109 protein-coding genes (2 of these 109 cut by a window edge) are annotated in these 115,343 nt (G+C 41.4%); 54 read left to right on the top strand and 55 right to left on the bottom strand.

The window, feature by feature from the left end; translation table 11 throughout:
* The 3 genes in view from R2Q66_RS15090 to R2Q66_RS15080 are tightly spaced (at most 49 nt apart) and all read left to right on the top strand, a layout consistent with a single transcriptional unit that may run on beyond the window.
* Window positions 1–1,050 carry the 3' portion of a biosynthetic peptidoglycan transglycosylase gene (locus tag R2Q66_RS15090; protein ID WP_316750393.1) on the top strand. The gene continues 1,122 nt to the left of window position 1, outside the view, so 1,050 of the gene's 2,172 nt are visible here — the last part of the coding sequence; its start codon lies off the left edge, out of view; it ends in the stop codon at window positions 1,048–1,050.
* Window positions 1,051–1,068: 18 nt separating this feature from the next.
* Window positions 1,069–1,626, top strand: coding sequence for a hypoxanthine phosphoribosyltransferase (hpt, locus tag R2Q66_RS15085; RefSeq protein WP_316750391.1), 558 nt, complete (start codon window positions 1,069–1,071; stop codon window positions 1,624–1,626).
* A gap of 49 nt (window positions 1,627–1,675) precedes the next feature.
* Complete coding sequence (locus R2Q66_RS15080) at window positions 1,676–2,335, top strand: phosphatidylserine decarboxylase family protein (RefSeq protein WP_316750389.1); 660 nt, start codon at window positions 1,676–1,678, stop codon at window positions 2,333–2,335.
* 1,350 nt (window positions 2,336–3,685) lie between these two features.
* On the opposite strand, the gene rplS is transcribed toward R2Q66_RS15080, so the two are convergent.
* The 3 genes from rplS to R2Q66_RS15065 all read right to left on the bottom strand — a co-directional run bounded on the left by rplS (window position 3,686) and on the right by R2Q66_RS15065 (window position 5,040).
* Window positions 3,686–4,033, bottom strand: a complete 348-nt coding sequence (gene rplS, locus R2Q66_RS15075) for a 50S ribosomal protein L19 (protein WP_062546321.1) — start codon at window positions 4,031–4,033, stop codon at window positions 3,686–3,688.
* Between the two features lie 215 nt (window positions 4,034–4,248).
* Complete coding sequence (locus R2Q66_RS15070) at window positions 4,249–4,545, bottom strand: hypothetical protein (RefSeq protein ID WP_316750385.1); 297 nt, start codon at window positions 4,543–4,545, stop codon at window positions 4,249–4,251.
* 186 nt (window positions 4,546–4,731) lie between these two features.
* A complete protein-coding gene (locus R2Q66_RS15065; RefSeq protein WP_316750383.1) occupies window positions 4,732–5,040 on the bottom strand; it encodes a hypothetical protein in 309 nt (102 codons plus the stop codon).
* 124 nt (window positions 5,041–5,164) lie between these two features.
* Between R2Q66_RS15065 and R2Q66_RS15060 the strand changes: the two genes are divergently transcribed.
* The gene (locus R2Q66_RS15060; protein ID WP_316750381.1) at window positions 5,165–5,521 is read left to right on the top strand and encodes a hypothetical protein; all 357 of its coding nucleotides are present in this window, start codon (window positions 5,165–5,167) and stop codon (window positions 5,519–5,521) included.
* 21 nt (window positions 5,522–5,542) lie between these two features.
* Here R2Q66_RS15060 and trmD read toward each other — a convergent pair whose 3' ends face one another.
* From trmD to R2Q66_RS15025, 7 genes are all read right to left on the bottom strand, one after another.
* Window positions 5,543–6,220 (bottom strand): tRNA (guanosine(37)-N1)-methyltransferase TrmD, encoded by a 678-nt coding sequence (gene trmD / locus R2Q66_RS15055; RefSeq protein WP_316750379.1) that lies wholly within the window; start codon window positions 6,218–6,220, stop codon window positions 5,543–5,545.
* 14 nt (window positions 6,221–6,234) lie between these two features.
* Window positions 6,235–6,762: a ribosome maturation factor RimM gene (rimM, locus tag R2Q66_RS15050; protein WP_316750376.1), complete on the bottom strand. Its 528-nt coding sequence runs from the start codon at window positions 6,760–6,762 to the stop codon at window positions 6,235–6,237.
* Window positions 6,763–6,900: 138 nt separating this feature from the next.
* Complete coding sequence (locus R2Q66_RS15045) at window positions 6,901–7,470, bottom strand: 30S ribosomal protein S16 (RefSeq protein WP_316750374.1); 570 nt, start codon at window positions 7,468–7,470, stop codon at window positions 6,901–6,903.
* Between the two features lie 482 nt (window positions 7,471–7,952).
* The gene (pfkA, locus tag R2Q66_RS15040; RefSeq protein ID WP_316750372.1) at window positions 7,953–8,936 is read right to left on the bottom strand and encodes a 6-phosphofructokinase; all 984 of its coding nucleotides are present in this window, start codon (window positions 8,934–8,936) and stop codon (window positions 7,953–7,955) included.
* Window positions 8,929–10,647 (bottom strand): protein-disulfide reductase DsbD family protein, encoded by a 1,719-nt coding sequence (locus R2Q66_RS15035; protein WP_316750369.1) that lies wholly within the window; start codon window positions 10,645–10,647, stop codon window positions 8,929–8,931. Before R2Q66_RS15035 ends, pfkA begins: the two co-directional genes overlap by 8 nt.
* Window positions 10,648–10,878: 231 nt before the next feature.
* Window positions 10,879–11,328, bottom strand: a complete 450-nt coding sequence (locus tag R2Q66_RS15030) for a protein-disulfide reductase DsbD N-terminal domain-containing protein (RefSeq protein WP_316750367.1) — start codon at window positions 11,326–11,328, stop codon at window positions 10,879–10,881.
* On the bottom strand, window positions 11,325–12,104 hold the full coding sequence (locus R2Q66_RS15025) for a biotin--[acetyl-CoA-carboxylase] ligase (protein ID WP_316750365.1): 780 nt from the start codon (window positions 12,102–12,104) through the stop codon (window positions 11,325–11,327). The genes R2Q66_RS15030 and R2Q66_RS15025 overlap by 4 nt, the downstream gene beginning before the upstream one ends.
* A 41-nt stretch (window positions 12,105–12,145) precedes the next feature.
* Here R2Q66_RS15025 and rsfS point away from each other — a divergent pair, with 41 nt between their 5' ends.
* From rsfS to R2Q66_RS15005, 4 genes are all read left to right on the top strand, one after another.
* Window positions 12,146–12,520: a ribosome silencing factor gene (gene rsfS / locus R2Q66_RS15020; RefSeq protein WP_316750363.1), complete on the top strand. Its 375-nt coding sequence runs from the start codon at window positions 12,146–12,148 to the stop codon at window positions 12,518–12,520.
* Window positions 12,521–12,549: 29 nt separating this feature from the next.
* Entirely contained in the window at window positions 12,550–14,640 is a 2,091-nt protein-coding gene (ftsH, locus tag R2Q66_RS15015) for an ATP-dependent zinc metalloprotease FtsH (RefSeq protein ID WP_316750361.1), read from the top strand.
* Between the two features lie 57 nt (window positions 14,641–14,697).
* Entirely contained in the window at window positions 14,698–15,342 is a 645-nt protein-coding gene (locus R2Q66_RS15010) for a lactate utilization protein C (protein WP_187667092.1), read from the top strand.
* 66 nt (window positions 15,343–15,408) lie between these two features.
* Window positions 15,409–16,491 (top strand): ketoacyl-ACP synthase III, encoded by a 1,083-nt coding sequence (locus R2Q66_RS15005; RefSeq protein WP_316750356.1) that lies wholly within the window; start codon window positions 15,409–15,411, stop codon window positions 16,489–16,491.
* 18 nt (window positions 16,492–16,509) lie between these two features.
* Here R2Q66_RS15005 and R2Q66_RS15000 read toward each other — a convergent pair whose 3' ends face one another.
* The 5 genes from R2Q66_RS15000 to R2Q66_RS14980 all read right to left on the bottom strand — a co-directional run bounded on the left by R2Q66_RS15000 (window position 16,510) and on the right by R2Q66_RS14980 (window position 20,786).
* Window positions 16,510–18,018, bottom strand: coding sequence for a tetratricopeptide repeat protein (locus R2Q66_RS15000; RefSeq protein ID WP_316750354.1), 1,509 nt, complete (start codon window positions 18,016–18,018; stop codon window positions 16,510–16,512).
* A 126-nt stretch (window positions 18,019–18,144) separates the two neighbouring features.
* Complete coding sequence (locus R2Q66_RS14995; protein WP_316750352.1) at window positions 18,145–18,888, bottom strand: zinc ribbon domain-containing protein; 744 nt, start codon at window positions 18,886–18,888, stop codon at window positions 18,145–18,147.
* Window positions 18,888–19,985 carry a Nif3-like dinuclear metal center hexameric protein gene (locus R2Q66_RS14990; protein ID WP_316750349.1) on the bottom strand — a complete coding sequence of 366 codons (1,098 nt, stop codon included), beginning with the start codon at window positions 19,983–19,985 and terminating at the stop codon, window positions 18,888–18,890. The genes R2Q66_RS14995 and R2Q66_RS14990 overlap by 1 nt, the downstream gene beginning before the upstream one ends.
* Before the next feature lie 122 nt (window positions 19,986–20,107).
* A complete protein-coding gene (locus R2Q66_RS14985; RefSeq protein ID WP_316750346.1) occupies window positions 20,108–20,467 on the bottom strand; it encodes a TM2 domain-containing protein in 360 nt (119 codons plus the stop codon).
* On the bottom strand, window positions 20,460–20,786 hold the full coding sequence (locus R2Q66_RS14980; protein ID WP_316750344.1) for a DUF2752 domain-containing protein: 327 nt from the start codon (window positions 20,784–20,786) through the stop codon (window positions 20,460–20,462). Before R2Q66_RS14980 ends, R2Q66_RS14985 begins: the two co-directional genes overlap by 8 nt.
* A gap of 113 nt (window positions 20,787–20,899) precedes the next feature.
* On the opposite strand from R2Q66_RS14980, the gene mfd reads away from it, so the two are divergent.
* Both mfd and R2Q66_RS14970 read left to right on the top strand, forming a co-directional pair.
* Window positions 20,900–24,241: a transcription-repair coupling factor gene (gene mfd, locus R2Q66_RS14975; RefSeq protein WP_316750341.1), complete on the top strand. Its 3,342-nt coding sequence runs from the start codon at window positions 20,900–20,902 to the stop codon at window positions 24,239–24,241.
* Window positions 24,242–24,252: 11 nt separating this feature from the next.
* A complete protein-coding gene (locus R2Q66_RS14970; RefSeq protein ID WP_265842966.1) occupies window positions 24,253–24,465 on the top strand; it encodes a DUF3820 family protein in 213 nt (70 codons plus the stop codon).
* 164 nt (window positions 24,466–24,629) lie between these two features.
* Here the strand turns inward: R2Q66_RS14970 and R2Q66_RS14965 are convergent, their stop codons facing one another.
* The 4 genes from R2Q66_RS14965 to R2Q66_RS14950 form a co-directional block, all read right to left on the bottom strand.
* The gene (locus tag R2Q66_RS14965; protein ID WP_316750338.1) at window positions 24,630–24,902 is read right to left on the bottom strand and encodes a hypothetical protein; all 273 of its coding nucleotides are present in this window, start codon (window positions 24,900–24,902) and stop codon (window positions 24,630–24,632) included.
* A gap of 122 nt (window positions 24,903–25,024) precedes the next feature.
* Entirely contained in the window at window positions 25,025–25,834 is an 810-nt protein-coding gene (locus R2Q66_RS14960; RefSeq protein ID WP_316750337.1) for a phosphatidate cytidylyltransferase, read from the bottom strand.
* 24 nt (window positions 25,835–25,858) lie between these two features.
* On the bottom strand, window positions 25,859–26,068 hold the full coding sequence (locus R2Q66_RS14955; RefSeq protein ID WP_316750336.1) for a DUF2007 domain-containing protein: 210 nt from the start codon (window positions 26,066–26,068) through the stop codon (window positions 25,859–25,861).
* Window positions 26,040–26,972 (bottom strand): CPBP family intramembrane glutamic endopeptidase, encoded by a 933-nt coding sequence (locus tag R2Q66_RS14950; RefSeq protein ID WP_316750334.1) that lies wholly within the window; start codon window positions 26,970–26,972, stop codon window positions 26,040–26,042. Before R2Q66_RS14950 ends, R2Q66_RS14955 begins: the two co-directional genes overlap by 29 nt.
* A 53-nt stretch (window positions 26,973–27,025) precedes the next feature.
* Between R2Q66_RS14950 and dusB the strand changes: the two genes are divergently transcribed.
* Complete coding sequence (dusB, locus tag R2Q66_RS14945) at window positions 27,026–28,033, top strand: tRNA dihydrouridine synthase DusB (protein ID WP_316750331.1); 1,008 nt, start codon at window positions 27,026–27,028, stop codon at window positions 28,031–28,033.
* A gap of 34 nt (window positions 28,034–28,067) precedes the next feature.
* Complete coding sequence (gene apaG / locus R2Q66_RS14940; protein WP_316750329.1) at window positions 28,068–28,454, top strand: Co2+/Mg2+ efflux protein ApaG; 387 nt, start codon at window positions 28,068–28,070, stop codon at window positions 28,452–28,454.
* Here the strand turns inward: apaG and R2Q66_RS14935 are convergent.
* Window positions 28,451–29,146 (bottom strand): zinc metallopeptidase, encoded by a 696-nt coding sequence (locus R2Q66_RS14935; RefSeq protein WP_316750327.1) that lies wholly within the window; start codon window positions 29,144–29,146, stop codon window positions 28,451–28,453. The two genes, apaG and R2Q66_RS14935, sit on opposite strands and share 4 nt — an antisense overlap.
* Window positions 29,147–29,298: 152 nt before the next feature.
* On the opposite strand from R2Q66_RS14935, the gene R2Q66_RS14930 reads away from it, so the two are divergent.
* Window positions 29,299–30,621, top strand: a complete 1,323-nt coding sequence (locus R2Q66_RS14930) for a DNA recombination protein RmuC (protein WP_316750324.1) — start codon at window positions 29,299–29,301, stop codon at window positions 30,619–30,621.
* Here the strand turns inward: R2Q66_RS14930 and thiL are convergent.
* Window positions 30,616–31,656: a thiamine-phosphate kinase gene (gene thiL, locus R2Q66_RS14925; RefSeq protein WP_265842957.1), complete on the bottom strand. Its 1,041-nt coding sequence runs from the start codon at window positions 31,654–31,656 to the stop codon at window positions 30,616–30,618. The two genes, R2Q66_RS14930 and thiL, sit on opposite strands and share 6 nt — an antisense overlap.
* A 91-nt stretch (window positions 31,657–31,747) precedes the next feature.
* Window positions 31,748–32,740 carry a quinolinate synthase NadA gene (gene nadA / locus R2Q66_RS14920; RefSeq protein WP_316750320.1) on the bottom strand — a complete coding sequence of 331 codons (993 nt, stop codon included), beginning with the start codon at window positions 32,738–32,740 and terminating at the stop codon, window positions 31,748–31,750.
* A gap of 400 nt (window positions 32,741–33,140) precedes the next feature.
* On the opposite strand from nadA, the gene nadB reads away from it, so the two are divergent.
* Both nadB and R2Q66_RS14910 read left to right on the top strand, forming a co-directional pair.
* Window positions 33,141–34,727 carry an L-aspartate oxidase gene (nadB, locus tag R2Q66_RS14915; RefSeq protein WP_316750318.1) on the top strand — a complete coding sequence of 529 codons (1,587 nt, stop codon included), beginning with the start codon at window positions 33,141–33,143 and terminating at the stop codon, window positions 34,725–34,727.
* Between the two features lie 2 nt (window positions 34,728–34,729).
* Window positions 34,730–35,239: a gamma carbonic anhydrase family protein gene (locus R2Q66_RS14910; RefSeq protein WP_316750315.1), complete on the top strand. Its 510-nt coding sequence runs from the start codon at window positions 34,730–34,732 to the stop codon at window positions 35,237–35,239.
* Window positions 35,240–35,256: 17 nt separating this feature from the next.
* Here R2Q66_RS14910 and R2Q66_RS14905 read toward each other — a convergent pair whose 3' ends face one another.
* The 5 genes from R2Q66_RS14905 to R2Q66_RS14885 form a co-directional block, all read right to left on the bottom strand.
* On the bottom strand, window positions 35,257–36,834 hold the full coding sequence (locus R2Q66_RS14905) for an Ig-like domain-containing protein (protein WP_316750313.1): 1,578 nt from the start codon (window positions 36,832–36,834) through the stop codon (window positions 35,257–35,259).
* Window positions 36,835–37,028: 194 nt separating this feature from the next.
* Window positions 37,029–38,891 carry a tRNA uridine-5-carboxymethylaminomethyl(34) synthesis enzyme MnmG gene (mnmG, locus tag R2Q66_RS14900; protein WP_316750310.1) on the bottom strand — a complete coding sequence of 621 codons (1,863 nt, stop codon included), beginning with the start codon at window positions 38,889–38,891 and terminating at the stop codon, window positions 37,029–37,031.
* 1,610 nt (window positions 38,892–40,501) lie between these two features.
* Complete coding sequence (locus tag R2Q66_RS14895; RefSeq protein ID WP_316750308.1) at window positions 40,502–42,364, bottom strand: ABC-F family ATP-binding cassette domain-containing protein; 1,863 nt, start codon at window positions 42,362–42,364, stop codon at window positions 40,502–40,504.
* A gap of 585 nt (window positions 42,365–42,949) precedes the next feature.
* On the bottom strand, window positions 42,950–43,396 hold the full coding sequence (ybeY, locus tag R2Q66_RS14890) for an rRNA maturation RNase YbeY (protein ID WP_316750305.1): 447 nt from the start codon (window positions 43,394–43,396) through the stop codon (window positions 42,950–42,952).
* A gap of 12 nt (window positions 43,397–43,408) precedes the next feature.
* Window positions 43,409–46,723, bottom strand: a complete 3,315-nt coding sequence (locus R2Q66_RS14885) for a DUF4175 family protein (RefSeq protein ID WP_316750303.1) — start codon at window positions 46,721–46,723, stop codon at window positions 43,409–43,411.
* 228 nt (window positions 46,724–46,951) lie between these two features.
* Between R2Q66_RS14885 and R2Q66_RS14880 the strand changes: the two genes are divergently transcribed.
* Window positions 46,952–47,797: a glycerophosphodiester phosphodiesterase gene (locus R2Q66_RS14880; RefSeq protein WP_316750301.1), complete on the top strand. Its 846-nt coding sequence runs from the start codon at window positions 46,952–46,954 to the stop codon at window positions 47,795–47,797.
* A gap of 98 nt (window positions 47,798–47,895) precedes the next feature.
* Here the strand turns inward: R2Q66_RS14880 and R2Q66_RS14875 are convergent, their stop codons facing one another.
* The 7 genes from R2Q66_RS14875 to R2Q66_RS14845 form a co-directional block, all read right to left on the bottom strand.
* Window positions 47,896–48,087, bottom strand: a complete 192-nt coding sequence (locus R2Q66_RS14875) for a cold-shock protein (RefSeq protein WP_008241764.1) — start codon at window positions 48,085–48,087, stop codon at window positions 47,896–47,898.
* Between the two features lie 105 nt (window positions 48,088–48,192).
* Window positions 48,193–49,122, bottom strand: coding sequence for a hypothetical protein (locus R2Q66_RS14870; RefSeq protein ID WP_316750291.1), 930 nt, complete (start codon window positions 49,120–49,122; stop codon window positions 48,193–48,195).
* Window positions 49,123–49,182: 60 nt separating this feature from the next.
* The gene (locus tag R2Q66_RS14865; RefSeq protein WP_316750289.1) at window positions 49,183–50,433 is read right to left on the bottom strand and encodes an aspartyl protease family protein; all 1,251 of its coding nucleotides are present in this window, start codon (window positions 50,431–50,433) and stop codon (window positions 49,183–49,185) included.
* Between the two features lie 50 nt (window positions 50,434–50,483).
* Window positions 50,484–51,332 carry a M15 family metallopeptidase gene (locus tag R2Q66_RS14860; protein WP_316750288.1) on the bottom strand — a complete coding sequence of 283 codons (849 nt, stop codon included), beginning with the start codon at window positions 51,330–51,332 and terminating at the stop codon, window positions 50,484–50,486.
* 3 nt (window positions 51,333–51,335) lie between these two features.
* Window positions 51,336–52,562, bottom strand: a complete 1,227-nt coding sequence (locus tag R2Q66_RS14855; RefSeq protein WP_316750286.1) for an alanine dehydrogenase — start codon at window positions 52,560–52,562, stop codon at window positions 51,336–51,338.
* A 62-nt stretch (window positions 52,563–52,624) separates the two neighbouring features.
* Complete coding sequence (gene tsaE / locus R2Q66_RS14850; RefSeq protein WP_316750284.1) at window positions 52,625–53,041, bottom strand: tRNA (adenosine(37)-N6)-threonylcarbamoyltransferase complex ATPase subunit type 1 TsaE; 417 nt, start codon at window positions 53,039–53,041, stop codon at window positions 52,625–52,627.
* Window positions 53,042–53,413: 372 nt separating this feature from the next.
* A complete protein-coding gene (locus R2Q66_RS14845; RefSeq protein ID WP_316750282.1) occupies window positions 53,414–54,970 on the bottom strand; it encodes a bifunctional response regulator/alkaline phosphatase family protein in 1,557 nt (518 codons plus the stop codon).
* A 106-nt stretch (window positions 54,971–55,076) separates the two neighbouring features.
* Between R2Q66_RS14845 and R2Q66_RS14840 the strand changes: the two genes are divergently transcribed.
* The 6 genes from R2Q66_RS14840 (at window position 55,077) to R2Q66_RS14815 (ending at window position 61,222) form a co-directional block, all read left to right on the top strand.
* On the top strand, window positions 55,077–56,300 hold the full coding sequence (locus R2Q66_RS14840) for an HD domain-containing protein (RefSeq protein WP_316750280.1): 1,224 nt from the start codon (window positions 55,077–55,079) through the stop codon (window positions 56,298–56,300).
* Between the two features lie 107 nt (window positions 56,301–56,407).
* Complete coding sequence (gene lpxD, locus R2Q66_RS14835) at window positions 56,408–57,481, top strand: UDP-3-O-(3-hydroxymyristoyl)glucosamine N-acyltransferase (RefSeq protein WP_316750278.1); 1,074 nt, start codon at window positions 56,408–56,410, stop codon at window positions 57,479–57,481.
* Window positions 57,481–58,893, top strand: coding sequence for a bifunctional UDP-3-O-[3-hydroxymyristoyl] N-acetylglucosamine deacetylase/3-hydroxyacyl-ACP dehydratase (locus tag R2Q66_RS14830; protein ID WP_316750276.1), 1,413 nt, complete (start codon window positions 57,481–57,483; stop codon window positions 58,891–58,893). Before lpxD ends, R2Q66_RS14830 begins: the two co-directional genes overlap by 1 nt.
* Window positions 58,890–59,675 (top strand): acyl-ACP--UDP-N-acetylglucosamine O-acyltransferase, encoded by a 786-nt coding sequence (gene lpxA, locus R2Q66_RS14825; protein ID WP_062546374.1) that lies wholly within the window; start codon window positions 58,890–58,892, stop codon window positions 59,673–59,675. The genes R2Q66_RS14830 and lpxA overlap by 4 nt, the downstream gene beginning before the upstream one ends.
* Before the next feature lie 9 nt (window positions 59,676–59,684).
* Window positions 59,685–60,299 (top strand): ABC transporter ATP-binding protein, encoded by a 615-nt coding sequence (locus R2Q66_RS14820; RefSeq protein ID WP_316750274.1) that lies wholly within the window; start codon window positions 59,685–59,687, stop codon window positions 60,297–60,299.
* Between the two features lie 353 nt (window positions 60,300–60,652).
* On the top strand, window positions 60,653–61,222 hold the full coding sequence (locus tag R2Q66_RS14815) for a 5-formyltetrahydrofolate cyclo-ligase (protein ID WP_316750272.1): 570 nt from the start codon (window positions 60,653–60,655) through the stop codon (window positions 61,220–61,222).
* A 15-nt stretch (window positions 61,223–61,237) separates the two neighbouring features.
* On the opposite strand, the gene R2Q66_RS14810 is transcribed toward R2Q66_RS14815, so the two are convergent.
* From R2Q66_RS14810 to R2Q66_RS14795, 4 genes are read right to left on the bottom strand one after another with little or no spacing between them, the layout of a single operon-like run.
* Window positions 61,238–62,218, bottom strand: a complete 981-nt coding sequence (locus R2Q66_RS14810) for a formimidoylglutamase (RefSeq protein WP_316750269.1) — start codon at window positions 62,216–62,218, stop codon at window positions 61,238–61,240.
* On the bottom strand, window positions 62,218–63,462 hold the full coding sequence (gene hutI, locus R2Q66_RS14805) for an imidazolonepropionase (RefSeq protein WP_316750267.1): 1,245 nt from the start codon (window positions 63,460–63,462) through the stop codon (window positions 62,218–62,220). The genes R2Q66_RS14810 and hutI overlap by 1 nt, the downstream gene beginning before the upstream one ends.
* A gap of 12 nt (window positions 63,463–63,474) precedes the next feature.
* On the bottom strand, window positions 63,475–64,245 hold the full coding sequence (locus tag R2Q66_RS14800; RefSeq protein WP_316750264.1) for an exodeoxyribonuclease III: 771 nt from the start codon (window positions 64,243–64,245) through the stop codon (window positions 63,475–63,477).
* A 14-nt stretch (window positions 64,246–64,259) separates the two neighbouring features.
* The gene (locus R2Q66_RS14795) at window positions 64,260–64,982 is read right to left on the bottom strand and encodes a peptidylprolyl isomerase (protein ID WP_316750262.1); all 723 of its coding nucleotides are present in this window, start codon (window positions 64,980–64,982) and stop codon (window positions 64,260–64,262) included.
* Window positions 64,983–65,076: 94 nt separating this feature from the next.
* Here R2Q66_RS14795 and R2Q66_RS14790 point away from each other — a divergent pair, with 94 nt between their 5' ends.
* The 5 genes from R2Q66_RS14790 to ygiD all read left to right on the top strand — a co-directional run bounded on the left by R2Q66_RS14790 (window position 65,077) and on the right by ygiD (window position 68,520).
* A complete protein-coding gene (locus tag R2Q66_RS14790) occupies window positions 65,077–65,475 on the top strand; it encodes an HYC_CC_PP family protein (protein ID WP_316750260.1) in 399 nt (132 codons plus the stop codon).
* Between the two features lie 109 nt (window positions 65,476–65,584).
* Window positions 65,585–66,121, top strand: a complete 537-nt coding sequence (locus tag R2Q66_RS14785) for a heavy-metal-associated domain-containing protein (protein WP_316750259.1) — start codon at window positions 65,585–65,587, stop codon at window positions 66,119–66,121.
* Window positions 66,122–66,130: 9 nt separating this feature from the next.
* Window positions 66,131–66,943 carry a hypothetical protein gene (locus R2Q66_RS14780; RefSeq protein WP_316750257.1) on the top strand — a complete coding sequence of 271 codons (813 nt, stop codon included), beginning with the start codon at window positions 66,131–66,133 and terminating at the stop codon, window positions 66,941–66,943.
* An 83-nt stretch (window positions 66,944–67,026) separates the two neighbouring features.
* Window positions 67,027–67,599: a YceI family protein gene (locus tag R2Q66_RS14775; protein WP_316750255.1), complete on the top strand. Its 573-nt coding sequence runs from the start codon at window positions 67,027–67,029 to the stop codon at window positions 67,597–67,599.
* Between the two features lie 93 nt (window positions 67,600–67,692).
* Window positions 67,693–68,520 (top strand): 4,5-DOPA dioxygenase extradiol, encoded by an 828-nt coding sequence (ygiD, locus tag R2Q66_RS14770; RefSeq protein WP_316750253.1) that lies wholly within the window; start codon window positions 67,693–67,695, stop codon window positions 68,518–68,520.
* A 1-nt stretch (window position 68,521) separates the two neighbouring features.
* On the opposite strand, the gene R2Q66_RS14765 is transcribed toward ygiD, so the two are convergent.
* Window positions 68,522–69,922, bottom strand: a complete 1,401-nt coding sequence (locus tag R2Q66_RS14765) for an aldehyde dehydrogenase family protein (protein ID WP_316750251.1) — start codon at window positions 69,920–69,922, stop codon at window positions 68,522–68,524.
* 397 nt (window positions 69,923–70,319) lie between these two features.
* Between R2Q66_RS14765 and R2Q66_RS14760 the strand changes: the two genes are divergently transcribed.
* The 3 genes from R2Q66_RS14760 to R2Q66_RS14750 all read left to right on the top strand — a co-directional run bounded on the left by R2Q66_RS14760 (window position 70,320) and on the right by R2Q66_RS14750 (window position 74,080).
* Window positions 70,320–72,728 (top strand): S9 family peptidase, encoded by a 2,409-nt coding sequence (locus tag R2Q66_RS14760; protein WP_316750248.1) that lies wholly within the window; start codon window positions 70,320–70,322, stop codon window positions 72,726–72,728.
* Window positions 72,729–72,873: 145 nt separating this feature from the next.
* Window positions 72,874–73,419, top strand: a complete 546-nt coding sequence (locus R2Q66_RS14755) for a peroxiredoxin (RefSeq protein ID WP_316750246.1) — start codon at window positions 72,874–72,876, stop codon at window positions 73,417–73,419.
* A 76-nt stretch (window positions 73,420–73,495) separates the two neighbouring features.
* On the top strand, window positions 73,496–74,080 hold the full coding sequence (locus tag R2Q66_RS14750; protein WP_316750244.1) for a carboxymuconolactone decarboxylase family protein: 585 nt from the start codon (window positions 73,496–73,498) through the stop codon (window positions 74,078–74,080).
* Window positions 74,081–74,409: 329 nt separating this feature from the next.
* Here R2Q66_RS14750 and R2Q66_RS14745 read toward each other — a convergent pair whose 3' ends face one another.
* The 5 genes from R2Q66_RS14745 to R2Q66_RS14725 form a co-directional block, all read right to left on the bottom strand.
* Window positions 74,410–77,001 (bottom strand): phosphoenolpyruvate carboxylase, encoded by a 2,592-nt coding sequence (locus tag R2Q66_RS14745; RefSeq protein ID WP_316750242.1) that lies wholly within the window; start codon window positions 76,999–77,001, stop codon window positions 74,410–74,412.
* A 238-nt stretch (window positions 77,002–77,239) separates the two neighbouring features.
* Window positions 77,240–78,787, bottom strand: coding sequence for a DHA2 family efflux MFS transporter permease subunit (locus tag R2Q66_RS14740; protein WP_316750240.1), 1,548 nt, complete (start codon window positions 78,785–78,787; stop codon window positions 77,240–77,242).
* A 4-nt stretch (window positions 78,788–78,791) separates the two neighbouring features.
* Window positions 78,792–79,835 carry an HlyD family secretion protein gene (locus tag R2Q66_RS14735; RefSeq protein ID WP_316750238.1) on the bottom strand — a complete coding sequence of 348 codons (1,044 nt, stop codon included), beginning with the start codon at window positions 79,833–79,835 and terminating at the stop codon, window positions 78,792–78,794.
* Between the two features lie 22 nt (window positions 79,836–79,857).
* Window positions 79,858–81,171: a TolC family protein gene (locus R2Q66_RS14730; RefSeq protein ID WP_316750236.1), complete on the bottom strand. Its 1,314-nt coding sequence runs from the start codon at window positions 81,169–81,171 to the stop codon at window positions 79,858–79,860.
* On the bottom strand, window positions 81,161–81,787 hold the full coding sequence (locus R2Q66_RS14725) for a TetR/AcrR family transcriptional regulator (RefSeq protein WP_316750234.1): 627 nt from the start codon (window positions 81,785–81,787) through the stop codon (window positions 81,161–81,163). Before R2Q66_RS14725 ends, R2Q66_RS14730 begins: the two co-directional genes overlap by 11 nt.
* Window positions 81,788–81,968: 181 nt before the next feature.
* On the opposite strand from R2Q66_RS14725, the gene R2Q66_RS14720 reads away from it, so the two are divergent.
* Together R2Q66_RS14720 and R2Q66_RS14715 are read left to right on the top strand one after the other, a co-directional pair.
* The gene (locus tag R2Q66_RS14720) at window positions 81,969–82,151 is read left to right on the top strand and encodes a hypothetical protein (protein ID WP_316750231.1); all 183 of its coding nucleotides are present in this window, start codon (window positions 81,969–81,971) and stop codon (window positions 82,149–82,151) included.
* 23 nt (window positions 82,152–82,174) lie between these two features.
* Window positions 82,175–82,729, top strand: coding sequence for a DUF2911 domain-containing protein (locus R2Q66_RS14715; protein WP_316750229.1), 555 nt, complete (start codon window positions 82,175–82,177; stop codon window positions 82,727–82,729).
* Between the two features lie 114 nt (window positions 82,730–82,843).
* Here the strand turns inward: R2Q66_RS14715 and R2Q66_RS14710 are convergent, their stop codons facing one another.
* The 6 genes from R2Q66_RS14710 to R2Q66_RS14685 all read right to left on the bottom strand — a co-directional run bounded on the left by R2Q66_RS14710 (window position 82,844) and on the right by R2Q66_RS14685 (window position 86,672).
* Window positions 82,844–83,341 carry a hypothetical protein gene (locus R2Q66_RS14710; protein WP_316750227.1) on the bottom strand — a complete coding sequence of 166 codons (498 nt, stop codon included), beginning with the start codon at window positions 83,339–83,341 and terminating at the stop codon, window positions 82,844–82,846.
* Window positions 83,338–83,919, bottom strand: coding sequence for a sigma-70 family RNA polymerase sigma factor (locus tag R2Q66_RS14705; protein ID WP_316750225.1), 582 nt, complete (start codon window positions 83,917–83,919; stop codon window positions 83,338–83,340). Before R2Q66_RS14705 ends, R2Q66_RS14710 begins: the two co-directional genes overlap by 4 nt.
* Window positions 83,920–83,982: 63 nt before the next feature.
* Window positions 83,983–84,339 carry a DUF6249 domain-containing protein gene (locus R2Q66_RS14700; RefSeq protein WP_316750223.1) on the bottom strand — a complete coding sequence of 119 codons (357 nt, stop codon included), beginning with the start codon at window positions 84,337–84,339 and terminating at the stop codon, window positions 83,983–83,985.
* Between the two features lie 206 nt (window positions 84,340–84,545).
* Window positions 84,546–84,971 carry a hotdog fold thioesterase gene (locus R2Q66_RS14695; protein ID WP_316750221.1) on the bottom strand — a complete coding sequence of 142 codons (426 nt, stop codon included), beginning with the start codon at window positions 84,969–84,971 and terminating at the stop codon, window positions 84,546–84,548.
* The gene (locus tag R2Q66_RS14690) at window positions 84,971–85,477 is read right to left on the bottom strand and encodes a DinB family protein (protein ID WP_316750219.1); all 507 of its coding nucleotides are present in this window, start codon (window positions 85,475–85,477) and stop codon (window positions 84,971–84,973) included. The genes R2Q66_RS14695 and R2Q66_RS14690 overlap by 1 nt, the downstream gene beginning before the upstream one ends.
* Window positions 85,455–86,672 carry a HAMP domain-containing sensor histidine kinase gene (locus tag R2Q66_RS14685; protein WP_316750218.1) on the bottom strand — a complete coding sequence of 406 codons (1,218 nt, stop codon included), beginning with the start codon at window positions 86,670–86,672 and terminating at the stop codon, window positions 85,455–85,457. The genes R2Q66_RS14690 and R2Q66_RS14685 overlap by 23 nt, the downstream gene beginning before the upstream one ends.
* Before the next feature lie 90 nt (window positions 86,673–86,762).
* Here R2Q66_RS14685 and gltX point away from each other — a divergent pair, with 90 nt between their 5' ends.
* The 8 genes from gltX to R2Q66_RS14645 all read left to right on the top strand — a co-directional run bounded on the left by gltX (window position 86,763) and on the right by R2Q66_RS14645 (window position 96,252).
* A complete protein-coding gene (gene gltX / locus R2Q66_RS14680; protein WP_316750582.1) occupies window positions 86,763–88,271 on the top strand; it encodes a glutamate--tRNA ligase in 1,509 nt (502 codons plus the stop codon).
* Window positions 88,272–88,343: 72 nt separating this feature from the next.
* Entirely contained in the window at window positions 88,344–89,180 is an 837-nt protein-coding gene (locus R2Q66_RS14675; protein WP_316750216.1) for a neutral zinc metallopeptidase, read from the top strand.
* Window positions 89,181–89,316: 136 nt separating this feature from the next.
* Complete coding sequence (locus tag R2Q66_RS14670) at window positions 89,317–90,441, top strand: hybrid sensor histidine kinase/response regulator (RefSeq protein WP_316750214.1); 1,125 nt, start codon at window positions 89,317–89,319, stop codon at window positions 90,439–90,441.
* Between the two features lie 14 nt (window positions 90,442–90,455).
* The gene (locus R2Q66_RS14665; RefSeq protein ID WP_316750211.1) at window positions 90,456–94,061 is read left to right on the top strand and encodes a response regulator; all 3,606 of its coding nucleotides are present in this window, start codon (window positions 90,456–90,458) and stop codon (window positions 94,059–94,061) included.
* A gap of 43 nt (window positions 94,062–94,104) precedes the next feature.
* Window positions 94,105–94,473 (top strand): two-component system response regulator, encoded by a 369-nt coding sequence (locus R2Q66_RS14660; RefSeq protein ID WP_316750208.1) that lies wholly within the window; start codon window positions 94,105–94,107, stop codon window positions 94,471–94,473.
* Window positions 94,474–94,480: 7 nt separating this feature from the next.
* Window positions 94,481–95,302: a CheR family methyltransferase gene (locus R2Q66_RS14655; RefSeq protein WP_410479433.1), complete on the top strand. Its 822-nt coding sequence runs from the start codon at window positions 94,481–94,483 to the stop codon at window positions 95,300–95,302.
* On the top strand, window positions 95,302–95,877 hold the full coding sequence (locus R2Q66_RS14650) for a chemotaxis protein CheB (protein WP_316750207.1): 576 nt from the start codon (window positions 95,302–95,304) through the stop codon (window positions 95,875–95,877). The genes R2Q66_RS14655 and R2Q66_RS14650 overlap by 1 nt, the downstream gene beginning before the upstream one ends.
* Window positions 95,878–95,883: 6 nt before the next feature.
* Window positions 95,884–96,252 (top strand): response regulator, encoded by a 369-nt coding sequence (locus R2Q66_RS14645; RefSeq protein ID WP_316750205.1) that lies wholly within the window; start codon window positions 95,884–95,886, stop codon window positions 96,250–96,252.
* An 87-nt stretch (window positions 96,253–96,339) separates the two neighbouring features.
* Here R2Q66_RS14645 and R2Q66_RS14640 read toward each other — a convergent pair whose 3' ends face one another.
* The gene (locus R2Q66_RS14640; protein ID WP_316750203.1) at window positions 96,340–98,022 is read right to left on the bottom strand and encodes a dipeptidyl-peptidase 3 family protein; all 1,683 of its coding nucleotides are present in this window, start codon (window positions 98,020–98,022) and stop codon (window positions 96,340–96,342) included.
* Between the two features lie 138 nt (window positions 98,023–98,160).
* On the opposite strand from R2Q66_RS14640, the gene R2Q66_RS14635 reads away from it, so the two are divergent.
* Window positions 98,161–98,994: an N-acetylmuramoyl-L-alanine amidase gene (locus tag R2Q66_RS14635; protein ID WP_316750201.1), complete on the top strand. Its 834-nt coding sequence runs from the start codon at window positions 98,161–98,163 to the stop codon at window positions 98,992–98,994.
* Window positions 98,995–99,123: 129 nt separating this feature from the next.
* Here R2Q66_RS14635 and R2Q66_RS14630 read toward each other — a convergent pair whose 3' ends face one another.
* Window positions 99,124–100,785 carry a glutamine--tRNA ligase/YqeY domain fusion protein gene (locus tag R2Q66_RS14630; RefSeq protein WP_316750199.1) on the bottom strand — a complete coding sequence of 554 codons (1,662 nt, stop codon included), beginning with the start codon at window positions 100,783–100,785 and terminating at the stop codon, window positions 99,124–99,126.
* 80 nt (window positions 100,786–100,865) lie between these two features.
* Here R2Q66_RS14630 and R2Q66_RS14625 point away from each other — a divergent pair, with 80 nt between their 5' ends.
* The 6 genes from R2Q66_RS14625 (at window position 100,866) to R2Q66_RS14600 (ending at window position 105,036) form a co-directional block, all read left to right on the top strand.
* The gene (locus R2Q66_RS14625) at window positions 100,866–101,285 is read left to right on the top strand and encodes a cobalamin B12-binding domain-containing protein (protein ID WP_062546412.1); all 420 of its coding nucleotides are present in this window, start codon (window positions 100,866–100,868) and stop codon (window positions 101,283–101,285) included.
* Between the two features lie 25 nt (window positions 101,286–101,310).
* On the top strand, window positions 101,311–102,093 hold the full coding sequence (locus R2Q66_RS14620; RefSeq protein WP_316750196.1) for an enoyl-CoA hydratase/isomerase family protein: 783 nt from the start codon (window positions 101,311–101,313) through the stop codon (window positions 102,091–102,093).
* A gap of 173 nt (window positions 102,094–102,266) precedes the next feature.
* Window positions 102,267–103,670, top strand: a complete 1,404-nt coding sequence (locus R2Q66_RS14615; protein ID WP_316750194.1) for a sigma-54 dependent transcriptional regulator — start codon at window positions 102,267–102,269, stop codon at window positions 103,668–103,670.
* A gap of 266 nt (window positions 103,671–103,936) precedes the next feature.
* Window positions 103,937–104,203, top strand: coding sequence for a YtxH domain-containing protein (locus tag R2Q66_RS14610; protein ID WP_062546416.1), 267 nt, complete (start codon window positions 103,937–103,939; stop codon window positions 104,201–104,203).
* A gap of 22 nt (window positions 104,204–104,225) precedes the next feature.
* Complete coding sequence (locus R2Q66_RS14605) at window positions 104,226–104,609, top strand: phage holin family protein (RefSeq protein ID WP_316750191.1); 384 nt, start codon at window positions 104,226–104,228, stop codon at window positions 104,607–104,609.
* Window positions 104,593–105,036 carry a hypothetical protein gene (locus tag R2Q66_RS14600; RefSeq protein WP_316750189.1) on the top strand — a complete coding sequence of 148 codons (444 nt, stop codon included), beginning with the start codon at window positions 104,593–104,595 and terminating at the stop codon, window positions 105,034–105,036. Before R2Q66_RS14605 ends, R2Q66_RS14600 begins: the two co-directional genes overlap by 17 nt.
* 60 nt (window positions 105,037–105,096) lie before the next feature.
* On the opposite strand, the gene aspS is transcribed toward R2Q66_RS14600, so the two are convergent.
* Window positions 105,097–106,842 (bottom strand): aspartate--tRNA ligase, encoded by a 1,746-nt coding sequence (gene aspS / locus R2Q66_RS14595; RefSeq protein WP_316750187.1) that lies wholly within the window; start codon window positions 106,840–106,842, stop codon window positions 105,097–105,099.
* A 145-nt stretch (window positions 106,843–106,987) separates the two neighbouring features.
* Between aspS and R2Q66_RS14590 the strand changes: the two genes are divergently transcribed.
* The 7 genes from R2Q66_RS14590 (at window position 106,988) to R2Q66_RS14560 (ending at window position 113,263) form a co-directional block, all read left to right on the top strand.
* Window positions 106,988–107,536: a sigma-70 family RNA polymerase sigma factor gene (locus R2Q66_RS14590; protein ID WP_316750185.1), complete on the top strand. Its 549-nt coding sequence runs from the start codon at window positions 106,988–106,990 to the stop codon at window positions 107,534–107,536.
* A 2-nt stretch (window positions 107,537–107,538) separates the two neighbouring features.
* Window positions 107,539–108,069 (top strand): hypothetical protein, encoded by a 531-nt coding sequence (locus R2Q66_RS14585; protein WP_316750184.1) that lies wholly within the window; start codon window positions 107,539–107,541, stop codon window positions 108,067–108,069.
* Window positions 108,066–109,352, top strand: coding sequence for a hypothetical protein (locus tag R2Q66_RS14580; protein ID WP_316750182.1), 1,287 nt, complete (start codon window positions 108,066–108,068; stop codon window positions 109,350–109,352). Before R2Q66_RS14585 ends, R2Q66_RS14580 begins: the two co-directional genes overlap by 4 nt.
* Window positions 109,353–109,452: 100 nt before the next feature.
* Window positions 109,453–110,232, top strand: coding sequence for a TerC family protein (locus R2Q66_RS14575; RefSeq protein ID WP_316750180.1), 780 nt, complete (start codon window positions 109,453–109,455; stop codon window positions 110,230–110,232).
* A gap of 9 nt (window positions 110,233–110,241) precedes the next feature.
* Window positions 110,242–111,297 carry a nucleoid-associated protein gene (locus R2Q66_RS14570; RefSeq protein WP_316750178.1) on the top strand — a complete coding sequence of 352 codons (1,056 nt, stop codon included), beginning with the start codon at window positions 110,242–110,244 and terminating at the stop codon, window positions 111,295–111,297.
* Window positions 111,298–111,450: 153 nt separating this feature from the next.
* A complete protein-coding gene (locus tag R2Q66_RS14565) occupies window positions 111,451–112,986 on the top strand; it encodes an MFS transporter (RefSeq protein WP_316750176.1) in 1,536 nt (511 codons plus the stop codon).
* A gap of 19 nt (window positions 112,987–113,005) precedes the next feature.
* The gene (locus R2Q66_RS14560; protein WP_316750174.1) at window positions 113,006–113,263 is read left to right on the top strand and encodes a DUF6814 family protein; all 258 of its coding nucleotides are present in this window, start codon (window positions 113,006–113,008) and stop codon (window positions 113,261–113,263) included.
* Here the strand turns inward: R2Q66_RS14560 and R2Q66_RS14555 are convergent.
* Together R2Q66_RS14555 and R2Q66_RS14550 are read right to left on the bottom strand one after the other, a co-directional pair.
* Window positions 113,260–114,444, bottom strand: a complete 1,185-nt coding sequence (locus R2Q66_RS14555; protein ID WP_316750172.1) for a class I SAM-dependent rRNA methyltransferase — start codon at window positions 114,442–114,444, stop codon at window positions 113,260–113,262. The two genes, R2Q66_RS14560 and R2Q66_RS14555, sit on opposite strands and share 4 nt — an antisense overlap.
* A gap of 150 nt (window positions 114,445–114,594) precedes the next feature.
* On the bottom strand, window positions 114,595–115,343 hold the 3' portion of the coding sequence (locus tag R2Q66_RS14550) for a Fic family protein (protein ID WP_316750170.1). It continues 748 nt past the right edge of the window; only the last 749 of its 1,497 coding nucleotides appear in the window; the start codon falls outside the window, past its right edge; the stop codon is at window positions 114,595–114,597.

Genomic DNA, 115,343 nt, shown 5'->3' with positions numbered 1-115,343 from the left:
GTGAAATATGCGCTTAACTTTTACCTGGACAGCTCCATGCCTGATAGTGTGAAATTTGACTCCGGCCTTACGCCAATCAATTTCAAAATCCTCAAATGGGGAAAAACAAATCTTCAAAAGATCAATCAGGACTTTGTTTATACGCCATACGAGCGTGGTAAGCCAATGCGCGACATCATGATCGGCCCTTCGAACCCGAACTTTACACCGCTTTCGCAGATATCCAGCAATTTTAAAAATGCGATCCTGACCTCCGAAGATCCTTCCTTCTTTACCCATAAGGGCTTTGTACAGGAGTCTTTCCGCAAGTCTTTAGCCGTGAATTTCAAGGAGAAGAAGTTTGTAAGAGGTGGCAGCACGATCTCGATGCAGCTGGTTAAAAACATATTCCTGAGCAGACAAAAGACGCTGGCAAGAAAAGCTGAAGAGATTCTCATTGTATGGCTGATCGAAAATAACCGCCTGATTAGTAAAAACAGGATGCTGGAAGTGTATTTCAATATCATTGAAATGGGACAAAATGTATACGGTATCGGTGAAGCTACGCGCTATTACTTTGGCAAAAGACCTTCAGACCTGAATATCGGTGAAGGGATATTCCTTGCCAATATCGTTCCGCGTCCGAAAATTGCCTTGTTTAAATTTAAAGGAGATGGTGGACTGAAAGATTACCTGCATCCTTACTTCAAATATATCGGAAATATCATGGCTAATCGTGGTTTAACACCTAGAGATAGCAGTGCCTACGGATTTTATAATGTGCAGTTAAGACCTGCATTGCGACAATATTTATTACCTGATACGACTGCTGTTGATACTTCGGACTTCGATAATGACGACCCACTTCCTGCCATACAAACGCATGATGAGTCTAAAAGCTTGTTCGACCGCCTTTTTGGTGGTGCCAAAAAGGATACCACTTCAAAACCTGTGATCAAAGCGGATAGTGTTCAAAAGACCAAAAAGCAGCTGAGACAGGAAAAAAGAGAACAGAAGAAGAAGGAACAGGAATTAGAAAAACAAATGGAGCAGTCCAAAGGAAACGGCTAAAGCTCCAAAAAGAAAGATATGAATACGATTAAAGTACTAGATAAGGAGTTCGATATCCTACTGGAAAATGACAACATTCTGAAACGTACCCGCCTGATTGGCATACAGATGAATGTTGATTATGAGAACCGCTGTCCCCTGTTTATCGGGGTATTAAACGGCAGTTTTTTGTTTATGGCGGATCTGGTTAAAGAGATTACACTTCCCTGCGAAATGGCCTTTATCCGCGTTTCTTCTTATAAAGACACGGAAAGCACCGGCGAAATTAAAGAGGTATTCGGTTTGCCGGAAAATCTGGAAGGTCGCGATATTATCATTGTCGAGGATATTGTAGATACCGGTTTTACCCTGAGCTATATCCTGAAGGAGATCTATAAACAAGCTCCGGCCACGGTTCGCGTTTGCTCGCTCCTGCTGAAACCAGACGCCCTTAAAGCGCCTATCGATGAGCTGGAATATGTAGGTTTTGAGATCGCCAATGAGTTCGTTGTCGGCTACGGCCTGGATTATAATGGACATGGCAGAAACCTTAACCACATCTACACGGTTAAAACTGTTGCCAGCCCTTTACCTTAATGTTATATTTTTTTATCACTTTTGCAGAAACTAATACTCCCCATCACCAATGACCATACATAAAGAAGGTTACACTACCATTGCCCTATCCTTGCTGTTCATCTTTGTATTGAACGCTTTAATCGATTATAAATTTGCAGACATTACCTGGTTAACCTGGTTAGTATATATATTCTCATTCGCCCTGTTTGTTATTGTTTTACAGTTTTTCAGGAACCCAAGCAGACAGTTTGTAACTGCCGATAACAAAGTGATCTGCCCTGCAGATGGTAAAGTTGTCGTAATCGAAGAGACTGAAGAAGGTGAATATTTCAAAGATAAAAGACTTCAGGTGTCTATTTTTATGTCGCCGGTAAACGTACATATTAACAGAAACCCGATTTCTGGTGTGGTAAAGTTCTTTAAATACCACCCGGGTAAATACCTTGCAGCCTGGAATCCTAAGTCTTCTACCGAAAACGAACGTACAACAGTAGTTGTAGAACATAAGAATGGTACTCCGGTATTGTTCAGACAGATTGCCGGCGCCCTTGCCAGACGTATCGTATGGTATGTGAAAGAAGGTGATCAGGTGAAACAATCTGAAGAGTTTGGCTTTATCAAATTCGGTTCCAGAGTAGATATCTTCTTACCAGTCGGTACGAAGGTTAATCTTAAACTTGACGAAGTTGTAAAAGGTGGAATTACTGTGTTAGCAGAATTGAACTAGTTAGTAGTTATAAGATATTTGTACGGCGTTCTGTTATAGGACGCCGTTTTTTTTGTGGCTGATTTTTTTGGTGTTGAGGCAGGATTCAGGTGTGGTAAGGGCAGGGTTTCAGGTGTAGTAAGAGCAGGGTTTCAGGGAAAATTAAGGGGAGGTCTAAAAATCAGCCATCACTCTTCATCGGCTGAAAGCTTTGCGTTGAAGGAACGCAAAACCTTCTATGCCTCTTCTGAGGATAACTGATTTTTTTTGACTAGTTAAGGTCCGGCTTGATTTCCAGTACAACAAGCGTATTTGCCGCAATGCTAAGCCTGATTGTTGTACCACAAGACTATTCAAGTGCAACAAGCCTATATACGGTATAACAAGACATTTTGCACACCATCCGCAGTTAGCGCCTGATTGCATAGCAGGAGCCGCTAATATATAGTTGGCTAATAAGTGATCCTATTAATTAGCCTATGTTCATCCTTGCTATGGCGTAGGGTTTAAAAAAAAGGAGGGATTGTTCTGTTCAGACATGCGAAGCTTTGCCCTTCAGCAAAGATTCGGGGATGAAAAGAATAGCCCGTCTTTTTTTAATTTAGGAGAATTGCATTTAAGGTTAGCAGCGTACCGGAATTTAAAGGAACAGCGAAAGGAGCGCTTACAGCACATTTATTCAATTGACACTGATAAGTGATCATTTGACCTGATTAAGACTGCTAAACGGAGCTTAAAGCAATTCTGGAGGAAGAGGATAAGGGTAAAGGTTAGCGGAAAGGATTAGAATTGAATATTATCTGAGTCCTTTTGTCTGAAATCAGAACAGATATTGCCTGAAATATACTGGATATATTCAGAATTTCTTAGACACTAAGAGATAGCTGGCCGATCTGAGGGATCCGCTCATTGCATACAGCCAGGAAATGGCCATTAATTACCCCGCATAAGGGGGCCACAAGTCATTGTTTCCCGTAAACGGAATGACCCTATGGGTATTTCATACAAATTTTCGCCGGGGCGTAAACTGTTCTGTCACCGTTTCCGGCAGCATGATCATAGGAAGAATGAGTACCGTTCAGCCTTTGGGCTGAGGTATTTTATCCTTTCCTTCAAAAAGAACTTAAGCTCTTTTCCTGAGGTTAACAGGGGCTTTCCTGATATCGCTGATTGCCGTGTAGCACACTGATCACCTAAAGGTAATGCGGGCGCCCACTATTGCACAGTATGTATTTAAGGAAACAGGGACATAAATGCCACAGATCGCCCTAAAACAAGGTAGATACCGAAAAACACCTCTTTCAAGAAGAGAACAAAAAAACCTCCCCGATTGGGATCGGGAAGGCTATTATGCTTTTTGACTAAAAGAGATTAAACTCTTCTAGATTTGATACGAGCTGCTTTACCAGTTAATTCACGTAGATAGAATAATTTCGCTCTGCGAACCTTACCGTGGCTGTTAACCTCTATTTTAGCGATATTAGGCGAATTGATAGGGAATATACGTTCCACACCAATACCATTAGACATTTTACGAACAGTAAACGTTTCATTAGCACCTACACTATTACGTTGTAATACTACACCTTGGTAAATTTGAATACGTTCTTTATTACCTTCGCGAATTTTATAGTGAACACTCACTGTATCTCCTGATTTGAATGCAGGAAACTCATTTTTTGCGATTACCTGCTCTTCAACAAATTTTACTAAATCCATGATTTTAAGCTATTAAGCCGACTTTTTGTTGTTTAAAATCGGACTGCAATATTAGGAATTATTTTTTATAAATGAAAGCGATTTCTGTTTTTTTCCACATTCTTTGACATTTCCACATTCCATTTTTTGGCATTTCCACAATTAAAGGTGCTGTGAAGGCGTTTTTACCCTAAAAAATATTTTTTAGAGATTTGACTACCAGCAATGTTGGTAAATTAAATTCCCGCATTTTCCGCTTCAACGACCTCTTCCTCAATAAGGGTGGCCAGACTCTTACTTTCTATCGGATAATTGGCGAGCTGACCACGCTCCATCCCAAAAATCCCTTCCAGCAGAATAACTGTTGCATAAGGAATATCAGCCTTCCCATCTAAAGGCAGCTTTCTATAATTGTGAAAGGTGTTAAAAGCAATGTTCAAGTATTTAGGAATTAATCTGCTCGCAGCTTTGTAATTCTTAAGATTCAACTTGTTCATCTCTTCTTCAATTTTGTATTTCCTTAATTCTTCCATTAGTTTTTTGGTTTTGCGGTTTAGCAAGTGGAAATTGATTTTCCATGAAAACAAATACAATTTATTTCCAATTACACAATTATCACGTTGCAATTATATAAATAAGGAGCGACTAAACATAATTTATTTCTATTTAGCGTACTTATTGTCAGCAAAAGAATTCAAAACAGGTATTTTCCTCCGTTTTTAACCTCCGGGACTGGTTATTCCAGACTGATTTTTTAGGCCGGTCAGCAGGAAATCTTTCAAATTATGCACCTCAATCGGCTGCGTTCTTAAGCTTCCTGGTGCCATGCCAAAAAGCTGCTCCATCATCACAACTTTTTCATAAGGAATGTCTTGCGTTTCATTTTCTAAAATATTCCGGTAATTATGGAAAGTATTTAGGGAAATACCCAAAATTTTAGGAAGTGTTTGTATCGCTTTCCTGTAATCTTTTACGGCAAGCTGATGGAGATAATCGTTGATTTTATACTTTCTGGGCGTTTCGATCATATCTTTATAGAAAAAATAATATTTAAAGTGTATAATTGTCAAAATTATGATAGCAAACACATAATTTACTAGAACTAAAATACTTATTATTTTTAGTTAAACCACCAAATATTCCTAATTTTTTATGAAATTAAAAAGTGTAGCAGACGGAATTTTAAAGCAGAAGAAGCGCCCATTCGGCTGGCTGGCTGAGAAAATGGGCCGGACTTTTGACGGCTTAAAACTAAGTCTCACTTCGCAATCCATTAAGTACAGAGATCTCACCTTGCTGGCAGAAATACTGGAAGTATCCCCGATGGTATTTTTTAACGACACTCAGGCGCCCCTCTCCGAACCAACAGAGAAAAGTATAGGCGGCAGCATTAACACGGAACATCAGGAATTAAAGCAGGCTTTAAAGAGCTGCAAAGAATTGAATGCAGCTTTGAGGGATCAATTGAAAGATAAGGATCAGATTATTGCCCTGCTCAGTAAGCACTAGCAGGGGAAGAACCGGAATGAATTAATCAGATAAGAGGTCAGGTCTACGCTGCTGGGTGCGTAAAACGGCTTGTTCATGGCGCCATTCGTTGATCTTTTGTTCATGACCACTCAATAAGATATCCGGAACTTTATGTCCCTCCCATTCCGCAGGGCGGGTATATACCGGAGCATCCAGCAATTCTCCCTGAAAACTATCCGACAAGGCAGAAGTTTCATCATTTAATACGCCGGGGATCAGTCTTACGATCGCATCCACCAGCACAGCCGCAGGCAGCTCACCACCGGATAACACATAATCACCGATAGATATCTCTCTGGTCACATATAAATCTCTTATACGCTGGTCTATGCCTTTATAATGGCCACATAAAATCATGATGTTCTCTTTTCCGGAAAGCTCATTGGCAATCGTCTGGTTAAAAGTAACGCCATCCGGACTCATAAAGATGATCTCATCATACGTTCTTTCCGCTTTCAGGGCCTCGATACAGCGCGCAAAAGGCGGAATAGACATCACCATCCCACTACCACCACCGTAAGGGTAATCGTCTACACTTTTTTGCTTATTCGTGGAATAATCCCTAAGGTTGTGGACTACAATCTCGGCAATCCCTTTAGTTTGCGCACGTTGTAAAATAGAGTGTGCAAAAGGACTGTCCAATAAGGCGGGTAATACAGATATGATGTCAAAACGCATGTGGCAAAGATAATTTAATTTTCCAGGTAAATGTCTAACAAACCGTCAGGGAGGTGTACACGAAGGATACTTTCTTCTTCATCGATCTCTACGATCATGTCGTCATTAAGTGGAAACATGATTTCTTTTTCTTGATAAATTACGGTAGCCACAAACTGTTGTGGGTATTCATTCACTTCTGTAATCTGGCCAAGTTCGCCATGATTTTCATCAGAAACCAGGTAACCTTTCAGGTCATTGTAATGAAATTCATCATTAGAACGGTCTGGCATTTTGGTTAATGGCAAATAGATTTTTTTCTTCAATAAAGGCTGGGCCTTATCGATATGGTCTACATCGTCGAAATAGACATTCGCGGTATTGTTGACCTGCATTTTATAGGTAGAGACAAAATAAGGGACTAATTTCCCATTAAAATCGGCAAAAACGACATCCAGTTCCAGCAAATCAGGTTCATCATATTCAAAAAATAGTTGTACCTCTCCTTTTAATCCTTTTGTCTTGGTGATGTAACCAATGTAAAATGCTTCTTCAATTTTCATAATCGTATCCTTAGTGTTTCCACTTTATCCTTAAAATTGCGCCTTTTTGGGGCAGCCATAAAATATGGCTTAAATGAAAATAGCGAAGAATACATTCCAGAGGAAGATTCTTCGCTATTTTTCAGAATAACAAAAATATTATGCTTGTTCTTCTTTGTTTTCTTCAGTTGCAGGAGCTTCTTCAGTTGCAGGAGTTTCCTCAGCTACTTCTTCAGTTGCTACTTCTTCTTCAACAACTTCTTCTGCTACAGGAGCATTTTTGATTGCTAAAGCAGCAGCACGGTCTGCATTTTTCTTAGTTTCAGCAGCTAAAGCAGTTTTCTTAACTTCATCTTTAGATTTAGTTAAGTTATCTTTTTTACCTTCAATCTGACCATCTTTACCTTCTACCCAAGCAGTAAATTTAGCTTCTGCTTGTTCTTCAGTTAAAGCGCCTTTTTTAACACCACCTTGTAAATGTTTTTTGTATAAAACACCTTTGTAAGAAAGGATAGCACGACAAGTATCCGTAGGCTCAGCACCTTTGTTAACCCAGTCTAAAGTTTTTTCGAAATTGATTTCGATGGTTGCAGGATTGGTGTTTGGGTTGTAAGAACCTAAACGCTCAATGAATTTACCATCTCTTGGTGAACGAGAATCCGCTACCACTACGTGGAAAAAAGGTTTTCCTTTTTTACCGAATCTTTGTAATCTGATTTTAGTCGACATTTCTTATATAGTTTATGTATTCAACATAGTTCCCGGAGCAACGCGCTTGCGGGAGTGCAAAAGTAAGTAAAATCCTATTGATAAGCAAGATGCATTATTTTTAAATTATATTCGCCTTCCTTTGTTCCGTTTACCAGCGGCAGTTCTTGCTGCTCAGTGGGATAGCACAGCAGGATCAGCCCCCTGAAAAATGAAAAAAAGATTGAAGCAAGCCTTCGACATGTCATTTTAGCATTGGGGGCCTTACCGGGGTACTTTTGGGGCCCTGGCAGGGCCCTTGTAGGGCCAGAAGCCTACAAAAGACGAGTAAACACCGCATCAGGTTCTCCGCAGCACAGCAATCGTTAAGACCAGTTCCCGCAAGCCTTCAAAGCGCAGCTATATTTGTAGTCAGAGGAAGCAGAAGAAGCTCCACAGCTTTTGGCGCATAAAAAAACAGCCCTCTTAAAAAGAAGGCTGTTCAAATGATATTGCTATTCCTTTTATAAAGAAAGGATTTCTACCAGTTTTAACCAGGCTGGTGTGATCTCTTTTGCGTCAATGTGTTTAATGGCATGATCGAAAGGTGTAAAGATGATTTCTCTGTTCACTTGTCCAACCATTACGCCAGATTGCCCTGCGATTAATCCTTCTACTGCGGCTACACCCAGGCTGCTGGCCAATACACGGTCCATACAACTCGGCCTGCCACCACGTTGAATGTGTCCAAGCACAGAAACTCTGATGTCATATTGCGGGAAACGTTCTTTCAATACTTCCCCTACATTAAATGCACCACCTACTTCATCGCCTTCGGCAACAATAATAATTTTCGAAGATTTATCTTTTCTACCGGAAGCCAGTCTCGTCACCAAACCTTCTACACCCATATTGGCTTCAGGAATCATGATGGCTTCTGCGCCTACCCCGATTCCACTTCTTAAAGCGATCAGTCCGGAGTCGCGCCCCATCACTTCTACGATAAACAGACGGTCATGAGATTCTGCGGTATCACGAATTTTATCTACGGCATTGACTACGGTATTAATGGCCGTATCGTATCCGATGGTGAAATCCGTTCCTTCCAGGTCATTGTCGATCGTACCAGGTAAGCCGACTACCGGAAAGTTATATTCTGTAGTCAGCAACTGGGCACCTGTAAAAGTACCGTCACCACCGATTACAATCAGCGCATCAATATCATGCGCTTTTAATTGTTTGTATGCTTCGTCTCTACCTTCTTTGGTACGGAAGGCATCGCTTCTGGCAGTTTTTAAAATAGTACCACCACGTTGAATAATATTGGCTACAGATTTACGGTCCATATCGAAGAAATCGCCATGAATCAGACCTTCATAGCCCCGTAAAATACCGGTAACTTTCAAATCATAATAGATTGCCGCTCTCACCACTGCCCTAATGGCAGCATTCATTCCCGGGGCATCGCCACCGGAAGTTAATACTCCTATATTTTTAATTTTATTCATTTGGTTTTTCAGCGTTTTTAAATTTATCTAAACCACTTTGTAAATATGCAGCGTACTCCTTTGCGTCAAAAATTGCGCCCTGAGGTTTTACCAGAGGGTTCAGGTCGTAACCTGCCAACACATAATAAGGCTGTGAATTCGAACCGTATTTAGTGGCTTGAAAATCACCGTTCCATCTACCAAGATCGTCTGTTGTGGTCCTCAGGATCTCCGAATAGTGGACTTTATCTTTAGGCATTTTAATATTTCTTTCATCCACGTAAAGTTGAATCAGCACGTATTCATCTTTGATGATTCTACCTACTTCTTTATCGATCCAGACCTTATCTTCCATCTTACGACAGTTCACACAAGCATGTCCGGTGAAATCGATCAGGATTGGTTTGTTTACTTTTTTCGCATAAGCGACACCCTCATCCAGGTCGAAGAAGGCATTGAATCCTACCGGTGGTTTCAGGGTCTCGTTATATTTTACGGTTGCCGGGAAATAACTGGAAGCTGCTGAGCTGCTGCCGCCGCCATTACCGCTCAGGATAAAGTCCTGGGTGTTCATTGGAGGTGCAATACCGCTTAAAACGTTTACCGGAGCGCCCCATAATCCAGGAACCAGGTATACTGCGAATGATAGGGAACAGATGGCAAAGAATAATCTAGGGACAGAAACGTAAGGTACGTCGCTATCGTGCGAGAATTTGATCTTTCCTAATAAATAAATTCCCATCAGGACAAAGATGACGATCCATAAGGCCAGGAACAACTCACGGTCGAACCATTCCCAATGCCAAACCAGGTCGGCAGCAGAAAGGAATTTCAAGGCCAATGCCAGTTCAAGGAATCCTAAACATACTTTTACGCTATTTAACCAGCCACCGGATTTAGGCATTGAGCTTAAGAATCCAGGGAAGATTGCAGATAAAGTGAAGGGTAATGCCAGTGCCAATGCGAAACCAAACATCCCGATTGCAGGCGCAAGAATGTCTCCTTTAGAGCTTGCCTGAACCAGAATCGTTCCGATAATTGGTCCGGTACAAGAGAAGGAAACCAGCGCCAGTGAAGCCGCCATAAAGAATATACCGCCTAAACCTTTACTGTTATCTGCTTTCTGGTCGATTTTATTAACCAGAGAACTTGGTAATGTGATCTCGAAAGCGCCAAAGAAAGAGATGGCGAAGACCACGAGTAAGATAAAGAAGAAGAAGTTAAAATAGCCGCTGGAGCTGAGTTCATTGAGTTTTGCCGAGCCGAAAAGCACGGTAATCAATAGTCCTAAAGCGACATAGATGACAATAATTGAAATTCCGTAGATCAGTGCCTGCCCGATTCCACCCTGTTTACTACCTGCTCTTTTGATAAAATAGCTGACGGTAAGGGGCACCATTGGGAAGATACAAGGCATGAGGAAGGCGATAAATCCGCCTAATAACCCCGCGATAAACGTTTCCCAAAGGGTTCTGTCTGCATCCGGAGTGATCGGGGTAGCTGCTGCCTTTTCGGTTTCCAAAGGCGTTACTTTCGCAACTGCCGTGTCTTTTTTTACCGTGTCTTTAACGATGTTATTTGCAATACTATCTTGTGCGGAACCTACTTCAGTGAACACAAGTTCTTCTTCGGTAGCCGTACTATCTGGTGTTTGTGTGGAGGCAAAGCTTTGAGTGCTAAAGGCCGCGGTAAACAGCAGCATTAGACTCAGCATTAAAAATAATCTCTTCATTCTTTTGTGTGTTTTTACTTAAAGGCTCACCATAAATAGGTAAAATCTATTTAAACAGCAATTCTCTTTATGATAAGGGCGTGAAATTAGTTATTATTTTTTATTTAAGGCTTTCATTATGGCTGGATGCGCTATAATTTTACGTTGCCAGGATAACTTGCTGAATGAATGGGCATAAAAAAAGCGATGGGATATTTTTCCATCGCTATATTCCTTGTTCTTGTATCCTGTTTATTTCACAGAAACGCTGAAACTGATCTCTTCCGGAGGCAGACATTTCTCGTCGTTACACACCATAAACTCCACTTTACCTTTTACAATTACGGTTGCTTTATTCAGTTTTATTTTTTGTTGAAAAACTACCTGATTACCAAAATAACTCACGTTCATCTTGAAATTCTCATCAAAATAAGTGGTTGCTTTAGGTTCTGTAGTTTTTCCTACCAGGGTATAATCTTTAGAGGGTGCAAAGCTGAACTTTGTTGGCTGTGGGCCACCTGGTTTCAGGGTTTGCGAATAAATATGCCATCCACTTTCCATGGTTGCTTTGATATAGACTACGGCTTCTGTTTTACTGATTTTTTTGGCAGCATAGGACCAGGTCACCGGTCTTTCTATTTGCGCAGAGGCGCCCATTACCGTGAATAGTACGAATGAGAGGATCAGACTGATTTTTTTCATGTTGTGTGATTTAAAAACTCTATTTCTTTAAAATTGTACTCTTTTATTTCTCCTTTGATCAGGAGAACCAGCATTCCTGCTTCGGTCACTCCTATGATTTTGCCTTCAAGAACCTCGCCATTTTGGCGGTAGCTTGCGGGTGTATCAAATTTATACAGTCCGCTGACATAATCTGTGACCAGTGCCTGGTGGTTTCCCGTCTTCAAACGGAGGTACTGTTTTTCAATATTGCTACAAATTTCCGCTAATACCTCAATTAAATTAACATCCGCTTGTAAAATTCCCTTCATGGAAGTTGCGCGATCCCGGAGTTCCGGGGCAAAAACCGACTGGTTCACATTGAGGCCAATACCGATAATACTGGCTTTATAAGTACTTCCAGCGAGGATATTTTCGATGAGGACACCTCCCATTTTCCGGCCGTTATGGTAGATATCATTGGGCCATTTGATCTTGATTCCCTCTTTAATGAAAAGCTGCAGCGCATTGCGAATACCGATGCTTACGGCCATATTGAGCAGGAATTGCTTAGATATTGGTAAGAAAGATGGCTTCAGATAAAGGCTAAAAGTGAGGTTTAATCCAGGCTCGGTATGCCATACATTGCTTTGTTGCCCTCTTCCTGCAAATTGGTGGTCTGCCATAATAACAGTACCTTCTGTTAATGGCCCGGAATTTGACACCAAGTCTTTTATAAAGTTATTGGTAGAATCAACCTCTAATAATTTGATAAGATTTTGACCAACAAATAATGTTGAAAAAGTGTTATTTTGCAAGTGTTGATTGTATATTTGTTTATCAAAACTAAAAAATTTTAATGGTAAAAAAGAAAAATGTAAACCTTTCTACATTACTCTCAGAGATAGCCGTAAACGGCATGCAGGAAAAAAAAGGAAAAGATATTGTGCGTTTAGACCTACGTGAACTTAATAGTTCTGTTTCTGACTACTTCATCATCTGCCATGCAGATTCAGCTACCCACGTGAAGGCAATTGCGGATAGCGTAGAAGATGAAATTTACAAAAACACGAAGGCAGATCCATGGAAAAAAGAAGGACAGGCTGGTGCCGACTGGATCATTCTGGATTATTTTGATGTGGTAATTCACATATTTAAGACTGACAAGCGCGAATTTTATGGTATAGAAGATCTATGGGGTGATGCCCAATCTACCAGCTATCAAAGCGCTTAATCATTTACACAAAACATTTTTGACTCAAGATGAAAGAGAACCCGAATACAAAACCTAAGTTGATTAAGAAGTTACCGAATATTCCTAAGAAGCCTCAAAAAGGCTCTAAATTCAATATTATTTGGGTTTATGGGGCAATTATTTTAGGTCTGTTTTTACTGCAGTTTTTATTTAGTGCAGATACCATCAAAGACGTTACCTACCGTACTTTCGAAACTCAAATGCTTTTACCTGGCGACGTTGAAAAACTGGTTGCCTATAAACATGAAGACCTCGTTAAGGTTGAAGTGTATATAAAGAAAGACAAATTGAATGAAGCGAAGTACAAAAAGTACATTAGCAAAAATAATTTCGGCACACAAAACGGCCCGTTGGTGTATTTCACCGCTGGATCGATGGATGCGCTGGATGCTCAGTTAAAAGAAGCTCAGAAAAATATCCCTCCGGATCAACAGATTCTTGCGGAAAAAGAGACGAGACAGAGCACATTTAACTCCTGGTTCTTTACGGTAATTATTCCGGTATTGTTATTTATCGGGTTCTGGATTTTCATTATGCGCCGCATGGGCGGTGGCGCTGGTGGTGGCGGCGGTCAGATTTTCAATATCGGGAAATCTAAAGCAACACTATTTGACAAAGAAAGCCAGGTTAATGTAACGTTTAACGACGTTGCCGGACTGGAAGAAGCCAAACAAGAGGTTATGGAGATCGTAGATTTCCTTAAAAACCCTCAGAAATACACAAATTTAGGGGGTAAAATTCCTAAAGGCGCGTTATTAGTAGGTTCTCCGGGTACTGGTAAAACCTTATTGGCCAAAGCCGTAGCCGGTGAAGCTCAGGTTCCTTTCTTCTCTTTATCGGGTTCCGATTTCGTAGAGATGTTTGTAGGAGTTGGTGCTTCAAGGGTACGTGATTTGTTCAAGCAGGCGAAAGATAAAGCACCTTGTATCATCTTTATTGATGAGGTGGATGCGATCGGTCGTGCCAGAGGAAAAAACAGTATGATGGGTGGAAATGATGAGCGTGAAAACACGTTAAATCAGCTATTGGTAGAGATGGATGGTTTTGGTACAGATTCAGGAATTATCATTCTTGCTGCAACTAACCGTCCGGATGTATTGGATTCAGCCTTGCTGAGACCAGGTCGTTTTGACCGTCAGATTTCTATTGACAAGCCGGATTTAGTGGGTCGTGAGCAGATTTTCAAAGTACACTTGAAACCTATTAAAACGGATGAAATTGTAGATGCTAAAAAGCTTTCTGCACAGACTCCGGGATTTGCCGGTGCTGAGATTGCCAATGTTTGTAATGAGGCTGCGTTAATTGCTGCCCGTCGCAATAAGAAATCTGTAGATATGCAGGATTTCCAGGATGCAATTGACCGCGTTATCGGTGGATTAGAGAAGAAAAATAAAATTATATCTCCTGAAGAGAAGAGAATAGTTGCTTACCATGAGGCTGGTCATGCGATTGCAGGATGGTTCCTGGAACACGCCGATCCATTGGTAAAAGTATCTATTGTTCCTCGTGGTGTTGCAGCCCTTGGCTATGCACAATACCTGCCAAAAGAGCAGTTCTTGTATACTACAGAGCAGTTAACTGATGGTATGTGTATGACAATGGGTGGTCGTGTTGCGGAAGATCTTACTTTTGGAAAGATTTCTACCGGTGCACAGAATGACTTAGAACGCATTACTAAATTAGCTTATGCCATGATTACCATTTATGGTATGAACAGCGTAATCGGTAATGTTTCTTTCCATGACCCACAGAATGAATATAACTTCAACAAACCTTACTCAGAGAAAACATCAGAATTAATTGATGTGGAAGTGCGTAAACTGGTTGAAGAGGTTTATGCAAGAACAAAACAACTCTTAATTGACAACAGTGAAGGTCTGGAAAAACTGGCTCAGAAACTGTTAGAAAAAGAGATTTTATTCCAGGCAGATCTGGAAGAGATTTTAGGCAAACGTCCTTTCGATAACCGTACTACTTATGATGAATTCGTAAATGGTACAGGTGATCAAAAGCCGGCTGCTGAGGGTCTATTGCACCAAGGTGTTGGTGAGGCAACCGATGTATCGGCTCCTACCAGCCCTGCTCAAACAGAATCTTAAACACATTTATGAGGAACCGCCAGTACAATCTTGTGCTGGCGGTTTCTCCTTTTTTTTATGCAGGAAAACCGATCTTCTAAAGAATTAATGCTAAAAAAGATAAGGAAGGCGCTTCTGGAAAAGCGTGATAACCCCTATCCTAATCTGGAAGATACCCCATTGTATCCTAAGAGCGATGAGTTTCTGGAAATCATGTTTGCTGAAGAGCTGACTGCCGTTTCCGGTAATTTTATTTATTGCGAAAATGGTATGGATTTCATTGAAAATATGCTGCAACTCGCAGAGAAATTCAACTGGAGAAAAATCTATTGCTGGGAACCTGAATTACAAAACCTTTTATCAGAGTACGAATTCCCCTTTTATCAGACCGATAAGGATTTTGAAATGGCGGAAGTAGGCATTACCCTTTGCGAAGCTTTAATTGCACGCAATGGTTCTGTGATGGTTTCCAATGAAAATGCAGCCGGCAGAAGGCTGAGTATTTTTCCGCATCACCATATTATTATTGCCAGAACCGGTCAGCTGGTACTGGATCTGAAAGATGCTTTTAAGCTCATCAAAAACAAATATGCCGATCAGCTTCCTTCCATGATCAGCACGATTACCGGTCCCAGCAGAACTGCTGATATTGAAAAAACACTGGTACTCGGTGCGCACGGACCTAAGGAATTATTTGTAATTTTAATCGACGATTTTAGCTAATCGTTTCACATTTCAATTAATTAATCCTAATTTTATACTGTACACCAAATCAGTATCCGGTTCAAAATGGGCGAAAAAACAAACATACATTCAGTTATTATAGGTACTGGCAGTTATATTCCAGAAAATATCATCTCAGGTGACGCCTTTTTGAATTCCACATTTTACGACAATGGCGTAAAGCTGGAAAAGGATATTCACGAAATCATACATAAGTTCAGCGAGATCACAGAGATCAAGGAAAGACGCTATGTAGAGGATCATATGGTGAATAGTGATATGGCTACAGTTGCTGCACAACGCGCAATTGACCATGCTTCGATTGATAAAGAAAGCCTGGATCATATTATCTTTTGTCACAATTTTGGCGATGTGAAACCGGGGACTAACCGGATGGACATTTTACCTTCTCTTGCGGCTAAGGTGAAACAAGCGCTGGAGATCAACAATCCTGACTGTGTAGCATATGATCTTATCTTTGGTTGCCCGGGCTGGGTACAGGGCGCTATTCAGGCGAATTACCTGATTCAAAGCGGTGATGCTAAACGGGTATTGGTGATTGGCGCGGAAACGTTATCCAGAATCACTGATCCGCATGACAGGGATTCCATGATTTTTTCTGATGGTGCTGCCGCTGTGGTATTTGAAGGCCAGTCTTCTTCGGAAGATCTGGGTATTATTGCGCATAAAACACAGACTTACGCGGTTAATTTTGGTTCGCTGCTTCAAATGGGCAGAAGTAACAATCCTGAGGAGGACAATGGTAATGCTTACCTGAAAATGAATGGTCGTAAGCTCTATGAGTTTGCGGTAACCAATGTTCCACAGGTGGTGAAAAAGGCAATTGATAAAGCAGGAATTGATATTACTGCGATTAAAATTGTGTTTATTCATCAGGCAAACGGGAAAATGGATCATGCCATCATGAAACGACTTTTCAAATTATATGATATTGATACGGTTCCTGAGAACCTGGTTCCGATGTCTATCTGCTGGCTTGGCAATAGTTCGGTAGCCACTGTCCCTACCCTGCTGGATCTGGTATGGAAAGGTAATGTGGAAGGTTATCAGATCAATAAAGGCGATTATGCAGTCTTTGCTTCGGTTGGCGCAGGTATGCACATCAATGCTTTTGTCTATCGTTTTTAATTTCCTATAAAATTCAGGCTATTTTATCCGGTTTAATCCGGCCTTTGCCTGAGTTTCAATACTGCTTTCGTATTCATGATTTTTCATTTGGATGGCAGTATTGAAACTTTCTTTTGCCTTAGCCTTGTTCTTTTGTTTTTCATAAACCTTCCCCATTTGTAAGGCAGCATTGGCGGCGAAATAGTATTTCAACTGTTTTCCGTTGCTGATGGCGAGCTGATAGTTCGTTAAAGCCGCATCTTCTTTACCCTGGTTATCGTATAAACGACCCAGGCGGTAGTAATACTCCGTACGGTCTCTTCCTGCACTAAAATCTTCCGGTTTTTCCGCTGTTAACACAGCGATCCCTTTGGTATCATATCCCCCATCAAATAATAAACGGGCTTTTAATAAGGTTAAATCAGGTTTCGGGCCATTCGCTTCATTGAGCGCCTGCTTGTCTTTTTCCTGGTATAGATATCCATTGTTTTTCACCTTGGTTATAAACGTAGAATAAGCACCTGTGTCGCCTTTTAATAAAGAAACCCAAGCCAAGTGCAGGTTGGCATCTTTAATGTAATTAACGCCTTTATTTTGCTGTAGAAACTTATTAAAACTCGTGGCAGCAGAAAGATCGAGCTTATTGAGCATACTGGTGCCTAATAATAGGTCCAGGTAAGGAAATGCGGTATAGTAATTTCCGGAAGGACGGTTTTGCAAGATCTGAATGGCTTCGGCATTGTGGCCGGTTTTAGCGCATACCGAGGCTTGCAGATAGGCTTTTAACAAACTGCTGTCGGCAATTCTGGAGGTATATTTCATGGTTTTCTGGTAGGCATCCGGACTGTGCGCAATGTCGTTCAGGACAAAGACATAGTAAAAAACCACTTCTTCATAAAATGGCTCGTAGGTAGATTTAGGTAGGTTTTCGGCCAGGTTATCGAGCATATTCATGCCAGCTTTCAGGTTGCCCTTGATGCCAAAAGTGGCCAGTGTGCTTTTTAACATGCCATCAGGCAGGTTGCCCAGGAAGGCATTGATCACGCCCAGTCCTTTGGAATTGAGGTGAAACCCAGGAAACTTTTTGGTATTTTCCTGTAAGAGGCCATTGGCTTTTTTGATCTCTCTGGCTGCCGTAAAATATTCTCCGTAACGCCCCCTGATTAAGGCCCATTGCAGGTTGATTTCTGCCTGTGCATACAGGTAATATGGCGAGCTTTTATCATCCCCTTCTATCTGATCCAGTCTTTTTGATTTGTTTTCTTTCAGGTTATCAAAATCGGCTTTGCTTTCTGTAGTCAGCAGTTGAAAATAGTCAGCATAGTTTTCCAGTAAGGGGATAATGGAGTTTTTAGGGTTGATCTTTTTTTCATTTGCGATCAGTGCTTTTGCAGTATTAAGTTTCAGTTCGAAGATGTTCTGATAAGCTCTCAAGCAGTTGGCATTGAAGTCAAAGTTGGCAAAAAGAGCCGTTGGTGCGGTTAAAAGGAGTATAAAAAGCGCCAATCTGGCGATATGGTATTTTACTTGAGATATTATGGAATCCATTGTATGATAAAGAATTGAAAAGGATTAACAGCAAGGGGGCAAACAATGTTTCAAAGATAAAAAACCGCTGGAACGAAAAAAGGCCGGAAATGAATTCCGGCCTTTTTATTATTCGATAATTTGTGCTTATACTGGAGCTACTTCTTGTGTTAGGGCTTCATCCACAAGGATTCTTCCACAGTGCTCACACACAATAATTTTTTTACGTTGACGAATGTCAAGCTGACGTTGAGGCGGGATCTGGTTGAAACAACCTGAACATGAATCGCGGTCAATAGTCACTACTGCCAATCCGTTATTTGCATTTCCTCTTAACCTGTTATAAGCGGTTAAAAGTCTTTCCTCGATTAGAGTTTCTGCTTTTTCAGATTTTTTAGCAAGTGATTGCTCTTCTTTTTCCGTTTCAGCAGTAATGGTTTGCAATTCGCCTTTTTTAATTTCAAGATCTTTTTTTCTTGACTCTAAATCAGCTAATGCTTTTTCATAAACCTCATTTTTCGTTGCGATGTCAAATCCGTACTCTCTGATCTTCTTCTCACAAACCTGAATTTCAAGTGTTTGTATTTCTACCTCTTTAGTTAAGGCATCGTACTCACGGTTGTTTTTAACATCTTTTAACTGGGTCTCATATTTCTTGATCAAGTTTTGAGCTTCTTTGATCATGTTTTTACGCGTTACAATGGCATCTTCAGTATCATCCAATTCGCCTTTGAATTTTTGTATACGTGTTTCCAGGCCAGCAACTTCATCTTCTAAATCCGCTACTTCCATTGGTAATTCACCACGGATTTGACGTATTTTATCGATCTTAGTATGCAGGGTTTGTAATTCGTATAAAGCTTTTAGCTTTTGCTCTACAGTTTGTTCCATTAAATGAAATAATTTATGGGGTTTGTGTTATGCTCCGTTAAACGGATTGCAAAGTTAGGAAATTTTTCTTGAATAATATCTATCAACAAATCAGATGTAAATTGTTCACTCTCAAAGTGTCCGATATCTGCGATGACTATTTTTTCATCAGCATCAAAAAACTCATGGTATTTAAAATCAGCGGTTACAAAAGCGTCGGCACCCGCAGCAATTGCTTCTTTCAGCAGAAAGCTTCCGGAACCGCCACATACTGCGACCTTTCTGATTCTTTTTGGCAGTAATTTGGTGTGTCTGATCACTACCGCGTCCATCTTATCTTTTACCAGGTTGAGGAATGCACGGCCTTCCATGCCTTCTTCCAGCCATCCGATCATACCCGCTCCTACGGTATCCAGCTTGTTTTCCAGCTTATAGATGTCGTAAGCAACTTCTTCATAAGGGTGGTTTTCTAAGAGGGCAAGTAGAATTTTACGCTCATTTTGTGCAATAAATACGGTTTCAATCCTGATTTCTGGCTCATGGTGGCGGATACCAGGCGTTCCAACGAAAGGATCTGTGTGCTCATTTCCTTTGAAAGTTCCGGTCCCTTCCGCATTGAAACTACATTCGCTGTAATCGCTGATGTTTCCGGCTCCCGCAGCAAAAAGTGCATCTTTCAGCTCTTCTGCGTGTTCCACAGGGCAAAAAGTAACCAGTTTTTTCAGTAATGATCCTTTTGGACTGAGAATTTTAGCGTTTTTTAGTCCGATTCTTTTCGCGATTACGCCATTGACGCCATATTTTACATGATCCAGGTTGGTATGGATGGCATATAAGGCGATGTTATTCTGAATGGCTTTCAGGACTACCCTTTCCACGTAAGTTTTTCCGGTGATCTTTTTAAGGCCTTTGAAAACTATAGGATGATGGGTAATGATGAGGTTGCAGTTCTGAGCTATTGCTTCATCTACAATGTCTTCCGTACAATCTAAGGCCACTAATGCCCCATGTACGTCCATTTCAGGCTGACCAACCAGCAGTCCTGAGTTGTCATAATCTTCCTGATAATTGAGCGGTGCAAATGCTTCCAGGTGTGCTATTAAAACGGATAATCTCATAAGCTGTAAATTTACGATTTGAACCTCAGAAAATAAACTTAATCATTTTTCGGCTTTCCGGCATTTTATCCAACAAAAAAGCCGGCACAAAAAGTTGTACCGGCTCCAGTATTTTTAAAGTTTTATTGAATACTTCCCATTTTCACCATTTGCAGGCTTTCGAAAACCATGCGTTGGTTGTATTCCATGGCTAAGGTTTTGTGGTTAACCAGGTCGATAATCGTTCCAATGAAACAAAGACCGATTGTAAAGAAGTATAGTACTCCCATTCCGATTTGATTAACCAGAAATCTCGGCAATCCCGGAACAAAAAATCCAAGGATACAGTACAAGACCATATCATCCGGATTTCTTCTTTTACTTCCGTAAATCATTAAAAATCCTCGTAGCTGTTGTTCACTAAATCCTGTAGTTGCAGACTGCAAATAAGAATATTCCTGGGGTGTGATACCCGGCAGCATCATAAATGGTGAATCAAACATATCTCTCCTCCTTGTATTTTAATTTTCTATTGTTATCTATTCTTCTGTTAATCAACTCAATGATACGGTGGACAATGATCATCAGTGCGGGGATTCCAAACCAGTGTTGTGCCAGACTTTCCTTGATATTTCCATGGAAAAGTTGCGTGATTGCTCTTCCAATTCCACATCCCGGACACCAATCTATGCCCATATTTGCCAGCGGACAAAGCGTAAAATGATGAATATGCCCTTTCGCTATCGGTTCTGCAAAAGCGAGCAGTGCCAAAGCCGTTATCCAGAAGATCAATTCAACAGGTATGCGGTGTAGCGTTTTCATCAATGAGCTTTAATCAATCCCCGAAACCAGTTGTCCTGATATCGTTTTTATTTTAGATTGATTAATAGAGACTTTGTTACATTTAAGCTCATCATAAATCTTACCTTTGCATAGTGAACATCCGTGACCTGATCAATACATATAAAACAGACGAACGCATTGTAGCATTGGCAAAAGCCCTCAACGCGGGCAAAGGTAATAAACTTCAACTAAAAGGTTTAGTTGGGTCTGCCGATGCAACAATAGCCATTGCTATTTATTTCCTGTTGCACAAACCCATGTTATTTGTCCTTCCTGATCGGGAAGAGGCTTCTTATTTCATGGCCGACCTGGAAAGTATCCTCGATAAAGAGGTCTTGCTTTTTCCATCATCCTTCCGTAAACCATTCGAATTCACCCAGGTAGATACTGCAAATGTATTAGCAAGGGCAGAAGTGCTCAATGAGCTGAATCACCATTCAGAATATGGAAAGATTGTGGTGACTTACCCCGAGGCTCTGGCCGAAAAGGTGATCAACAGGAGCGTGCTGGAGAAAAATACGCTGGAAATTGCCGTTCAAACGAAACTAGGCATTGATTTTATCAATGAATTCCTGTTTGATTACGATTTTGAACGTACAGAGTTCGTTTATGAACCCGGTCAGTTCTCTATTCGTGGCGGGATTGTCGATATTTTCTCTTTCTCTCATGATCTACCTTACCGGATTGAGTTTTTTGGTGATGTAATTGAAAGTATCCGGACTTTCGAAATTGAAAGTCAGCTTTCTGTGGAGGATGTGAAGAGCTTCACGATTATTCCGAATGTGCAGTCCAAATACCTGACAGAAAGCAACATTAACCTCTTAGATTATATCGAAAAGGACACGCTATTATGGTTTAAAGACGTAGAATTTAGTCTGGACATCATTAAAGGTGGTTATAAGAAGGCTAAAGAGTTATGGCTGGCTTTACCGGCAAAAGAGAAATCGGAAAATCAGGATTGGATTGATCCGAAGTTTGCTTTTACCGATGAGAAAATGATGGCCGATATGGTTCATGATTTCGCTTTGCTGGAATTTGGTAAGCAGTTTTTCTATAAAACGGATCATGTATTTTCTTTTGATACTAAACCGCAGCCTTCCTTCAATAAGGATTTCAACCTGCTCATTCACAATTTGAAAGAGAATGAAAAACAGGGGATTCACAATTATATTTTCAGTTCTTCTCCGAAACAAACCGAGCGTTTGTATGCGATTTTAGAAGACATTGATAAAACCGCAAAATTTACACCGGTCAATATTCCATTAAGGGAGGGTTTCTTAGATCCACAGCAAAATGTGGCTTTCTATACCGACCACCAGATTTTTGACCGTTTCTATAAATACAAGCTTAAAAGGGGCTACCAGCGAAGTCAGGCGATTACTTTGAAAGAATTAAGAGACCTGAAACCGGGAGATTTTGTGACCCATATTGACCATGGAATCGGGAAATATGCCGGTTTGGAAAAGGTTGAAGTGAGTGGCAAAACTCAGGAAATGATTCGCCTGGTGTACGCAGACAACGATTTGCTCTATGTGAATATCAATTCCCTAAACCGGATTGCAAAATATAGTGGCAAGGATGGAACTCCTCCAAAAATGAATAAACTGGGCACAGAGGCCTGGGATAAGCTTAAAAAGAACACTAAAAAAAAAGTTAAAGACATTGCCAGGGACCTGATCAAGCTGTATGCTTTAAGGAAAACCCAGGTAGGTACTGCTTTTGCTCCTGATGGCTATCTGGAAACAGAGCTGGAGGCTTCCTTTATTTATGAGGATACGCCGGATCAGGAGAAGGCAACCATGGATGTTAAAAAAGACATGGAGGCGCCACATCCAATGGATCGTCTGATTTGTGGTGATGTGGGTTTCGGAAAGACCGAAATCGCTATCAGGGCTGCTTTTAAAGCGGTTGCTAATGGTAAACAGGCCGCCATATTGGTTCCAACAACCATTCTTGCACTCCAACATTTCAAAACCTTTTCTGCACGTTTGAAGGATTTCCCTTGTACGGTAGATTATATCAATCGTTTTAAAACGAATAAACAGATCAAAGAAACCCTGGCTAAATTAGCCGAAGGGAAGGTCGATATTGTGATTGGTACCCACAGATTATTGAGTAAGGATGTTAAATTCAAGGATTTAGGCATCATGATCATTGATGAGGAGCAGAAATTTGGAGTTACTTCAAAAGAAAAGTTAAGGGTATTGAGGGCCAATGTAGATACACTAACGCTAACCGCAACGCCGATTCCGAGGACTTTACACTTCTCGCTGATGGGCGCAAGAGATCTTTCGATCATGAGTACGCCGCCACCAAACCGTCAGGCAGTGAATACGGAGCTTCATGTTTTCAATGATAAATTGATTCAGGAAGCCATTCAATTTGAGCTGGACAGGGGTGGACAAGTATTTTTTATCCATAACAGGGTAAATGACCTGCCGCAATTGGGCGGGATGATACAGGGAATGGTTCCTAAAGCACGAATCGGGATTGCACACGGACAGCTGGACGGCGACGCGCTGGAAGATGTAATGCTTGATTTTATTAACGGGGAAAAAGATGTATTGGTAGCCACCACAATTATTGAGGCTGGCCTGGACATTCCAAATGCCAATACGATCATCATAAACCATGCTCACATGTTCGGTTTGAGCGATTTACACCAGATGCGTGGCAGGGTAGGACGCTCCAATAAAAAGGCGTTTTGCTATTTATTGAGTCCGCCGTTATCTACGCTGACTAATGAAGCGCGAAAAAGACTGAGTGCAATAGAGGAGTTTTCTGATCTGGGTAGCGGTTTTAACATCGCCATGCGTGATTTAGACATCCGTGGCAGTGGAAACTTACTGGGAGCAGAGCAAAGTGGCTTTATCGCCGAAATCGGTTTCGAAATGTATCATAAGATCTTAGATGAGGCGATTCAGGAGCTGAAAGGCGATGAATTTAAGGATTTATTTAAAACTGAACCGGCTCGTCCTTTTGTAACTTACACGCAAATTGATACCGATCTGGATATGTTTATTCCGGATGATTATGTGACGAATATTACGGAAAGATATAACCTGTATACGGAGCTTTCCAAGCTGGAAAATGAAACACAGCTGAAAGCTTTTGAAAGTGCATTACAAGACCGTTTTGGTCCTGTTCCAAAGCCTGTAAAAACCATGCTGAATGTGATGCGTTTGCAATGGGTGGCTAAGAAACTGGCTTTTGAGAAACTGAGTTTCAAAAAAGGGGTGTTACGCGGTTATTTCATCGCTGATAAGCAGTCTGCGTTCTTCGATTCGACCATGTTTAACCAGATTCTGCATTTTGCACAGATGCATCCGAGAATATGTAATTTAAAAGAGGTGAAAAATTCTTTACGGATTGCTTTTGAAGGCCTGAAATCGGTAGATGAAGCAGTAGAGATGCTAAATATGGTCGCTAATTAATACGATAAGCTATGAATCCGCAATTATTAAACGATCTCGTAACCATGAAAATGCCTTTTGGCAAATATCAGGGAAGAACCATGTGTGACCTTCCGGAATCTTACCTGATCTGGTTCCACAATAAGGGCTTTCCTCCGGGGAAACTAGGGGAGATGATCGCTACTTTGTATGAGATTAAATTGAATGGTTTAGAATACTTGCTACAGCCTTTGAAAAGAAGATAACAAAAGAATATGTTTTAAGGGAGAAAGTGTCTTAAAAACGCTTATTTCCCATATAAAACGCATAAAAAAAGCAGCTGAGTTGATCAGCTGCTTTTTTTTATTCATTTGATCTGCCCGGGGGTTAACACCAGCAACATCATTTTAATCCATTACTCCGTGTTTTCTTAGAAAGTGATACAAAAGAAACCGATCATACCAACAGACATGACACCGGAGATGGCCAGTTCATAGTTCATTTTTTTATCTTTTTTGAGCAGGGTATACCCTACAATCACGAAGACACACAGCTGGAACATCATCAATGGAATCGTGATCATTTCCACTATTGCCCCAACTACAGGGAAGTTTATCGCGGCAATAACCCCGGTAAACATCAATACAAAATAGGCGACAGCCATAATTTCAGCAATCAGAATCTTTTTATCAGTACTCATCATGGAAAGGTTTTTAATTTTCAAATCCAAGATACATCTTATATTTCATTTATACTATAACCAATTGATAAATAGAAATGTATCTATGATTTATAGCTAAATTCCTGATTTTTCAGGTTCCTTACTTAGTACAGAATAAGATACAGGTAGACATAAACAACAGGTGCAGACATCAGTAAACCGTCGAAACGGTCTAATAGCCCACCATGACCAGGTAATATGTCTCCGGAGTCTTTAACATTCAAACTTCTTTTCAGCATCGATTCTACCAGGTCGCCTAAAGTACCGAAACTGGATATTAAGATGGCCATTCCTCCAAGGGTAAGAAAAGAGAGTTCTGTGAAGTAAATGGAAAGTATATAAGCCACCAGTACGCTGGTAAATACACCGCCAAAGAAGCCTTCCCATGATTTCTTAGGAGAATGGCGTTCAAATAGTCTTGTTTTGCCAAATTTAGAGCCAAATAGGTAAGCACCAGTATCATTTGCCCATAACATCAGCATAAAAGCCAATGGCAAATGAAAACTATAATCGGGGATATGCCCGATGAAACCCAGGGAATAGAAGAAGCAAAAAGGGACTGTTACATACATAAAGCCCACAAAGGTGTAAGAGATATTGGCAAAAGGTATTTTTTCTTTTTTGTAAAGTTCCGAGATAAATACGGAGAAGATCAATGGGACCAACAGGAGTAAAAACTTAGTTTCAAATTGTAAAAAATGATAACCTGCAGTCATGAAAAAGATCAATGTTGCGGCAATCATTGCAATATTCCGGTGTGGCCTGATACCCGCTGTTTTGATCAGTTTAAAAAACTCCCATAAGGCAGCCAGACTCAAAAGTAAATAAAAAACAGAATAGACATAAGGTCCCAAAAACATGGATCCTAACATCACTATAGTAAAAAAGAAAGCAGTTATCGCTCTTGTTTTCATGCGTATACGTGTAATTGTAGTGGTTTAAGCGATCTCGTTGTCTTTGATATAAGCCTGCGCTTTTTCTAAATTTTCCGGATGTACCAGGATGTGAATTACCCCAAAAGTCTTGTAGGAAGAATCCTGCTGGTTCATCACTACTGCGGGAATATCATTTTCTAATAGCCCTTGTTTCAATATTTCTGCTGTAAAGGGATCTTCTGTACTAAATACTTTTGTCCAATTGTTTTCCATCTGTTGTTGATTTATTTTTAAAATATCTGAATATCAGAAAAGTCAAAACTGCACTAATCAGGTAACCATACCATTGAAACCAGGTCGTTTTATCTGATTCTGACAAAGGTATATTGTTTTTTTGCATATACCATGCTGCACTAACGGCATAAGCATTATTTAAAAAGTGGGCAAATATGGAATACCACAGGCTTTTGCTCCAGAAATAAATGTATCCAAAGGCTGCTCCAAGTAGTAATCGCGGTAGAAATCCGTAAAACTGTACATGAATGGCGCTAAAAATAAAGGCGGTAAGCCAGATCACCAGGTGTGGATTCTGGAACATCCTCCCAAAAGAACGCTGAATTGCCCCTCTAAACATGAGTTCTTCCGCAATAGCTGGTAATAGCGCGATTAATGCGATATTCATCAGGTAATCTCCGATATTTTTCATTTTCAGGATTTCCAGCGTAGTAGCCATAGCTTCATCTTCCTTGGCTTTCATCCATTGTTCCATGGGTTTCAAAAACTCAGGGAGCACCATTTGCTGATTCCACTGGGTAATCCACTCCAATACCGGCATAGAGACCACCATCATCAAGACCACCAGTATCAAAAGATCAATTTTTGTACGCTTAAAATCATAAAAAACAGTTGCTTTTGCTTTTTCTCCCCAGGCCAGTAATATAGCCGGCAACAGAAATAAACCCAGTTGCTGCAGAGAAATAAGTGTCCTGGAAACCACAATAAATTTAGGGTCACCAGGGGTTAACCAGTTGGCATCTATCATTTCCCCGTACCATAAATACAATCCGGCAAGTCCAACCACATAGGTCATGATCAGCCCTGCGATGGCATAAAGTCCAAGGGTAAGTAATTGTACATAAGGACTTTTTTCAGGTCTTTCGTTTTCTATAAAATTCATTATTTGTAATATTTGTACCTTTGTCCTTTGATTTTAGGTTTGAAGATAGAGAAATGTCTGTAAAGATAGGAAATATTGATCTGGGAGAGTTCCCACTTTTGCTTGCACCGATGGAAGATGTAAGTGACCCTCCGTTCCGTTTTGTATGTAAACAAAGCGGCGTGGATATGATGTACACCGAGTTTATCTCTTCTGAGGGGCTGATTAGAGACGCCGCAAAGAGTAGGGCTAAACTGGATATTTTCGAATATGAACGTCCGATAGGCATCCAGATTTTTGGTAGCGAAATCGACCATATGCGGGAAGCCACGGAGATCGCAACGCTTGCAGGACCAGACTTGATGGACATCAATTATGGCTGTCCGGTTAAGAATGTGGCTTGTCGCGGAGCAGGATCTGCATTATTACAGGATATTGACAAAATGGTAAAAATGACAGAGGCTGTAGTGAAAGCTACCCATCTGCCGGTTACCGTTAAAACCCGTTTAGGCTGGGATGATACCACGAAAAATGTGGAAGAAGTTGCCGAACGTTTACAAGATATTGGTATTCAAGCACTAACTATTCACGGAAGAACACGCGCACAGTTGTATAAAGGTGCGGCAGACTGGTCTTTAATCCGTGAAATCAAAAGAAATCCGAGGATAAAAATTCCTATTTTCGGAAATGGTGATGTAGACAGCATTCAAAAAGCGGCAGACTGGCGCCTGGAATATGAAGTAGACGGCATTATGATTGGTAGAGCAGCTATTGGATATCCATGGATTTTCAGGGAAATCAGGCACTTTTTCAAAACCGGTGAAACGCTTGCGGGTCCAACGGTAGAAGAACGTGTTAATGTTTGCAGAACCCATTTTGAGAAATCTATTGCCTGGAAAGGCCCTAGAGTAGGTGTTTTCGAAATGAGACGCCATTATGCCAATTACTTTAAAGGTTTACCAGATTTCAAACCTTATAGAATGTTATTGGTAAAAGAAGAAAATATAGATATTATTCACAGTATTTTAGACGAAGTGGCAGATAAATATCATCACATTCTCCCTGATAGGGAAATGGCTTGATTTTTGAAAAACATTTCTTAAATATTATTTTATAATGGTTACAGCAATCACTCAGGGCGTTAAAATTTCAGTAGAAACCATGTACCAGGATGAATTTTCAAATCCTGGTAATGAGCATTTTATGTTTGCTTACCGGATAACTATTGAAAATTTATCTGATTATGCGATTCAATTGATGAGAAGACAATGGTTCATATTTGATTCTAATGGCACAGAAAGAGAAGTAGAAGGGGAAGGCGTAGTAGGTATTCAGCCCGTAATTGAGCCTGGCACCAGCTATAGCTATGTTTCGGGTAGTCATTTGAATACTGATATGGGTTCCATGAAAGGAAATTACCTGATGCACCGTTTGGTGGATCAAACTGATTTTACGGTAGATATTCCTGAATTTAACCTGGTTGTACCTTACCGCCTCAATTAATATTTATTTCTTCCAAACAACATAGAAGCATAGTAGATTAAATTGGCTAATGAACCCAATGCAGCTACTAAATAGGTCATTGCTGCCCAGTAAAGTGCATCTTTGGCCTGTGCATTTTCTTCCGGCGTAATCATCACGCCATGAGTATTTCTAAGCCATACCAGGGCTTTTTTACTGGCATCAACTTCTACGGGCAGTGTGATAATACTAAAAATGGTAAGCAAGGCCAGACCAAGCACACCGATAGTCAGCACAAAAGGATTTCCGGTAAAGCCGATCAATAAAACTCCAAGAATCAAAACCCATTGCAATAAGGTAGAGGAAATGCTCACTAAAGGCACCATACTTGTCCTCAGCTGTAACCAATGGTACGAAGTGGCATGTTGTACTGCGTGTCCACATTCATGCGCTGCAACCGCTGCGGCGGCCACACTTCTTCCATGATACACATCTGTGCTTAGATTCACTGTTTTATCAGCAGGATTGTAATGATCTGTTAACTGTCCATCAGCACTCATTACCCTCACATCGTATATTCCACTGTCGTGAAGCATCTTTTCCGCCACCTCTTTTCCCGAAAATCCCGAACTTAAACGCATCTCAGTGTACTTTGAAAACTTACTTCTAAATTTCCATTGGACGTACATGCTAATCAGTAATATCGGGATTATTAAAAATAAATAAGTTCCCATTTCCGTAGTGTATGTTTTTCAATTATTTATAAATCAAAAAACGAGCCTAAATCCCTGCAGTTTTAAAATAATTTTAAAAGCGCTGCTGCATTATTTAACATTACTACTTGCAGGTTCCTTTTAATTTTTCCATTTTTGATAAAAATATTAGTATGGAAGCAGCAATAATCGGCTTATTGATCATAATTTTAGTAGTTCTGGTGGTATTATTCTTAAAGAAACCGGTTGGTGGAAATCAACATATCGCCCTGCTGGCTTTAAAAGAAGAAGAACATCAAAAATCATTAAACTGGTTAAAAGAAGAGAAATTGAGACTGGAAGACGAGCTGAATGACCTCCGTAGTAATTTCCTTTCCGAACGTAGTAAAGTCATCAAATCCGAAGAAAACCTCCTGGCACAACGCGAGAAACAAGCCGAACAGGAATTATATATCGCTGATTTACAACAGCGTTTCAAATTAGAGTTTGAAAACATTGCCAATAAAGTACTGGAAGAGAAAACCGCCAGATTTACGGAACAGAACCGGACCAATCTGGATATGATCCTCAATCCATTCAAAGAAAACATCAAGGCTTTTGAAGAGAAAGTAGATAAGGTTTATAAATCGGAGTCCGATGAGCGCAATATCCTTAAAGGCGTAATTTCTCAGCTGATGGACCAGAGCAAGCAGATTCAGGAAGATGCGAATAACCTGACTAAAGCCCTCAAAGGAGATTCAAAAAAACAGGGAAACTGGGGAGAAGTGATTCTGGAACGGGTTTTAGAGCGTTCCGGATTGATCAAAGATAGAGAGTACCGGATACAAGCCAACCTAAGCGCCGCAGAAGGCAACAGGATGCAGCCGGATGTAATCATTGACCTTCCGGATGATAAACATGTAGTTGTGGACTCTAAGGTATCCCTGGTGGCTTATGAAAGATTGGTTACCGCAGAGCATGATGTAGAAAGAGAAAGTCATTTGAAACAACATATTATCTCCATTAAAAACCATATTCAAGGCTTATCTGCCAAGAATTACCATGACCTTTACCAGATCAATTCACCGGATTTTGTATTGCTTTTCATCCCCATAGAATCTTCCTTTGGTATTGCTGTACAGCAAGATGCAGAATTATTTAACTATGCCTGGGACAGAAAAGTAGTCCTGGTGAGCCCTTCCACTTTACTCGCTACTTTACGTACCATCGCCAGCATCTGGAAACAGGAAAGACAAAACAGAAATGTATTGGAAATTGCCAGATTAAGCGGCAGTATGTACGATAAATTTGTAGGTTTTTTAACTGATATGGAGAGTATCGGGAGAAACATCAGACAAAGTCAGGATGCTTATGATAAAGCCTTAAACAAACTTTCTACCGGAACAGGAAATCTGGCCAGTACTTCAGAGAAAATCAAAAAATTAGGTGCCAAAGCGACGAAGCAAATTGACACCAGATTTTTAGATCCTTTAGTTGTAGAAGAGGAAAGCTTATAATTTAAAAGCGTTCCATCCCTGTGCTTTCAATTCATGAACCACATTGGACTTGGAAATCATTTTACAACCAGAGTTTTTATCGGTAATATGACCAATCACACTGATGTCTACATCATTTTTTAGCTTGGTATAATCAGCTTGTTTAATGGTAAAAAGCAATTCATAATCTTCACCACCATTTAACGCACAAACCGTTGGATCTAAGCCTAATTCACGTGCAGTTTCATAGGTCATCGGATCAATTGGAATCTTTTCTTCGTACAAAGTACAGCCTTTTTCCGACTGCTGACAGATGTGCATAATCTCCGAAGCAAGGCCATCAGAAACATCAATCATGGACGTTGGAATAATCTCCATTTGAGCCAGTAAATCAACGATATCTCTTCTGCCTTCCGGCTTTAACTGACGTTCAATAATATAGTGTTTTCCTTCCAGATCAGGCTGAATATTAGGGTTTTCCAAAAATATCTGTTTTTCTCTTTCCAGAATTTGAAGACCTACATAAGCACCACCTAAATCTCCGGAAACACATAGTAAATCACCTTCTTGAGCGCCATTTCTGTACACTACATCTTTTTTATCCGCATAGCCGATACTGGTAATGCTGATCACCAATCCCTGCTTGCTGGAAGAGGTATCTCCACCAATCAGGTCAATGTTGAATTTATTACAAGCCAGTTCAATTCCTTTGTAGATTTCTTCTACCGCTTCCAATGGAAATTTACTAGAAATTCCGATGGAAACTGTGATCTGAGTAGCGATACCGTTCATGGCATAAATGTCACTCAAATTCACCTGAACAGCTTTGAAACCTAAGTGCATTAATGGGACATATGCCAGGTCGAAATGGATGCCTTCCAGCAATAAATCTGTAGAAACTAATACTTCTTTATCAGGAAAACTCAACACTGCTGCATCATCCCCAACTCCCTTAATACTGCTTTCATGTCTGATCTTAAAGTTATCAGTCAGGTGTTTTATCAGACCAAATTCTCCAAGTTCTCCAATATCGGTACGCTCTTTATTCTCAAACATATATTTTCTATCTATTGCGTTTTAACTTCTACTACTTATTGATTTTCTTTATAATTACCAGTAATCATTTGAAAAATCCCTTATTTTTAAATTATAAACCCAATGCTGCGGAAATCTCCAGCATTCTTTCAATTGGTTTACGTGCTTGCACGATAATATCCGCAGGAACAGTTACTTCAGGGCTTCCATTTTTTAAGCATAAATAGAGTTTTTCCAAAGTATTTCTTTTCATATAAGGACAATCATTACAGGCACAGTTATTATTTGGTGGCGCCGGAATAAATGTTTTTGTCGGATTAGCCTTCTCCATCTGGTGGATAATGCCGCTTTCCGTGGCTACAATAAATTCCTGAGCATCACTTTTGCTACTATAATTCAATAATCCAGTGGTCGATCCAATGTAATCAGCCATTTCTAACACCGCTTCTTCGCACTCTGGATGCGCAATAAACTTCGCATTCGGGTGACGAGCTTTCAGTTTGGTGATTTTTTCTCTGGAAAAAATCTCGTGGACCATACAGGCTCCGTTCCAAAGCACTAAATCACGGCCTGTTTTCTTAGCCACCCAGGCGCCTAAATTTTTGTCGGGACCAAAAATGATCTTTGTATCCTTCGGAAGGCTTTCCACAATCTGTACCGCATTCGTAGAGGTACAAACAATATCGCTCAAAGCCTTCAATTCTGCCGTACAATTCACGTAGGTGATCACCACATGGTCCGGGTATTTCTCTTTAAATTTTTTAAACAGGTGTGGCGGACAGCTATCAGCCAGCGAGCATCCTGCTTTCAAATCCGGCAACAAAACTGTTTTCTCCGGTGAAAGAATCTTGGCAGTTTCCGCCATAAAATGTACTCCTGCAAACACAATCACCTCAGCATCAGTCCTTGCCGCTTCTTGTGATAGTCCTAAACTGTCCCCAATGTAATCGGCAATATTCTGAATATCAGGCTCTTGATAGTAGTGCGCCAGCACAATTGCATTTTTCTCTTTTTTTAGTTTTTCGATTTCCAGAAAAAGATCAAGTGTTGGATCAATCTTTTCTTCGACAAAACCTTTTCTATTTAATTCCTCAAATGTATCCATTTTCAACAGTTCAATAAATTATAATTATTTAATATAGATAGACTTCTATTGTTTATTAGTGTGTTAATAACGTTTGTAAAATATTTTTTTTTAGGCGAATATTTGAGTTATTAATAAGTTATCCACAAATAAGTTGATTTTTTTAGATAAAATTCCCCTGATTCACAGCATTTTATTTTTCGCCCTCAAAACTTATCCATAGTAATATGTGTATTGTTAGTTTGTGTGTAAAAAGTGGATAACCTCGACAAAGTTGCTCAAAAATAACTGAAAACATTGCGGTAAATTCCCTTTTTAGCTTAGATTTAAACATTCAAATTTATTTGTTCTATATGTTTAGACAAGAAGTTAACATTTATATCAACGTTGTTAACAAAGTAAGGGAAGTAGCTTAATTTCAATGAGAAAAGTAGATTTTTTAGTAATAGGGTCGGGTATAGCGGGGTTAAGCTTTGCATTAAAAGCAGCTCAGCATGGAAAAGTTTTAATTGTTACAAAATCAAATGAGGATGAGTCAAATACAAAATATGCGCAGGGTGGAGTCGCAGTTGTAGTAGATAAGGATGATTCATTTGAAAAACATATTGAAGATACAATCATAGCAGGCGATGGACTGTGTGACAGAGAGATAGTAGAAATTGTGGTCAAAGAAGGGCCTCAAAGAATTCAGGAAATTATCGATTATGGGATTAATTTTGATAAAAATCCAACCGGTGTTTATGATTTAGCAAAAGAAGGTGGACACTCAGAAAATCGTGTTTTACACTACAAAGATGTCACCGGATACGAAATTGAAAGTGTTTTATTAAGACAGATTCATCAGAACAAAAACATAGAGATATTAACACATTACTTTTGTTTGGAGTTAATTACTCAGCATCATCTGGGTGTGCATGTGGATAAGAGTTCAGAAGATATCCACTGTTACGGCATATATGCCTTTAACACAGAGCGTAACGATGTGGAAAAGATACTAGCTAATGTGACTATCTTAGCTTCGGGTGGAGCTGGGCATGTGTATAGCAGCACTACAAATCCGGTAATTGCTACTGGCGACGGAATGGCGATGGTGTACCGTGCAAAAGGAAAAGTGAGGAACATGGAATTTATTCAGTTTCATCCAACCGCTTTATACCATCCCGGAGAATATCCTGCTTTTCTGATTTCTGAAGCAGTTCGTGGTTATGGTGGTGTGCTCAGAAGAAAAAACGGAGAAGAGTTCATGTACGAATACGATCCGAGAGGATCTTTGGCTTCCAGAGATATTGTGGCTCGTGCAATTGATTCTGAAATGAAAAAATCTGGAGAGGACTTTGTCTATCTTGATATCACCAATCGCAAAAAGAGCGATATATTAGCTCATTTCCCGAACATTTATGCGAAGTGTCTATCTATAGGTATAGACATGACCAAGGATTTAATACCGGTTACGCCTGCAGCTCATTATATGTGCGGCGGAATTATGGTAGATGAATACGGTCGTTCTTCTATCAAAAATTTATATGCTTGTGGCGAATGTTCGTCCACAGGACTGCACGGTGCAAACCGCCTGGCCTCAAATTCCTTGTTAGAAGCTCCTGTGTTTGCGCATCGTATCTATCGAGATGCTATAGCTACTTTCCAAAATACGGTGATCCCTGACAACATCCCTGAGTGGAATGATGATGGGGTAAAACAGTCCGACGAAGATATTTTAGTGACTCATAATTTAAGGGAAACACAGAAATTAATGAGCGATTATGTCGGAATTGTACGTTCTGATTTCAGATTAGACCGCGCAATGAGACGCTTATTTTTGCTGCATGAGGAGACCGAAGCCTTTTACAAAGCCAATAAAGTGTCTGTGAAACTTTGCGAATTGCGCAATGTAATCCAGGTCGCTTTCATGATTATCAAGTCGGCAAAAGCCAGAAAAGAGAGTAGGGGTCTTCATTATACAACAGATTATCCGCTGCATTCCGCAGAATTAACCGATACAATTTATTAGATATGCCAGTAATATTACCAGTTAAAGATAAGCACCCGCAATGGGGAGAAAATTGTTTTATTGCGCCAAATGCGACGATTGTTGGCGAAGTAATCATGGGCAGTAACTGTTCTGTCTGGTTTAATGCGGTGATCCGTGGGGATGTTAATCGCATCACTATTGGTAACGACAGTAATATTCAGGATGGAGCTGTGATTCATGCAACCTATTTAAAAGCAGCCACAGTGATCGGAAACCGCGTTTCCGTAGGGCATAATGCCATTGTTCATGGTTGTATCTTAAAAGATCATATCCTGATCGGTATGGGCGCCATTGTGATGGACAATGCAGTAGTAGAAGATTACTGTATTATTGCCGCAGGAGCCGTTGTATTAGAGAATACACAGTGTGAATCCGGCTATATCTATGCCGGTACACCTGCTAAAAAAATAAAGCCCATTACTGAAGAGCAACGGGCTTTATTGAATAAACTGCCAGACAACTATATTATGTATGCCGACTGGTTTAAATAACAGACTTATTTAAAAGCCTATTCTTTTGGAATCTTAATGGTTTCATTTCTTTCCCAGAGGGCTCGGATTGAGAGTTCTTTGGGTTCGTTCCATATTTTTTCCGGTTGTCGGCCATCTGCCACACTTCCCGTATCCCATTTTTTGTTCTTGTTATTGTCGTAGGTAATCCTTGTATAGTATTTACCCGCTTTATAATTGTTAAATCTTACGGTCGTATCATTGGTAATGACCATCGTGTTGACTGCATTTTTATTTTCATCAATAACTTCAACGATATAACTTTTATCCTTTTCAGGAACCACCAATTTAAGAATTAACGTTCCGTAATCATCTTTACTTCCCAATTTGAAATCTTTGTTAAACACCTTATTTTTCGTGTTGAAGATGGCTGTAAATGCAGCTGGTTCAAACTTCATTTCATAAGATTTTTTAACGCGCCATGGATATTTTATATAGTATGATAAAAAGTCGGCGCTATCTTTTTCTAAAGTAAAGTTCGTTCTTTTTACAGAATCCTCCAGCAATTGGATCTTTGCAATATCAGTACTTAAAATTGGAAAATTGAAGGTCAGCTTTAAAGGTCTGTTCGGATTTAGGGTCCGGTCTTCCAGATTATCCGTTGCAGTTAAAACCCTCGTATAAGTTTCCTTTTTCCCCCGGAGTAGGGTGGTCGTCTGCAATAATTTTCCATTTTCATTGATGTTGATTTTGGTAGAGTCGAAACTCATATCCGTCAGCCACATTTTTAAGGAGTCATTATTTTTGCTGAATTTCACATATTTTGTGGCGTTCAATGCTGCGGGCTCTACCACGGTAACCTCTGGTTTTTGGAGCTTTTGGTTGAAGGCAAAACTGATGCTTCCATCGGCATTGATCCGCTTATCTAAAATTCTAAACACGGTAGCGTCTTCTTTGAAAATTTTGATATTTACAGAATCCATCGGTTTACTTAATACCAGCGGATTTTTTATAAAACCAATTTCATCCGTGCTTTGCTGATAGATTTTATCGCCACCTTTTTCTTTAAGTGCATACACTTTGTAACTGCCTTCCCTTAAATTGTTGAGGCTATAGTTACCACTGCTATCGGTAAGCGCATAGATCGAAGGTCTGCCTTTTCCAAGGAGGGTGTCTCTGTCCAGGGGTAGAATAAATGCGACCGCCTCAATTTCCGGTTCGCCGGTGATGGCATTGGTCACCTTACCTTTGATGCTCAGGGAATCGAGTTTCGGACCGGTGGAAAATACATAAGAGAAATTCTTCAGGACGTTGTTTTCGTTGATATCCGCGATCAACTTCCCGAAGTTCAATGTATAGGTAGTGTTTTTTTCCAGACTGTCCTGAAAGGAGATTTCCAGTATTTTTTTCTTGACCTTCAATAGGGGAGAGGATTTCAATTCCGGAGAAATCGAAAATTCTTTCTGCTCATTCTGAAGTTTGAAATACTCATCAAATTCAATGAGGATTTTTTTAGCCTTGAAGTTTGTCGTGTAATTTTTAGGCTCCATGCTCAGGATCTTCGGCGCTTCTGTATCACGAGGCCCGCCCTGAGGCTGTTGTATGCTCGCACAGCTATAGATTAGCGAAGTTAGCATGAGAAGGGATGCAAAAAGCCTGAAGTTCGATATAATGCTATTTTTGGCCATTTATATGCGCTGTGTTAAGTTTATTAGTCTTTTTAATAGATACCATTAAAAAATTTTAAAAGTCGCTTAAAACTCATTTAAATGAGTCAGTTAAAACAGGTGTAAATACCGTTGTAACTGACTCTTTATCAGGTTGTTGTGTTTTACTTGCTCATGTGTACCATCAAAACTGAGATGTCAGAAGGCGAAACACCAGAAATTCTCGAAGCCTGGCCCAATGTGCGGGGTTTGATCTTCAATAATTTTTCTCTGGCCTCTTTTGACAGCGATCCAAGTTGCGAATAATCAAAATCCGGGTTGATGTCTTTGTCTTCCATCTTCTGCATTTTGTTCACGATTTCCTGTTCCTTCTCAAAATAGCTTTCGTACTTAATTTTGATTTCTGCCTGCTCCACCGTCTCTTTATCGAAGGCGCTCAGGTACTCCCTGAATGGCTGACTAATCTCGCGAATGTCTTCAATGCCGACTTGCGGTCTGCCTAGTAAACTCACGATTTTTACATTTTGATTCAGGATGCTCGTTCCTAATTCTTCCAGTTTTTCATTGGCTTCAGCCATGTCAATACTTTGCTTTTTAGCGAAGGCAACAATAGCATCAGAGTTGGCAACTTTCTGTTTAACGATGTCCAGACGCTCGTCACTAATCAAGCCCAACTGATGGCCGATAGGGGAGAGACGGATGTCTGCATTGTCCTGGCGAAGTAACAATCTGTGCTCTGCTCTGGATGTAAACATACGGTAAGGTTCGTCTGTTCCTTTAGTAACTAAATCATCAATTAATACACCGATATAAGACTCAGAACGCTTCATGATCAACTCATGTAAATCGTTCACTTTTTGATGCGCATTGATACCAGCAATAAAGCCCTGACTCGCGGCTTCTTCATAACCTGTAGTTCCGTTAATCTGACCTGCAAAAAACAGATTGCTGATCATTTTAGTTTCTAGAGTTAAAGAAAGTTGGGTAGGTGGGAAATAGTCATATTCGATCGCATAACCAGGACGGAACATTTTAGCGTTTTCAAATCCAGGGATTTTAGTCAGCGCTCTATATTGTACATCTTCCGGTAAGGAAGTAGAGAAACCATTTACATAAATCTCACAAGTATGCAATCCTTCCGGCTCAACAAAAATCTGGTGTCTTTCTCTTTCTGCAAAGCGATTGATCTTGTCTTCGATAGAAGGGCAATATCTTGGGCCTAGTCCTTTAATTCTACCCGTGAACATCGGAGATTTTTCGAAGCCTTCTTTTAAAGTCTCGTGAACTTCCGCATTCGTATAAGTAATCCAGCAGCAGCGTTGTTCTGTTGGGCGCTCAACATTGGTATAAGAAAAACGTCCCGGGTTTTCGTCGCCCCATTGTTCTTCCATTACTGAATAATTCAGAGACCTTCCGTCTACGCGGGGTGGTGTACCAGTCTTCATTCTACCAGCTTCAAAACCAAGTTCTGTCAATTGTTCGGTAAGGCCGGTTGCTGATCTTTCAGCAGTTCTACCTCCACCAAATTTTTTCTCTCCAATGTGGATCAATCCATTTAGGAAAGTTCCGTTTGTTAAGACAACTGATTTTCCTTTGATCTCAATTCCTAAAGAAGTCTTCACTCCGGTAACGGTATTGTTTTTAATGATCAGGCTACTCACCATGTCTTGCCAGAAGTCTACATTAGGCGTACGCTCTAAAGCCAGTCTCCATTCTTCCGCAAATCTCTTTCTGTCATTCTGAGCTCTCGGACTCCACATCGCCGGGCCTTTAGAAAGGTTCAGCATTCTAAATTGTAGTGTGGTCTTATCACTGATGATTCCAGAGTATCCACCCATGGCGTCAATCTCTCTTACGATCTGACCTTTCGCCACGCCACCCATCGCAGGGTTGCAACTCATCTGTGCAATGGTTTCCATATTCATGGTGATCAGCAAGACTGAAGATCCCAGATTGGCAGCAGCGGCGGCGGCTTCACAACCAGCATGTCCGGCACCAACTACTATAACATCGTATTCTTTAAACATTACCTGTTGTTTTTATATCGCTAAAATTTTGTTTCACGTGGAACGTAATAGATGCCCGCTAGCAAGCGAGAATGTTTCACGTGAAACAATAGGTTAAAATTAATCATTTAATAGTGGAGACGTGCTAATTCAGTCTCCTTTTTATTCTTTCTTTTTTCGGCCCTCCTCATTTATCTATTGGAGGAAGAGCGGCCTCCCATGTAATCAGGGAGGGGCTTTTGCTTTTTTAACAGCTAGAAAACACCTGGTATTCAAAGTGCAGCAAGGTTTACCTTAAATCAGGATTCAATTTAAAGCATCACTTTAAATGATGCTTGTTTTGTGTTGCTCATTTTCACGAAGAACACTTTGTTCCACGGTCTGGCTTTAAGGGCCAGGCGGATAGATTCCTGTAAAACCTGAGCAAATTCCAGGTCAGGAAGCAAGCTTCAAACCGGATATTCCAGGGCTTTTGAATCCAGAAATCATCAGGTTTCCAGTTCAAAAATCCAGTTGTTTTGCCCTTTTTAAAACGGCAGATTGATCCTTTTCATAGGGGCTGCTTTAGCTTGCTGTGCCGACTACTTTATCCACTGATTCTGCCAGATGCGGAATGTTTCGTTGTCCCTTTAGTCAGTATTCCCGTCGATATTACTTAACCGCTGTCAGCTGATTCCTCCCCTAATAGTAGCGGAACTGGAAATGAAATACTGCCTTTTTCTATCCTGATGCGGTTCAATCCAAGCTCGAAATCAGGGTTGGAAATTAGTCTTTAGCAGGGCCTTTGCTTTATTTCTGAGGATCGAATCAAGATATTTTAGGTGTTTACTTCTGATCCTTACTGATTACAAGACCTCATTTTCCAGGGTGTATTATGCGGCCGGATCTCTGTTATTCCCTGCCAAATCCTGTTGCGCATAAGCGTGATTTATTCTCTTATGCCTTAACTTAAACTAAAATAGTTCCTTTAAATCTGGGATTAAACAGCATTTAAATTTGGAATTCAACCCTTAGATTTGGGAGGAAAGCAGACCCGTTTTTCTAAATTCAGAAAGGAGGGTCAGTAATTAAGTACTGAATTCAGCGTCCGGATTAGGGGCGTTTTGATGTTTAAATTTCTGGAATTTGCGTTTTTACAAAGAATAATGTGGAATCCTTTTCAGGAAAAATCACCTGCTTTTACAAGTAAATCCGCAGCAGCAAATCAAACATTCAGGCCTATAAAACGATTAAGAAAACCGGTTTTAAAAAAACAGCTTAGGTTTCAAAGCCGCTGAAAGCCGGGTAAACGATAGTTGAAACCGACCTTGCATTCCCGAGAATCATCCTGAATCTCCCCGGAAAATTCCGGGATTTCAACAGAGAAACAAAGCTTTTAAACCTTAATTTCCTGGCACAACTGAGGGCTAAAACCAGCGCTGTTATTTAGCTATTAAAAATGAGAAAGAACATTTTGTTGTTTTTTGAAAGCCTCTGGAGGGAAGAATATGGGTATTAAAACCGGAGATATTTCTGGTTTATAATTCTGATTCGCATGATATCGATGTAGAATTATACCCTGCTGACAGCAGTATTCTGCTCAATTTGTCCCCACCTGAACCGAAGAAACAGGTGGGGATAATTGGTATAGGTTATTGCTCGGATAGCGTTAACCAGCGTTCAGTAACCTGTTCCAGTTCCTGATTTAAACCTTCAATACTTTTGGAAACTTCCTGTATTTTGGTGTAATCTGCATTGTCAATTGTCAGTAGAGAATTGCTCAATTCCTGGATTTTTGCTTCCAGTTCAGCGATCTTTGCTTCCGAATCTTCCAGTTCTTTTTGCTCTTTAAAAGACAGTTTTTTAGCAGGAGTAGCTGCTGTATTCTGAGCAGGTACTTCCTTCGTTTTTACCGGTGCTTTTTCCTTTGGTGTTTCTAAACTGATTCTGTATTCAGAGTAGTTACCATTGTAAATTCCGACCTCGCCATTGCCTTCCATGATGAACAATTGCTCACTCATCTTGTCTAGTAAATACCTATCATGGGATACCAGAATTAACACGCCAGGGAAGTTCTCTAAGAACTCTTCTAACACATTCAGGGTGTCAATATCAAGGTCGTTGGTAGGCTCATCCAGGATCAGGAAATTGGGGTTCTGCATCAACACTTTCATCAGGTGTAAGCGTTTCTTTTCACCACCACTAAGCTTTTCTACCATCCCATGTTGTTTCTTGGGAGGGAAGAGGAATAAGGTTAGTAACTGCGAAGCAGAGATCGTTTGACCATCGGCCATTTTGATGTATTCTGCATCAGATTTCACGATATCAATCACCCTTTCTTTCTCATTGAAAGCCAAACCACCTTGTTTATAGTAACCATAAACGGTAGTCTCACCCGTACTTACTTTTCCTTTTTCAGGCGTTAAGTAACCCGTAATGATGTTCAGTAAAGTAGATTTTCCGGTACCATTTTTACCTGCAAGGCCGATACGGTCTGCGCGTTTAAAAGTATAGCTGAAATCATTGATGATAGGCTTGCCATCAAACGACTGACCGATATGATCCAGTTCAAGGATTTTGTTCCCCTGACGAGCCATTTTAACGTTCAAAGTAACGCTTTGGTTGTCTGATCTTTGTTTGGTTTTGCTTTCCAGGTCATAAAAAGCATCAATACGCGATTGAGACTTAGTGGTACGGGCAGCAGGCATTCTTCTCATCCATTCCAGTTCCTTTTTCAAAAGGTTCTTATTTTTCTGAAAAGTACTCTCATCAGCCATTTCACGCTCAGATTTCTTCTCCAGGAAGTAAGCGTAATTGCCGTTATAATTGTAAATCTTTCCTCGGTCCAGCTCTACGATGGTATTACAAACATTGTCCAGGAAGTACCTATCGTGTGTAACTAATAATATAGTTTTGTTTCCGGAAGTCAGTAATTTCTCCAGCCATTCGATGGTATCAATGTCCAGGTGATTGGTTGGCTCATCTAATACATAGATCTCAGGATCCTCAATCAGGAGCTTTGCAAGCGCAAGACGCTTCTTCTGTCCACCAGATAGGGTTGAGATCTGTTGTTGCAAATGAGTGATCCCCATACGGCTTAAAATCGTTTTAATTTCATGCTCATATTCCCAGGCATTGTGCTCGCTTAATTCTTCATATAAGCGGTTCAATTTCTTTTCATCCGGGTTTGGATCTTCAATCAGTTCCTCATATTCTTTGATCAGTTGCTGCTGTTTGTTGTCCGTCGAGAAGATAAAATCACTGATAGAGTGACCGTCCGGGAAAGTAGGTTCCTGATCCAGAAATCCTATTTTAACAGATTTATTCTTTACGATTTTACCTTCCAAAGGATTGAACCTTTCGGCAAGTAACTTCAGTAGGGTGCTTTTTCCGGCACCGTTTATACCAACCAACGCTACGCGTTGTCCAGGTTGAATCCCCAGGGTTAAATTTTTAAATAGCCATTCATCATGGTAAGCATGGCCTAAGTTTTCGGCTGCAATTAGTGTACTCAAAGTATGTGTTTAACGATATTTTATGTATGAAATTAGTGCAAAAGTAAGCAATAATTCTTAGGTATATGGTTGAGCCTATTGAAGATGTAATGATTTTCCCCATTAAAAATCAACGTATTGGGGCTAAAGTATAGGGGATAAGGTGCAGATTAGCACAAGGCTTTTCGATAACGCTGATCCTAAAGGCGGGTAAAAAAGGAAAGAAATGGCAAGGCTACCGGTTTAAAAAGCAGTCGTTAAGGATTGGTGTAGCTGTAGATTGCTGGCAAACCATGACCAGGAATTTTTTGTTTTTAGCGCTAAAAACGGGAGATAAGGCTTGTTATTTTCTGGTATGGGTTAAAGACACGGCTCTTTCGGCAGGCTTTAATCCGAACTTTGTTCCGGTAAGGATGACGATTGCTACAGCGCCGATCAGTAGTTTTTTAAGGGTAGTTTTCATGGGTTCCTGGTTTTTGTGTTGCGAAAAATCTTTCAGAGATAAGACGCAGGCTCAGGGGAAACGTTTCAAAAAATTGACGTTCATTAGACCATCTGTTCTTAAATTCCGACAAACCGCCGGATATAACCTATCAACGGAAGCTGCTATACTGCAGATTCCATTGCTTTAAACAAGGCAAGAGATTCGTCTTCCTTGGCCGTCATCAGTGTTTTAGCCGCTTTTCCCTTGTCTTTATAGCCCAAAAGGTGCAGCGTTCCATGTGCCATCACGCGGTATAATTCATCCGCTACGGTATGTTTAAACGTCTTTGCATTTTCCTGGATACGTTCCAGGCTGATAAAGATATCCCCAACGATCATTTTAAGCACTTCTGAGTTATCAAAAGTGATCACATCAGTATAAGTGTCATGATCCAGATATTCCTGGTTTATACGCAGTAAATATTCGTCTGAGCACAAAATGAAGTTCAACTCCTGTAAAGTATAACCTTCTTTTTCAATGATCGCCTTAATCCATGCCTTTAACAAGGTTTTCTTTTTAAGGGTATAAGTAAGGTCTTCGGTGAAAAAATGAACTGCTGCTTTTGCCATCTGGATATAGAATTATTGGGCCAAATTTAGCAATTTAAAATATTCCGCAATTTTATTTTTGTAATAGTAGTTCAGGCTGGGCGGTAATTTTTGTATCCATTCGTTCTCATTTTTTTGATTTTTGCGGAACTTTTCCAGCATTTGCTGATAGGATGGAGGCAGATCTTTTCCAGCTTTACTCTCCCTTTTGGAGTCCTGATCCTGCTCTCTTTGCGCATCATTTGCATTCAGAAGTTTGGTCAGGAGGTCTTTCTGGCGGTTTAGCGTCTCTTGCTCCAGGCGCTTATTCACGAGATCCGTTTCCGTAGCCTTCATGTCCTTGATCATTTGATTCAGGTTACCCAATCCGGATTTACCATCTTTATTTTCTTCTCTGTTGATCTTTTGCAAAGCCTCGCGGATCATTTGCTGTTGCTGGGCCATTTTGGCGAATTCTTCAGACATTTGCCCCTTTGGAACCGAGCCTTTGTTTCCTGATTTTTGCAGCTGATCCTTAGCCTTTTGCATGCTGTTATTCAGCTGCTGTTGCATTTGCTGCAGCTGTTTCATGCTTTGTTTTTTTCCTTTACCACTGCCACTGGAGTTTTTCTTCATCTTTTGAAGTTGCTCCAGGGCCTCATTGAGCATTAAGGATAAGTTATTGATGGAAGTCATGGTGTACTGCTGGTTCTTATTGGCAGCAGCGGTATTCCTTTCGCCCAGGTTATCCAGACTCTTATCCAGGTTAAAATTGATCTTTTGGAGCTCCTCATTCACACTGCTTTCAATCTGTGGCACTCTTTTACTTAAAGAGAACAAACTATCCGCAATGGTCTTCATATTGTCCTTAATCTCCCTTTGTTGCTGTACATTGCTGGTATAGAGCGGATCATTACTACTCAGTTTTTTCAGATTCAGCATCACCTTTTCCTGATCAAAAGAGGTTTTCAAAAGATTTTCCAGCAACTGACGAAGCTCCTGAGCATTTAGATTACTCTCCATTTCCGAAGATTCCTGTTGCATCTCGTCCATCTTTTTTGCCATTTTTTCCAGCTGATCAGCGGCTTTATCCTGATTTTCCGCGGCTTTTTTACGGTCGTTCTTCTCTAAATTTTCTTTACTCTCTTTTTGTTGCTGCTGGATGTCTTTACTCTCTTTTTCAGGATTCTGGAAAGGATTAGGGCGTTCCAGCTGCTCATTTTTTTCCTGCAGACTTTTCAGTTCTTTTCTAATGTCTTCAAAAGCCGCACGTTGTTCCTCCTGTTGTTGCTTCAAATCAGCGGCAGGTTTTTTCTGATCTTTACTTTGCTGAGCAAGGGCCTTTTGTGATTTGGCGAGTGCTTTAATCCGATCAATATTGCTTTGCAGGTTCTGTTCAAATTCCAGCTGCTTATACAGCTCCAGGATACGATCCAGCTCATTTTTTACAGATTTATTATCCAGCTGCATTTTGGAAAGCTCTTGCTGTGTCTGGTCTTTGTTGTTCTGATCCATCAGACTTTGCAGCTTTTCCAACAGGGCCTTCGTTTTATCGTCCAGCACATTTTTAAACAATTCATCGATTTGCTTTTGCTTTTCGAGGAGCTCATCTTTTACTGCTGCATTCTCTTCTTTTTCAAAATTACTCTTTTCATTCAGCTGTTTAAGCGATTTAACGGTCTCCTCCAACTGTTTTTGCTTGTCTAGTAACTGCTGAATCTGCTTCTTATCGTCGAAATTAAGGGCTTTCTTGTCCAGCAAAGCTGCGCCCAGTTTTTTACTCTCTTTTTCTACCGCACTGGCGAGTTTAATGGCTTGTTCCATTTTCTGTTTAACTGCCTGACTGCCCTGATTTATTTTCTCCGCAACCTGTTGTACCGAAGGGAGCTCATAGGTTTTTATCGCTGATTTAGTTGATTTTGGGCCATTAACACCATCATTATCGGTTACCTCAAAGTAATATTCCAACTGCTGTCCGGGCTTTAAATCGGCCTTGTTGAGGTCCCAGAAGAAGAAGAAGGAGTTTTCCAGTTGTGTTTTTTTAACCGGAATAGATTGGCTGACCTTGTTTTTCGCTTTACCATTTTCGGTGACGATATAATTGAATTTCAAGCCGCTAAAGCCATGGTCGTCCGAAATATTACCAGAGAAATAGAGGGCCTTAGTGCTTACAGAATCCGGAGATTCAGTGACAGAGATATTCGGAAATTCGTCTTTAATGATTCCAATCTGGTGCACTAAAGAATCTGCAGCAGCTACAAAACCACTGTTTTTTGGGCTCAGACGGTATTCTCCACTTTTGCGAAGGGTGCTTTTAAAGCTAAAAACATTGTTTTCCGAACGGAGCAGCTGTTCCTTTTTGTCTAGTATAAAAACCAGTTCATCACTGTTTGCAGTGCTTAATTTCCAGGTTACTGTGGTTCCCTCAGGCAAGAGTAAATCGCCTGCATTGGCAATGGTTTCGTTCTTTCTGCCCAGATAAGCAGGGTATTGGAGGTCGGTAGTCATGGCCACAATTGCCGGACGGGGCTTCACTTCAATCACATAGGGCAGGGAGTTGAAGCCCCCTGCAGCAAAACGGATCTCTTTGTTCTTTTGAAGGTTTTTGAAAGTATATTGAAAAGACGTCGCGTCCTTTTTCTCCAGTTTATAGGTGTTCAATCCGTCAGAAAGGTAAACCTCCTGAGGGAGCTCATTTCCGCTGATTTTAAGCTTTAAAGTCAAGTCGTCTCCCTGCGCGCAAATCAGTTTTTTATTGAGTAACTCAAAATTGAAGGGCGCTTTCGGTAAAATTTCCCTGTTGTACTGCACAAAACTGCTGGTTCCTTCTTTTAAGATCGCAGGAGCGATAATGGCAATCAGGAGGATGATGCTCAAAGGAAACAGAGAATAGCGTAGGTATTTTTTATTCTCATTTAGTCGGATGGCACTGCTGAAAGGAATTGGTTTCAGGTCATTGATCTTTTGATCAATTCCAGCCATAATGAGTTGATTATGTTCCGGATTTTTATCTGCCAGAGCTTTTAACTGTAATGTATTTAACAGCTTGTCTTTTACATTGAAAAAGTGATCTCCGATGAGTGCTGCCGCCTGTTCTATGCTTAGATTTTTGCGCAGCTTAAAGTAGGAAAGGGCTGGTTTAACGACCCAAAAGCCAATAGCAAGGGCAGAAACGGCGATGGAACTGAAAAACAATAAGGTTTTCATGGAAACGCCAGGCTGGGTATAATAGACCAGCACAAATAACAGCAAATACAAGGCTAAGAGAAAAGTGGCGGCATAAATGCTGCCCCGCAACAGTTTATTCAGGTAAAACTTTTGCGTGAATTCATTAACCTTTGAAATTAAAAGTTCGTAATTGCTCTTCATTAATTAGCTTTATGATGCTTAAGGGTAATTCTTTAGGATGCTTAAAGGTAATTAATGAATGTTGGTTTTGATAAAATTAAAGATATAATAGCCTAAAATTAACGTTAAACTCATTTATTTTGAGGAATTTGCTTTCCATGAGACTGATACACAGCTCTATAATAGTGATATAGCATTCGGTGCGGAAGATATACCATTCAAAACTATAAAGTACAAATTGATAATAAGATGAGCAATTCAATTTATGCCATAGCCATGGCAACGTTATTTACGAGCATATTTCCAGCAGCTGGAATAACCTCTGCTGTGCAGGAAATCCAAAAAAACCCTTTAAAAGCCCTTGTGATGGAAAATACTAACTCCTGGAATAAAAATCAAGTGATTGCGCACCGTGGCGCCTGGAAAAAGAAAGGCTTGCCTGAAAACTCAATTGCTTCTTTAAAAGAAGCGATAAATCTCGGCTGTTACGGATCCGAATTTGATGTGCAAATGACCTCCGACAGCATATTGGTGGTGAACCATGACGCTGATTTCCTTGGAATCCCGATTGCCAGTTCTACTTATGCGCAGTTGCTGGAAAAAAAGCTGAGTAACGGGGAGCAGATTCCAACTTTAGAAGCCTATTTAAAAGCCGGAAAGAAACAAAAAAGAACGAAACTGATCCTGGAGCTAAAGTCGGCAAAGGATAATGGGGAACGAGATCTTCAAATGACCAGAAAAACGGTGGCGATGGTGCAGCAGCTAGGCGCAACTGCCTGGGTAGATTACATCAGCTTTAGTTACCCGATAGGAGAAGAAATTATGGGCCTACAACCGGGAGCGAAGTTCGCTTACCTCAACGGAGATGTGTCTTTAGAAAAGTTAAAAGCATCGGGATTTGATGGTGCCGACTATCATTTTTCCGTCTATAAAAATGGCGATTGGTTTAGCAAATCAAAAGCGCTGGGTCTGAGCTTAAATGCCTGGACGGTTAACACCGTGGAAGACATGAACTGGCTTTTAGATCAGGATATAGAATTCATTACAACCAATGAACCGGAGCGGCTGTTTGAGCTTATTCAGGCACGGAAATAGACAGGAATTACTCCCTTTAAAACCGCCAGAATAAACCCCTTTTAAACAAAAAAGCATCGCGGTTGTCCGCGATGCTGTACAATTATGTTTTTAATAATCTAGATTACTTTAACATTAATCGCATTCAACCCTTTTTTACCGCTTTCAACATCGTATTCAACTTTGTCGTTTTCACGAATTTCATCGATAAGGCCTGTTGAATGTACAAAAATTTCGCTATCTCCGTTAGCTGGAATGATGAATCCGAAACCTTTAGTTACATTAAAAAATTTTACTGTTCCTTCTTGCATTGTATTATTTATTAATAAATTAAGTGTGCAAGATACATATTATTTTTAATAATACACAGGAGGTTCGGTATTTGATAAATGTAACTTTTCGGGTGTTTTATGCCATTATTTCCTCCCGGAAATACTCAGATTTATTTCGCTGGAATGTGGGATCCCGAGAGTCGTTCCTGGTTGCGTTTTTAAGAGGTTTTGCAGGTATATTCTAATGATTGCTTCCAGTGTTTTCTTTCTCGGTTCATAGTTTTCAGGGGTAGAAGTGCGGAACTTGCCCAGGTGCATCTGACCTGTCGCATCTACGACCACGCTGAAATCATAACCGAAGTCTTCATATGCACGGGAAATGGTTATTTTATACTTTGGAAACAGGTAATCATAAGCCTCAGTCTGGCCGTTAATCCGATCCACAACATCGATTTTTCTCACCTTGATCATATCACTCAGCGACTTAAATACGACCGGTTGCCGCGCTCCGAATGCCAGGTCAGGATCTCCGGGCTTTTGATTGCTGCCTGCCGTTAATTTCCGGATAAAAGCGGTATCGGCTTTGGATGGTTTCTGTAAATCCTCAGCGGTGGTTTTGAGGACATTTTGAATATAATCTTCGGAATAATAAGTGATGTTTACATCCGACCGGATATCTTTCATAATCTCTCTGTTGATCACCTGCAAACGTTGCATCAAAACACTATCCTTACTGATCTTCTTGATTCTAAACCACTCTTTCGCGAAATTGTAAACATCGCCATGGTCATGTTGTAAAAAGAAAGTCTGCATTCTCTTTTTTTGCGGACTATAAGCCATGATCGAGTCATTTGATTTGAACTGAATGATCCAGCTTGGTTCCTGTTGAAAACCCAGGCTATCAAATGATAATCCGGTACTGAAACGACGCTTTACCTCATGGTATTTAATGCCTTTTATTGACTCAAAAGTCAATTGACCAGGCTGCAGTTTCTTTTCTTCTTTCTTTTCAGCGGTACAGCTTGCAAAAACACTAAGGGCGGCTAATAAGATATAAATGAGCTTTTTGGACATGCAGGGAAAATAAAGGTAATGGATTAATTTCGTGCACAAAGTTATAAGAATCGGCAGATTTTAGATTCTTTGTTTCAGTTTTATGATCCGAATGAGCAGATCTCCCTTCCTCAACACCGTTATAATGACTGTTTTATGGTTTCCGTCCCTGAAAATCTTGTTTAGATCCGACAGCGTGTAACTTGTGGAAGGAGCGAAGTTGAGGTAAACGATCTCGTCTTCTGCTAGCAATCCGCCTTCTTCTGCCGGAGAACCAGGCTCAATGCGGCCAATAAAATAGCGCTGAAGCTGGGTGTCTTCAGAGTAAACTTCCATTCCGGCCATATCATGTTGAAATGGGCGCTTGAAATTCCCGTTTTTCCGCAGATACATGGCATTATCAGCATAATCGAAAGTAATGTCAAAACGGTTCAGGATATCTGCCCCGAGGTTTCCATTCCGGTCATTCACAAATACTTTTGCTGCAACCTCCTCATATTTCGGATAAGCAGTGAGCACATTTTTCAATTCAAAAGACCCGATTTTGAACAGAGGAATCCTTCCGATATGGCCACTGATGGGGCCGCCGAGTCCGACGCCCAGATTGGCCTGTATGGTAACCGGTGGCAGTGGGAAAGGGTCTTTATTCAGTGTTTCTAATGATATCGCATGACTTGCGCCATTGTCGACCAGCATTTTTAACGTCAAAGTACCAAGTTCCGGAGACTCCACTTGTACTTTCGCATAAGGTTTATCGTTGATCATTTCCAGGGGAATTCGTTCTCCTTTGATTTTCCGGCCATAAGAAGGCACATAAAAAATCATTCTTTTGCTGGAATATTTAAGTTCCACGATGAAACTTTTGAAGAAATGGTAGCCTAATATTCCATGGATTGGCATCCCCAGGTAGCTGGACAGGCGGAATAGATCTTCCTTCAAAATGGCGGTTGGGATATGATTCAGCCTTGATTTTCCAATTCGTGCATTGACTGCGCTCGAAACATAGGCTTCAATTTCGTCCCCTTTACCCAGACCGGAAATTTTGATCGTTCGTAAATCTTTAATGTTTAAGCTGTCTGCAATGTGGGGATCGGAAATGATCATCGGACCAACACCGGTGTCTAAAATGAAGTTAAAGGGACCTTTTTCATTGATATAAATAGGAATCACAACCAGATTTTTCAATAGCAGGAAACTAATGGCATCTTTCTTCCGGTCATTTGAAAACTGGAAATCCTGGGCATAACTGTTTTTTATCGTCAAACTGACTATAAGCAGCAGGAGCAGGGTTTTTACCCGTATTGCATTGATCAGGAAGCGAGACCATTTCATAACACTAATTTAATAAATTAGTACGCAGGATTAATGGGTTTAAGTATAAATTATAACTGTTCAAAAGGAATGTCCAGCAGGTCGTAATTCCGCCAGCCCCTGAAGTCGAAATGCCACCATTCATTTGATAACACCCTGAAACCATGGGCTTGCATCACCTGAATCAGCAGGTTCCTGTTTTTTAATGCGGCCGCCGGAAGCTTCAGATAATTTGCCGCTGCCAGGGGAGAAAAACTGTCGTAAGGTGTGGGCATTTCCAGCTCTTTTCCTGTTTTCAGATTCACGAGGGTCAGGTCTATGGCACAAGCTCTGTTGTGCCGGGATCCTACTTTCGGATTGGCCACAAAGTTTTTATTAGCCGCTTTAAGATACAAGGTTTTTGTGGCAGTATAAGGGCGGTAAGCGTCGTAAATTTTCAGGCCATAGCCTTGTTTCGCTAAAACGGCCTGCACTTTTTGAAGTTGCAATACAACCGGTTTCCTTGCAAAAGCACGGGCCTGTTTATATACGGCGATTTTCATGAAATTATTATTGGTCGCATAGCGAATATCCAGCGCGATACCGGGAATTTCTTTTTCAAGCTCCAGCAGCTCCTGGTTTGGGTCCAGGCCATACGCCTTTTCGTAGGCAGCAAAACTGCTGAGCACCTTTAAAGGTTGCTTCTTAGCGACAGCTCCCGGGGTTATGTTAGAGAAGGCTGCTGAATTCTTTTTAGAGCGAACTACCTGATTTTTTCCTGAAGGAGTTCCTGCGGATTTTCCGGAGGCAGCTACCGGGGATTTTCCTGGTGTAGCTCTTTGACTTCCCCCAGGGACATTTCCCGAAGTTTTTGCAGGGATAGTTACGGGATTCTGAAAAAAAAGAGCGGAAATTAAAATCAGGGAAATGGATTGGATCATGGGCTATTGGTTGGAGACTACCAAAAGTTCAATATCCTTAAAAGGGAGATTAAACATGCTGGCAAGGTCTTTATTGGTGAGGTGTCCCTGATATATATATAATGCTTCTCTGATTCCGGGTTTACTCCAGATCACACCGGTTAGGCCACCAAGATCGCCGAGGTCTAGTAAGATGGGCGCAAAAATATTGGTCAGCGCATAAGAGGCTGTTCTTGGCACACGCGAAGCGATATTTGGTACACAGTAATGAATCACGTCATGTTTTCTAAAAGTGGGGTTGCTGTGGTTGGTCACTTCCGAAGTTTCGAAGCAGCCGCCCTGGTCAATACTCACATCGATCACTACGGAATTCGGTTTCATGCGCATCACCATTTCTTCCATGACAATGCAAGGGCTTCTGCCATGTTTTGCACGAATTGCGCCGATCACGACATCGCAAGTGGTAATTGCCTTCCCCAAAACGATGGGTTGCATCACCGAAGTGAAGACCCTGCTCCCTAAGTTATTCTGGAGCCTTCTGAGGCGATAGAGGGAGCTATCGAACACTTTTACTTCCGCACCCAGAGATAATGCCGTACGCGCGGCGTATTCTCCGACCGTTCCGGCCCCTAAAATGACAACTTCGGTTGGAGGGACGCCTGTAAAGCCGCCAAGCATCAATCCTTTGCCTCCGGTAGCGGAGCTCAGATATTCTGCGGCAATAAAAATTGAGGTTGCACCAACAATTTCGCTCATTGCCCTAACTACGCTTAAAATCCCGCCTTCATCACGTAAGTTTTCAAAACAGAGGGCATTGATCTTTTTATTCAATAAAGCTTTCAGGTAACTTTCTTTTAGTCCGCCCATTTGCAAGGCCGAGATCAGCGTTTGCCCTTTGTGCATCATCGCAACCTCTTCCAGCGTTGGTGGCGCGATCTTAACCAGGATATCCGCCTCAAATACACTTTTCTTATGAAAAGAAATGGTGGCACCCTGTTCGCTATAGTCATTGTCGGAAAAATTAGCTCCGGTTCCTGCACCACTTTCAATAATGACACGGTGGCCGTTATTGATCAGCAAGGCAACAGACAATGGGGTCAGCGCGATCCTGTTCTCTTGAAATGAAATCTCTTTTGGAATGCCAATATATAAACTATTGGTTTTTTTGTTGATTTCCGACATGGTCTCTTTGGGCTGTAGCAGTCCTTTCTGAGCAATAGAGGCCATTCCTTCACGTAATCCTGTAGCCATTTTATTTATAGATATTTGATCTCAAAATAAGCAAAATACCTGAAAATAAGTGCATTTAGAATTTAAATTCTGGAAATTGACAGTAATCTTTCCGTTTCAGTTGGTGCTGTGATTTCGATTTTAATATAATGTTCGGGTAATAATTCTTCCACTTTTTCCGGCCATTCGATCAGGCAGATATGCTCAGAATAAAAGTACTCTTCATAGCCAATATCAAAAGCTTCCTGTATGTTTTTGATCCGGTAAAAATCAAAATGATAAATGGTACGGCCATTGGCATCATATTCATTGACAATAGAGAATGTAGGACTGGAGACCACATCGGTAACGCCTAATGCCTTCGCCAGCGCCTTAATGAAAGTCGTTTTTCCAGCACCCATTTCTCCCTCAAAGATGAAAAAACGGTCATTTTGAGCAAATTCAAGTACTTCTTGTGCCGCCTGATCCAGACCGGCTATATTTTTTACTTCAATGTTCATTGGAATAGGATTGGTTTTTATAAGCGTTCAAAATTAGTGAATTTATAGCAACCCTGATCGGAAAGAAAAATGAAAGAAAAGGAATGAGAAGGGAAAGAGGTAGTAAATGGAAAGGAAAGAGAAATGAAGGAAAAAAGAAAGCGGGCGCAAAGAGAAAATTAAGATTTTATGAGGGCACTCGTTTAGTAGTGCTTTCGGAAACCAAAACGTTGTCGCTTCCCTGGCGCTCCTTTGTTGGGCTTCGAGGCCCTACAAGGCCCCGCCAACCCCGCGGTAAAGCCGGGGCAAGGCCCCCATAGCTAAAACTAAAACTTCAAGCCTGCCAGAAAAATTCTGACAAACTTAAAATTTTAAAAAATCAATAAAATCGTGTTATTTAGAGCTGTAAGTAGCTACCGGAATGATCATCTCTTCTAAAGAGATTCCACCATGCTGGAAAGTCTCATTATAGTAGTTTACGAACTGATTGTAATTGTTCTGATAAACGAAATAACGGTCTTCTTTTGCAAAAATATAATTGGAGCTGATGTTGATTTTAGGCAACTGCGCTTCATGTGGATTCTTAATCAAAAACACCTCTTTGGCGTTATAATTCAGGTTTCTACCCTGTTTGTAACGTAGGTTGGTGTTCGTATTACGGTCGCCAATTACTTTACTCGCATGTTTTACGCGGATCGTTCCATGATCTGTAGTGATCACTAATTTCACCTTTTTCTGCGCTAGTTTTTTCAGCAGTTCCATCAAAGGAGAATGCTCAAACCAGGACAGGGTAAGCGAGCGGTAGGCGGCATCATCATTGGCCAGCTCACGGATCATTTGCATATCTGTACGGGCATGAGACAACATGTCTACAAAGTTGTATACAATCGCATTAAAATCGTTCTGAAGCAAATTATTCACCTGCTCATTCAAAGCCTTACCATCATCGTAAGTCAGGATTTTATGGTAGCTATGTTTACAATCCTTTCTATAAGTTCTTTTCAGATTTTCAGTCAGGAATGTGCTCTCATGTAAGTTTTTCCCACCTTCATCATCATCGTTTTGCCAAAGCTGAGGGAAACGTTTTTCCATTTCCAAAGGCATCAGGCCGGAGAAAATCGCATTTCTCGCATATTGCGTTGCTGTTGGCAGAATACTCGAATAGGTATCTTCTTCTTCCAGACGGAAATGTTCGGTAATCAGGGGATTGATAATTTTCCACTGATCATAACGTAAATTATCAATCAGAATGAAAAACACGGGAATATTGTTGTCATTGATCAAAGGAAAAGCTTTCTTTTTCAACAGTTCATTTGACAATAACGGTGCTTTTTCTTTGCCATTCACCCAACCTAAATAATGGTCTTCGATGAACTTGGAAAACTGTGCATTGGCTTCTGATTTTTGCATAGTCAGAATCTCATGCATCTGTGGATCATCCAATTTTTCAAGCTCCAATTCCCAGAATACAAGCTTTTTATAAACTTCTACCCATTCCTCATAACTTAGCCTGTCATTCAGCGTCATACCCAGTCGGCGGAAATCTTGCTGATAAGCCATAGATGTCTTTTCGCTGACTAAACGCTTATTGTCAATGATCTTTTTAATGGTCAATAATACTTGTTTTGGGTTCACCGGCTTAATCAGATAGTCGTCGATTTTAGAACCAATCGCGTCTTCCATTAAGTTTTCTTCTTCACTTTTTGTAATCAATACCACCGGCACATCATTTCTGATATTTTTGATGGCGGTAAGGGTTTCAAGACCGGTTAATCCCGGCATATTTTCATCTAGAAAAACTAAGTCAAAGTGCTCTTTACCAAAGGCTTCCAGCGCGTCATTGCCGTTGGTAAAAGTAGTAACATGGTATCCTTTTTCGTTTAGTAGTAGTATATGTGGTTTTAATAAGTTGATCTCATCGTCGGCCCATAAAATTTTGGTTTCCTGCATTGCTGTACTTATATAAAATAAAATTAAATCTTTCAAAAAAGTATTTCTCTTTCTTAGTATGGATAAAAATAGCAATTTTTGTACCGTATAATTTTATTTGTAAGGATTGAACAAAAAGAAAATCATAAATGACCCCGTATATGGCTTCATAAATATCCCCTCTGAAATCGTGTTTGACTTGATCTCACACCCTTATTTTCAGCGGTTAAGGTATATTAAGCAATTAGGGATGACCCATTTGGTGTACCCGGGAGCCCTGCACACCAGGTTTCATCATGCGCTGGGCGCAATGCATTTAATGAGCCTCGCTTTGGAAATCCTTAAAAGTAAAGGGCAGGCAATCAGCAGGGAAGAAGAAGAAGCGGCCACGATTGCCATTCTGCTTCACGACATTGGCCATGGGCCTTTTTCTCATGCCCTGGAGCATACTTTAGTAAATGGCGTACACCACGAAGCGATTTCTATGTTGATCATGGAGAAGCTAAATGTGGAGTTTAATGGCCGTTTAACGATGGCAATTAACATTTTTAAAGGCGATTATCCTAAGAAATTCCTGCCACAACTGGTATCCGGACAACTAGATCTGGACCGTATGGACTACCTCAACCGGGATAGCTTCTTTACCGGAGTGAGCGAAGGGGTGATCAGTTTCGACCGGATCATCAAGATGTTCAACGTATTAGATGGCGAGCTGGTGATTGAAGAGAAAGGGATTTATTCTATTGAAAACTTCCTGATTGCCAGAAGACTGATGTATTGGCAGGTTTACCTTCATAAAACCGTAGTTGCCGGAGAATATCTGCTGGTTAAAATACTGGAACGTGCGAAGGAACTTTCCGGCAGGGGCGAAACGCTTTTTGCCACGCCAGCTTTGCAGCATTTCCTGAAAAATGATGTCAAAAAAGCAGATTTCTTTCAGGACGACAGCCATTTACTGGCTTTTTTCAAGCTGGATGATCAGGATATTGTCACTTCTGTGAAAGTTTGGCGGGACGATAAAGACCCGATTTTATCCCAATTGTGCCAGATGTTTATCAGCCGTAACCTATATAAGGTAGAGATCAGTTCGGAGGCGCCCGATCCTGTGCGTGTTCAGGAATTGAAGGATAAAGCGGTAAAAGTGCTAAACCTCAACCCAAAAGAAGTTGATTATTTTGTCTTTACAGACCAGATAGAAAACCGCGCCTACAATGCAGGAAGTGGAAATATCAATATTCTGTTGAAAAATAATACCACCATTGACATTGCAAAAGCATCGGATTTATCTAATTTAGAATCTTTGGATAAGACGGTAACCAAACATATACTGTGCTATCCCAGAATGATTTAGCATTTTTTAACAAAATAATTAATTTTTAATCCCGTTTTTAGATTGGGCAAAAATATAACCTAAATAGGTTTATTTGTTCATATCGATTTAACACTTAACTTTGTACGATGCAATTTACTGCCAAGCAGATAAGCGAATTTATAGATGGCACCATTGAAGGCGATGAAAATGCTAAGGTAACAGAACTTTCTAAGATAGAAAATGGAACTGCCGGATCGTTGTGTTTTCTATCAAATCCAAAATATGAAAACTATTTATACTCAACGAAGGCTTCTGTAGTCATCGTAGGGAATGATTTTTCTCCATCTCAGCCAATCGAAAGCACTTTAATTAAAGTGGCTGATCCTTATAGTGCGTTTTCAGTTTTGCTGGAGAAATACAATGAGGTGATGAACCAGATGAATATCCAGTCTGGTATTGAACAACCTTCTTTTATCCATCCTTCTGCTAAAATTGGCAAGAATGTATTTATTGCAGCATTCAGCTATATCAGCGAAAATGTGGTGATTGGTGATGATACCAGGATCCAGTCGCAGGTATATGTAGGTGCTGATACTACCATTGGAACGAACTGCCTGATTTTCCCGGGCGTAAAAATATACAACCGTTCTGTACTCGGAAATAACATTGTGATCCACGCAAATACCGTGATTGGTAGCGATGGTTTTGGCTTCGCGCCACAACCGGATGGCACGTATTCGAAGATTGCACAGATTGGGAATGTCGTGATTGAAGACGATGTCGAAATTGGCGCAAATACTTCGGTAGACCGCGCTACGATGGGTTCTACTTTCATTAGAAAAGGTGTAAAACTTGACAATCTGATTCAGATTGCTCACAATGTTGATGTTGGCGCACATACCGTTGTTGCGGCACAAACCGGTATCTCTGGAAGCACAAAAATCGGCGAAAATTCGGTTATTGGCGGACAAGTAGGTATTGCTGGTCACCTGAGCCTTGCCAAAGGAACTCAGATTGGTGCTCAGGCAGGAATCAACTTCAATACGACTACAGAGTTTAAACAATGGCATGGTAGCCCTGCACAGCCTTTAAGAGACTGGATGAGGGCTTCAGTGATCTTTAAACAACTGCCAACCGTTGAAAAACGCATCATGGCATTAGAAAATACTATCTCAGAACTCAAAGCATTAATTGAACAAAACAGCACAATAGCAAAATAATGAATGTGAAGCAAAAAACCATAAAAGGCGAAGTTTCTGTATCGGGCGTAGGCCTTCATACCGGAGCAAATGTGACGCTTACTTTTTGTCCGGCACCAGAAAATCACGGATTTAAATTTCAAAGAATCGATTTACCGGGAAGCCCGATTGTGGATGCTGATTGTGACAACGTTACGGACACTGCCAGAGGAACTACAATTTCTCAGAACGGTGCCAGTATCAGTACAGTAGAACACGTAATGGCCTCTCTTGTTGGGATGGACCTTGATAACGTGCTGATTAAGCTGGACGGCCCTGAAACGCCAATCATGGATGGTAGCGCAATTATGTTCCTGGAAGCACTGGAAAGTGTTGGTGCCCAGTTACAAAGCGTAGACCGCGAATATTTCTCGATTCCGCATAACATTACGTATACGGAACCGGATAGAAAAGTCGAAATCGTGGCGATGCCATTAGATGATTACAGGTTTACTTGTATGATCGACTATAATTCTCCTGTATTGGGAAGTCAGCATGCCGGTATTTCCAGCATTGCAGAATTTAAAAAAGAAATTGCTTCCTGCAGAACTTTCTGTTTCCTTCACGAATTGGAATACCAGCTTCAAAACAACCTGATTAAAGGTGGAGATTTGAACAATGCCATCGTGATTGTAGATAAAGAAGTGACTAAAGAAGAGTTAGACCACCTGGCAACGATCTTCAACAGAAGCGCGATTGAAGTGGCTCCTCAGGGCATTTTAAATAATATGGAATTGCGCTACCAGAATGAGCCTGCCAGACATAAATTGTTAGATATGATCGGTGATCTTGCCCTGGTAGGGGTTCACTTAAAAGGTCATATCATGGCTGCACGTCCCGGACATGCTGCCAATGTGGCTTTTGCTAAGAAAATCAAAGCAGCCATTAAAAAAGAGAAAAATAAAAAAGTACAGCATATCTATGATCCTTCTGTAAAACCACTATATGATGTGGTTCAGATTATGGAGATTCTGCCACACAGACAGCCATTCCTGTTTATCGATAAGATTCTGGAATTGTCTAAAACACACGTAGTTGGTGTTAAAAATGTAACGATGAATGAGGAGTTCTTTAAAGGACACTTCCCTGGCGCTCCGGTATTTCCGGGTGTAATTCAGATCGAAGCAATGGCACAAACCGGTGGTATTTTAGTATTAAGTACTGTTGAAGACCCAAGAAATTACCTGACTTTGTTTTTGAAAATTGACAATGTACGTTTTAGAGCTCAGGTATCGCCTGGTGATACGATCGTATTCAGATGTGACTTAATGGAACCCATCAGAAGAGGCATCGCGCAAATGAAAGGTGTCGGCATGGTAGGTGGTAAAGTAGTGGTGGAAGCAGAGATGATGGCCCAAATTGTTAAAGTAAAAGAAAGCGAAACCGTATCATGATACAACCCTTAGCGTATATACATCCGCAGGCAAAAATTGCCGATAATGTAGTAATTGAGCCTTTTGCAGTAATACACAAGGATGTAGAAATTGGTGAAGGTACCTGGATCGGGTCAAATGTAGTCATCATGGATGGCGCCAGAATAGGTAAAAATTGCCGTGTATTCCCGGGATCTGTGATCTCTGGCGTACCTCAGGATTTGAAATTTGCAGGGGAAGTAACCACTGCAGAGATCGGCGATAATACCACGATCAGAGAATGTGTAACCATCAACAGAGGTACTAAAGATAAATGGAAAACTGTCATCGGCAGCAACTGTTTGATCCAGGCGTATTCTCACATCGCTCACGATTGTGAGGTTGGTGATCACTGTATTTTCTCAAACAGCACCACACTTGCAGGTCACATCACCATCGGTGATTATGTGGTTCTTGCCGGTTTAGTAGCGATTCACCAGTTTGTGAAAGTTGGTTCTCATGCCTTTGTAACCGGTGGTTCATTGGTGAGAAAAGACGTTCCTCCGTATGTTAAAGCGGCTCGTGAGCCACTTTCTTATGCAGGTATCAATTCTGTTGGTTTGAGAAGAAGAGGTTTTTCTTCGGAACAAATCAATGAAATTCAGGAAATTTACCGTGTGTTATTTGTGAAACATAACAATGTAAGTAAAGCATTGGATATGATTGAAGCAGAATTTGCACCTACAGAAATCAGAGACGAAATCTTAGAATTCATCAGAAACTCGAACAGAGGTGTGATGAAAGGCTTTGGTTCTGGTAGCTAATATTATTTGATGAAAATCAGCTTAGAGAAAGCCGGCAGAAGGTTTAACCAGGAGTGGATTTTTCGTAATGTAGATTACGAATTTAATGCACCCGGTACTTATGCCATCCTTGGGCCTAACGGTTCTGGAAAGTCGACTTTATTGAGCATGATTCTCGGCAATTTATCTCCTTCTGAGGGCCAGATCAGCTATCAGAAGGAGAAAATCGTGCCGGTAGAAAACATTTACCAGCACCTCAGCTTCGCAGCGCCTTACCTCGATCTCATCGAAGAGTTTACGCTGGAAGAGACCATTGATTTCCATTTCAAATTTAAGGGCTTGTACAAAGACATGACTAAAGCAGGAGTGTTGGAGCTGCTGGGACTGGAGAAGTCGCAGGATAAGGCTTTAAAATACTTCTCTTCGGGAATGAAACAGCGCACTAAACTGGTGCTGGCCTTCTGTTCCGATAGTCCGATACTCCTTTTAGATGAGCCAACTTCCAATCTGGATCAGCAGGGAATCGACTGGTATCTGGCCTTAATTGCCAACTTTACCGACCAAAGGTTAGTCATAGTAGGGTCAAATCAGGAGGTCGAGTATTCATTTTGCCAGCACCGCATTCAGGTAACTGACTATAAATAGTGTCATAATTTTATTTTTTATCGCCCTTGAATGCCGTTTAAACGGTGAAAAGACGGTATTTAAATATTTTTTTAAAATACTATTGTGAGATTCAAAAATAGTATTTACCTTTGCAGAACGAAATAAGGGCTGGATGGCCAACGATTATTTCAGATTAAAAATTAAAATAAAGCTCCGCAAGGAGTATATATATAAAGAGTAAAATAAGAATTTTCATAGTTTAGTTTTAGGTTTAGGTTGATTGTGGCTTCGGAGTGGTTCCCGAAGCCATCTTTTTTTACAAGGTTTTTTTTTCTTAGCTTCAACTTTTTCAGCGCTTCGCTTAGAATTCCTGCTGATCAGCAATAGCAAACATGGACAAAACCAGCATCAGAAAACAAATCCTGCCCATCAGAAAGGCACTTTCTCCAGAAAGAGTACAAGAACTTTCTGAAAAATTACTCGCTCAGTTTATCAAACTGGACCTGTCTAAAGTTAAAACCCTCCATATTTTCCTGCCCATTAAATCCCGGAACGAACCGGATACTTTTTTGATCATCAACTGGCTTAAAATACACCATCCGCAGCTAAAGATTGTGGTACCCAGAGCTGATTTTGAAACTTCTTTGATGACACATCATTATTTTGAAGGGATGGATGACCTGGAAATGAATGCCTACCAGATTCTGGAGCCTGTAAAGGCGAAAATTCATAGCGGAGAGATCGAAATGGTGATTGTGCCCTTGATTGCGTTCGACAAGAACGGCTATCGTGTAGGGTACGGAAAAGGCTTTTACGATCGGTTTTTACAAGGGATGGCCACGGAAAAGATCGGTTTGTCGCTGCTGGATGAAATGGTCGTGATTGATAATGTAAACGAGCATGATGTGAGGCTCGATAAATGTATCACACCGGATAAAATTTACGTTTTTCCGGTTTCCTGAGAGATTAAGCCCGTTTTACTTCAAAGCAGATTGCGCTTTTAGGAAATCGCTGATCAGGTAAGCGATGGTTTTTGCCGTAGCAGTACTGGTTCTGCCGTCTGCCATTAACGTAGCGCCTTCACAAACGTGCATATAAGCGAACTTCTTTTTAGATTGGAGGATAATCCTTCTAATGTCGTTAAGCTGGAACCCTGAGGGCGTAAATGCGCTGGAAAGGACGTTTTCTATGCAGTCGAGGTCTATTTCAAGTCCGGTTTCGTTGCTTAAGCCATCCAGTAAAGGTTGTAAAGCCTCCTGATAAGTCCCTGCGGATTTCAACAACTCGTCGAAAAACACGGCATTTATTTTCGGATTTCCCTCGATTTCAGCTAAAATAACCCCGTTGTTATAGTTCTCATGCAAGCCAAAAATCGCGTAATGTTCCAGAAAACCATGTTTTAAAGCATAACTAAAGCCATTTCCACTGTGTCGGCCCCTTGCAGGACGTAAATCTGCATGCGCATCAATATTCAACACATCCATTGCTTTTTGGAAAGCTTTTGAGCCTCCTTTAAGGATCGGATAGGCATTATTATGGCCGCCACCAATCACAATTGGAATTTTTCCGGCTTCGATGATCTTTTGAATCACCGGATAGACCAGTTCGTCAATTGCTGAGACGGTATTTTGCAGGTCCGGGATTGCGGTATATTCAGGATCTTTAATGCTAAAATATCCCAGAATCATTAATTCCCTGCCGTTTAAAAAATCCGTACTTTGTAGGTTTAGCACCGCCTTTAAGGCTGGTTCCCAGGCAGTAGCTGCCCCGGCAATACCCTCATTGGCACGTACACCGATATCTTCCGGAATACCCAGCAGTACAAAAGTAGCCGTACTGTATTTTAGTTCTTCCCAGCTGCTGAAAGCCTGTACTTGCTCTCCAAGTTTGATTTCTCCTAACCGGTGATTCACCAGGGCAGAAATCGCGGCTTTGCTATAGGTGTTTAAGGCTTCCATTATTGGATTTTACCGTTAATAATGATGGTTTTTATTTGCGACTGACCGAAGCTATAGGGTAAAAAGGCCAGGGAAGTCATCGCTCTGGTGATCATCAGATTGGCTTTTTTTCCTCTGGTAACGCTCCCGGTTACGTCGCTGAGTTCCATGGCTGCTGCCCCGTTTAAAGTGCAGGCATTGACCGCTTCTTCGGGCATCATTTTCAGTTTGATACAACCTAAAGACAACACAAAATTCATATTACCGGAAGGAGTAGAGCCCGGGTTATAGTCGCTGGCTAGTGCCACAGGGACGTTTGCCTGGATTAATGCCCTCGCATTGGCAAAAGGAATCCCCAGGTAAAAAGAACAGGAAGGCAAGAGGGTAGCGATCGTATTTCCATTGGCCAGGGCCGCAATGACCGCTTCGTCTGTGGCTTCCAGGTGGTCTACGGAGATGGCCTGATGTTTTAGACCGATTTGTACGCCTCCGGATACGGAAAGCTGGTTGGCATGGATTTTTGGCTGGAGGCCATATTTGGCAGCGGCAGTCAGCAATTGATCGGTTTCCTCCACCGAAAAGAAACCTTGTTCGCAAAATACGTCCATGTAATCTGCCAGGCCTTCGGCTGCAATTTGTGGCAGCATCTGGTCGATAATCAGCGAAATATAGCCCTGATGGTCGTTTTTATAGGCAGTAGGGAAGGCATGAGCGGCTAAAAAGCTGGCTTTTATCGGAATCGGGAAGCTTTCTTTTAGCCTGCGGATCACCCTCAGCATTTTTAATTCGCTGGCTACCGTTAGTCCGTAGCCGCTTTTGATCTCCAGGGCAGCAGTGCCTTGTCTGATCATATCGTTTAAGCGGAGTGCAGCGGCTTCGAAAATTGCATCTTCTGTCGCCAGCTGCATTTTTGCTGCGGAGTTTAAAATACCACCTCCCGCAGCAGCAATTTCTTCATAAGTTTTTCCTGCAATTTTCATCGCGAATTCTTCCTCCCTCGGGGCGGCGAAAACGATATGAGAATGGGAATCACACCAGGAAGGTAAGACATAGCCACCTTCCGCATGTAAGGTTTCCAGGTCATTTGGCAATGATACCGGAAGTGCATCCATGGTTCCAAAATCAGCAATCAGTCCGTCTTCGCAAAGGAGCCAGGCGTTTTCCAGGGTTGGAAGTTGCGCCATTTCTGTTCCTCTGAGCATCAGTAAACCTTCCGGGTGTAAGCCAACAAGGGTTCCGATATGGGTGATGAGTAATGAAGCCATGGTTTAAGCGGGTTATGGGGTTAATTCTAACATCACCGGACAATGATCTGAGTGAATGGCATCAGCTAAAATAGTCACGTTTTTTAATCTTTCCAACATCGGTTTGCTGGCCAGGTGGTAATCGATACGCCAACCCAGGTTCTTTCCTCTCGATCCCGCTCTGAAACTCCACCAGGTATAATGATGTGGGTCTTTGTTGAAATGTCTGAAAGTATCAATAAAACCGTTATTCAAAAACAGCTCCATCCATTCTCTTTCTTCCGGTAAGAATCCCGAAGATTTGGCATTGGATTTCGGATTGTGAATGTCAATGGCGGTATGGCAGATGTTGTAATCTCCGGAAATGATCAGATTTGGATGTTCTTTGCGAACTTCTCCGATATAGTTGTTAAAAAAGTCCATGAATTCGTACTTTTTAACCTGTCTCTCGTCTCCACTGGAACCGGATGGCAAATACACACTCATTAAAGAGAAAGTGTCGAAATCGGCTCTGATGATGCGTCCTTCTTTGTCGATCCATTCTTCGCCACAACCATATTCTACATGATTAGGTTTGATTTTAGTAAAAATCGCCACGCCACTGTATCCTTTTTTCTCTGCCGGAAACCAGTAATGGTGGTAACCCAGCTGCTCGATTAAAGTCAGGATTTCCGGAATCTGGATCGGCAATGCTTTCACTTCCTGCAAGCAAACCATATCTGCATCGGTAGATTGTAACCAGCCAATGAAGTTTTTTGTAGTGGCAGAACGGATGCCGTTGACGTTGTATGAAATGATTTTCATCGGTATGATATGGTTTATGCCCTTAAAGGGGAGTTTTCTTTAAATTTCAATTCTTTCTCTATTTCTTTTTCTAGTTTTTTCGCTTCGCGACGTTTCAAGACCGTCATGGTCATCTTCACATCGGCAGCCGGGCGGTCATTTTTATCTGTCGGAACAGCCGCTACCAGATCAATCAGGTCGATGCCCTGAACCACTTCTCCGTAAACGGTATACTTGCGGTCGAGGTGCGGTACGCCACCAATAGTTTTATAAACTTCGCGTTGGTAGGCAGGGATTTTGGCTTTTAAACGGCTCGTTTCTGTACGATCCAGCTCTTCATCGCTAAACTTACGACCCTGAACCAGGTAAAACTGACTGCCACTGGATGCTTTCTCCGGATTGTCATCGCGGGCAGCTGCCAGAACGCCTTTCTTATGAAACAGGCTATCGCGGAATTCCGCAGGAACGGTGTAACCAACACTTCCTTCGCCCAGCATCTCGCCCGGTTTTGCTTTTTTTGAATCCGGGTCGCCCCCTTGAATCATGAAATCTTTGATCACCCTGTGGAATAAAGTACCGTTATAAATACCTTTCTTCGTCAGTTTCACAAAGTTATCACGGTGGAGTGGCGTTTCGTTATAGAGCATGATCACACATTCTCCCAGGTCAGTTTTTAACCTCACATATTGGTGTTTTGGTTTGGCAGCGAAGGCCGTGCTTAAACAGAAACACAGGATAAGGACGCAGAATTTCTTCATTATATAGTCAAATTTAGGGCTAAGTTAAGGTAAATCTGCTTTATTAAAAGGGGCAGTCGTTTTCTCTGAGTATTATGAGTATTTTTGTTAAAACATGAAGCTGCGACAAAAACTTACCTTAGGCCTATGTGCATTTTACCTGATCACCATGATCGGGGTTGCATTGAATATGCACTTTTGTAGTGGCAAGCTTTCTGAGGTTCGCTGGGTAGAAACTGCAAGTTGCAGCGCCTGCAAAGCATCCACAAAAAAACAGGAATCCGGCGATTGTTGCAAGGACAAATCTATAGAAGCGAAAATTAAGGACAGCCATCAGGTGGGTGCTAAAGTGAAGCTTCCGACGGATTTCAGTCTGGAAATGCTGTTTAGTCCGCTGATTTCGGAAGTTTTCCGTCAGTTGATGCCTACGCTATTCAGCAAGGTAGAAAACAAGGCACCGCCTTTATCAGCCATCCTCTCCCTTCACGCTTACCATTGCGTATTCAGAAATTAGACCAGGAATAATTTATTTTCTCTGCAGCAAGCTTGCTGTGGAGGCTTTGACGCGTCTTTATCTGGCCGTCAACGAGTTCATTTTTAAACATATAAATTATACCCATATCATGAATACTATCAAAAATCTAATCATACTTTCTATCGTTTTAATCGCAGGAAAAGCTTCTGCACAACAAATTACTACTGCTGAGTTACAAGTTACCGGCTTAACCTGTTCGATGTGTTCTCAGGCTACTGAAAAGTCTTTGAGAACCCTGGATTTCGTGGATGCGATTGAACCGGATCTGAATAAAAACCTGTTTGCCATTACTTTTAAAAAGGATAAAGCCGTAAATATCGACCAGATCAGAAAGAAAGTAGAAGATGCAGGTTTCTCTGTAGGGAACTTAACTGCGGTTTTCAATTTCAACAATACTAAGGTAGATGACAAAGGCCTGGCGACTGCCGGAACCAATGTTTACCAGTTTTTAAATCAAAAAAGTCAGACGTTAAACGGTCCGGTAACGGCAACTGTAGTCGACAAAAACTTTATCTCAGGTGCAGAATTCAAAAAAAAAGCAGCAACGCTGAAATCTGAAACCTATACCAGCGGTTCAGGTGTTGTAGATGGTAAAAAAACTCGTATTTATCACTTAAGCATTTAATAGCAGCGCATGAGATTTCTTAAATTTTTACTGGTTCCCATCGCTTTTGCGGTAGGAACCACTGCTCAGGCGCAGGAATTATACGTGTTTTCGGAGCCTGCAAGCAATATGCCGGCAAAATCTGTCGGGTTTAGGTTAACCAATGAAGGCAGGGTAAGTCCTGATTTTAACATCAGAACCACACCAGAGCTGATGTTTGGTTTCAATAAGAACCTGATGGTACATGCACAAGGGTTTTTATCTAACATGGACGGCAGTTTTAAGGCCGAAGGGGGTAGTTTATACGCCAAATACAGGTTCCTTTCTATCGATGAGATGAAGCGCCATTTCCGTGCTGCGGCATTTGGAAGGGTAAGTATGAGCAACAGGCCAACTTATTCAGAAGATATCAATCTGGAAGGCGATAATTCAGGTATTCAGGGTGGATTTGTTTTCACGCAGTTGCTGCATAAATTGGCTTTATCGGCTACAGTGAGCTATTCGAAGGCTTTTGAGCGCGATAGCAAACAGCTGTTGGGGATGCCTCAGCCAAATCACATGCTGGGATACAGCCTTTCTTCGGGTTATCTGGTCTTGCCTTTTGTCTATAAGAACTATAATCAGCCAAATTTCAACCTCTATTTTGAGGTATTGGGTAAAACCAATCCTGAAAACGGAAGGTCTTATGTGGATCTGGCACCAGCTGTTCAAATGATCATCAACAGCAGAACGCGCATCGATCTGGGCTATAGGTTTCAGGCGGCCGGTAATATTGCCAACCGTTACAACAAGAATATGTACATGATCAGGGCGGAATTTAACTTTTACAATGTGTTAAAATAATTCCGTTTCGTTGTTTCTTATCATAGATCAATATTCTGTATTTTTAATCGTTATACATTTGTAAATCATTAAATTATAGAATTATGAAAAAGGTATTTTTATTGTTGGTTGCGCTGTCTGTCAGCGTTGCGTCTTTCGCACAAACGAAATGGACGGTTGATCCGATGCACTCTTTTGTGAATTTCTCTGTAGGTCACATGGGGATTTCATTTGTAGACGGCTCATTTAATAAATTTAATGGCACAATTGAAGCTCCAAAAGCTGATTTTGTAGATGCTAAAGTTAACTTTACAGTAGATGTAAATAGCATTGACAGTAGGGTAGAACCCCGTGATAAACATTTGAAATCGGATGATTTCTTTAATGCAGAGCAATTTCCAACCATGACCTTTGAGAGTACTTCTTTCAAAAAATTGAAAGGAAATGATTACGAATTGACAGGTAAACTGACCATTCGTGACGTTACTAAAGATGTAAAATTTAATGTGGTTTTAGGGGGCACACATACGGATGATAAAGGAACAACGAAAGTTGGTTTCGCAGCAAATACGACCATTAACCGCCTGGATTATAACATCAAGTTTGATCCTTCAGGAATGGGCGTTGCTAAAGACGTTAAAATTTCTCTAAACCTGGAATTTGTAAAAGCTAAATAAGGGCTTGATTTTTCAGGTAGCATAGGATAGACAAGGGTAGGGCGCTACCCTTGTTTTCTTTCTCTCTAATCTTGATTTTTTCTTTTTAATCTCATGACAAACTTATCGCAATTCCGAACTTTTAGTCAGCATTTACCGGTACAGGATTATTTAATGCCCGTTTTGTTTATGGGCCATGGTTCTCCGATGAACGGGATCGAAGACAATGAATTTAGTGCCAAATGGGCGGAAATGGCTCAGGATATTCCTGTTCCAACGGCTGTAATTGTCGTTTCTGCGCATTGGTTTACCAAAGGCACGCATTTAACGGCCATGGATTTCCCTACTACGATTCATGATTTTGGAGGCTTTCCTCAGGCTTTATTTGATGTTGATTATCCCGCTCCGGGAAGTCCGGATCTGGCTATAGCCGCTCAAAAACTGATCACTAGTGTAGAAGTAGGTCTGGACCACGATTGGGGATTAGACCATGGTGCCTGGACGGTATTGAGGCACATGTATCCGCAAGCAAATGTGCCTGTGGTACAACTGAGCATTGATTATACGAAGGATGCGCGTTTCCATTATGAGCTGGCCAAAGAGCTGTATGAATTGCGTAAAAAGGGAGTACTGATCCTGGGTAGCGGTAATATGGTGCATAACCTGAGGATGATGAGCTGGGAAATGATCAATGGCGGTGGTTACGACTGGGCTTTAGAGATCAATGATCAATTTAAACGACTGATTTTAAGCAACGAACACCAGCCCTTACAGGCTTATCAGACACTTGGAAAAGCAGCAATGCTGGCGATTCCGACACCGGAACATTACCTGCCACTCATGTATACGCTGGGGCTAAAAAATGATCGGGAACCGGTCTCGCTTTTCAACGATAAGGCAGTTGCAGGCTCTTTAACTATGACCTCTGTACGAATCGGGTAGCCTACATCAGCTTTTTCAACCATTTTAACACCCATCCTTTTTTCTCATAAGGCGGATAAATCAGGGTGCTCATTTCCAGTTTAGATTGAAAAACAACTGCTCTTTCATGAGAAAAGGTTTTGAAGCCAAATTGTCCGTGGCAGCTGCCCAATCCGCTGCCATTTACCCCACCAAAAGGTAGTTTCGGGTTGCTGATGTGGATCAATACATCATTGACACAGGTTCCTCCGGCACTGGTATTTTTGATCACCTGCTGAATCTTGTTCTTGTCCTCACTAAAAACGTAAAGTGCCAGTGGTTTGTCCATTTTGTTGATCAACGCAATGGCTTCTTCTATCGTTTTAAATGGGATAACGGGCAATACGGGGCCGAAAATCTCTTCCTTCATGATGTTTGCATTTTCCGGTAAGCCCCGCAGAATCGTGGGCATAATGGTTTGCGTAGCTTCCTCTCCTTTGCCGCCATAAGGCATGGTCGCACCTTTCTCTACCGCATCAGAAATCAGCCCCTCAATGCGGTTAAAATGTCTTTTGTTGATGATTTTAGCATAGCTATCCAGATTTAGCGTTCCGGATTCCGTATAGAACATTTTCTGGACTGCCGTTTTATATTTTTCGATAAAAGCTTGTTCCAGGGATTCATGAATTAAGATATAATCGGGCGCAATACAAGTCTGACCGGCATTGGTCAATTTCCCCCAGGCAATTTTTTCGGCTGCGGTGTCCAGATTGGCTGTTTCGTCGATCAGTGTTGGTGATTTTCCACCCAGTTCCAGGGTTAAAGAGGTCAGGTTTTTGGCCGCGGCCTCCATAACGATCTTTCCAACGGCGGTACTTCCTGTAAAAAAGATGTGATCAAAGGGCAGACTGAGTAGGTGTGTAGAGATTTTCGCGTCTCCTTCAAAACAGCAGACTTCCGATTCCTCAAAGCATTTTTCAATGATCCGACAGATGACTGAACTGGTTGCAACACTCAATTCTGAAGGCTTTAATATGGCGCAATTTCCGGCAGCAATGGCCGAAATTAGTGGCGCCATCATCAGCTGAAAGGGGTAATTCCATGGCGAAATAATCAGGCAAACACCCTTTGGTTCGTAATAAATCCTGTTTTTCGCCATCAGCGCAGTAATGGTTTTGCCCACTTTTACCGGGCGCATCCAGCTGCTCAGGTGCTTAATCGCGAAATCGATCTCGCTGTAAATAAAAACGATTTCGGTGATTGCCGATTCAAACTCACTTTTCCTTAAGTCGCTTTTTAAGGCCGCATAAATTTCCTTTTCATAGGCCTCAATGCTACTTTTTAAAGCATTTAATTTATCAATTCGTTGCGTTGCATTGCTGTTTCTAAGTGTATATTTATGCGTCTGCTGTGCTTTAAAAACGGAGTTAATCGTTGGTATCATAAATGCCGGCTAGTTTATGCGAGTTAAAAAGGACCTCCTTTGAGGTTACTAAATATACAAAATGAAATGCGCTTATACTCAAATTGATGTTCCTTCCGGAAAAATTGGTTTACCAGGGCGTTTGATCCTCGATTTGGCCATTACCGTTGGGGGTTTTTCCTGTTGCCATTAAGGCTTTGCCCTATGTGATGAAGCGCAGCGTTTGTCTCTTGTTATTTAGGATTCGTCCTTTGTTATTAAAAGCAGCGTTTGCTCCTTGTTATTTAGGATTTAAACAGTTGCCAGAGGGATCCGGGAAGCCCTTTTAGATGTAAATATTAACCTAATATAAAGTAAATATTGACCCAGCAGGCCGGCCGAAAGCCGAATGCCGGTCTGAATTACCAAAACAAACAAAATGAAAAGATTAATTACCCTGGTGTTATTTGCCGCGACTGCCGCTCAGGCGCAACAAAGCCCAACTTTAAGTGTCGAAAAAATCATGCGCGACCAGAAATGGATCGGTGTTGCCCCAACAAATTTCCGCTGGTCGGCCGATAGTAAAGTAGTTTTTTTTGACTGGAATCCTGAAAATAAAGAGAAATCTGAAGGTTATCAGGTTCAGGCAGCCTCTTTGAAAAGAGAAAAGTCGGAGGAAAAAGCGAAAACCGCAGCCCTGGGCACAAACTATATTTATTCGGAAGACCGTTCGATGGGAATCGTTGAAAAAGCCGGCGATTTATACCTGTATCACCCAAAAACGAAAACTGAGCAACGGTTAACACGTACGATGGAAAGGGAAATTAAACCTGCTTTCCTGAAAGATGGCGGGGTGGTTTTTCAGCGTGGCGACAATCTTTTTGCGCTGAACTTGAAAAGTAATGAAATCAGACAACTGACAAACTTTGTCAAAGGAAAACCTGGAAGTACAGGAGATAAAACAGGGACCGGAACTGATCAAACCGGAAAAATCGCTGATAAAAGCAATGCTGCCATCCAGAATACCTGGCTAAAGGACGATCAGACGAATCTTTTTGATATCATTAAGAAGAGAAATGCAGCAGGAAAACCAACTAAAGGAAGGTTTGGAAACATCAATCCTGAAAAAGCCGAGAAAACATTAAGACCGATTTATCTGGAAGACAAATTTTTGAGCGGATTGGTGGTTAGTCCGGATGCCAGATTTGTGAGTTATAAGCTGGTTAGCCCTGCGGCAGGCGGTGTAAACACGATTGTTCCCAATTATATCACAGCTTCCGGATATACGGAAGACATTGCGGGGAGAACCAAGGTGGGGGAGCCATTGCCAACCTTTAAATTCTATATTTATGACCAGCAGCGGGATACTGTTTATAACGTACATACGGAGCAAATTCCGGGGATAAAAGACCTTCCTGACTATGTGAAGGACTATCCGAAGCAACTGGCCGAGCGTCAAAAGAAGAATGAAGACCGTCAGGTAAACCTGGATGGGCCGTACTGGAATGCGTCTGGAACGGCGGCCATCATGATTGCCGAAGCGCAGGACAATAAGGATCGCTGGATCCTTAAACTGGATGGCGCTACCGGAAATCTGAGCCTAATCGACCGACAAAGAGATGAGGCCTGGATTGGCGGCCCTGGCATTGGTTGGGGAAATGTAGGTTGGGTAGATCAAAACCGCTTCTATTTTCAAAGTGAGGCCTCTGGATACAGTCATTTGTACCTGGCAGATATCGCCACTGGCGTAAAAAAACAACTGACTTCCGGTCATTGGGAAGTACAAAATCTGGAGCTTTCAAAAGACAAGAAAACCTTCTATATCAAGGCAAATAAAGACCACCCTGGAATCACTCATTTCTATAAACTGCCTGTAAATGGCGGTCCATTGGTGCAATTGACCAGTATGAAAGGTGGAAATGAGGTCACACTATCTCCGGATGAAAAGTGGCTGGCCATCAATTATTCCTATATGAATAAACCATGGGAGCTGTATATCCAAGCCAATAAACCAGGTGCAAAGGCGGTTCAGGTAACCAATTCCAATTCCGAAGAGTTCAAAGCTTACAAATGGAGGGAGCCAGATCTGGTTTCGTTTAAAAACCGTTATGGTGCTGATGTTTATGCAAGGGTATACCCGACTAAAAAACCGCATCCAAACCGTCCGGCAGTAGTTTTTGTCCATGGCGCAGGTTATTTGCAGAACGTACATTATTGGTGGAGCCAGTATTCGAGGGAGTATATGTTCCATAATATGCTGGCGGATAACGGTTATACGGTGATCGACATTGATTATACCGCAAGTTCTGGCTATGGCAGAGACCACAGGACGGGTATTTACAGACATATGGGTGGAAAAGATTTAACGGATCAGGTAGATGGCGTCAAAATGCTGGTAGAGAAATATAACGTAGATCCGAAGCATGTGGGCATATATGGAGGTTCGTACGGCGGTTTTATCACCCTAATGGCCTTATTTAACGAACCTGATGTGTTTAGCAGTGGTGCGGCATTAAGGTCGGTTACCGATTGGGCGCATTATAACCATGGCTATACTTCAAATATCTTAAATGAGCCTTTTAATGATGAACTGGCCTATAAACGCAGCTCTCCGATCTATTTTGCGAAGGGTTTAAAGGGTAATTTACTGATGTGTCACGGCATGGTAGATGAGAATGTGCAGTTCCAGGACATCGTCCGACTGTCGCAGCGTTTCATTGAGCTGGGCAAAGACAACTGGGAGTTGGCGGTATATCCTGTTGAAGATCATGGTTTTGTGGAGCCTTCGAGCTGGACCGACGAGTATAAACGCATCTATAAACTGTTCGAAACCACCTTGAAAAAGTAAATAGAAAAAAACTTATATTAAATACTAAAGTATAGATTTTGTCTATATGTGTATCAGTATTAAGTATCTGTTATCTCTTGAATTTGGTTGCAAATCAGGGGATATAGCCTTACCTTTGCGGTACGAAATTTAAAAAATAAAAACTATGATTAATATAGGTCAACAATTCCCGTCATTCTCAAAAACTGCAGTAGTTAGTCTAGAAAAAGGTAAAGAATTCGAAACAATTACTTCAGATTCTTTAATCAACGAAAACAACCAATGGACTTGTATGTTCTGGTGGCCAAAAGATTTTACTTTTGTTTGCCCAACAGAAATCGCAGAATTTAACAACAACTTCAGTGAATTCCGTGACCGTGATACTACCTTAATCGGTGCATCTACGGATTCTGAATTCGTTCACGCTGCATGGAGAACTCACCACGATGATTTACGTGATTTGAAATTCCCAATGTTAGCAGATACTTCTAAATCTTTAGCTGAAGCTTTAGATATTTTAGAGCCAAACGAAAAAATCGCTTACCGTGCTACGTTCATCATCGATCCTCAAGGTATCGTTCGTTGGGCAAGTGTAAATGATTTAAGCGTTGGTCGTAACGTTAAAGAAGTAATCAGAGTACTAGATGCTTTGCAAACTGACGAACTTTGCCCATGTAACTGGGAAAAAGGTCAAGAGACTTTAACTGTATAATTTTACTGTTTTATCCTAAGAATCCCTGTAAAATGCATTTTTGCAGGGATTTCTTTTACCCAAAAATTTATTTATCATGACAGCAGCAACAGAAACTATTCAAGAATTATTAGCCGTAGTAGGTCTTGAACCAGATTACAGAAACGAAAGCCTTACGCTTTTAGAAAAAGGTAATTCAAGATACGTACGTGATTTAAAATTAAACTTTACCAGTACTTTCAGTTCTAATCACATGACTGAAAAAGAATGCGCCTTAATCGCATTGAGTACTGCGGTAAATAACAACAATAAAATCCTAACTGATTTCTTTGAGAAATTGGCTATCGCAAAAGAAGCAACAGCAGAAGAAATCGCTGAAGCAGTAGGTTGCGCCTCTTTATTGGCTTTAAATAATGTGTTTTATCGTTTCCGTCACTTCACTGGAAAAGAGAAATATACTCAGATTCCTGCCCGCGTACGCATGCAGATTATGAGCAGCCCGGTTACCGGTAAAGAATTTTTTGAGTTAATGAGTATTGCCGTTTCTGCCGTTAATGGCTGTGAAATGTGTGTAAATGCACATGAACACTCGATTCTTGCTTTAGGCGCTACAGAAGAAAGAGTATTTGATGCGGTACGTATCGCTTCAATCGTTACTTCTGCAGGTAAAGTAATTTACTAAATCTGGATTGTGCTTCAAGGGGTTTGGTCCTCCTGAAGTATTTTTAAAAAAGAAGCTTGACTATTCATCGGCTGAAACCTTTTGCGCTAAACAGCGCAAAATTTTCAAGGCCGTTTCATAGCAAAGCTTCTTTTTTTATGCAGTAAAGATTTAGAAGGAAGGAATAAGATGATTCCTTGAAATTCGCCCAATTTGTAAAGCGCAATAGGTTGAAACCCGAGTGTGCTGCGAATTTATAAAAGCCGGACTAATGCTTTGAAGACATTCGAATCTTTGCTTTTCAGCAAAGATTCGGGGATGAAAAGTTTAGTCCGGCTTTTTAATGGAGGTTAAGCGAGGTTCCTACCCGCGTTTACAATACCATAAACGGTTCTGATCGCTAGTTTTTCTAAAGCTTGCAATTCTTCCTCATCAAGGTGCTCATTTTGCAACTGTTCCAGGGCATAATGCTGGATCAATACCAAAGGCAGTACAATCTTCTCCCTAACGGAAATAGAACGCTTCTCTACAGGGTAATTTTCCATCAGGCTCTCATGACCAGAAAGTTTCAATAACAATTCCTTAGACAGCTCAAATTCATTGTAAAGCGTAGTCCAGAAAGCGCCATATACCTTGTCATTGGCAAAGTATGCGGTAATCGCGAAATCTGTCTTGCTCATCGACATCATACAATTGTCTACGATGGTTTTAAAATAACCTGATTCCTGATAAGTTTTTACCACTTTATCCCAGTTACCAAGCTCTAACTGGCTTTTAAGGGCTGTTCCGATACCATAGAACCCGGGGATATTCTGTTTCAGCTGACTCCATGCGGTAACAAAGCTGATGGCTCTTAAATCTTCCAGTTTCAACGCTTCTCCGGAATTTCTCTTTACCGGTCTGCTGCTGATGGTGATCTTAGACAAGAGGGTAAGCGGCGAGAATTTCTCCAGGTAGCTTAAGAATAGCGGGTGTTTACGTAGGGAAACGAAGGCGTCAAAGCTTTCTGTGGCCATTTCATCCAATAGATTTTTATGTAAAGGATCTAGCAGGATATTGTGTTTTTCCTTCATCCCGGCAGAAATACCGGCATTGATCAGTTGCTCCATATTGAACTCGGCACTGTCGATAGAACCGTATTGAGAGCTGATACTTTGCCCTTGTACGGTAAGCTGGATGTTCTTATTGGCAATTTCTTTCCCCATAGAGGCATAGAAACGGTGTGTTTTACCACCACCTCTGGAAGGAGGACCACCACGGCCATCAAAGAATGCCAGTTGAATGTTATGTTTATCGGCAGTTTCTGTAAGCGCAACTTTTGCATTAAAGATAGACCAGTTGGCCATCAGGTAACCACCATCTTTAGTACTGTCGGAGAAGCCCAGCATGATGTGCTGTTTGCCGCCTCTATTTTGTAAGTGTTTTTTGTAGAAAGGGTGATTATACAGCGTTTCCATGATGGCTGCGGCATCTGCAAGGTCATGAACCGTTTCGAAAAGCGGCACGAAATCTACCGTCAGCTCATCTTCAGTCCAGCCGTTGTACAGGAACAATTCAATCAGTTGCAACACATCACTCGCCTGCTGGCAATTACTGATAATGAATCTGTGACAAGCCAATGCACCATTGATTTGCTGGATTTGTTTGATCTCTGCGATGGTTTGCAGCGTATCTTCAATTAAAGGATCTGCGGTTTCGGTATAATTTACCTTCGCGCTTTTAAAGATCATGGCATTGATCTTTTCCTGCTCATTTAGTGTCTCATAATTCTCCGGATACAAGGTCGTTAAAGGCTTGCTCTGGCGACAATAAGTATGCACATTTCTCAGTACCCTGCTATCTTGTCTGATGTCTAGTGAGGCAAAATGACTGCCATACAATTCCATTTTACGGATCAGGTCGGAAACCAGGTCAGCAAAAAGGCCGTCATGGTCTTCATCAAGCGTGGTTTTGATCTTGTTCAGACTTTCAATTACGCAGCCTGAAATGTCTTCAGTAGCGATGTTCGGACTAAAAGCCTGTTGATACAGGGTATCCTGAACTTTCGCGATATTCTCTTCTACCCCTCTAAAAGTAATGCGGCGTTTCAGGTTTCTGAAATCCCTGTAATAGCACCTGTAAAGGATCTGGCGCAACATTTTGGACACCTGAATGGTAGAATCGGTATGTACATTTGGATTCCCGTCGCGGTCACCACCAGGCCAGAAGCCCAGTTCGATGATCTTTTTGGATTCCAGGTTATAGTCGTTTAAGCTTTTGTCGACTTCCGACTGGATATTGGCGGCAGCGAAATAAAACACGTTCTCCAGGTACCAGGCCAGACTTAAAGCTTCGTCTACCGGAGTTGGCGATTTCTTATTAAAGAATGGCGTTTTTCCCAGCTGCTGTAGCAATTGGTTAATGGTCGAAATGTCGTTGGTTTTAATCGCGGAGGTCAGGTCGGTAATGATTGAAAGCACACTTCCAGGATAAAACTGGGTAGGGTGGGCAGTCAGGACCAATCTCAGGGAAAAGTCTTCAATTAGTTTTTCAATTTTTTCAGTTAAGGCCGGATTGTCGACCCCCTTCTTCAGATAAACGAGTAAAGCACTGTGTTCTTCATCTGCATTTAGTTTATTGAAGGAGGCATCTTCAACAGCATCAAACAATACAACCTGACGTTCGATGTATTGAATGAAGCGGAAAAGTAGGTCGATAATGTCTTGCTTAGAATTATTTTGGGTATACTTTTCAAAAAATGCATTAATGATTCCTGCTGGCGTTTCGTGGTTCTTGACACCATCTTCGCAATACTTAATGAAGAGCGGAAGCAAAGTTCCGGTGTCTTTTACCCGGTAGAAGGGAAGGGTTAGGAAAAGGCTGTTGTAAAGTTCAAATCTGGAGACAACCTCATTGTTGAATACGGACTCTCTCTGGCCTTTCGCGCGTTGTTTCTGCATCATCTTTATGGTTCATTTTTTCGCGCTTAAGCTACAAAAATCATTTCGAAATGGAGAAAGGGCGCTAAATTAATTTAATTGCAGTTCCGGGAGGAATTGATTAACTTAGATTTATAGAGGTTATACAAATTCCTTTTAAAGAATTGCTGAAACCGGGCGTATGCGCCTGAATGAAGCAGAATTAATTGTTAATTTTTTGGGATTAAACAGCCGTTAAGATAAGTCTTAACGGCTGTTTTTTTTAATGAACATCTACCGGAATGGCAACATTCTTCTTAAATTTCTGAAGATATAGTAAAGGGATCGAACATAAAAGTACCAATCCTGCCACCCAATAGGCGTCACTATAAGTCAGTAATAAACTTTGTTTCGTTACCGCACCTTCAATCGCTTTCAGGGCCAGTGATTTTGCGTCCAGATAATTGTAACCTTTCGCAATGAAACTCTGGATAAAACCATTGAAACGCTCCGTAAATGCAGGATTATGTTCGTTCACATTGACCAGCAAATTGCTGCGGTGGAAGCCCTGACGTACATGAATCAAGGTGGTTAAAGCCGCAATCCCGAAAGATCCGCCCAACTGTCTCATCATATTGTTCAATCCTGATCCCTGTCCGATTTCTGCACCTTTAAGATCCTGAATAGCCAGCGTAGTTAGTGGCACAAATAACAGGGCCATACCCACACCTCTGATGATCAGGGGAAGGAAGAAATCGCTCGTTCCTGATTGCAAAGTTGAGTTGCTCAACATGGTACAGAAAACGAAGAAAAGGAACATCCCTATGGTGGCCATAAACTGTGCAGGTACGTTTTTCTTAAGCATAATCCCCACAAAAGGCATCATGATAATGGTACATAACCCACCCGGAAATAGTAACTCACCCGTTTGCAGCGGGGAGAATCCCAGTAAATTCTGACAAAAGATGGGGAATACGAACACCGAACCATACAAGCCGAAACCTAAGATAAAGGAGGTAAACATCCCGACAGAGAAACTGCGGTGCCTCATAATTTTAAAGTTCACAATCGGGTGATCCGTGCTTAATTCCCTCCAGATGAAGAGTAATAAACCTAAAACGGAAGTCACAGCCAAAGCTATAATGTAAGGTGTTGCGAACCAATCTTCACTTTCTCCTTTTTCCAGTAAAGTCTGTAAACTACCCACAGCAATCACCAATAAGGCCATTCCCCACCAATCTACCGGCATTCCTTTTCCTTCTTTTGGCGTCTCCTTCACAAAGGTGTAGGTACACCAGGCCGCGAGAATTCCGACGGGAATATTTACGTAAAAGATTAAAGGCCATGAGCTGATTTCGAGTAAATAACCACCAATAGTTGGACCAACAGTAGGGCCTACTACAGCCCCCAGTCCGAATAATGCGGTGGCAATCCCGATATCTTCCCTGGGCCAGGTTTCGATTAAGATGGCTTGTGCGGTAGAAATTAATCCCCCACCCGCAAGCCCCTGAAGGATACGGAAGGCGATAAGTTCTTCCAGATTAGTTGCATTTCCACAAAGGAAGGAAGCGATGGTAAAGAGTACTATGGAAAAAAGGAAATAATTCTTGCGTCCGAAACGACTGCCCAGCCAACCTGACATGGGCAGCACGATGACATTCGCCACCGCATAACCGGTAGATAACCAGGCCACATCTTCGAGAGTTGCGCCCAGGTTACCCTGTATCTGAGGGATGGCAACGTTCACAATGGTCGTATCAATCAGCTCCAGTAAGGAGGCTGTGATTACCGTGAACGTGATCACCCACTTTTTTAAACCTTTCTCGGCCATGTTCTTAGTCTTTTGTTGAAACGGAAACTTTTACACTCATACCCGGACGAAGTTTGGCCAGAATATCTTTAGGAGCGTTGGTAATTTTGATCTTTACCGGAATACGTTGTACAACTTTTACGAAATTTCCTGTGGCATTATCCGGAGGAAGAAGTGAACCTTTAGCACCTGTAATCGGCGCGAAATTGTAAACTTCACCTTCTACTTCTGCATTTGGATAAGCATCAACTTCTACTTTAACTTTTAAACCTGGTTTGATGTCTTCTAATTGCGTTTCTTTGAAATTTGCAGTCACATAAATACTGTTGTCGTTCACGATAGAAAACAAGGATTGTCCGGCCTGAACCAACTGACCTTTCTGTACGTTCTTTTTAGAAACGATACCCGTTGCAGGTGCTTTAATGTCCGTATAAGACAGTTGTAATTTCGCGAAATCTACATCCGACTGACGTTGTGTTACCCCATTATGGCTCACTGCCAATTGAGATTGCGTAGTACCTACTTGCTTCACTGCAGCAGCATATTGGTCGTTTGCAGCAGCGAAAGCAGCTTCTGCCGACTCTTTCTGTGCTTTTGCCTGATCGAATTGCTGTTGGGTAATTGAACCGTCTTTTACCAGATTTGCATAACGGGCATAATCTTTTTGTGCTAAGGATAACTTAACCCTTGCCGCTTCGATATTTGCTTTGGCAGTGCTGGTATTTGCTGCGGTAGCGGCAATCTGAGATTCAGAAACACCTACACCTGCGCTTGCACCCTGCTGACCAGCCTGTGCTTGCTCTAACCTTACTTTATAATCGCTGTCGTCTAGTTTTACCAGCACATCACCCTCTTTTACATGGGTGTTTTCTTCAAAAGTGATGTCTTTTACGTAACCGCCAACACGGGCTACTACCGGACTGATATCGCCATCAATCTGCGCATCATCCGTATCTACGTGTTTACTGTAATAGATGAATTCTTTAACGCCAAATATCCCGCCCAGGATGATCAATACTGCCAATATGATCGGGATTACGATGTTCTTTTTTTTCTTTTCAGTTTCCATTGGTACTTGTATAAAATGTTTTTTATTGAGAGATTTTCCCTGTTGATTTTAATAAGGTATAGTAGGCTAGTCCGGCATCCGCCTTCGCTAATTCAAGATTGATCTTTGCCTGGTATAAAAGTGTTTCTGCATCAATTCTATCGATGGCAGAAGCCACATTATTCTTGTATTTTGAAGCCAGTAATTTGTCGTTTTCCGTAGCCTGAGTGATAGAAGTTTCTAAGACTTTAATCTTATTGACCGACAACTGGTAGTTTTGATAGTTTCTGTTGACCTCTGTTTTTACCTGGTCGGTAAACACGTCTTTTTGAAGCTCAATGTCCTTTTGCTGGATTCTGGCGTCGGTTACTTTGTGTTTATTGGTCCAAAGTGTCCCGATATTCCAGGAAACGCTGGCGCCAAGGGTCATCGGGACTAGAAACTGGTGGTTTGGCGGAATAAAAGAACCGCTTGGATTGATATAATACAAATCTGCACCGACACCTACTGTAGGTAGTGTATTGGCTTTCACCGATTTAATGTTCACATCGGCTACTTTGTTCCTGATGTCGAACTGTTTCAGTTCCTGACGGCTTGCAAAAGCAGCATCCATATAACTGGTTAAAGATGGAAGGGCCTGTAGGTTGGCGGTAGGATCTACCGGCAACAGCTCCGTGTCTTCACTGATGCCCAGTAACACGTCCAGGTTGTAGTTTAAAATCTTTCGGTTGTTCTCAATTTCCATGTCCGTTAGCGAGACATTTGCTTGTTGCAACTGGAACCTGAGCACATCATTTTTGGTGACGATACCCTGGCTAAAAAACCTTTCTGCTTGTTTCAGCTGACCTGCGATAGACTCCAGATTTTGCGCAATCACCTTTTTACTCTGGATGATTTTGTAAAGCGAGAAATAAGTGTTGATCACCGCATAGCTGATCTCCTCCTTATCTTTATCCGCATCTAATCTGGCCACTTCCGTCAACAGACGAGTGGATTCTTCCGCATACCTTAGCTTTCCGCCGCCATAGATCAGCTCTTTTACGCTGGCTGTTCCTACAAAAGCATCTGCACGTTTTGGCAGGTTGATGGGATCAGCACCGCCAATGATCAGTTGATTTGTAGGGATTTCCGCATGGTTGTAAAGAAATGAAGCCTCAGCAGTAGGTAAAGCCATGTCTTTGGCGATACTCAGCTGATTGATGGCCGCATCGATTTTGTTTTGCGAACGCTTGAGGTTTTTGCTGTTTTCAATGCCGAGCTGTATGGCCTCCGATAAGCTCAGGTTTTTGGTGTTTTGCGCGTAAAGCATTCCGGGCAGGAGCAATGCGATGACGCTGAACTTGATTCTATTTATCATTATTGGGAGTTAAATACACGGTTAGGAGGTCTTTTAGATGGGCAATCAGACGTTCGATAATCAGCGCTTTGTCTTCCTCGATGTTGATATCGAGGGTAGTACCATAGGTGATTTTTGCCGGGGAAATGGCCACATTACTAATGGTTCCCATCACAGTTGCGATGAGCATGCGGACATCTACAGGGCGGAAATCACCGGCTTCAATGCCTTCATCAATGATATTTTCGATCACGACCAGGTTGTTTGCCATGGAGTTTTTCACTTTTAAAAACATTTCCGGACGTTGGGAAAGCGTGAGCTCCCGGTGCATCATTTTGTGTAGGCCGGGGTTGCATAAAATCCGTGTCGCATAGTTTTCTACTACTTTCAGTAGTTTTTCCATGTGGGAGAGTTTATCCTGACTGATGCTGAGGAGTTGTTCATTGAAACCGAAGATCCTTTTGGACATGATTTCCATAAAAACGCCTTCTTTGGAACCAAAGTAGTAGTTGATCATGGACATGTTGGCTCCTGATTCTTTAGCGATTTGACGGGTAGAAGTGCCTTCGTAACCCAATTCTGTGAACAATCGCTCTGCGGCTTCCAGAATGTCCGCCTTTTTATCTGCTTTTTCCATTTCTAAATTTGACGCATCAAAATTAATCAATCGATTGAATAGTTGTATGGCCGGGGATGGACGCTTGTCTTAATTGACAAATGTCTGACAAATTTTAAGGGGATAAGGGCTGGATACTTCTTCCGATGCTGCTTCCTATTTTGAAATAAATCAATATCTTTGCGGCCTAAGTATATTAAAAATGACTAACGAAGAAAATAACAACAGTTTTGATTGGGTATATTACGTTTTAGGCCTGTTTTTCGGGACTTTAACTGCAGCAATAGTTTCAGGCGCATTCTTATGGTCTGTATTGGGTGGAATTATCGGTTTCATTATATCAGCAATATACCTTAACGGATTAGTTAAAGGTCGCGAATACTAGTATTTTAATATGCTTTATTTCCTATGAAAAGATTCAGCTTAATCGCAATGTTAGCGCTCTACGCTACGTTTTCTCAAGCACAGGAATATAAACTGCCAGCTGTAGATCCCAGTCCGGCGGATATTCTTTACTATCCCTTAAATGTGGCTAAAGCTAAAGATGATTCCAGTCCGGTGGTCAAGGTTGTCTATTCCAGACCCACTAGAAAAGGACGCGATATTTTTGGCGTACTCGAACAGTATGGTAAGGTTTGGCGATTGGGAGCCAATGAGGCTACAGAAATCAAGTTCTTTAAGAACGTGGTAATTGGTGGTAAAAAGATAAAAAAAGGAACTTATAGTTTGTTTGCAATTCCTGAAAAGGACAAATGGACGATGATTCTCAATAAGCAAACAGATCGCTGGGGTGCGTATACCTATAACGAAGCACAAGATGTGGTTCGGGTAGATGTACCGGTTAAAAAGATGGAAAAGCCTGTAGAGACTTTATCTATGACCTTTAGTCCACAGCCGGAAGGTGCTAATCTGATCATCGCCTGGGATAAAGTGGCTGTCGAATTGCCGGTTATATTCAAATAAAACACAAGACATATACAGAAATGCCGGATCATCAATTGATCTGGCATTTTTCATTTCAGGGCATTTCAGTGCTATGGTAAAGTCTGCTTTTCATTTGATCGAAATGCTTTGCACTTAACCCGCATGTTCTGCTCGTTTTCTTCTCAGAAACCTGTCCAGGTAAGCTAAAGCAAGTAACAAGTCTACAAAAAGGAATGCTTTGATAAAGGTTGGGTTTATCATTTTACTGAAGTCCAACGTTCCGGTTGGCAAAAAGTTAACGGATTTGAACCCTTCAAAGTTAAAATTGCTGTTGGCCAGCACATAGCCTATAATCCCCAGCATTGCGCAGATAAAGAACGTGGAGATACCATAGATAATACGGGTATCAACTTTTGTTTTCAAGGATACCGGTGCGGTTTCCAGCTTCACCTGTTCCATTACATTTCTGGTAAATGACATAGAGGGTTCTTCCAGCCCCATGCCACTCATTTGGCTGTTAATATCCAGAAATTCCTCGTATAGGGAACGGTAAACCGGATCTGCGGCCATTTTAGCTTCCACAAGCAAACGCTGTTCAGCATTGCTGTTGCCATCAATATAATCCCAGATTTCTTCTTCGATGCTGATCATAATAACTCCTTTACTTCCTCTTTTAACAAATATTGTAATTTCTCTTTTAACTTGATTCTTGCACGGTGTAATTTTACTTTCACCGCATTGCTTTCCATATTGAGCGTCTTTCCGATCTCCTCCAGGCTTTGTTCGCCTTGATAAAACAGGGTAATGATACTGGCATCATCCGTAGAAAGTAGCGCGATGGCCTGGTTCAGGTACACATAACCGGATTTTTTTTCTACCAGATCTGCATTGAAATCAGAACTGTGGTTTTCCAGTTGGAGGATACTGCCTTCTTCGTCAATAGATTGTACATCCAATCGCTTTTTACGTAAAAAGCTCATAGAAGTGGTATAGGTGATGGTGTATAACCAGGTCGAGAATTTTGACGTCTGTTTAAAGGTACCCAGTGCCTTATATGCTTTTACGAAGCAATCCTGAGCAATCTCTTCTGCATCTTCCCTGCTTTTAGAAAACCGCATGGCCAAAGTAAATACAAAGCGCTGATGACGTTTTACCAGTTCGGCATAAACCGCGGTATTGCCCGACAAGACTTCAGTAATTAAATCGATATCCGATTGCTTATGCTGCATATATTATATAGACGCGCGTCTTTTTTAGAGTTTAAGAGGTAATTAGGTTGGCTGAGCTTAGGTTTAGTCTTTTTGTTTATCCAGCCAGTTTTTCTCCACCGCATAAGAAATAATCAAGCCAAATCCTCCAAACATGCTCAGACAGCCAAAGTATACCGCAGCACCTTCATCATCTCCCAATCCGGCAGCCCTTACCGTAAACATCGCTATTAGTAATCCTAGTCCTAAGCCAACTAATAGCAAGCCGAACTTTAAACTTAGAAAAGGTGTTGGTGCACTTGGTCTTGGTTTGGCCAGGCCAGGCTCCATGCCACGCTCAATCATGGCCATTTTTTCTTTGTTAGACATATACCTCAAGCCAAATACAAGGAGGGTGGTACAAATGAAAAACGTGATAGGTATTAAAATTTCTGGTCCCATTTTATTTAAATTTAGTGTTTAAAAATCTGTTTTGCTGAACTCATGTTCTGTAAGCTATGACTACATGAAAAAGAAACAGGTTACAACAAAAATGAAAAAAGCTAAAAAGAAATCAATAGGGTATAAAAAAGCCTCAAAAAGTGTTTAACTTTTTAAGGCTATAATAAGTTTAGCTACCTTTAAGAAAGCTTTTTAGCATTCCGGGTTTATGCCTGAGGTTTTGGAATCACGGCCACTGTTAAGCGGCTAACGCAGTTCATTTTGCCTTTATCATTGTATAATTTGATTTCCCAGACATGGGTTTTCGCACCGATATGTAAGGGTTTACAGATGCCGGTGACCAGGCCGCTTTTAACCGGTCTTAGATGGTTGGCATTGACTTCCAGGCCTACAGCGATATATTTCTCCGGGTCGATACACATATAGGAAGCAATGCTGCCTAAGGTTTCGGCAAGCACCACAGAAGCTCCGCCATGCAGAATCCCCATGGGTTGATGCGTACGCTCATCTACAGGCATGGTTGCCGTTAAAAAATCAGCACCAACTTCAGTAAACTGAATGTCCAGTAAACCACCTAAATGGTTCTTCGGGCGGTCATTTAAGGCCGCTACCGTAAATTCTGAGTACCACATTACAAATACCTTTCTTCGATCACACCAACATGGTGAATCAGGTGTCCTGCAATGACAAATAATAAGGCTCTCACACTGATCTGACGCTCTGAGGCTGTACCACTTCGGTCTAATTCGTGTTCATTTAAGGAGTTGAACAAGTATAGATTGGCTCTTCTCAATAGAGAAAACTCTTCGGAGAGACTCAATAGGCTACGGTCTTTAAAATGGGCATTAGTTACATAATCGTCTTCGTCAAATCCAGCTAAAGCATGTTGTTCTGCACGGGCAAAACAGGTTAAACGATACACCAGAATCCGTTCCGTATCTATAATATGTCCGGCCATTTCTTTGATGGTCCATTTTCCCGGAGCATAAGCATAATCGGCTTTTTCGATCAGGTTATTCAGGAAATCAGGAAATTCAACGGCCTGTTCTGTTAAGATACCCAGGATGTCATCACCTGAAATTTTGCTGATGTAAGTCTCCGCCCATGCGGGATACTCATGTGTTTGAGGTCGGTTCATAGGTTATGCTGCTTTTTAAGATGATGCGGAAGGTGGTTCCTTTTTCCAGCTCTGATTCTTTTACAAAAATTTGTCCGTTATGATAGTTCTCTATAATTCTTTTGGTGAGTGATAATCCAAGTCCCCAGCCGCGTTTACGGGTGGTATAACCCGGTTGGAAAACCGCATCGAATTTCGATCTGGCAATACCTCTTCCGGTATCTGTGACGTCGATAAACACTTCTTCCTTCGCTAAATTTTCAATGATATTGATGGTAATCGTGCCCTCGTTTTCAATCGCATTCGCAGCGTTTTTCAATAAGTTTTCAATCACCCAGTCAAACAGCGGCACATTCAATAAAGCCCGAACCTGATCGTCACCGGTAATTTTGAAAATGATCTTATCAGAGGTCCGTAGTTTAAAATAGGCCACGAAATTATAGATCACTGTATACACCACATGATCCTCTACGATAGGTTTAGAGCCAATTTTGGAGAACCGGTCTGTAATCACTTCTAATCTTTTGATATCATTTTCCATTTCCGCAATCAGCGGATCATCCTCCGCATTGAAGCGGGATTTCATCAGTTCTACCCAGGCCATCAGCGAGGATATCGGAGTGCCCAGCTGGTGCGCCGTTTCTTTGGCCATACCTACCCAAACCTGATCCTGCTCTGCTTTTCTGGCGGAACTAAAGGCCACATAGGCGGTGAGGAGGAACAAGCCGATCACGGCCAATTGTATATAAGGGAAATATCGCAGCTGCGTTAAGGTCGGAGAATCTTTGTAATAAATGTACCAGCGGGTATCGTCGAGGCCGATAATGGGCGTTGGCGGATGCTGTTTTTTCATGATATTGAGCTCCCGAAGGAAATAACCGGGATCATAGGTCTTCCCGTCGTTCTTCTGGAAATCGTAATTCGTTTTCGTAGAATCCAGGCCATTATACGAAAGGATGGTCCCTTCGCTATTGATGATCATGATGGGTAATTTGGTATTGGTTCTGATGATGTCGATCAGGTCAGTGGTATTTTCATCGTCATACATAGCCAGGGCCTTCTCGGTCACCTTTACATAGAGTTGAAATTGCATTCTTTCTTCACGTTCCATCTTTTTAACGAAGAAATCGCTGTATAAGACGGAAGCTGTGCCAATAACGATGGCAAAAAACAGTAAGAAGAATTTCCAGCGGCGCTTTTTTTCGTATGGATTCATAATGATATCCGGGCAAATTACAAAATACGATCCAAAAACTGATGAATAGAAAGGTAACGCTGTAAAAAATATATCTTTGTAATTCGTATGATGGAAAAGAAAGTAAGAGTAAGATTTGCCCCTAGCCCAACAGGCGGGTTGCATCTGGGTGGTGTACGCACCGCTTTGTTTAATTATTTGTTTGCAAAGAAACACAACGGAACCTTCATCCTTAGGATAGAAGACACCGATCAGACACGTTTTGTAGAAGGTGCAGAAGCTTATATCGCTTCCTGCCTGGACTGGTGCGGCATGAAGCCGGATGAAAGTCCGGAGCTTGGTGGCCCATTTGCCCCATACCGCCAGAGCGAACGTAAATCTACTTACAAACAGTATGCAGATCAGTTGATTACTGATGGTTTTGCTTACTATGCTTTCGATACCCCGGAAGAATTAGAGGCCAAACGTAAGGAAATTCCTAATTTCACTTATGGCTTATCTACCCGTAACGACATGAGAAACTCTTTAACCTTATCGGATGAAGAAGTAGCCTTGCTTTTAACGGAAAATACGCCTTATGTAGTGCGTATTAAGATGCCTGCTGATGAAACCGTTTCTTTTACGGATTTAATCAGAGGTCATGTGAGTTTCGATACGAACCTGGTTGATGATAAGGTCTTGTTAAAAGCTGATGGGATGCCTACTTATCATTTGGCTGTAGTGGCGGATGATAAAGCGATGGAAATCAGTCATATTTTCAGAGGGGAAGAATGGTTGCCATCTGCACCAATTCATGTGCTCCTATGGAGATACCTGGGCTGGGGAGATGAAATGCCACATTGGGTACATTTACCATTAATCCTGAAGCCTGATGGCAATGGAAAGTTAAGCAAACGTGACGGAGACCGCTTAGGATTCCCTGTTTACGCGCAAAACTGGACAGATCCTAAAACCGGCGATGTTACTCAGGGATTCAAAGAGCTTGGCTTTATGCCGGAAGCTTTTGTAAATCTACTGGCGATGTTAGGCTGGAATGATGGTACAGAGCAAGAGATTTTCTCTATGGCAGAGCTGATTGAGAAGTTCTCTATTGAACGGATCAGCAAAGCAGGGGCAAAGTTCGATTTTGAAAAAGCGAAATGGTATAACCACGAGTGGATCAAAAATAGTACGTCAGAAAGGTTGATCCCAACCGTTAAACAGGCTTTTGAAGCACAAGGTATTGAAATCAATGATGACGTTTATTTAGCAAAAGTAATTGACCTGATTAAAGATCGTTGTCACCTGCTTACGGATTTCATTCCTCAAAGTGCTTACTTTTTTGTAGCGCCTGTTGAATTTGATCTTCCGGCAGTACAACCTAAATGGTCGGCAGAAAAAGCAGCGTTTTTTAATGCTTATGCTGAAGTCATTGCGGATGGATTAACTGCTCAGGAATTAGAAGAAAAGTTCAAGGAACTTGCTGCAACGCATGGTTTCAAACCTGGAGAGCTGATGTTGCCTTTCCGTATTATGCTGGTAGGCGGTAAATTTGGCCCTGGTGTATTTGACATCGCAGTAGCACTAGGCGCGACAGAAACTATCCAAAGAATACAGAATGCTTTAACTGCTTTCGCATAAAAATAAACTTTTCGTTTAAATTGGTATAACAATTGTCCCTGATTTTTGTAAACCAATTTAAACGGAATTTATATGCAATGGTTCGGTAAAGGAAGTGGGAATATTGAAGACAGGCGTGGAATGAGCGGTGGGGCCATCGGTGGTGGCCTGGGTATCATCGTCGTGATCCTCGGATTGTTCTTCGGACAGGATTTAACAGGCCTGGTGAGTCAGCTACCCCTCGGTGAAATCACTCAGGGAACGGCTAAAACAGGAGATCCCACTGATAAAGAAGCGAAATTCGTGGATGGTGTGCTCGAATCTACCAATCAGGTATGGGAAAAGCAATTCCAGGACATGGGAAAAACCTACGAAGAACCGGTTTTAGTCCTCTTTACCAATAGCGTCCAATCCGCTTGTGGTAGTGCAAGTGCCGCAGTAGGGCCGTTTTACTGCCCCGGCGACCATAAAGTATATATCGACCTGAGTTTCTATCAGGATTTACAAAACAGATTCGGTGCCGGTGGCGATTTCGCCCAGGCCTATGTGATTGCCCATGAAGTAGGACACCACGTCCAAAACCTATTGGGAATCTCTGAAAAAGTACAACGCGCCAGAGCCCAACTCAGCGAAAAAGAATACAATAAGCTTTCCGTGAAACTCGAATTACAGGCAGATTTCTTTGCCGGTTTATGGGCTAATCATGCGCAAAGCTTAAAAGACTTTAAATTAGAAGCAGGTGATCTTGAAGAAGCCATCACCGCTGCAAATGCCATCGGCGACGATAAATTGCAGAAACAAGCCCAGGGAGAAGTTGTTCCCGACGCCTTTACTCATGGTACCTCCGCCCAAAGAATGTATTGGTTTAAAAAAGGTTTTGATACCGGCGATATCCGTCAGGGTGACACCTTTAACTCCACACAGCTCTAAAGTTGCTGTGCAAGTTTTTTGATATAAAGGATGTCTAAACATGTTTTATTCTTCAAACTTACATAAATTAGCAAAAGACTAATTGCACAATTATGCATTGGCCGCTGATCATTCAGGAGCCTTATTTATTTTAATAATGATACTAATTGTAGACGATACACCCGAGAACCTGATCTCACTAAAAAAGGTTCTGGAGAAACATAATTTTGAAGTCGATACCGCATCATCAGGAGAAGAGGCCCTAAAAAAGGTCCTTAAAAACGAATATGTTCTGATTATCCTTGATGTACAAATGCCTGGAATGGATGGTTTCGAGGTTGCTGAGGCTATTTCTGGCTATAGCAAAGCCAAAGAAACCGCAATTATTTTCCTTTCAGCGGCTAACACGGAAAGCAAGTTCATTACTAAAGGATATTCTTCCGGCGGACTGGACTATATCACCAAACCGGTAGATATGGATATCCTCCTGCTGAAAGTGAAAACTTTTTACCGCATTTATGAGCAAAGTAGAAAACTCATAGAAATTCAAAAGGCATTACTGGACGAAATTGAATTCAGAAAGCAGGCAGAGCGTAAAAAGGATGAATTCATTAGTATCGCCAGTCATGAGTTAAAAACCCCGCTAACCAGTGTTAAAGGGTATGTTCAATTGCTCGAAAGGAGCATCGACAAAGGCGATGTACCCACTTTAAAGAAGCATCTGGCCAAAGCGCAGGTGCAGCTGGAAAAACTAAATGAACTGATCACCGACCTCCTCGATATCTCTAAAATTGAAAGCGGGAAACTAAAATTCAATAAACAACCGTTTAGGATAGATGATTTGTTGGATAGTGTCATCGAAATTATTCACCAATCTAACCCTGAGTTTAAACTGGTTAAAACCGGATCGGTAAGCAGGGAGGTTTGTGGCGATGAAATGCGCATCGAACAGGTCATCATTAACTTTTTAACCAATGCGATTAAGTACTCCCCGGGTACTTCTCAGGTGGATATCCATGTAGAAGAACGTGGAGATTACCTATACGTAGGCGTTAGAGATTTTGGAATCGGGATCGATAAAGAACTGCAAAAGAACGTATTTGAAAAGTTCTATAGGGTAGAAGAAACCGCCATTCATTTCCAGGGATTAGGTATCGGACTTTACATCTCCGCAGAGATTATCCGAAGACATGGTGGTGAGGTTGGGGTGAAAAGTATTCCCGGCGAAGGTTCAGAATTTTATTTCAGTATCCCATTTGAAGCGACATCCGAAAAGGATTAACAAGAAAAAAATATATGCAAAATAAGCAACGATCTCTAAGAGGAAAACTGCGTATTGGACTGGGTTTATCCTTGCTGATTCTATTTATCAGTTCCCTCGCTTCCTATAAAAGCATTACCAGCCTGATTACCAGCGCAGAATTGGTACACCATAGTAATGAGGTGATTACCGCATTGGAAGAGGTGATTTCTACGTTAAAAGATGCAGAAACCGGACAACGGGGTTATCTGTTAACGGGCGAAAATATCTTTTTAGACCCTTATGATGGAGCCAAACAACGCGCCATTACTTTGCTGCAAAATGTTGCTTCCCTAACCAGAGATAACCCTTTGCAACAAAAGCAGGCCGTTAAACTGGAGGAAATCATTACCGAACGTCTGAACATTCTTGAAAAGACAATTAACATCAAAAAAAGAGGTGGAAATGCCACTGTTGCCGAGTTACTCAATGGTAAAACACATATGGATATCGCCCGTGCGGTGATTTCCAACATGGAAAAGGAAGAAAAGAGACTATTGGAAGAACGTACTGCGGACATGAACAAATTGTCCAAATTTACCCCAATGCTGATTCTGGTTGCCGCCATCCTGGCCATCCTGATTACCATCTTCTTTTACCGGAAAGTCATCTTTGATTTCAATGAGCGATTGAAACTGGAGGATGAACTGAAATATAAAAATGAAGATATTGACCGTAGAATTGAGGTGGTCCGCGAAATTGCCTCAAAAATATCCAGCGGAGATTATGAGGTCAGAGCAGATGAAGATGGGGAAGATGGCCTGGGTAGTGTAGCCGTATCGCTCAATGCCATGGCAGAGTCGCTTAAATATTCCTTCGCACTCCTCGAAGATAAAGAATGGTCACAATCAGGAATTGCCAGCCTCAATGATCAGATGGTTGGCGAAAAAAGCGTTCCTGAGCTGGCAGATGACATTCTGGAGAGCATCGTTGCCCATACCAATAGTCAGGTGGCGGCATTTTATCTATTGGAAGAAGAGTCGCACCTGGAGCTGATTGCCGGTTATGCGCTGTTGGAAAAAGAGAAAAAACAAACACTTAGGCTGGGTGAAGGTCTTGCCGGACAAGCCTGGAAATCTGGAAAACAGCTTTTAATCAACGATATTCCCGAAGAAGGACTGACCATCAGCTATGCTTCCGGAAATACGAAACCCCGTAATGTGGTAGCGGTTCCGGTGTTCCGTCATGAGGAATTGGTTGGTGTGCTGGAATTGGGCTCTTTAAATACCTTTACGCCTTTAGAACTAGAGTTTTTAAATACCATTTCAACCAATATCGGCATTGCCATTCATGTGTCTCAAAACCGGAAAAAATTACAGGAATTCCTGGAAGAAACACAGGCACAAGCAGAAGAATTACAAGCGCAACATAGCGAACTGGAAGGATTAAACGCCGAACTAGAAGCGCAAACGCAGAAAATACAGACCTCAGAAGAGGAGTTAAGGGTACAACAGGAAGAGCTTTTACAAAGCAACCAGGAACTCGAAGAACGCACCAGTCTGCTGGAAGAGAAAAATCAGCTGATCCAGGAACGTAACCTGGACATTCAGCATAAAGCCGAACAGCTGGAACAGAGCACCAAATACAAATCGGAATTCCTGGCCAATATGTCTCATGAATTGAGAACGCCATTGAATTCTATCCTGCTGCTTTCGAAACTGATGTCCGATAATAAGGAGCTGGATCCGGAGTATATTGAGTATGCAGAGGTGATTCAGAGCTCCGGACAAGGGTTACTGGCATTGATAGACGAAATTCTGGACCTTTCAAAAATTGAGGCCGGAAAAATGAAACTGGAATTTTCAGAGGTCTCCATGACAGAAGTGGCTACCGATATGCGCGCTTTATTTGCCCCGGTTGCTGCGGATAAAAAGCTGGATCTGGAATTAGAGCTTGCAAACGACCTTCCTCTGGTAGAAACGGATAAAATGAGATTGGAGCAAGTCTTGAAAAACCTGCTTTCCAATGCGATTAAATTTACCAGCAAGGGAAAAGTGAGCCTGAATATCAAAAAAGACGATACCGGTAAATTCCTGCTGTTTAAAGTAACGGATACCGGAATCGGGATTCCGGAAAACAAGCAAGGGATGATATTTGAAGCTTTCCAACAAGCCGATGGTTCTACCAGACGCAATTTTGGAGGCACTGGCCTGGGACTTTCTATTAGTCGGGAGCTGGCAAAATTACTGGGTGGAGAAATCCAGTTGAGCAGTCAGGAGCAGGTAGGTAGCGAGTTCACACTCCTGTTACCAATCCGGCAAACCGATGCCATTGTTTCTGGTTTTGGCACCTTCGAGGACAAGCCAGCTGTAAAAGCATTTTATGCAGAAATGCCATTGGATATGCCTGTACCACGCTTTACCGTGCAAAAAATCCCTCAGGAAATTGCAGACGACAGGGAAGATATCCAGCCTGGTGATAAAATCATCCTGATTATTGAGGATGATACCAATTTCGCGAAGACGTTGCTGCAATTTACCCGAAAAAGGGGCTATAAAGGAATTGTGGCAGTAAGAGGAGATGTTGGTATTGAGCTGGCCAACCAATATAAGCCACTGGCAATTTTACTAGACATTCAATTGCCCGTAAAAGACGGCTGGGAGGTGATGGAAGAGCTAAAATCGAATCCGGCAACCAAACCGATCCCTGTACACATCATGTCTTCCCTGGAAGTGAAAAAGGAAAGTCTGCTGAAAGGTGCGGTTGATTTTATCAATAAACCGGTAGCCCTGGAGCATATGAAAGAGATTTTCCAGAAACTGGAAGATGCTTTTAGCCGCTCGCCGAAAAAAGTACTGATTGTAGAAGAAAATAAGCAACACGCAGAAGCATTGAGCTTTTTCCTGAGCAATTACAATATCCAGACGGAAGTAGTCAATAATGTTGGAGAAAGCATTGGTGCGCTACATAAAAAGGAGGTCGATTGTGTCATTCTGGACATGGGTGTGCCCGATAAAAATGCCTATGAGACTTTAGAAACGATCAAAAAAAGCCAGGGATTAGAAAACCTGCCGATCATCATCTTTACCGGTAAAAACTTATCTAAAGGGGAGGAAAGCAGGATTAAACAATATGCCGATTCTATCGTGGTGAAAACCGCGCATTCTTACCAGAGGATTCTGGATGAAGCCGGTTTGTTTCTCCATTTGGTAGAGGAAAAAGAAACCGCAGGAAAACATAAAAAGCCGGCATCTGAAAAGCTTGGCGGACTTTATGAAGTGCTCCACAACAAGACGGTTTTAATTGCTGATGATGATATCCGGAATATTTTTTCGCTTACTAAAGCACTAGAGCAGCATAAAATGAAAGTTTTGGCGGCTACCGACGGAAAAGAGGCGCTACAACTGCTTAAAGACAACCCGACGGTAGATGTTGTCCTGATGGACATGATGATGCCGGAGATGGACGGATATGAGAGTACAAGAGAGATTAGAAAGATACCTGCGTTCAAACAATTGCCTGTATTGGCTGTTACAGCGAAAGCAATGATGGGAGATCGGGAGAAATGTATTGCTGCGGGTGCCTCAGACTATATCTCTAAACCTGTAGACATCGACCAGCTCATCTCTCTGCTGCGGGTTTGGCTCTATGATAAAGCCTAAAAACACCTGGGCATAACTATAATTTTTCAATTGTTTTTGATATATGGCAACGCATAAAATATTAATAGTAGACGACGATAACAGAAACATATTTGCCCTTTCGGCAGTATTGAAATCAAAAGGTTTTCAATGTGTTTCCGCAACAGGCGGAGAAGAAGGCATTGATCTTTTGAAAAAAGAGGAAGGAATAAGAGTGGTATTGATGGACATGATGATGCCCGGAATGGATGGTTATCAGGCCATGGCGCACATGAATGCACATCCGGAGCTTAAAGACATTCCGGTGATTGCCGTAACTGCGCAAGCCATGTTGGGAGATCGGGAGCGCTGCCTCAATGCAGGTGCGGTCGGTTATGTTTCAAAACCCATCAATGTGGATGAATTAACCGATTTATTAAAGCTTTATATCTAACGCTATTTTGGAAATTGCTGCCGTTAACGATGATCAGGTTGAAATTCTGCTTTCAGATTTACTGGAACAATATGGCTATGATTTTACCGGATATTCTAAAGCCTCTTTAAAAAGAAGGATCAACAGGTTATATACCCTGGATAAATCCCTCAGCTTTGCCGAATTCCGCTACAAAGTGAGCAATGATCCGGTTTATTTTAAACGTTTTGTAGAGCAGATTACCGTAAATGTGACGGAAATGTTCCGTGATCCTCAGTTCTTTAAAACACTCAGAGAAGAGGTTTTACCGCAATTGGGTACTTATCCTTTTATCAGAATCTGGCTTGCCGGATGCTCTACCGGAGAAGAGGCCTATTCCATTTCCATTGTATTAAAAGAGCTGAATTTACTGCACAAATCATTGATTTATGCCACAGATTTAAACCCTACTGTACTTGAAAAGGCTGCTCAGGGCATGTTTGCGCTTGCTCAAATGAAACAATACTCGGAGAATTACATTGCCGCCGGTGGAAAACAGGATTTTTCCAGCTACTATACCGCAAATTATTCCCTGGCTAAATTTGATGATGAACTGAAAAGTAAAATCATCTTTTCTACGCATAATCTGGTCTCAGACCACTCTTTTAATGAGTTTCAATTGATACTTTGTCGGAATGTGCTGATTTATTTTGACCGTGATTTACAAAATAAAGTGCTCGAACTTTTTAATGATAGCCTGGAAGAACTGGGTTATCTGGCTTTGGGTACTAAAGAAACCATTGAATTTTCTGATATTCACAGGCATTATAAAAGATTACCGGGAAATAAAATCTGGAGGAAACAACGCTAATGAAAGCATGTCAGGCATTTATCATCGGTGGCTCGGCAGGAAGCCTGGAGGTGCTGCTAAAGGTACTTCCAAAGGTGAGTACGGAGCTTTCTTTTCCGATTATTATTGTCATACACCGAAAACATGGCGCCGATTCCTTACTGCCGGGGCTATTGTCTTCCAGAACAGATATGCCGGTAAAGGAAGCCGATGAGAAGGAAATGATGGTTCCGGGAACCATTTATATTGCCCCTTCAGACTATCATTTGCTCATTGAAATGGATCGCACTTTCTCTTTAGACTATTCGGAGAAAGTGAATTATTCCAGGCCAGCAATCGATGTCACCTTCCAGACCGGAGCAGAAGCGTATCAGGAAGGACTGGTTTGCCTGCTACTTTCCGGCTCCAATGCAGATGGGGTAAAGGGGCTGCTCACGGTTAAACACTGGGGCGGAACCGTGCTAATCCAGGACCCTGAAACGGCACAGGTGGCCTATATGCCCGATCAGGCAAGGAAAAGTATGGAAATAGACCGAATACTGCGCATTGAAGAGATGGCAGATTATATAAATTTACTTAGCAAGAAACAACAATAAAAAATAATGGGGAATTTGAAAAAGGTTTTTGTGTTTGATGATAATGCGGATATTTTAGAATTGTGTACGATTATTCTGCAAGATGCAGGCTATGAGATTAAAACCTCTGCAACTTCTAATCAGATCATCGACCAGGTTCTGGCCTATATGCCGGATATCATTTTTATGGACAATTGGCTGCCGGATGTAGGCGGAATTGATGCCACAAGAGAACTGAAAGGGGATGAACGCTTAAAAAATATCCCTGTGATCTATTTTACTGCCAACAATGATGTGAAATCTTTAGCGGAACAGGCGGGTGCAGACGGCTATCTGTCTAAACCTTTTGATATTCAGGAACTGGAAAACATCATTGTAAGACATTTGAATAAATAACCGGGGTATTAAATCCGGTTTTTAAGCAATAAAAAAGGGCAGCAACCATCATCTGGTTACTGCCCTTTTTGCGGAAAGGAATGTCGCTTATTTTACACCAAGCACATCCACACCCTGTTCAAATATAATGTCTACAGGAATGCCTTTTTGCGTCAGTTTGTCTAAGTCTTTCTGTAACTCAGGACTGATCACGGCATTCTCTTTTTGTACCTTTACTACAGCTGCTTTATCGCCATTACCTTGTAGGGTAAGGATCACTTTACTCAGCTTATTCATGGCAGTTTCAAATTTCGCGAAATCTACTTTATACGTTCCATTCGGGTTTCTGATGAAAGCACCGTTCTCTTTGAAGAAATTGAAACATTGCATATTGGCTTTACCATGTGCACTTGAGGCACCAAACCTTACAGAACGAAGGATTCCGGCCATATAAGTGGTGTAAAAGTTTTTGATATCACCTTCCAATTCGCCTTTTTTAAGCAAGTCAGTCACCATGTAAAGACCTAAAACATCGGCTTTACCTTCTTCTAACCAGGAATATTGCTCCTGTAAAGCTTCTTTAACGAAACCTTTACCCGTTACTGTTTTCTTGATTCCAAGACCGTGAGCCACTTCATGGAACATCACATTGGCGAAGAAAGCATCGAAATTGATGTATTGCTGCTGGTCTTTGTCGATCAGTTCTTTAGAAATCGGAACCAAAATCTTATCAAACTTGGCTTTCATTGCGTTTTTCAATTGAGAACGTCTCGTTCCTTTTTTCTGCTGAATGATCTCGTCATTCGGTAGGTTTACGGCAATTGTTTTTGATCCCGCATTACAATCTCCGGCGTAATAAACCACATCATAAGCGTTTAGCTCAGAGTCGATTCCAGGTTTTTCTTTTTTGTATTTCGCATCAACCGGAAGTCCTTCCTGTAATTGAGGCAACATGGCTACATATTTGGCCAGGCGTTTACTCCAAACCTTATCTTTTACCAATACATAAGACTCATAAGAAGCCCTGGCATTGAATAATTTATCTTCATAGTTTTCAATAGGACCGATAATGATGTCCAGGTTATTCGTTTTCATGTCTAACCAGGCATAATCACTAGCAGTGAAGTCGTCGGAGGTTAAGGCATCAGCACGAAGGTTCAGGTATTTTTTGAAACCGGCATCATCAGTTAATAAAGCCGCTTGTTTTAGTAATGAAGAAGCATTTTGCAATTCCGAAGCGAACAATACATGGTAAGGAATCTCCACTAGTTTTCCGGTACTGTCTTTTCTGATCACAGAATACTGGCTAAATTTATCTTTTAAATCTGATTTTTCCAGTTGTTCTTTCGTCATCCCGGCAGGATAGAACGTTGCACCATCAGGTTTCGCACCTATGCCGGCAATAAATGGTTTATCACCGTTTAAGCGATCCCATGGACCATAATTGATCCATACAAAGGCTTTGGTTTTTTCATCTTTTATAGTGCTTAATAAGCTGTCGCGCTGAGGATAAGCCTGTTTCCAGAACAAATCATCCATAATCTGGGCAGCCTGAATCAATAAAGGCAAGATCTTACGGTCGGTGGCAGATAAATCGTTCAGGTTGGTACTCAATTTTACCTTTTCATAGATGCCAATTCGCTCGTCTACGTAATGTTGTAAGCTGTCTTCACCTGAGCTGATCTCTTTGGCATGGGTATTGGTGGTTCCCTGAGGATTACTACAAGACGAAATCCATGTAGCGACCGCACATCCGGCAATAATAAGCGTTAATTTGCTTAAGTTCTTCATATAGATACTTGTTTTTTTATCGGTGGCAAAGTTACATCAAATGCGGGTATTTCTGTCACGATCCTGCATTGATCTGAGTATAAGATGGCAACTAAATTAGTAAAAAATAGTAATTTTACCAGTTCTATACCCTCCACTATGATACAAACTTCTCCAATTAAAAGCGCTGGACTCTTGATATTCTCCTTGTTTTTTATGGCATCCTGCTCTACAAACAAGTATGCCGCTACCAATAAAATCTATAAAGAACAGGCTACGGGTTTTGCTGAAATTATCAAATCTACCCCACCAATAAAGCAGAGTAAAGAGGCCTTAGATCCAACGATGCAGGATTGGATTGGCTCTATAAACTTCGGAATGCGCCGTCCTAATTTTGTGATTCTACACCATACCGCACAGGATTCGCTGAATCAAACGGTGAAAACCTTTCTCAATAAAAAAGCAGAAGTAAGTGCGCATTATGTGATTGGAAGAGATGGTAAAGTAGTTCAAATGGTCAACGAATACCTGCGCTCTAACCATGCAGGTGTGGGGAAATGGGGTAATGATACCGATCTGAACTCTTCTTCTATAGGAATTGAGCTGGATAATAACGGTAAAGAACCATTTGCCGATGCACAGATCAGAAGTCTGGTGACACTTTTAGGAGCAATTAAGAAAAAGTACAACATTCCTGCAGCCAACTTTATTGGACACTCAGACGTAGCGCCAAGGCGTAAAATAGACCCTTTAAACTTCCCATGGAAGGTTTTAGCGAAAAAAGGATTTGGATTATGGTATGATGACGTATTAAAAATGCCACCGGTAGATTTCAATGCAGAACTGGCGTTGAGAGCAATCGGATACAATGTGAGCAATGTAACCAATGCGATCGTTGCCTTTAAAATACACTTTGTACAAACCGATGTTTCGGCGGTACTGACCCCGGCTGATAAGCTGATTCTATATAATTTGTATACTAAATATTTGTAAGGGAAGCGAAGAAAACTGCGCTATCCATAAAATATACAGCGCAAATGCGCTGATACGAAAAAGGCCAGATTAACGGAATTCCGCTGATCTGGCCTTTACTATTTATAACCCCTTAAAGGGCTTTTCTGATTATTTTTTTGCTTTTGCCCAGGCATCTTTCAATCCAACCGTACGGTTAAAGATCAAATGATCCGGAGTAGAGTCTTTATCTACACAGTAATAACCTTTACGGATGAACTGGTATCTTGAATCCAGGTCTGCATTGGCTAAATAAGGCTCGATATAAGCTTCTTTAATCACGTCAACGCTATCAGGGTTCAGGTAATCTTTGAAATCACCTTCTTCTGAATCCGGAGATTCTACGCTAAATAAGCGATCGTAAGTTCTGATTTCTGCTTTTTTAGCATGTTTTGTACTCACCCAGTGAATCGTTCCTTTAACGTTGATACCGCTGGTATCTTCGCCACTTTTCGATTCAGGGATATATTTACAATGAACTTCAGTTACGTTACCTGCTGCATCTTTTACAAAGTTTTCACACTGTACAATGTACGCGTGTTTCAATCTTACGGTAGCACCAGGGGCAAGTCTGAACCATTTTTTAGCAGGTTCTTCCATGAAATCTTCACGCTCAATCCACAATTCATTGCTGAAAGGAATGGCTCTGATTCCGCCTTTATCTTCTGCTTCAGGGTTATTTTCACCGTTTAAGGTTTCTTCCTGTCCTTCAGGGTAATTGGTAATGATCAGTTTAATCGGATCTAATACCGCCATTACTCTGTTGGCAATTTTATTCAGGTGTTCACGTACACAGAATTCCAGTAAGCTCAGTTCGATCAGGTTTTCTCTTTTGGCAATCCCGATTCTTTCGCAGAATTCGCGGATACTGTCTGGGGTATAACCTCTTCTTCTCAAGCCACTGATGGTAGGCATGCGGGGATCATCCCATCCGGTTACCACGCCTTCATTTACCAGTTGCAACAGTTTTCTTTTGCTCATTACCGTATAAGAAAGGTTTAAACGGGCAAATTCATATTGTTTAGAAGGGAAAATTTCCAGGTGTTCGATGAACCAGTCGTACAGCTCACGGTGCGATACATACTCTAAAGTACAGATCGAATGCGTGATGTGCTCGATGCTATCACTTTGTCCGTGTGCAAAATCGTACATCGGATAGATACACCATTTATTACCGGTACGGTGATGTTCTGCATGTTTGATGCGGTAGATAATCGGATCGCGCATGATCATATTCGGGCTCGACATATCTGCCTTCGCTCTTAAAATACGTGCACCATCAGGGAATTCACCGGCTTTCATACGGGCAAACAAGTCCAGATTTTCCGCAATGCTGCGGGAACGGAACGGGCTGTCTGTACCAGGCTCTGTAGGCGTACCTTTCAGGGCTGCAATTTCTTCGGCGGTACTGTCGTCGATATAAGCCAGGCCTTTTTCGATCAGTTTAACGGCGAAATCGTATAAAGTATCAAAGTAATCTGAAGTATACAATTCATTTTTCCACTCAAAACCAAGCCATTTAATGTCTTCCTGCTGACTATCTACATATTCAGTTTTTTCCGTTACCGGGTTGGTATCATCAAACCTCAGGTTTGTATAGCCACCATATTTCTTGGTCAGACCGAAGTTCAGGCAAATTGCCTTTGCGTGTCCGATGTGTAAATAACCATTCGGTTCAGGTGGAAAACGAGTAATTAAGGTCTCGTATTTACCACTTTTCAAATCGTTTTCAATGATCTCTTCAATAAAGTTCAATGATCTTTCCTCACTCATAAAAACTGTAAATTTAGTCTTCAAAGTTAACATAAAACCGCTAATTTACTTACATTTACAACCTACTATTCGTATATTTTATGAGCAACACATTAAACAGACCCATTCGGGTTTTAGTGGCTAAAGTTGGATTGGATGGGCACGATAGGGGGGCAAAAGTTATTGCTACTTCCTTGCGGGATGCCGGAATGGAAGTGATTTATACCGGCCTCCGACAAACGCCGGAGATGGTGGTTAACACCGCTTTACAGGAAGATGTGGACGCCATTGGTGTCTCGATTTTATCGGGAGCCCACATGACCGTCTTCCCCAAAATAGTAGAAATCATGAAACAGAAGGGCGTTACAGATATCCTGCTGACCGGCGGGGGCATCATTCCGGAAAGCGATATGGACAAGCTAAAGGCCATTGGCGTCGGAGAATTATTTGCGCCGGGGACCACCATGGAAACCATCACCAATTATATCAAAGACTGGGTAACTGAAAACAGAAACTTCTAACCTTTAAAATCTTCAACCGAAATTTATGGCGTATCAAAATCTTCTATCAGAAATCAGAGAATCGGTACTTTATGTGACCATCAACAGGGAGCAAAAGCTGAACGCACTCAATAAAGAGACTTTAGCGGAGCTGGCAGATGTGATTGCTTTTGCCGCAAAGCTTGATGAAATACGTGCCGTTTTGCTTACCGGTGCAGGGCCAAAAGCCTTTGTTGCCGGAGCAGATATCTCCGAGTTTGCGGACTATTCAGGCGTAGAAGGGGAGGAACTAGCCAGAAACGGACAAAATCAGGTCTTTGATGCAATTGAAAATTGCCCGAAACCAGTCATTGCTGCAATCAATGGTTTTGCTTTAGGTGGTGGACTGGAACTGGCCATGGCCTGCCACATTCGCATTGCCTCAGAAACGGCAAAATTAGGCTTACCGGAAGTAACTTTAGGATTAATTCCTGGTTATGGGGGTACACAACGCCTGACGCAGCTGGTTGGAAAAGGAAAAGCGATAGAGATGATCACGACTGCCGATATGATCACTGCGGCGGAAGCCGGAAAAATCGGACTGGTCAATCATGTGGTTCCTGCGGAAGAATTGCTTGCAAAAGCGGAAGAAATTCTGTCAAAGATCAAACTTCGGGCACCACTTGCAGTTGCGAGTGCAATCCGGGCAGTCAATGCCGCCATTCGTTTTGACGAAAACGGCTATGATACCGAGATTAAAGAGTTTGGTAAGTGTTTTGATACAGAAGACTTTAAAGAAGGTACTTCTGCATTTTTAGAAAAAAGAAAAGCAGTGTTTTTAGGGAAATAATTTCGTTTAAACCATATTTGAAGCCCATTTGATCTTTTTCAATGGGCTTTTTTATTTTGTAAAAACCGCCCGGTTTATAGGGCGTCGGATTTAAAACTGTAGAAAATTTTTCCCATACAAAAAAAGTATTTATATTTATCTGGTTATAATGCAGTAAACTATTTAATTTCCCTATGAGAAAAATATTGATTGTTGACGACGAAATAAACATCGGTTTATTACTTTCTAAGTTTTTAACCAGAAATTCATTTAGCGTCTCAACAGCTACAAGTGGTGTTTCAGCGATGGAATATCTGGCAAAGGAAAGCTATGATCTGGTTTTATGTGATTACCGTCTGGAAGATACGGATGGTAAAGAAATGCTCATCAAAATTAAAGAAAGCTATCCGGGAACTGGAGTAATCATTATTACAGGATATTCAGATATTAAACTGGCTGTAGAACTCATTAAGCTGGGCGCCTACGATTATATCACTAAACCTTTATACCCTGATGAGATTCTAAATACGATCAATAAGGCGATTGATACCCAAATGGCTTTGAATGTAAACCGCCTCGAAATTCCGGATGAAGCACCAAAGCAAAAAGGATCAAAACCGGCTAATAACCACACCGATAACTTCGTAAATGGATCAAGTGCGGCTTCTAAGGAACTGTTAAGACAGATTCACCTGGTTGCGCCAACCACTTATAGTGTCATCCTGACTGGCGAAAGCGGTACAGGAAAAGAATCGGTAGCGATGGCGATTCACTTGAATAGTCCCCGTAAAAACCAGCCTTTTGTGGCCATGGACTGCGGATCATTAACAAAAGAATTGGCAGGAAGTGAATTTTTCGGTCACGAAAAAGGATCATTTACCGGCGCACTTTATACTAAAATCGGCCACTTTGAAATGGCTAACGGGGGTACTTTATTCTTAGATGAAGTAGGAAACCTTTCTTATGAAATCCAGGCGGCCTTATTGCGGACCGTACAGGAGCGTAAGATCAAGAGAATCGGTAGCACCAAAGAAATTGAACTGGATGTAAGAATCATCGTGGCCACCAATGAAAACCTGTCTGATGCCATTCAAAAGGGTAGATTCAGGGAAGATTTATACCACAGGTTTAACGAGTTCTCTTTGAGCTTGCCACCATTGAGAATGCGCGGCAGCGACATCATGTTATTTGCACATACGTTCTTAAAAGGAGCAAATCAGGAGCTGAACCGTAAAATCCATGGCTTTTCGGAAGAAGTGGAAGAGTGTATCATGACCTACAACTGGCCGGGAAATGTCAGAGAGCTGAAAAATGTGGTCAGAAGGGCTTCCTTACTGACAGAAACGCAGGAAATTCAATTGAAAGCCCTGCCATTGGAAATCTCTACCTATGCAAAAGCTTCCGCGATGGAAACCTCTATTGCCCGTACTGAGAAACCGAGAGACCTTAAAAACGCGGCTTTAGAAGCAGAATACGACGCGATTTTGAAAGTCCTTAGAGAAGTGAATTTTAACAAAACTAAAGCAGCTAAAATCCTGAATATCGACAGAAAAACGCTTTACAATAAAATGAGAGCGATTAATCTGGAGAACATCTAAAAGCAAAGTATTTCTTTTGTGCCTATATTCTACCCATGCTCACTGTAATTGGCGTAGTTATTGGTATACCCTTATCTGGAATATCAGGTCTGGTCTCCGCTGCCTTGTTATGGTCATACCCTGGTTTTATGGATCAGGATAGATGAAAACAGCGCATTGGTGGCGGAAATATTGGAAAGAATTAAAACAATTTCTGAGGAGGAATCGTTATAATTACTATATTCCAGGATCAACAAAATAAATATTCAACACAAAATGTAAATGTCATGAATGATAATTCAAAAGTATTAATTGGGCTTTTAGCCGGTTTAGCTGCGGGTGCGGCATTGGGATTACTATTTGCTCCGGAAAAAGGCAGTGAAACAAGAGATAAATTGAGCCAGTCGTTAAAAGACCTTGGAGATACCATCAGAGATAGAGCTGCGGACGAAATTAATCAGTTGGCGAGCTTAAAAGATAAAGTTGTAGGCACTGTGAAAGAGAAGCTTCGTAAAGAAGAAGAAGAGTTTGAAGATGATTTAGAACACGCATAAGGAATCGTAAAATCACATTGTAATGCAGGAAAATAAAGAAAAAGATCTGGAGGATTTGGTAGGGGATGCCAAGGAGTATGTAAATACGCGACTGGAATATACCCGTTTATACCTGATTGAGCGTGGCGCTAAAATGTTCGCCGATCTGGTTACCAATGCCGCAGTTGCGATTTGCTTTTTGCTGGCATTCCTGTTTGGTACTTTTACTTTAGCCCTGTTTTTATCAGATGTGCTGGGCAGTTTCACCAGGGGGTTCGGCTGCGTAGCGCTGATTTACCTGCTGCTTGCCCTGGTTGTATTCTTTACGAAAGAAAAATACATTGAAAAGGCCATCATTAATTTTACCATCAGACGCTATTTTACTAAACTAGCGGATAAGGAGGAGGAAGATGAACCGAAAGTATAACATCAATAACATCGAGGATCTACACTTGCAAGTGCGGTTGTTGAAATCTGAGTATACGGCTAAAGGGGAAGCATTGGCAGGAGATTCTAAACAATACCTGCACCAGTTTACCATAAACGGCTTTATTAAGAAATACGCCACGCCATCAGCCTTTCTTAAAATTGATGATAAATTTAACATCAGTAGCAAGGTGCTTTCTATGGCACTGCCTTTAGTGATGAACAGCACCTTTTTTAAAGGCTCTGGCTTAGTAACAAAGGCTTTGGTGAGCCTTGCCTCAGGGAAACTTGGAAAGTCGCTGGACGCGGAGCATTTGTCGGCCATCTTCAATTCAGTAACCGGCTGGTTTAGCAAGTCAAAGAAAATAAAAGAAAAACCACCGCTGGAAGTCGATTACGGCATTCCACCAGATAGTGAAACCTATTAAAATTAGATATTAAAAAAAAAGGAAGCCCTAAAGCTTCCTTTTTTTATGTCCGGACAATAATTAAACTGTCGTTTGGATTTTCAATTCTTTCATTTGTTTCTCATCAATAGTCGAAGGACTATCAATCATCACATCTCTTCCAGAGTTGTTTTTCGGGAAGGCGATCACATCACGGATGCTATCCAGACCTGCGAAAATAGAACACAACCTGTCAAATCCGAAAGCAATACCACCATGTGGAGGCGCACCGAATTCGAAAGCGTCCATCAGGAAGCCAAATTGTTGCTGTGCATCTTCCGGAGAGAAGCCTAAATGCTTGAACATTAATGCTTGTAGTGCTCTATCGTGGATACGGATAGAACCACCACCGATTTCCGTTCCATTCACGACCATATCATAAGCGTTTGCTCTTACATTTCCCGGATCGGTATCTAATAAGGCAATATCTTCTGGTTTTGGAGAAGTAAATGGGTGGTGCATCGCATGGTAACGTTCAGATTCTTCATCCCATTCTAAAAGCGGGAAGTCTAATACCCAAAGGGCACTGAATTTGTTTTTATCACGTAAACCAAGGCGTGTACCCATTTCAAGGCGCAATTCGCTCAGTTGCTTGCGCACTTTATCGGTTAATCCTGACATGATCAACACTAAATCACCCGGTTGGGTATTCATTGCTGCCGACCATTTTTTCAGTTCTTCCTCATTGTAAAACTTATCTACAGAAGATTTTAGAGAACCATCTTCGTTATGACGCATGTAAATCAGGCCTGTTGCCCCGATCTGCTGACGTTTTACAAACTCCGTTAATTCGTCCATTTGCTTTCTGGTATAGCTTGCGCAGCCAGTTGCATTGATACCGATGATCATTTCTGCACTATCAAAAACAGGGAAATCTTTTCCTTTAACCAGGTCTGTCAATTCCACAAATTGCATGTCAAAACGGGTATCTGGTTTATCAGAACCATAGAATTTCATGGCATCTGAATATTGCATTCTCTGAACTTCCGGCAAATCAAAGTCTTTAAGGTCTTTGAATAGGGTACGGATCAGTCCTTCGAACGTATTTAGGATGTCTTCCTGTTCGATGAAAGACATTTCGCAATCGATTTGAGTAAACTCAGGTTGTCTGTCGGCACGTAAATCTTCATCTCTGAAACATTTTACGATCTGGAAATAACGGTCAAATCCAGATACCATTAACAACTGTTTGAAGGTTTGCGGAGATTGAGGAAGGGCATAAAACTGTCCTTCGTTCATTCTGCTTGGCACCACGAAATCTCTTGCACCTTCTGGTGTAGATTTGATCAATACTGGTGTTTCTACTTCAATAAAGTCTAATTTGTCTAAGTAACGACGAACGGCCTGAGCCATTTTATGACGCAATACCATGTTGTTACGAACCGGATTTCTACGTAGATCCAGGTAACGGTATTTCATGCGCAAATCATCTCCACCATCAGTTTCATCTTCGATCATGAAAGGAGGTATTTTTGACGCATTTAGTATTTCTAAGGCAGTGATTTTGATCTCGACTTCCCCGGTTTGGATTTTAAGGTTTTTGTTAGAGCGTTCTACGACAAGGCCGCTTGCTTTAATTACAAATTCCCTGCCCAGGCTACGTGCTGCCTCGCATAATTCCCGGTTGTCGTCCATATTGAAAACAAGTTGGGTAATCCCGTATCTGTCGCGGATGTCAATAAAAGTCATCCCTCCTAAATCTCTGGATTTTTGTACCCAGCCACATAAGATTACATTTTCACCTAAATTCTCAATAGTTAGAGCTCCGCAAGTAGTTGTTCTTAACATTATTAAAAGTATTAAGTCCCAAAAATATTGATTTTGAACCGGATATTTCAACCCTCATTGAATTTAGCTTAGTATATTCAAATTATTTTTGTTGTAGATGCAACGTTTTAAAAAATCATCCGTCCTATAAGCGAATTGGAAAACATTGGAAACTGTATACATCGATAAACACATAACACTCGTTCAGGAGTGCCGGCAAGGAAACCGGAAAGCACAATTTGAGATTTACAAGTTGTATGCTAAGGCTATGTATAACGTGGCACTGAGGATCGTGAATTTTGATGATGAGGCGGAAGATGTCTTGCAGGAGGCCTTTCTGGACGCTTTTACGCGGATAGAAAGCTTTAGAGGGGAAACTACTTTTGGCCTTTGGCTGAAGCAGATTGTGATCAATAAATCGATCAATTACCTGAGAAAACGTAAAGTGGAGTTTGTGAGCATGGATGCGGTTGATATTGCAGAGCCGATAGATCAAATGGAGGAAGAAGATCTGGAATGGCGTGTAGAGGAGGTAAGAACGGCTATTTCGGCCCTGCCCGACCGATATCGTGTGGTGATTAGTTTATATCTTTTTGAAGGTTACGATCATGAGGAGATTGCTCATATTCTGAAAATATCTGAAAGCACTTCGAGAACACAATACATGCGGGCGAAATTGAAATTAAATAGTTTATTAGTAAAGAGAGGGGTATAGCGATGAATAAGCGAAGCATAGAAGAATACATTAAAGAAAACAAAAAAGAGTTTGACTTTAAAACACCATCCGATCAGTTATGGGCAAGAATTGATGCCGGATTGGACAAAGAGAAAGTAAAAAAAAAATCGGGGATGCCATTCTGGTTCGGTATAGCTGCATCGCTGATGCTGATCATGACGGTTACTTTTATATATACTTATCGTAACCGCGATCAGGAATTGCAAATCGCAGACATCAGCCCTGTTTATGGGAAGAAAGAAATGAAATTTGCCAGTCTGATTGAAGAGAAGAAAGACAGCTTGCAGGTCTTTGCGAAGAAAAACCCGGTGTTGTATGCGAAGTTCAGCGCAGATCTGAATCAGCTGGACGGAGATTATGAAAAAATGAAGAAGGATCTGCAAAACAGTCCGAATCAAGAGGTCGTGGTGAGGGCAATGGTGAAAAATCTGGAGCTGCAATTACAGGTGATCAATCAACAATTGTCGATCATCCATCAGGTAAATCAATATAAAGAGGAGAATCAAATATGAAAACGTTAGTTTGGGGCGTATGTGGCCTGCTATTAGCTGCAAATGTGGCCGAGGCACAGTCGGTGGTAATTGAACTGAATAATGCGCCGAAACTTTCGGGTCTGGTCGCTGTATCAACTCATTCTGCTCCCTTAGATTTGGGAAATCAAGATCCTCAGGAAAATTCCGACGAACCGGTAAAGACAAAGAAGGTTTCAAAAACTTTCTCTGTAAATGCAGGGGATAAACTAAACCTGAACAACAAGTTTGGCGGGATTATCATCAAAACCTGGGATAGAAAAGAAGTAAAAGTAGATATCGATATCAAAGCTTTTAGTAATGATGGCGCTGATGCACAGCGTTTGCTGGAAGAAGTGAATATCGAATCGGGTAAAACCGGAGATCAGGTTGCTTTTAAGACGGTTTTCTCGTCTAACGATGGCAATTATGGCAGCGGCACAAAGCGGGGAAAGGTCTGGCGTAGAGAAGTAAAGATCAATTATCTGGTCTATATGCCTGCAAATATGGCTTTAACGGTTAATAATCAATATGGCGGCTTAAATATGGGCGATTTCTCGGGCGCCTTGTATGCAAAAGTTCAATATGGCTCTTTTACCGCAGGGAATCTGGGCAGTACCAATAACTATGTAGATGTGCAGTATGGAAAGGCGGATATTGCAAGCCTGAATAAAGGGGTGATCAAGCAACAATATGGTGCTGGTTTAAACCTCGGTACAGTAGGCACGCTGGAACTCGACGCGCAGTATGTTGGGGTTACAATTAATACAATTAAAGGGGATGCCAGCATTAAACAGCAATACGGAAAGGGCTTGAGCATTGGTTCGGTAAATAACCTGGAATTAAATGCACAATATACCAATGTGAACCTGGGTACGATCAATGGAAATGCGACGATTAAACAACAATATAATAACCTCACGATTGGTTCAGTGAATAAGCTGCAGGTCAATTCGGGATATGTTAATGTGAAGGTGGGGACTTTAAAAGGAGATGGGGCTTTCAGCCTGTCTTATAATAAGCTGTCGGTCGATAATGTGCTTACAGGCTGTAAAAACTTAACGGTAACCGGTAATTATACAGGGGTTACGCTTGGTTTCGCCAGCAATTATAACGCGGATCTTATCGTTAAAAACAGTTATGGGAGCTTTAACACCGGAAATAATGTTCATGCGAAGTTGGCTTCTGAGAATGGAAGCACCAAAAATTACGAAGGTAAGATCGGGAGCGGTGGAAATGGGAACCTGACTATACGCACCAGTTACGGCAATATTTCTCTGAATTAAAACATGTTTAGTTCATAGGATAGCCTATTTAAGCAAAAGCCTGTTGATAAATTCAGCAGGCTTTTTTTATATCTTAGTCGCTTGATTTATTTTATTTCATATGGAAATTTTTAGCAGCCCGGAGGCCTGGATATCACTCATTACCTTAACGATCCTGGAGATTGTGCTGGGGATTGATAACATCGTATTTATCTCAATTTTAGCAGGGAAACTACCTGCTGACCAGCAAAAAAAAGCACGTCAGGTAGGTTTAGGCCTGGCGATGATTACCAGAGTATTGTTGTTATTGTCGCTCACCTGGGTGATGAAACTAACGGCTCCATTGTTTAATGTTGGCGATTGGATCGGCATCAGCAATGCAGAATGGCTGGCAAAACTGGCGATTTCCGGAAGGGACCTGATCCTGATCATCGGAGGATTGTTCCTGATTTATAAAAGTACCCATGAGATTCACCAGAAGCTGGAAGGCGAAGAAGAAGCAGGTATCAAAGGAAAAGTTCACTCTTTTATGGGTATTATCATCCAGATCCTGATTTTAGATGTGGTATTCTCTTTAGATTCTGTGATTACCGCAGTAGGTATGGCAGATCATATTGAGATCATGATTATTGCAGTAGTAATTGCCGTATTGATCATGTTGGTATCGGCATCAGCCATCAGTAATTTCGTGAATAAACACCCTACAGTGAAGATGTTGGCTTTATCATTCTTGTTGTTAATTGGCGTTTCGCTACTGGCAGAAGGATTGGATCAACACATCCCTAAAGGATATATCTATTTTGCTATGGCCTTCTCGGTATTGGTAGAAATGCTGAACCTGAAAATGAAGAAAAGCAATAAACCTGTAGAACTTAGAAATACCCCGCACGAAAACCAGTAATTTTACCGCATGATTTCATTCTTTGAAGCCGCATTGGCCGAATTATCTATACATCGCATTGGAAACAAGGCACAGGACGAGTTTTATGTATTGTCTGAAAAGTCTATCCCTATAAAAGACAATATGTTGAGCAATCTGCTGCAACAGTATTTTCTGGGCCCTTTTGCGAAAGTGAACGAGATTTATCATTTCACACACCCGAATGCCGATTTAAACCTGAATGAGGTGTATCATTTTGCTTCCAAAATTTTTGAGGATGGCACTACATTTCATGAAAACAGTAAGGAAATGGCAAAATACCTGTATGATGTTTCGGGACATCCGAAAATCAAACCAGGGGAGTTGTATGTCGCTTATTTTGAAAATGTGCAGATTGAAGGGGAACTTCATGATGCCATCGGAATCTTTAAATCAGAAACTAAAGAGTCTTTCCTAAAGGTTTATCCGGAAGAAGGTGGCTTTGGTTTGGGCTACGAAGAGGATGCCATTAACATCAATAAGCTGGATAAAGGCTGTCTGATCTTTAATACCGACAAAGCAGAAGGTTTCCGTGTAGCAGTGATCGACCAGACCAATAAAAGTGCAGAAGCAGTGTACTGGAAAGATGAGTTTTTGAAATTGAAAATCAGAAATGACAACTTTAACCAGACTAACAGCGTTCTGGGCGTGGTAAAGAACTTTGTAACCGAAAAACTGGATCAGGAATTTGATATTTCCAAAGCGGATAAGATCGATTTACTGAATAAATCCATGAAATATTTCAAGGAAAAAGAGAGTTTCGACCTGGATGAGTTCTCCAATGAAGTGATTGGTAATGCGGAAGGAATTGAGTCTTTCAAGAACTATAAAAAGAGTTATGAAGAAGAGTTTGACGCTCCGATTGCAGATACTTTCGACATCTCCGGTGCTGCGGTAAAAAAGCAAACCAGAGCCTATAAAAGCGTCTTGAAGCTCGATAAGAATTTCCATATCTATATTCACGGAGATAAAGAGCTGATTGAGAAGGGCTATGATGAAGACAAGTCGATGAACTACTACAAAGTGTATTTCAAAGAAGAAGAATAAAACTTTCTTTTAGTATCAAATTATAATCAAAAGAACCAGATCATTTAGATTCTCTAAAAGATCTGGTTCTTTTTTTGCGAATTCCTTTTGTTGACAATTAATAGTTAAGAATAAATAGTAGCTTTATTTCAGAAGCCAAATTTTCCTTAACGTATGAACCCGGAACTACAGAAGAACAGTATTTTCAAAGTCATCGGTGCCTCTTCTCTGGGGACACTGATCGAATGGTATGATTTTTACATTTTCGGTAGCCTGGCTACAATTATCGGGGCACAGCTCTTTCCTGCGGATGCAGGGGCTTCTGCGCTGATCAATACGCTGGCCATTTTTGCCGCAGGCTTTATCGTGAGGCCCTTTGGCGCCTTGGTATTTGGCCGCCTCGGCGATTTAATAGGCCGTAAATACACGTTCTTGCTGACTTTGGTATTGATGGGTGGTTCCACCTTTTTAATCGGTCTGATCCCTTCTTATTCGAGTATCGGCTATGCTGCACCTATTTTAGTGTTGATCCTGCGTTTGGTGCAAGGCCTTGCATTGGGTGGTGAATATGGCGGTGCCGCTACTTATGTAGCCGAACATGCACCCGCCAATAAACGCGGATTTTTTACCAGCTGGATTCAAACGACTGCTACAGGCGGATTATTCTTATCGCTGGGCGTGATTGTACTCACCAAAAACCTGTTGGGTGCAGATGATTTTGCGGCCTGGGGTTGGAGGATTCCATTTTTACTATCTATCCTCCTGGTAGGGGTATCCATTTATATCCGGATGAAAATGCACGAATCTCCGATGTTTACCAAATTGAAAACAGAAGGAAAAGTTTCGAAAAACCCTTTAAAAGAAAGTTTCAATAATAAAGCGAACTTTAAAATGGTCTTGCTGGCCTTATTTGGCGCTACCATGGGACAAGGCGTGATCTGGTACACCGGACAATTTTATGCGCAATCCTTCATTGAAAACACCTGTAAGGTCGATTTTAATGATTCCAGGTATATTCTGCTTTGGGGAATCGCCTTTGCAACCCCTTTCTTTGTGATCTTTGGCTCCTGGAGCGACCGGGTAGGCAGGAAATGGATTATGCTGACCGGAATGTTGCTGGGGATTATCTTTTACCGGCCAATCTATCAGATCTTTTTAGACGATACGGATTTTAGCAAAGTGACACAGCAGGATATTTCTTCGGTTGCTGACCCTGTGGTTACGCGTACCGCGATTAATGGAACTGCGGATAGCCTGATTACGACCACTGCGCTGGTGACTCTGCTAGACGGCAACAGCTACCATAAAGTACAATCTCATACAAAATTTGCGGCAGCGGATAAACCGCTGGAAATCCATCCGGAACTGCTGAAAGATAAAAAACTATCAACCCCTATATTCTGGAAATTTGTAGCGCTTATTTTCTTTCAAATTCTATTGGTAACCATGGTTTATGGCCCTATAGCGGCGTTTTTAGTGGAATTATTCCCTACAAAAATCAGATACACCTCCATGTCGCTGCCTTACCATGTTGGAAATGGAGTATTTGGTGGTCTGGTGCCCTTTATCGCTACGCTGATCGCCAGTTTCTCCGGTTCCACGCCTTTATCCGGCCTCTGGTATCCGATCGGCATTGCCAGTTTAAGCTTTGTAATTGGCGCAATTTACCTGTCTAATAAAAAACCTGTGGAAGCAGAAATTGAAGATTAACCCTGTAAAAAACAAGATTATGAACGGATTAAGAAAAGGATTAGGACTGTTTTGGATGATATTGGGCCCGGCATCGATCATCTTTTTATTCTTGCAGGCTTATGAAAAAGTAGGACTCGCTGCGGAAGGGGTGCAAAAGACGAATACGGCCCTGCAATGGGGGATTATCTTATTCATTTTTATCCCAATCAGCGCAGGCCTCGTAATATTCGGCTATTATGCGCTGAAAGGGGAATATGATCAATTGTCTGAAGGTTCCAAAGAACCTGCCGACTAAAGTACTCTTAGTAACAAACCTTTCAGGTACTCACCTTCAGGGAATGAAACCCGGATTGGATGGTCTTCTGGTTGGTGAAATTGTTTCAGGATCTGCACTTCTCTTCCTGCGTCTAAAGCAGCCCAGGCAACGATTTGCTTGAATGTTTCCATGTCTACCGCTCCCGAACAAGAGAAAGTAGCTAAGAGGCCGCCTTTTTCAAGACATAGCATACCTAGTCTGTTTAAGTCTTTATAAGCTCTTGCAGCTCTGTCTAATGCAGAACGGGAAGGGGCATATTTAGGTGGATCTAATACGATCACATCGAATTTCTTGCCTTCTTCTTTGAAAGCACGTAATTGTTTGTTCACGTCAGATTGAATGCTTTCCTGACGGGAAGCGTCCATTCCGTTAAGTTCCAGATTATGTTTTAAGGTTTCGATGGCTAATGCAGAGCTGTCTACACTGGTTACATGTGCTGCACCATGTTTTAAGCTGTTTAAGGTGAAACCACCGCTATAGCAGAAGCTGTCCAACACATTTTTATCCTTGGTATAAGCGGCAAGAATATCGCGGTTATCACGTTGATCACAATAGAAACCGGATTTTTGTCCGTCTGCAATATTGATGTGGTAAGCGATTCCGTTTTCTTTAACTTCAATGAATTCCGGTGGCGTTTCGCCCCAGATTAAGCCTTGTGCTGCTTCCATGTTTTCATGTTTACGCGCACTGGCATCACTTTTATCGAAAATTCCTCTTGGGTTTAACTCTTCAATTAAGATTTCAACCAGCAATGGTTTCGCCAGCTCCATTCCTGAACTCAGGATCTGAAGGGAAAGGAAATCTGCATATTTATCTACGATTAATCCAGGAAGAAAATCAGCTTCACTGAATACTAATCTACAGGTATTGGTGTTTTCGTTTAGGACACGCTGTCTCGAAGCAATCGCCTCGCGAATTTTTAACTGGTACCAGGCTTTGTCAATGGTCTTACTTTCGTCCCATTCCATTAACCTCAATGCTACTCTTGATTCCGCATTGTAATACGCATAGGCAAGAAATTCTGCTGCTGCAGAACAAACTTTAACGATTTCACCATTTTCTGGCTTTCCCTTAATTTTCTCCACTGCTCCTGAAAAGATCCAGGGATGGTGAAGCATTGCCGCTTTTTCTTTTCCTTTTTTAAGTATTACATCAATCATGCTGCAAAGTTAGGAAAAACAATGCTCTTTTTAGTTTGAAGGATTTGGTTGAAAAAATAATCAAGGTATAGTTGAAACGGAAATTTTACTGTAAAACGTATAAATGGTACTGTAAAACTGTTGTATTCCAGACTTTTTACTGTAAAACGATTATTTTTGATTGAAAAGCTCCCGGTAAATTTCCTCCATAGCCTGGATTTCTTCGTCCAGCAACTTTTCAAAATCCTTTCTTCTGCGTTTAGGAAAAGCACCTTTATTTTGATGAAGAAAAACGATCATGCTGTTAATCGCTTTGTCGGGCATATCTACAATTTGTTGAATTTCACTTTTAAGTTGATCATAGCGCTGAATAAATAGCAATTCATCTGGCATATCTTCAGTCAATGTAGCCTTTATGGTCTCTGCTAAGAAGGTGCTTTGAGCGGTTAAATCCGGATAACGGAAATAACTTTCTATTTCTTCGGGATTCTCGACTGTAATTTCACCAGCGTCGGTTTTTGTGTATTTGATCATGCGCATCAGCGGTCTGGAGTAATTTTCCAATACGCGATCATACTCCTTAATATGGTTTAGCATGTGTGCAGATATCGGAATAATCAGTCCGTCGGACACCAGTCCATCTCTAACCAGCATATCATGAATTAAAAAGCGATGGAGTCTGCCATTTCCGTCCTCAAAAGGGTGTATGAAGACGAAGCCAAATGCGATTATTGCAGAACGAACCATCGAGGGAGTGCCTTGTGTTTTCGCAGGAAGCGCGCGTAATCCCTGCATCATTGATGCTACATATTGTGGCGGGGGGCAGATATATTGCACCTGTTCGATATACCCCGGAAGGGTCATTTCGATGTAGTTTTGAAAATCACGAAATCCTGGTGCTGCAAACCGGGGATCAACTA

Source organism: Pedobacter gandavensis (assembly GCF_032677645.1).
Taxonomy (GTDB): domain Bacteria; phylum Bacteroidota; class Bacteroidia; order Sphingobacteriales; family Sphingobacteriaceae; genus Pedobacter; species Pedobacter gandavensis_A.
This window is presented reverse-complemented; position numbering and strand designations above follow the sequence as displayed.

What these genes read in the sequence shown, in the direction of transcription:
- hpt (WP_316750391.1), top strand. Translation starts at nt 1,069, where the DNA reads ATGAATACGATTAAAGTACTAGATAAGGAGTTCGATATCCTACTGGAA.
- R2Q66_RS15080 (WP_316750389.1), top strand. Translation starts at nt 1,676, where the DNA reads ATGACCATACATAAAGAAGGTTACACTACCATTGCCCTATCCTTGCTG.
- rplS (WP_062546321.1), bottom strand. Translation starts at nt 4,033, where the DNA reads ATGGATTTAGTAAAATTTGTTGAAGAGCAGGTAATCGCAAAAAATGAG.
- R2Q66_RS15070 (WP_316750385.1), bottom strand. Translation starts at nt 4,545, where the DNA reads ATGGAAGAATTAAGGAAATACAAAATTGAAGAAGAGATGAACAAGTTG.
- R2Q66_RS15065 (WP_316750383.1), bottom strand. Translation starts at nt 5,040, where the DNA reads ATGATCGAAACGCCCAGAAAGTATAAAATCAACGATTATCTCCATCAG.
- R2Q66_RS15060 (WP_316750381.1), top strand. Translation starts at nt 5,165, where the DNA reads ATGAAATTAAAAAGTGTAGCAGACGGAATTTTAAAGCAGAAGAAGCGC.
- trmD (WP_316750379.1), bottom strand. Translation starts at nt 6,220, where the DNA reads ATGCGTTTTGACATCATATCTGTATTACCCGCCTTATTGGACAGTCCT.
- rimM (WP_316750376.1), bottom strand. Translation starts at nt 6,762, where the DNA reads ATGAAAATTGAAGAAGCATTTTACATTGGTTACATCACCAAGACAAAA.
- R2Q66_RS15045 (WP_316750374.1), bottom strand. Translation starts at nt 7,470, where the DNA reads ATGTCGACTAAAATCAGATTACAAAGATTCGGTAAAAAAGGAAAACCT.
- pfkA (WP_316750372.1), bottom strand. Translation starts at nt 8,936, where the DNA reads ATGAATAAAATTAAAAATATAGGAGTATTAACTTCCGGTGGCGATGCC.
- R2Q66_RS15035 (WP_316750369.1), bottom strand. Translation starts at nt 10,647, where the DNA reads ATGAAGAGATTATTTTTAATGCTGAGTCTAATGCTGCTGTTTACCGCG.
- R2Q66_RS15030 (WP_316750367.1), bottom strand. Translation starts at nt 11,328, where the DNA reads ATGAAAAAAATCAGTCTGATCCTCTCATTCGTACTATTCACGGTAATG.
- rsfS (WP_316750363.1), top strand. Translation starts at nt 12,146, where the DNA reads ATGGTAAAAAAGAAAAATGTAAACCTTTCTACATTACTCTCAGAGATA.
- ftsH (WP_316750361.1), top strand. Translation starts at nt 12,550, where the DNA reads ATGAAAGAGAACCCGAATACAAAACCTAAGTTGATTAAGAAGTTACCG.
- R2Q66_RS15010 (WP_187667092.1), top strand. Translation starts at nt 14,698, where the DNA reads ATGCAGGAAAACCGATCTTCTAAAGAATTAATGCTAAAAAAGATAAGG.
- R2Q66_RS15005 (WP_316750356.1), top strand. Translation starts at nt 15,409, where the DNA reads ATGGGCGAAAAAACAAACATACATTCAGTTATTATAGGTACTGGCAGT.
- R2Q66_RS15000 (WP_316750354.1), bottom strand. Translation starts at nt 18,018, where the DNA reads ATGGATTCCATAATATCTCAAGTAAAATACCATATCGCCAGATTGGCG.
- R2Q66_RS14995 (WP_316750352.1), bottom strand. Translation starts at nt 18,888, where the DNA reads ATGGAACAAACTGTAGAGCAAAAGCTAAAAGCTTTATACGAATTACAA.
- R2Q66_RS14990 (WP_316750349.1), bottom strand. Translation starts at nt 19,985, where the DNA reads ATGAGATTATCCGTTTTAATAGCACACCTGGAAGCATTTGCACCGCTC.
- R2Q66_RS14985 (WP_316750346.1), bottom strand. Translation starts at nt 20,467, where the DNA reads ATGTTTGATTCACCATTTATGATGCTGCCGGGTATCACACCCCAGGAA.
- R2Q66_RS14980 (WP_316750344.1), bottom strand. Translation starts at nt 20,786, where the DNA reads ATGAAAACGCTACACCGCATACCTGTTGAATTGATCTTCTGGATAACG.
- R2Q66_RS14970 (WP_265842966.1), top strand. Translation starts at nt 24,253, where the DNA reads ATGAATCCGCAATTATTAAACGATCTCGTAACCATGAAAATGCCTTTT.
- R2Q66_RS14965 (WP_316750338.1), bottom strand. Translation starts at nt 24,902, where the DNA reads ATGATGAGTACTGATAAAAAGATTCTGATTGCTGAAATTATGGCTGTC.
- R2Q66_RS14960 (WP_316750337.1), bottom strand. Translation starts at nt 25,834, where the DNA reads ATGAAAACAAGAGCGATAACTGCTTTCTTTTTTACTATAGTGATGTTA.
- R2Q66_RS14955 (WP_316750336.1), bottom strand. Translation starts at nt 26,068, where the DNA reads ATGGAAAACAATTGGACAAAAGTATTTAGTACAGAAGATCCCTTTACA.
- R2Q66_RS14950 (WP_316750334.1), bottom strand. Translation starts at nt 26,972, where the DNA reads ATGAATTTTATAGAAAACGAAAGACCTGAAAAAAGTCCTTATGTACAA.
- dusB (WP_316750331.1), top strand. Translation starts at nt 27,026, where the DNA reads ATGTCTGTAAAGATAGGAAATATTGATCTGGGAGAGTTCCCACTTTTG.
- apaG (WP_316750329.1), top strand. Translation starts at nt 28,068, where the DNA reads ATGGTTACAGCAATCACTCAGGGCGTTAAAATTTCAGTAGAAACCATG.
- R2Q66_RS14935 (WP_316750327.1), bottom strand. Translation starts at nt 29,146, where the DNA reads ATGGGAACTTATTTATTTTTAATAATCCCGATATTACTGATTAGCATG.
- R2Q66_RS14930 (WP_316750324.1), top strand. Translation starts at nt 29,299, where the DNA reads ATGGAAGCAGCAATAATCGGCTTATTGATCATAATTTTAGTAGTTCTG.
- thiL (WP_265842957.1), bottom strand. Translation starts at nt 31,656, where the DNA reads ATGTTTGAGAATAAAGAGCGTACCGATATTGGAGAACTTGGAGAATTT.
- nadA (WP_316750320.1), bottom strand. Translation starts at nt 32,740, where the DNA reads ATGGATACATTTGAGGAATTAAATAGAAAAGGTTTTGTCGAAGAAAAG.
- nadB (WP_316750318.1), top strand. Translation starts at nt 33,141, where the DNA reads ATGAGAAAAGTAGATTTTTTAGTAATAGGGTCGGGTATAGCGGGGTTA.
- R2Q66_RS14910 (WP_316750315.1), top strand. Translation starts at nt 34,730, where the DNA reads ATGCCAGTAATATTACCAGTTAAAGATAAGCACCCGCAATGGGGAGAA.
- R2Q66_RS14905 (WP_316750313.1), bottom strand. Translation starts at nt 36,834, where the DNA reads ATGCTAACTTCGCTAATCTATAGCTGTGCGAGCATACAACAGCCTCAG.
- mnmG (WP_316750310.1), bottom strand. Translation starts at nt 38,891, where the DNA reads ATGTTTAAAGAATACGATGTTATAGTAGTTGGTGCCGGACATGCTGGT.
- ybeY (WP_316750305.1), bottom strand. Translation starts at nt 43,396, where the DNA reads ATGGCAAAAGCAGCAGTTCATTTTTTCACCGAAGACCTTACTTATACC.
- R2Q66_RS14885 (WP_316750303.1), bottom strand. Translation starts at nt 46,723, where the DNA reads ATGAAGAGCAATTACGAACTTTTAATTTCAAAGGTTAATGAATTCACG.
- R2Q66_RS14880 (WP_316750301.1), top strand. Translation starts at nt 46,952, where the DNA reads ATGAGCAATTCAATTTATGCCATAGCCATGGCAACGTTATTTACGAGC.
- R2Q66_RS14875 (WP_008241764.1), bottom strand. Translation starts at nt 48,087, where the DNA reads ATGCAAGAAGGAACAGTAAAATTTTTTAATGTAACTAAAGGTTTCGGA.
- R2Q66_RS14870 (WP_316750291.1), bottom strand. Translation starts at nt 49,122, where the DNA reads ATGTCCAAAAAGCTCATTTATATCTTATTAGCCGCCCTTAGTGTTTTT.
- R2Q66_RS14865 (WP_316750289.1), bottom strand. Translation starts at nt 50,433, where the DNA reads ATGAAATGGTCTCGCTTCCTGATCAATGCAATACGGGTAAAAACCCTG.
- R2Q66_RS14860 (WP_316750288.1), bottom strand. Translation starts at nt 51,332, where the DNA reads ATGATCCAATCCATTTCCCTGATTTTAATTTCCGCTCTTTTTTTTCAG.
- R2Q66_RS14855 (WP_316750286.1), bottom strand. Translation starts at nt 52,562, where the DNA reads ATGGCTACAGGATTACGTGAAGGAATGGCCTCTATTGCTCAGAAAGGA.
- tsaE (WP_316750284.1), bottom strand. Translation starts at nt 53,041, where the DNA reads ATGAACATTGAAGTAAAAAATATAGCCGGTCTGGATCAGGCGGCACAA.
- R2Q66_RS14845 (WP_316750282.1), bottom strand. Translation starts at nt 54,970, where the DNA reads ATGCAGGAAACCAAAATTTTATGGGCCGACGATGAGATCAACTTATTA.
- lpxD (WP_316750278.1), top strand. Translation starts at nt 56,408, where the DNA reads ATGCAATTTACTGCCAAGCAGATAAGCGAATTTATAGATGGCACCATT.
- R2Q66_RS14830 (WP_316750276.1), top strand. Translation starts at nt 57,481, where the DNA reads ATGAATGTGAAGCAAAAAACCATAAAAGGCGAAGTTTCTGTATCGGGC.
- lpxA (WP_062546374.1), top strand. Translation starts at nt 58,890, where the DNA reads ATGATACAACCCTTAGCGTATATACATCCGCAGGCAAAAATTGCCGAT.
- R2Q66_RS14820 (WP_316750274.1), top strand. Translation starts at nt 59,685, where the DNA reads ATGAAAATCAGCTTAGAGAAAGCCGGCAGAAGGTTTAACCAGGAGTGG.
- R2Q66_RS14815 (WP_316750272.1), top strand. Translation starts at nt 60,653, where the DNA reads ATGGACAAAACCAGCATCAGAAAACAAATCCTGCCCATCAGAAAGGCA.
- R2Q66_RS14810 (WP_316750269.1), bottom strand. Translation starts at nt 62,218, where the DNA reads ATGGAAGCCTTAAACACCTATAGCAAAGCCGCGATTTCTGCCCTGGTG.
- hutI (WP_316750267.1), bottom strand. Translation starts at nt 63,462, where the DNA reads ATGGCTTCATTACTCATCACCCATATCGGAACCCTTGTTGGCTTACAC.
- R2Q66_RS14800 (WP_316750264.1), bottom strand. Translation starts at nt 64,245, where the DNA reads ATGAAAATCATTTCATACAACGTCAACGGCATCCGTTCTGCCACTACA.
- R2Q66_RS14795 (WP_316750262.1), bottom strand. Translation starts at nt 64,982, where the DNA reads ATGAAGAAATTCTGCGTCCTTATCCTGTGTTTCTGTTTAAGCACGGCC.
- R2Q66_RS14790 (WP_316750260.1), top strand. Translation starts at nt 65,077, where the DNA reads ATGAAGCTGCGACAAAAACTTACCTTAGGCCTATGTGCATTTTACCTG.
- R2Q66_RS14785 (WP_316750259.1), top strand. Translation starts at nt 65,585, where the DNA reads ATGAATACTATCAAAAATCTAATCATACTTTCTATCGTTTTAATCGCA.
- R2Q66_RS14780 (WP_316750257.1), top strand. Translation starts at nt 66,131, where the DNA reads ATGAGATTTCTTAAATTTTTACTGGTTCCCATCGCTTTTGCGGTAGGA.
- R2Q66_RS14775 (WP_316750255.1), top strand. Translation starts at nt 67,027, where the DNA reads ATGAAAAAGGTATTTTTATTGTTGGTTGCGCTGTCTGTCAGCGTTGCG.
- ygiD (WP_316750253.1), top strand. Translation starts at nt 67,693, where the DNA reads ATGACAAACTTATCGCAATTCCGAACTTTTAGTCAGCATTTACCGGTA.
- R2Q66_RS14765 (WP_316750251.1), bottom strand. Translation starts at nt 69,922, where the DNA reads ATGATACCAACGATTAACTCCGTTTTTAAAGCACAGCAGACGCATAAA.
- R2Q66_RS14760 (WP_316750248.1), top strand. Translation starts at nt 70,320, where the DNA reads ATGAAAAGATTAATTACCCTGGTGTTATTTGCCGCGACTGCCGCTCAG.
- R2Q66_RS14755 (WP_316750246.1), top strand. Translation starts at nt 72,874, where the DNA reads ATGATTAATATAGGTCAACAATTCCCGTCATTCTCAAAAACTGCAGTA.
- R2Q66_RS14750 (WP_316750244.1), top strand. Translation starts at nt 73,496, where the DNA reads ATGACAGCAGCAACAGAAACTATTCAAGAATTATTAGCCGTAGTAGGT.
- R2Q66_RS14745 (WP_316750242.1), bottom strand. Translation starts at nt 77,001, where the DNA reads ATGATGCAGAAACAACGCGCGAAAGGCCAGAGAGAGTCCGTATTCAAC.
- R2Q66_RS14740 (WP_316750240.1), bottom strand. Translation starts at nt 78,787, where the DNA reads ATGGCCGAGAAAGGTTTAAAAAAGTGGGTGATCACGTTCACGGTAATC.
- R2Q66_RS14735 (WP_316750238.1), bottom strand. Translation starts at nt 79,835, where the DNA reads ATGGAAACTGAAAAGAAAAAAAAGAACATCGTAATCCCGATCATATTG.
- R2Q66_RS14730 (WP_316750236.1), bottom strand. Translation starts at nt 81,171, where the DNA reads ATGATAAATAGAATCAAGTTCAGCGTCATCGCATTGCTCCTGCCCGGA.
- R2Q66_RS14725 (WP_316750234.1), bottom strand. Translation starts at nt 81,787, where the DNA reads ATGGAAAAAGCAGATAAAAAGGCGGACATTCTGGAAGCCGCAGAGCGA.
- R2Q66_RS14720 (WP_316750231.1), top strand. Translation starts at nt 81,969, where the DNA reads ATGACTAACGAAGAAAATAACAACAGTTTTGATTGGGTATATTACGTT.
- R2Q66_RS14715 (WP_316750229.1), top strand. Translation starts at nt 82,175, where the DNA reads ATGAAAAGATTCAGCTTAATCGCAATGTTAGCGCTCTACGCTACGTTT.
- R2Q66_RS14710 (WP_316750227.1), bottom strand. Translation starts at nt 83,341, where the DNA reads ATGATCAGCATCGAAGAAGAAATCTGGGATTATATTGATGGCAACAGC.
- R2Q66_RS14705 (WP_316750225.1), bottom strand. Translation starts at nt 83,919, where the DNA reads ATGCAGCATAAGCAATCGGATATCGATTTAATTACTGAAGTCTTGTCG.
- R2Q66_RS14700 (WP_316750223.1), bottom strand. Translation starts at nt 84,339, where the DNA reads ATGGGACCAGAAATTTTAATACCTATCACGTTTTTCATTTGTACCACC.
- R2Q66_RS14695 (WP_316750221.1), bottom strand. Translation starts at nt 84,971, where the DNA reads ATGTGGTACTCAGAATTTACGGTAGCGGCCTTAAATGACCGCCCGAAG.
- R2Q66_RS14690 (WP_316750219.1), bottom strand. Translation starts at nt 85,477, where the DNA reads ATGAACCGACCTCAAACACATGAGTATCCCGCATGGGCGGAGACTTAC.
- R2Q66_RS14685 (WP_316750218.1), bottom strand. Translation starts at nt 86,672, where the DNA reads ATGAATCCATACGAAAAAAAGCGCCGCTGGAAATTCTTCTTACTGTTT.
- gltX (WP_316750582.1), top strand. Translation starts at nt 86,763, where the DNA reads ATGGAAAAGAAAGTAAGAGTAAGATTTGCCCCTAGCCCAACAGGCGGG.
- R2Q66_RS14675 (WP_316750216.1), top strand. Translation starts at nt 88,344, where the DNA reads ATGCAATGGTTCGGTAAAGGAAGTGGGAATATTGAAGACAGGCGTGGA.
- R2Q66_RS14670 (WP_316750214.1), top strand. Translation starts at nt 89,317, where the DNA reads ATGATACTAATTGTAGACGATACACCCGAGAACCTGATCTCACTAAAA.
- R2Q66_RS14665 (WP_316750211.1), top strand. Translation starts at nt 90,456, where the DNA reads ATGCAAAATAAGCAACGATCTCTAAGAGGAAAACTGCGTATTGGACTG.
- R2Q66_RS14660 (WP_316750208.1), top strand. Translation starts at nt 94,105, where the DNA reads ATGGCAACGCATAAAATATTAATAGTAGACGACGATAACAGAAACATA.
- R2Q66_RS14650 (WP_316750207.1), top strand. Translation starts at nt 95,302, where the DNA reads ATGAAAGCATGTCAGGCATTTATCATCGGTGGCTCGGCAGGAAGCCTG.
- R2Q66_RS14645 (WP_316750205.1), top strand. Translation starts at nt 95,884, where the DNA reads ATGGGGAATTTGAAAAAGGTTTTTGTGTTTGATGATAATGCGGATATT.
- R2Q66_RS14640 (WP_316750203.1), bottom strand. Translation starts at nt 98,022, where the DNA reads ATGAAGAACTTAAGCAAATTAACGCTTATTATTGCCGGATGTGCGGTC.
- R2Q66_RS14635 (WP_316750201.1), top strand. Translation starts at nt 98,161, where the DNA reads ATGATACAAACTTCTCCAATTAAAAGCGCTGGACTCTTGATATTCTCC.
- R2Q66_RS14630 (WP_316750199.1), bottom strand. Translation starts at nt 100,785, where the DNA reads ATGAGTGAGGAAAGATCATTGAACTTTATTGAAGAGATCATTGAAAAC.
- R2Q66_RS14625 (WP_062546412.1), top strand. Translation starts at nt 100,866, where the DNA reads ATGAGCAACACATTAAACAGACCCATTCGGGTTTTAGTGGCTAAAGTT.
- R2Q66_RS14620 (WP_316750196.1), top strand. Translation starts at nt 101,311, where the DNA reads ATGGCGTATCAAAATCTTCTATCAGAAATCAGAGAATCGGTACTTTAT.
- R2Q66_RS14615 (WP_316750194.1), top strand. Translation starts at nt 102,267, where the DNA reads ATGAGAAAAATATTGATTGTTGACGACGAAATAAACATCGGTTTATTA.
- R2Q66_RS14610 (WP_062546416.1), top strand. Translation starts at nt 103,937, where the DNA reads ATGAATGATAATTCAAAAGTATTAATTGGGCTTTTAGCCGGTTTAGCT.
- R2Q66_RS14605 (WP_316750191.1), top strand. Translation starts at nt 104,226, where the DNA reads ATGCAGGAAAATAAAGAAAAAGATCTGGAGGATTTGGTAGGGGATGCC.
- R2Q66_RS14600 (WP_316750189.1), top strand. Translation starts at nt 104,593, where the DNA reads ATGAACCGAAAGTATAACATCAATAACATCGAGGATCTACACTTGCAA.
- aspS (WP_316750187.1), bottom strand. Translation starts at nt 106,842, where the DNA reads ATGTTAAGAACAACTACTTGCGGAGCTCTAACTATTGAGAATTTAGGT.
- R2Q66_RS14585 (WP_316750184.1), top strand. Translation starts at nt 107,539, where the DNA reads ATGAATAAGCGAAGCATAGAAGAATACATTAAAGAAAACAAAAAAGAG.
- R2Q66_RS14580 (WP_316750182.1), top strand. Translation starts at nt 108,066, where the DNA reads ATGAAAACGTTAGTTTGGGGCGTATGTGGCCTGCTATTAGCTGCAAAT.
- R2Q66_RS14575 (WP_316750180.1), top strand. Translation starts at nt 109,453, where the DNA reads ATGGAAATTTTTAGCAGCCCGGAGGCCTGGATATCACTCATTACCTTA.
- R2Q66_RS14570 (WP_316750178.1), top strand. Translation starts at nt 110,242, where the DNA reads ATGATTTCATTCTTTGAAGCCGCATTGGCCGAATTATCTATACATCGC.
- R2Q66_RS14565 (WP_316750176.1), top strand. Translation starts at nt 111,451, where the DNA reads ATGAACCCGGAACTACAGAAGAACAGTATTTTCAAAGTCATCGGTGCC.
- R2Q66_RS14560 (WP_316750174.1), top strand. Translation starts at nt 113,006, where the DNA reads ATGAACGGATTAAGAAAAGGATTAGGACTGTTTTGGATGATATTGGGC.
- R2Q66_RS14555 (WP_316750172.1), bottom strand. Translation starts at nt 114,444, where the DNA reads ATGATTGATGTAATACTTAAAAAAGGAAAAGAAAAAGCGGCAATGCTT.